The sequence below is a fragment of the Arthrobacter sp. 2MCAF14 genome (assembly GCF_052115645.1).
Taxonomy (GTDB): domain Bacteria; phylum Actinomycetota; class Actinomycetes; order Actinomycetales; family Micrococcaceae; genus Arthrobacter.
This window is the reverse complement of sequence record NZ_JBFRHB010000010.1, coordinates 1-115,343: the sequence shown is the minus strand read 5'-3', so window position 1 is coordinate 115,343 and position 115,343 is coordinate 1. Positions and strand designations below refer to the sequence as shown.

The window sequence follows — 115,343 nt, the reverse complement described above, 5'->3', positions numbered from 1 at the left end:
ACCGATGAACCGGCCGGGGGAATACTTCAGCAGGCCGGCGTCCACTGCTCCGGCGGTGACTTCCATGACCTCGTTGAGCGAAACGTTTTCAGCCTTCAGCCGGTCTGGCTGCACCTGGACCTGCAGCATCTGGAGCCGTTCACCCCAGATGGCGACATTGGCCACCCCGGGTACCCGGAGCAACCGGGCTCGGATCGTCCAGTAGGAGAGCATGGACATCTCGATGAGGGACCGGTTGGAGGAGGTCATGCCGATCTTCATCACGCGGCTCGTCGACGACAAAGGCTGAAGCATGACCGGCGGTGCTGCCCAGGTGGGCAGGGCGGAGGTCACTGCCGCCATCCGTTCAGAGACCACCTGGCGGGCGTTCAGCAGATCGGTACCCTGCTTGAAGACGAGCACAATCGAGGACAGCTGGGGCACGGACTTGGAGCGCAGCTCATCAAGGCCGGGCATGCCGCTCAGGGAAGCCTCGATGGGGACGCTGACCAGCTCTTCCACTTCCTGGGCGGTCAGGCCGAGGCAGGCCGTTTGGATTTCCACGCGCGGGGGCGCGAATTCCGGAAAGACATCGATGGACGCTGAGCTCAACTGTACGGAGCCCAACAGCATCACCGCGCAAGCCAGTGCAACAACCACCGTCCTGAATTTGAGGCTGATGCCTATGATCCAACGCATCTCAGTGGGCCGTATCGAATTCCTCGCCGAACAGCTCCTCGGCCCCCAACGTCACCACAACCGTGCCGACCGGCGGACCGTCCTTCAGCAAGGCGGCTTCGCCGGCGATTCGCTCGACGCTTACGGCCTGGCGGACATACACGCGTACGTCCGGATTTGTGTAGACCCAGGTCCTGCCTTGGCTGTCGTACAGGATCGCCCCGTACGGGACGGTCAGCTTCCCCTGCGGACCCGACGCCGCCATCCCGGTCTTCAGCCCAAGGCGTTCGACGGCGCGTTCCGTCAGGGTGATGCGGTGCAGGTCCGTCCCCGGGACATCTTCCAGGGTGGCAGGGGTGTCTGCGGCAGGCACGGCCTCGGCTTGCGGCTGGGAACAGGCCGGCAGCGACAGCGTCAGGAACGCCGCCACCACCAGGGCGACCAGGACCTTGGTGATGTGGCCCCGTCGGGAAGCTGAATTTTTCATGGTGCGTCCTCGCTCTGTGCCCGGAGCAGCGAATCGTTCCGGCGTGCGGTCCTGGGCGCCCGTTCCGGTCCGAATCGAAGCAACAGTGCGGGCAAGACAAATAGCAGGAAAAGAGTCGTGGTCAGCAGGCCGCCCCAGATGATGACGGCGAGCGGTTGGATGATTTCCGCTCCGACCACGCCACCGATGAGCACGAGCGGCAGCAGGGCAAGAGCCGTCATCAGGGCTGACATCAGCACGGGCATCAACCGGTCCCGCGCGCTTCGGATCACGAGCGCGGGTCCATGGGCCGCGCTGTCCTCGGACGTCAATCTTCGGACGTGCCGCATCAGCAGAATGGAACCACGCACGGCGATGCCCAGGACGGCAGAGAAAGCAGGAAGCGAGATCAAGGAGTTGATTCCGCCCGTCATCCCTGCCGCGAGCACCCCGCCCGAGAGTGCCGCAACCAGGCCCAGGAAGACCGTCGCACCTAGCCGCCAGCTTCCCAGCGCGGTCTGGAGAAGCACGAGGATTCCGGCCGCAGCGACCGCCGCCAGGAGCCACAGCCACCGGGCGCTGCTTTGCTGCTCTGCGTACTGGGTGAGGATTTCCGCATGGTAGGAGAGCGGGAACTGAAGCTGTTGGAGGCCCTTCTCGATGTCCTGCTGCACGTCGTTGAGGGCGCGCCCCTGAATTTCAGCCTTCACGTCGACCCGGCGCGAGGTGTCATCGTGCAGGATGACCGCCTCGTTCCCGACGATGTTGACCTGGGCAACGTCGCCGAGGCGTACGTGGCCGCCGCCGGGGGTGTCGATCAGCAGCTCGCGGACGCTGGTGAGGCTGTTCCTGGTGGACGGGGTTCCTTTGACGATCACCGAGAAGACTTTTTGCTGCTGGTAGATGTTGCCGACTTCGATCCCCTGCAGCAGGGCAGCGGCCGCGCGCCTGACGTCGCCGGGGATGACACCCGCCTTCTGGGCCGCGGCCAGGTCAACCTGGACTTCCACGATTGGCTGTTGCGCGGGCGCGTCGACATGGGGATTGACGACGCCGCCGGTCCGGGCCAGGATCTGCCGCACTTCCTCGGCCTTCTGGCGGAGCGTGGCCGTATCCAGGCCGTAAACCCGGACGGTGAATCCGGGGTCGGAGGCCTGATGGATCTGGTCGATCTTCTGCTGCGGATACGTGGATACTTTGCTGGTCAACCCCGGATACCCACTTACCACGTGCTGGACGGCCGCCGCCGTGTCGCGGTAGGAGGCCTCCGCGGAAACTGTCACCCAGAGCTCCCCGGCGCTGATGTCACCCACCTGGTCCGAGGTGATGGCGCGCCCGACGTGTCCCCCCACATTGGCGACGCCGGGAAGTGCCCGGAGCTCTTGGGCGGCCGCATCAGTGATCCGGCTCATTTCCTGGTCTGATGTGCCGGCAATCGCATTCCACTGCACCACGAGAGTCCTGTCCGGCAGGACGGGCACGGTCGGCTGGCCGGTGGCCAGCTGGGGCGCGAGGGCAAGTCCGGCGACGGCGATGGCCGCGGCGCCCGCGAATACCCACCGGGCCTTTCCCGCCACCCGGGACAAGGCACGGCCGTATCCGCTGTGAACCCGGCCCAAGGTGCGGCGGTATCCGCTGTGTACCTGCCCCAGGGTGCGTCCTTCCCTTGCGGTGGTCCGGCTGACGGGCAGGACGAAGACCAGCGCCGCGGTGACAGTCAGCGCCACGATCATCGCGACAGCCAGGGTGAGCAGGTAAGAAAGGAGTAGCGGGCCGAAGAGCGCTCCGTCCTCGCCCGGTACGAAGAACACGGGCAGCAGCGACAACGCCATGATCAGGAAGGAGTAGAGAATCGGCGTTCGCACTGCCCGCAGGGATCCCGTCACCAAGGTGCCGCTCGACTCCGCGACGCCGGGCCCGACGCCGGATCCGGCGCCGGCCCTGCCAGCGCGGACAGCGCCATTGAGGTCTTCGGCGACGTCTCCGACGATGACGGCCAAGGCCAGGATCATGCCCGCGAGGACCATGGTGTTCATCCCGTTGCCCGTCAGATACAGCACCAAGGCCGCCGCCGTCAGTGAGACCGGAATCGTGACCAGGCTGATGACCGCGGTTCGCCAGGATCGGAAGAACGCTCCAAACATGGTGACTATCAGCAGCAGCGAGGCAATCAGTGCGACACCAAGCGTGCCGACCTCTTCCTGGATGAACGCTGCTTGTCGGTAGACAGTGGTATCGATCGTGACGCCGGACAGCCCGGGCTGGAGGGCATGGAGCGCATCATCGATGCCCCGGGTCACATCCCTCGTGTTCGTCTCCGGGAACTTCTCGATGACCAGGAGCAATTCGGCATCCTTGCCGGAAAGTGCATCCCCGATCAGCGGCTGGTGATCGGTCACGACGTGGGCGACATCGCCCAACACCAGTTTTCCGGCCGGCCCCTCCAAGCTGACTTGGCCCAGATCCTCGGGCGTGGTGATCGGCAGGACGTGCTGAACTCCGAGCCGCTGGTGGCCGGTCTCCAGAAAACCGCCGGTGCCGGGTGTGGACGCCTCAAGGTAACTCAAAGGCGACACCCACACGGCGTTGCCCGTGGTAGTAATGACCTCGTCCAGCGTCACGCCCTTGGCCTCAAGTTCCCCAGGATCGACCAGGACCTGCAGTTGCTGGTCGCGGAGGCCCCAAATAGCTACGTTCGCGACGCCGGGCACCGCCAAGAGGCCGGGCTTCATGGTCCAGCGGGCCAGAACAGACAGGTCAATGGCGGACAACTCTTTGGAGGTCAGCCGAATCATCATGACCCTGCTCGTCGATGAGAGCGGCTGCATCAGGACGGGCGCGGCAGATACGTTCGGCAACGCGCGTGCCTGGGTCAGACGTTCAGACACAAGCTGGCGGGCCCGAAAAAGGTCGGTCCCAGGCTTGAACACCATCTGGATCGATGAAAGGCCCGGGACGGATCTGGAATGAATGGCTTCCACCCAGGCCACACCGTTCAACAGGTCCGCCTCCATGGGGGAAGTGATCAGCTGTTCAACTTCCGCGGCGGAGAGCCCCAGGGCCTCAGTCTGGATTTCAACCTGTGGAGGGGCGAATTCCGGGAAAGCATCCACTGCCATGCCCGGCAGGCTCGCGAAGCCGAAACCCAGGATTCCCACTGCCAAAGCCAAGACCAGAAACCGGAACTGGAGTACCCACCGGAGAATCGTGCTCATCATGGCCGGTCACCCGGTTCTTGGGGTGGGACCGTGGAGAAACCGTAGCGGGGAGGAGACACCCCGGAATCGACGTCCGGTGAGTGCCTGCTGAAAAAGTTCGATCCCCGGTACCTGCCCACCACGCCGCTCCTTGGAACAGTGCCAAAGCGCCCCCAGACGTGTACGTCAATAATGAGCCTCGGGCAAACCCCGGGTCAACGCTCAGTGCAAGGATTCTCAGGATAATGACAGGAAATTTTCCGTCTTTTCATAATTGATAGTGGTATACGCGCACTAGCCAGCAGAGCCCGGCGTCGCAACCTCGGCGTGGGGCGTCGTGGCGTAAACACTTGCACTGACCTGGTAGGCGTGCCCGTCCAATTCCAGTGCCTGCCGATTGATCTCAGTCAACGCGGAGTCTGCGAGCGCCTCCGCTTTGACGAGGTCCAACGACTCCTGGTCCACACCGCCAACCGCTGTCACTTTCACCAGCCCCGTGCCCGCTGCATAGAGCTTTTGCTGGTGGCCCACAGACGGTTCCAGCGGATTGTATTCATCAACAATCAACACATCGTCGTAGCACGCGGTGGGGACACATACCCGCTCGTGCTGCTTGAAGACAGTTCCACAATCCAGGAAGCCCACGTCGGGTGCATGGGCCTGCACGTACCCCGGGGTACCGGTCACCGGCTGGTCCTGCATGGCGATCCCTGCCTGGGCCTTGGAAATGCCGCTAATGAAAGTGCGGGGGGCGCCGGTGAAAGTGCCGTTCTCGTACTCTTCCGGATACTCCCCGAAGAGCCAGACCGCGCCCTTTTCCGTCTGGGCGAAGAAGGCCAGTTCGGATTCCACGAGCTGCCCGTCGAAGTAGTCCCGGTCCCACATCACGAGGGTCTTCACGCCGTCTATTACCTTTGTCAGTCCGGTCACGGAGTGGACCACCGTGCGCTCCGAGGTGCCATCGGCACTCTTCACCGTGCCCTTCGTCGTGTACTGCATGCCGGGCTTCAGCGGAAACCACTTGTTGTCAATCCTGGGCATCAGCTGGAAGGCGGAGCGGTCATAGTGGATGGCGGACCCCGCCCCGCAGAACTCCGCGGCGTCCGACGTCACTGTCGCGGTCGCCGTCGGCGAGGCAGATCCCGACGTCGGCCCTGTCGGCGTCCCGCTCGACGTGGCCGGGGAAGGCGTACCGCTTGGCCCGGAACACGACGCCACCGCGGACATTGCCAGAACCAGCACGAGTGCGGATCCCAACGCGGTTAGTCGTTTGCTTGGCTGGAACATCTCGGCGTCCTTTCACAACAGGCTGATGAAAGGAGGACCGGAACAGCGCGAGAGAGTTTTCATGCCGCACCGCCCACGGTCCAACATTTCTCAATTGTGCTCCGGCAGGCGCAGAAAAAGAACAGACGGCGCACAAACCTGATGAGGCGAGCTTGGGTTCCTGTGGGCAACCCCGGGGGGCCGGCGGCGTCTGGGGTAGAGAGCCCCGAGCCCCGGGCTCCAGAGGCCCTCCCGCCGTCGGCCCCGTCCAACGCCGGTCCCGGAGGACCGGCTGGTCTGTCTCAAGCCGCGGATGTATTCCTGTGTTAATTCAACATCTTTCCAGGCCCTGAAGCACGAGTGCCGCCTACTCGTTTTCCAAGGTACGCGCGGCCACACACGCAGGAAGCCCTACGTGAGCAGGGCTTTCTCCGCGTCCACGGTCATTGCGTCCTAGATCCCTCCCGCTGGGGAACCCACCGGTTCAGGGCCGCATCCAGGGCAGCCAGATCGACCGGTTTGCTGAGGTAATCATCCATGCCGGCTGCGAGGCAGCGCTCGCGGTCTTCGTCCTGGGCTCCGGCGGTCATGGCGATGATGGGCAAGCGCGCGCTGCCGTTTTCCCTCGCTCGAATGCTCCTGGTGGCCTCGAAGCCGTCCATGACGGGCATGTGGCAATCCATGAGCACAGCCGCATAGGAGCGGGCGGCGATGGCGGAGACTGCCTCGGCGCCATCGGCAGCCAGCTCGGCTTCGTAGCCCAGTTTGGCAACCATCTCACGGGCGACGAGCTGGTTCACCTCGTTGTCCTCCACTACAAGGATCCTTCCTTTGGAAGGCCTGGCCGGCCTCGGGGGCCGTTCACGTGCGAACGCCGGCCCGGTCGCTGGCTTGCCAGTTACCAGCCGGATCAGGCGGTCGTAGAGTTCTGAGCCGCGTACAGGTTTCGTGAGCCATTCCCGGATTCCCGCATCAGTCATATCGGTCTTGGATACCTGGGGCGCGGACGTCAGCATCATGAGCCGGAGGCCCCGAAGCCCGGGATCGCTCGAGAGCCCGTAAGCAAGCTCAAGGCCGTCCATGTCCGGCATGCACATGTCGAGCATGGCAACGTCGAAGGGCTTCCCTGCGGCGGCAGCCGCCCGTAACCGGTCGAGTGCCGTGCGCGCGTCGGCAACCGCGTCCGGCCGCAGCCCCCATGTGTTCAATTGCGATTCCAACACGAACCTGTTGGTGGCATTATCGTCGACCACCAACACGCGCAGACCCGCCAGCAGGCTCGGGACCGGACGCTCCGGAATCGGCCCAGGTTCCGTAGTCAGCGGCAATCGGAGAGAGAACCAGAACGTGCTTCCCTCACCAGGGGGACTGGTCAAACCAATGTCCCCGCCCATCACTTCCGTCAGCCGACGGCAGATGGCCAGCCCCAGCCCGGTTCCACCGTACCGACGCGTGGTAGAGGCATCCGCTTGGGAGAACGAATCGAACAAGCGCAAATGATCCGCAGCGTGGATACCAATACCGGTATCGCTGACCTCGAATCGCACAAGCGCGGTTCTTGCGTCCTGGTCCTCGACGTTCACCCGGATGGCGACTTCACCGGACGCAGTGAACTTCACGGCGTTCGAAGCCAGGTTCAACAGGATCTGCCGGATCCGGCCGGCATCACCAGCCAGCTGTGCGGGAACATCGGGGTGGCAGTACGCGATGAGTTCCAGGCCCTTGCCCTGAGCTGCTTCGGCCAGGAGCGAGGCCACTTCCTCCATCAGGTACTGCGGATCGAAGGAGGTGATGTCCAGGTCGATCTTGCCCGCTTCCAACTTCGAGAAATCCAGGATGTCGTTAATCAGGGTCAACAAAGCTCCGGCGGCAGTCTGAACCCCTTCGGCGTATTTGCGTTGTGTTTCATCCAGCGGCGTGTCCAACAAAAGCGTTGTCAGGCCTACGACTCCGTTCATGGGGGTACGGATCTCATGGCTCATCGTCGCGAGGAACTCGGACTTCAACCTGCTCGATTCCAGGGCCTCCTCCCGGGCGGCCAGCAGGTCAGCATCTGCGGCACGCCGGGCGGTTATGTCCTGGCCGATGGTCGCAATCCCGATGACTCCGTGTTCGCCTCGGATCGGGGAGACCGTCAGGGACACGGGCACGATGGACCCATCCTTGCGCATCCGGTCTGTCTCGAAGCTGTGGGCCTGTCCGCCATTCTGGACGGCGGCCAGCACCTCGTCCTCGGCCTGGAGGTAGTCCGGAATGAGGAGCCTGACGTTCTGCCCGGTCGCTTCAGCGGCAGTGTATCCGTACAGCTTCTCCGCCCCGGGGTTCCAGCTGGTGATGAGGCCCGCGGGGGTCATACCGATGATCGCGTCAGCCGAAGACTCAACGATGGCGGCCAGGCCCTCCACTTGGGCGAGCGCCTCCCGCGCCTGGTCCTGTGCGCGCTGACGTGAAGTGACGTCACGGAAACTCCAGACCCGTCCCACGATCTCATCACCGACCTGTTGGGGCCGGGAATACCGTTCAAACGTCCGCCCGTCACGGAATTCCAACATGTCCAGGCTCTCCGCCCCCGGATCGGCGTACAGTTCCTGGACCTTGCCTATGAAGCCATCAGGATCAGTGAGTTGGTCGAGGACGAAAGCCAACAGCCGGCCGTCGTCGTGGGACTCCAGGAGATCCGCGGGGATGCCCCACAACTCGGCAAATCGCTCGTTCGCCCCCGCGATAGTCCCGTCCGCCGCGACGACCAGAATGCCGTCGGCCGTGGACTCAAGGGTGGCACTGAGAAGGGAGAGGGCATCGCGGAGTTCGGCGTCAACGCGGACGTGGTCACTTACTTCCCGGATGGAGGCGACGAGTTGCATGCGCGGGGGGTCGCCTAGTGGAGCGAAGCTGACCTCAATGGGAAACTCTGTGCTGTCACGGTGGCGGCCGAACAGTTTCAGGTCAGTCCCGGCCCTGCGTACTCCAGGATCACGGGCAAAGAGATCCCGGATGGCGCCACTCTGGCCCTTGAACCGCGCCGGAAGCAGCATCTCATAGTGCTTGCCCAGCAGTTCGCTGCGCGAATAACCGAAGAGCTGCTCTGAATAGGCATTGCCGAACGTGATCTGACCATCCGCGTCGATCACGAGCAAAGCATCCGGCACGGCTTCGACCAGGCCCCTGAAAGAGCCGACGTGATCCAGCGGCCGCATTTCGTTTGTCATTTCGGCCCCCAGAGCTGAATAGATGACAAGCCCGCCCAAATCGGCGGACACGTGGGTGTGCCGGTGTGGCCCTCCCCACGGACAGATTATCCGGGAACCTACCTGAAAGCATCACAAAATTGCCAGGTACTTCGAGTCCCCTACAACCACCGCTGCCGCTTCGGGAAGGGAACCCGGTCCAAGTCGTTCGCGGCCATGACGGCAGCCGCGCCTGACCTCGCCCGGGCTTGCTCTGCCAGCAATCCGACGTCGGGATAGCGCGACGAGAAATGGGTAAGGATGAGCATGCCCGCTTCGGCAGTTGCAGCCAACGCCCCCGCCTGCCCGGCGGTGAGGTGGCGGTACTGCGCGGCGAGGGCGTCGTCGTCGTCGCTGAAAGTGGACTCAGCCACGAGAAGGTCAACGCCCTCGGCGAGTTCCTCAGCACCGTCACATGGCGCCGTGTCCATGACGAAGGCGAAGCTCTGTGCGGGCCTCGGCACGCTCACGTCTTCCAATCGCACGCCGCCCAGGCTCCCGTCCCGCTGCAGGAGGCTGATATCCGATCCGCTGATCCCCGCCGCCGCAAGCCGCTCCGGCAGGAGGCTGCGGCCCTCGGGCTCGACAACCCTATAGCCGTAGGTCGAGATTCGATGGAGCAGCGGGCGCACCTCCACTCCTGCGGCGATAGGACCGGCACCACCGTGCGGATGAAGCCGAAGGTCGATGCCGGGGGACGCAACAGCCACGAGGGCGCGGATCATGTCCTCGCCGGACGCGGGATAGTGCAAGTGGATTGGATGCTCCACCCGGTCCAGCGCCATGCGCGAAAGTACGCCCGGCAGCCCGAAACAATGGTCGCCGTGGACATGGGTAATACAGATGCGCGTGATCTGGCTGGCCGAGACGCCGGCTTGGATCATCTGCCGTTGGGTGCCTTCTCCGGGATCGAAGAGCAGGCCCTCGCCATCCCAATGGAGCACGTATCCGTTGTGGTTGCGGGTCCTGGTCGGGACCTGGGAGGCGGTGCCGAGAACCACGAATTCACGCATGGAACCGAGTGTCTCATTACTTGGCGCCTACACCCACCATCCTGGCACCCTTGCCCGGTGACGGTCTTCGGAGGAGGATTTGCGGCACACTCAGGAGGCCTGCCATGATCCAGCTCGGGAAATTTGAAAAGTACCTGGTCGAGGAATTCTTCGACGACTACCGCTCGGGCGACATGTCGCAGCGAGCGTTCATTCGCCGGCTCGCATTTATCACCGGGAGCATGGCCGCCGCCTCCTCGACGATGCTGCAGCTCGGATGTACTCCGGATGAGGTCCCGCGAAGCGCCGATCCCATGCCGAGCCCCGAAGCTTCATCCGCCCGACCCGCGGCGACGGCGACTGCCGGGCCGGTACCGGGGGCGAAGAGTCCACTTTCCGTACCTGAGGGAGCCGCTGGCCTTGTGACCGCCACCGTCCGGTTCCCCGCCGGCGGAACCGGCATCAGCGCCTACCTTGCCAGGCCTGAGGGGGCAGATGCGGGACCGGCCGTGCTCGTCTGCCATGAGAATCGCGGACTTACCCCGCACATCCAGGACGTGGCCCGCCGGTTTGCCAAGGCCGGGTACGTTGCCTTGGCACCGGATCTCCTGAGTCGGGAGGGAGGCACACCGAGCGTGGATGCCGACGCCGTGCCCGGAGCGCTGACTAGGGCGGGGGCCGAGCGCCATGTTTCCGACTTTTCCGCAGCCTTCGATTACCTCCGGTCACTGGATTTCGTGGACGGGGAGCGGATCGCGATGAACGGCTATTGTTTCGGCGGCGGCATCACCTGGCAATCCGCGACCGAGATACCCAGACTGAAAGCCACAGCGGCCTTCTATGGCCCCGCACCCGAGCTGGACAAGGTTCCATACATTAGACCGGCCGTCTTTGGCGTCTATGCCGAACTCGACCAGCGCATCACCGGCGCAATGCCGCCACTTCGGGATGCGCTCGAAGCCAACGACGTCCGCCACAAGCTCACTGTCTATCCCGGCGTCGACCATGCCTTCCACAACGACACCAGCCAGCGGTACAACGAAACCCAGGCGATAGCCGCCTGGCAAGACATGCTGGCCTGGTTTGGCGAGCACGTCTGAGTCCACGCCCTGTTGCTTCCCTATTTCACTGCTTCAATTTGCGATGATAGTTGCGCCACGGGTTGGTGACCACGTGATCAAGCCTCCTTGGTAATTCTGGGTTATGGAACCACCCGCTGAGGCGTACTCCTCGCTTGTCGGGTAGCCCAGGYRGCCGKTTTCCCAGCCTTGGGAGGCCCAGGCGGCGTCGATGGCTGCCCTGGTGATGTGTGCGCCGGTGGCGGGTGACCAGTGGATCTGTCCGCCTTGGAATGCTTGGTAGGCGCCGCCGTTCTTGAGTCCGGTGATTTCATCGGTGACAGGCAAGCCCAAGGGGCCGTTTTGCGATCCCTGTGCTGTCCATGCGGCGCCGATCGCTCCGCCCGTGGTGTGCCCGCCCGCTGGTGGCGGTGGCGGTGGTGGCGGCGTTGTCGACTGCCCCAAGGCCTGGGCGACGGTCCGGACCGATGTGGTTCCGTTGGCTGTCCGCGCAGCCAGCCAGGTGACGAACGTGTCAAAAAGCGTTGGGCTAATGGTCAGCGTGGGATCAGTTCCGACCGCGATGTGGTGGAAAGTCAACTCCAACCATCCGCCGGTGCTTTCGGCGTTGGTGACGAGGTCCTCCAGATTCTGGAGGGTCCATGTGCTGTCGACTTCGTCCGGGGCCTTGGTGACCAGGGGATTTGCCGGGGGAAGGGTCTCAGCGAACGGGCAGCTCGGGCAGCTGGCCGGCGAACGGATGTCGCCCAGCCCTCGTCCGCTGGCAAATCCACAGTTCTTTACCTCAGCTTGGACGGACGCATTTTCGGCGGCAAAAGGATAGGCGAAGTTGTTCACCTGGAATCCCCAGCTTTCCAGCGTCGACTTGCCGTTGCAGATTTCAGCGCTTGCGGCTGCGGCGGTGAGCGTGGTCAGATCCGGGTGAGTAACTGTGTGGCCCCCGATCTCGTTGCCGTCGCCCGCGATGGTGTGCAGATTCGCCTGCGTGAGATAACCCGGGGTGCCGATCCAACTGGTGGTAATGAAGAAGGTTCCCACCAGCCCGTGGGCTTTCAACACCTGTTCGGCGGCAAGCTGGTTGCCGTTGCCGTCGTCGAAGGTCAAACTCACGATGGTGGGGGATGCTGCCCTCGCAGGAACGGCGACTCCGCTGAGGGCTCCTGCGGTGAGCAGCAGGGCACCCAAGACGGCGACGATCCGCTTGTACTTTTTCGGGTTGTTTATCCGACGAAACCCGGCCGCTCGTGGGCCTTGCTTCCTGAAACGCTGATCCAAGCTGCGCATGGCTCCTCCACGAGACGAGGGCCCCCAGGCGGTGTATGAATGTAGGGTACGCCTTCAATCGCGCAGGTTGAACCTAAAAAACGGGCAGCGGCCGAATTCACAGCTTGCGTTCAGGTTCTACGGCAGGGCACGTCCCGTGGCCGCGACGTTTGCCGGTTCGTCAGCCAGTTCGGCCTCAAGGAGTTCGATGCTTGGCAGGCTTGAGGCGAGTTCCTCCGGCAGCGATTCGATGATTTTGCTTTGCCACTCCGACACGCCGATGGGCAGGTTGATTCCCCGCAACGCGTACTCGGCCACCACGTTGTTTTTCTCTTTGCAGAGCAGGAGCCCGATGGTTGGCTTGTCATCGGGATGCGCCAGAAGATCGTCCACGGCTGACATGTACATGCCTAGCTGGCCGACAAATCCAGGCTCGAACTTCACCGCCTTGAGCTCGATCACAACATAGCAGCGGAGCTTCAAGTGATAGAAGAGGAGATCGGCGAAGAACTCATCGCCGTTGATTTCCAACCTGACCTGCTCGCCGACAAAAGCGAACCCTTGGCCCAGTTCCAGGAGGAACTTCTCCACATGCTGTACGAGCTGAAGCTCCAGTTCCCGCTCGTTGCGGCGGTCAGTCATGGCGACGAAGTCGAACACATACGGGTCCCTGGTGGCTTGTTGGGCAAGGTCCGAGTCCGCCGGCATCATAGTGGTTTTGAAATTGGTAATCGCTTGCCCGGAGCGCTCGTGGAGGCGCGTTTCGATCTGATGGGCAAGAACGTTGCGCGACCATCCGTGTTCGACGGCGGCCGCTGCGTACCAGAGGCGGGTCGCGGCGTCGTCGAGCTTCTCAAGCAGCGCGATCTGGTGGTACCAGGGCAATGTTGCAAGCGGCGCTTGCAACATTGGGAACTCCGGCCAAGCCTGGGCGAAAGTCTTCATGTAGCGGAGGTTCCGTGGCGAGAATCCCTTGGAACCAGGGAACCGGGCCTGTACGTCCGCCGATAGGCGGGTGACGACTTTGGAGCCCCAGCCCTGCTCTGATTCCCGCTGAGCCAGTTGCCGGCCGATGGACCAATAGGAGGCAAGCAGAGCCTTGTTTGCTGCGGAAATGGCCCGTGAACGTCCCGCGCCGACCTCCTTTGAGACACTGGCAAGCAGTTCGGGGTACCAGTCCGGCATGGAGGTGCGCGCGGGAGGAGCCGTGAACGACGCCGTTGCTGCCGCCGTCGTGGCCTGTTCCGGTTTCGGTTCTTGACTTTGCACTGGCTGCCCTCTTCTGTAGCGACTATGTACGGCGACGCGGTTTGTCGGCCATGTCGTCAAACGTAGGGGAGGGGACTGACACTTTAGGCGCTGCGACGTGCCACTGCCCGGCCAATTGGATGGGCCACCTGCGGCCTGTTCCCACGACGGCCCAACACTCGTAATCTGAATGCTGGGAGGTGGTTCCTGTGGAAGCAGCCCAGGGAGATCGGATCATCATTCATGGCAGGACGGTCGGGGCGGCCGACCGGCACGGCGAGATCATCGAAGTCCGCGGTGCAAACGGTGCGCCGCCGTATTTCGTGCGTTTTGACGATGGCCACGAGACCATCCTGTATCCGGGTGGTGATTTCACGATCGACCGCGCAGTCGGGAGTTCGTAACTCGCGGACCGGCCGCCGCGTTCAGCTAAGGTAAGACTTAGCTGCGGAGACGACCGGGGGAGGGACGCGTGGACCAGATCCTGGACCTGCCCTTTGAAGTGGCGCTTGTGGCACTCTTCGCCATCGTGATGGTCCGGGTCAACACGACGTACTGGATCGGCCGCGGCGCGGCGGCTGGACTCGAACGCACGCGTTTCGCACGCGCCTTGCATCGCCCCAAAGCCGGCAAAGCACAGGCCTTGATTCAGCGCTTTGGCCCCTACGCCGTCGTGCTGACCTTCCTGACAATCGGACTCCAGACCGCCGTTAACCTGGCTGCCGGGGCTGCGAGAATGCCGCTCAGCCGGTATCTCCCTGCGGCAATCGTTGGCTCGGGCATCTGGGCCTTCGTCTACGCGACCATCGGCCTGGCGGCGATAGATGCCTGGTTCGCTGTCATGGCGGCCTCCCCTTTGGGTGCCGCTCTCCTGGCCCTCTCACTTGCCGGACTGGCAGTCTGCCTGGTCATGCGGCGTCGACGTCGGACGGCTGTGGCGCCAGAAGATACAGTGGTCTGAGTTCCATTACCGGACCGGCGAAAGGGCAGGCGTTGAGTATTGAGCTTCCGGACCTTGCGGAAGGCGACTTCTACTACGAATCGCTCGGGAATGGGCGGTTCCGGTCAACCATCCACGCCCAGGGCGCATGGAATCCGCACGAGCAGCACATGGCGCCTGCATCGGGCATCATGGCTGATGCCCTGCTCCGCCATGAGCCGCGCGACGACGTCCGGATGGCCCGCCTCAGCTACGAAATCCTTGGATTGATCCCGGGGGGCGAATTCGAAATCACCACGGCCACGGTCCGCCCCGGCAGAACCATTGAACTGATCCAGGCGGAACTCTCGGCGGCAGGACGCGTGGCTATCCGGGCCACCGCCTGGCGCATGGCAACCAGCGACACGAGTGCCGTCGCCGCCATTGAAGACGTTGAAATGCCGGCCCCGGACGAATGCAAGCTGTGGGACGGTGCGAGCGTGTGGCCGGGTGGCTACATCCGGTCCTTGGAAATGCGGATAGCAGAAGGACACCGGGCAGGCTCGGGCAAAGTCTGGATCCGTACGGAGCATCCCCTCACCGATGCGGCGGACAGCCGCGATGTCGCGAGGCTCATTGGACTCGTGGACACAGCCAACGGTATTGCCGCGCGCGTTTCGCCGGGCAAGAACAGCTACATCTTTCCCAACCTTGACCTGCAGATCCACATGTACCGTGAACCTGAGGGCGAATGGCTCGGCCTGGACAACATGGTCTCCTTCGGCAATGACGGCATCGGCCTGACGTCCACGGTGCTTCACGACATCAGCGGCCCCTTCGGCCGCGCGGAGCAGATCCTCACGTTGAGGAAAAGCTGATGGTTGAGGACCTCGCCCGGACACGGCGCACGCTCACGGTGGTGCGCCAGGAAGAGTCGCTCGGCGTCGCTGATGACCTGGACTTCGGGATCGAGCTCCTCAACCGTGCCCGCAGGGGGCTTCTGGCGCCGACGCTGCGGTTGTACCGGCCCCGCCCGACCGTGGCGTTCGGGCAACGCGATGCCAAGCTGCCGGGATTCCAGGCCGCGTCCGAGGCTTGCCGGGACCTCGGTTTCGAACCGTTGATCCGCAAGGCCGGAGGCCGGGCAGCGGCCTACCACCGGGGCACCTTGGTGATCGACCACGTGGAGCCGCACGCCGACGCGATTGCCGGGGCGAAGGCCCGTTTCTCCTTCTTTGGCGAGCTCCTCGCGGGTGCGCTCCGCCGCGTCGGCGTTCAGGCCGCCGTCGGGGAGATCCCCGGCGAGTACTGCCCGGGTGAGTTCAGCGTCCACGGCCTGGATCCGGATTTTCCAACACACCAGATCAAGCTGGTCGGCACCGCCCAGAGGGTGGTCTCCGGGGGATGGCTGTTCAGTTCGGTGATCGTCGTCGAGAACTCCGCACCCATCCGTGAAGTCCTCACTGCCAGCTATGGCGCCCTCGGACTGGAGTGGGATCCGGCCACGGCGGGGGCGGCCAACGACCTTCTGCCGCAGCTGGACGTACCCACAGTGGAGGACGCCGTCGTCGCGGCCTACGCAGAATACGCCGAACTCATCGACGGCGATTTCCAGGGCCTGCTCCCTGTGACGAGCACCAGCACGCCGTTGTAGACGGATACCGCCAGGACTACGCTTGAGGCCACCACCAAGTGGACCGAGGTAGAGCAATGGACAAGAAGCCATCCGTTGTCCACGATTCCGACGCGGACCTCACCGTCGGACCGCCGAAGCGATCCGCCGCGGGTTTGCCCAGCCTGGTGGACTCCTTACCCCATGCGTTGAGCCAGATGGGACCGTCCCGCACCTGGAAGTCCCTGCTGGCCATGAACCAGAAGGACGGCTTCGACTGCATGAGCTGCGCCTGGCCGGATCCTCCGGAGCGGAAGCTGGCCGAGTTCTGTGAGAACGGCGCCAAGGCCGTCGGGTGGGAGGCTGATCCGCTCAAGGTTCCGTCCGGTTTCTGGGAGGCGAACGACGTCGATTCCCTCGCCGAGCGCTCGGAATACTGGCTGGGCCAGCAGGGCAGGCTCGTGGAGCCCGTCTACAAACCTGCCGGTTCGAGCCATTACAGTCCTATCAGTTGGGACAATGCGTTCCGGATTGTTGCCCGTGAACTGAATGCCCTGGGATCGCCCGACGAGGCCACTTTCTACACGAGCGGCCGGACGAGCAACGAGGCCGCGTTCGTCTACCAGCTCTTCGTCCGGGCCTTCGGGACCAACAACCTGCCCGATTGCTCGAATATGTGCCATGAGTCCACGGGGCTGGCCCTCGGTGAGACAATCGGCGTGGGCAAGTCCGCTGTCAGCTACACAGACTTCGCCAAGGCTGATTTGATCATCATCATGGGCCAGAATCCGGGGACCTGCCATCCCCGGATGCTCACCGCCTTGGAAGAGGCAAAACTCGCCGGTGCGAGCATTGTCGCGGTGAACCCTCTTCCGGAAGCCGGGCTCATCAACTTCAAGAACCCTCAGCGGCCCCGTGGGCTGGTGGGCAAAGGAACGGACCTGGCGGACCAGTTCCTTCAGATCCGCCTCGCAGGGGACATGGCGTTGCTTCAAGCCGTCTCCAAGCGGGTCCTGAAGGCAGAGAAGGCGGCACCGGGGGCAGTCCTGGACCATGCGTTCATCGAGAAGCACTGCCAAGGACTCGAAGAGTTCCAAGCCCACATCGAAGAGCTTGATGAGCAGGACGTCCTCGCCGCAACGGGCTTGAGGGCGGAGGAAATCGATGAGCTCGCCTCCCGCTACCTGCGCGCGGAGAAGGTCATCATTACCTGGGCCATGGGCCTGACCCAGCACAAGAAGGCCGTGGCGACCATCAAGGAGATCGTCAATCTGCTCTTGCTCCGCGGGAACATCGGCAAACCCGGCGCCGGCCCTTCGCCGATCCGTGGGCACAGCAACGTCCAGGGCGACCGGACCATGGGTATTTGGGAGAAGATGCCCGAACCGTTCCTCAACGCCCTGCAGCAGGAATTCGGCTTCGATCCACCGCGGCACCCGGGCGTCGACTCCGTGGACAGCATCCGCGGCATGCGGGACGGCAGGATCAACGTGCTCGTCGCGCTCGGTGGAAACCTCGTGCATGCGATGTCGGACACCACTGCTGCCGAGGCAGCCGTCCGCAAGACCCGATTGTCAGTCCAGATCTCCACGAAGCTCAACCGTTCCCACGCCGTGGTGGGGGAACAAGCGATGATCCTGCCGACCATGGGCCGAACGGAAATAGACCGCCAGGCGAGCGGCGAGCAGTTCGTCACCGTCGAAGACACCGTCTGCGCGGTACACCGTTCGGCGGGAAGGCTGGAGCCGATCTCCGACAAAGTCTTGTCCGAAGTGGCGATCGTGTGCCGTATGGCCGGGACGGTACTCGGCGACAAGGTCCCAGTTGACTGGGCAGGTTTCGAGGCAAACTACGACTCAGTGCGCGAGCACATTTCCCATGTGGTGCCGGGCTTTGAGAACTTCAACCAAAAAGCCCGGAGCCGTGACGGTTTCGTTCTGCCCCATGGCCCCCGGGACGAGCGGAAGTTTCCCACCATCACGGGAAAGGCAATGTTCACGGTCAACGACCTTGAGACTATCCAGGTCCCGGAAGGGCGCCTGCTGCTCCAGACAGTGCGCTCCCACGATCAATTCAACACGACCACGTACAGCATGAACGACCGCTACCGGGGCGTGAAGAAGGGCCGCATGGTGCTTTTTGCGCACCGGGACGACCTGGCTGACCTGGGCCTTGCCGACGGCGGCTATGTGGACGTCCACAGCGAAGCCGACGACGGCGTGGACCGGGTCCTGCGCCAGTTGCGGTTGATCGCGTACCCCACAGCCCGCGGTTGCGTGACTGCGTATTACCCGGAAGCGAACGTCCTTGTACCGCTGGATTCGATCGCCGAAGGCAGCAACACTCCCGCGTCTAAATCCGTGGTGGTGCGCCTGGAACCAGCCGCACCACCTGGATAACTCAGCTGCGGGGGTTCAGGCGGCGAGGCGCGCTTCGACCTCGGCTGCGGAAGGGTTGGTGGCAGCAGTGCCGTCCGGGAAAAGGACCGTAGGGACGGTTTGGTTGCCGCCGTTCAGCTTCTCCACGAGTTCGGCGGTGCCCTCAACCTCTTCGATGTTGACCTCGTTGTAGCCGATGCCCTTGGCGTCAAGCTGCTTCTTCAGTCGGTTGCAATAACCGCACCAAGTGGTCGAGAACATAGTGATGGTGCCGGATTCGGGGGTGAAGTCCACGGATTCTCCTGCTGTCGTTGTTTTGAACTACTCGCGTCAACGGTAACCCGGCAGGTGCTATTCCTTCGCGCGCATGTGTCACATGACACGCAAGGGCGAATCGGGCATCGATTTGGCCGCCCGGCTAGAGCGACTCCTCGACGGCGACGCCGGACTGGAACTCGCGGCCGTCGGCTTCACTGAAGGCCGTCATCACGTGTCCCTTGCCAAGGCCGTTGATCGCCGAGAGAGGGAAATGGCCGGTAATGACGTTGCCCGAGTGCTCCACACCCTTGAGGTCGTAGTTCTCTTCGGCGCTTTGGTCGTGGTTGAAGGAAAAGAAGGCAATCGCCTCCCCGTTCATGAACTCGATGCCTAGTCTTCGTTGAGAGGAATAGTCCGGAGTCGCCGCGACCAGGCCCACAACAAAGGCGCCGGAACCAGGGATGTTGCCCTCGATCTCGAACTTCGCCACGAGCGTGGCTTCCGTGGCGGTAATGCTGGCCTGTTTCAGAAGTGCCTCATGGATGCTCATGGCTCAATCCTGCTCTGTGCGGCCTCCGCCGTCCACCCCTGATTCGGGTTTTGTCAGAGCTCGCCCGCCGGCCGGATCTGATCGGGCCGACGTCCAAAATCAGCCCTGACCAGCCGGAAGACCTGCTGATACAGGTACCGGCAGGGCCTCCCTAGCGGCCCGGAAGGCTTCTAGGGTTGAGGGCGTGGATAAACGGAATGGAAGCATGAAGCGTTTGCTCGTCCCCTCTGCGGCGCTGTTGTGGGGGCTCCAGTTCGCATTCCTCAACCCTGCCCTGGCACTCCTGCTGGTGGCCCTCTTCAACGCCACCCCGGCCGAGGTGGGATGGGTCCTCGCCGTCTACAATGCCAGCGGCTTCGTCGCTTCCCTTCTCGTGCCGGCGTATGCGGACCGTACAAACGACTACCTGCGGCCCATGCTGGCCTGCGGCGTCCTGACCCTGGGGCTGTCCGCCCTTCTGGCCGTGAGCACTTCGCTGCCGCTCGCCGTCGTGGGCTTGATCGTCCTGGGCGGCCCGGCGGGGGTCGGCAGCTCGCTGCTGTTCGCCCACCTCAGGCACTCAGGTGCTGGAACGAGCGACGTGATGAACACCCGCGCGATTGTCTCTTTCGCCTGGGTGGCCGGGCCGCCCCTCGCGACATTCATCATGGGCGCCCTGGGCAATCGGGCCATCCTGCTCACCCTCGGTGCGGTCGCCGTCCTCAATGTCGCCACCACTGCTGCCATGATTTCCCGGCGGCGCGCTGCCGCCGTCGAGGATCGGCCCAGGGCTCATGGCGAAGAGGATGGGCACCCGTTCTCGAAAACGGGGGTCGCCGCCGTCGTCCTCGGCTTTATCGCCCTGCAGGCAACTAACAGCGCCGCTGTGTCCATCATGGGCCTTTTCGTGACCCAGGGGCTCGGCGTCGACATCATCTGGGCGGGCATCGCGCTCGGCGTGTCTGCCGCGCTTGAGATACCGGCGCTCTTCCTGATCGGGCGGCTCGCGCGCCGCTACTCCAGCCGGGCGCTCATTGCGTCGGGATGCGTGGCCGGGATCGCCTACTACGCGGCCATGGCTTTTGTCTCCAACCCGGCCACCCTGATTGCGCTCCAGGTCCTGAATGCCTGGTTCTTCGGGATCGTGGCGGGTGTGGGGCTGACCTTGTTCCAGCGGCTGATTCCGCGTCCGGGCCTGGCCTCCGGCCTCTACACCAACACGAGGCGCGTCGGCGCGATCGTTTCGGGCCCGATCATCGCTTTGGGATCGACGACGGCGTTCGGCTACCAAGGCGTCTTCGCGGCTTGCGCGGCTCTCACTGTCCTGGCCCTGCTTGTCATTGGGTTGGCCGGGCGGCCGTCGCGGCGGATGGCGCCGAAGGAACGGCCTGCTGCCTCCGCGCCCGCACACGACGCTATCGCTTAAGCCTGACCACGCGCAGGATGATGCCGGCCGCGAACATGAGCACGCCCAGGCCTGCCGATAGCGGCGGAAGCGTGGCCACGAGGACTACGCAAGCCAGTGCGCCGAGCACTTGGAGCGCTTTGGGGTATCGGCGGTCTTCGGCCGGCTGGGTGAACGCCGCAATATTGGCGACCAGGTAGTAGATGAGCACACCGAAAGAAGAGAAGCCGATCGCGCCGCGCAAGTCGGCGACCACGACGATCACGCAGATCACGACGGCGAGGGTGACTTCGGCGCGGTGCGGGACACGGTAGCGGGGATGGACTGCGGCGAGCCAGTGCGGCAGGTCGTGGTGCCTGGCCATTGCCAGGGTGGTCCGGCCCAAGCCGGCGATGAGCGCCAGGAGGGCCCCGAGGGAGGCGACGGCGGCTCCCACGCGGACCACCGGAACGGTCCAGGAAAAAGTCCCGGCTCCGACCGCGGCAGCGAGCGGCGTTGAGGTGCCAGCCACACGGTCCGGGCCGAGAGTGGCGAGAAGGGTCACCGCGATGATCGCGTAGAGGACGACGGCGATGCCCAGCGCGATCCCTATGGCACGTGGAATGGCGTGCCGGGGGTCGCGGACTTCCTCTCCCATGGTCGCGATCCTCGCGTAGCCGGCGAAGGCGAAGAACAGCAACCCGGCGGATTGGAGGATCCCGTACCAGCCGTGTGCAAGCAGTCCATCGCCGGGGATGTTGGCCGGGGACGGAGCTGAACCGCCCCAGCAGGCTGCCACGCCAATGGCGAGGGCCGCCAGTACTGCGAGAACCAGGATGCGTGTGAGGCCGGCTGTGCGGGTCACCCCGTGATAGTTCACGGTGGCGAGGACGACGACGGCGGCGATCGCCACGGGACGTTCCCACCCCGGAGGGGCCGCATAGGCGGCGAAGGTCATGGCCATGGCCGCCGCGCTGGCAGTCTTCCCGATGACGAATCCCCAACCGGCCAGATATCCGGACCACGGTCCCAGCCGTTCACGACCGTAAACGTAGGTCCCGCCCGACGTCGGGTATGCGGCGGCGAGTTGGGCGGAGGACGTCGCGTTGCAGAATGCCACAGCAGCCGCGACGACGAGTCCAACCAGCAATCCTGATCCCGCGGCGGCAGCGGCCGGAGTGAAGGCCGCGAACACGCCGGCGCCGATCATGGAGCCCAATCCGATCACGACGGCGTCAAAGGTGCCCAGCTGACGGGCCAGGGCCTGGGGGTTGCTCATGGACCTAGGACTTCCCTGTGACGGTCAAGACGATGAGGACACAGTTGAGGCCCACAATCAGTGCGGCGCTGGTCCACCCGGCAATCTTCAATGCCGTGGAATCCGTGTGGATGCCCATGACCTCGCGCTTGCCGGTGAGCCGGATGAGCGGAATCAAGGCGAAAGGAATGCCGAAGCTCAGCAGGACTTGGCTCAACACGAGCGCCAGGGTGGGTTCGATGCCCGCGCCGAGAATGACGAGGGCAGGGACCAGCGTGACTACACGGCGGAGCAGCAAGGGCACCCGGATCTTGAGGAGTCCGCCCATGACCGTTGCGCCGGCGTAGCATCCGACGGAAGTCGAAGCGAGGCCCGAGGCAAGCAAGCCGACGCCGAAAGCCACGCCGATGACTGGACCAAGGGCAGATGTCACGGCGGCATGGGCCCCGGCGATGGTGTCGGTTCCTTCGACTCCCCGCAGGCTGGACGCGGCCAAAAGGAGCATGGCGATGTTCACGACTCCGGCAAGCATCAAAGCGGCCGCGACGTCCACGCGGGTGGTCCTGATGAGCCTTGTCCGTTCAGCGGGATCTTCCGAGAAACCATGCCGGTCACGGGCCAGGGCCGAATGCAGGTAGATGGCATGCGGCATGACGGTGGCGCCGAGCATGCTCGCAGCGAGGAGGACAGTGTCCGTGCCTTCGAACCGCGGCACCAAACCAGCCAATACTCCACCGGTCTCGGGGGGATTGACGAAGAGCCCCGAAATGAAACCGACGGCGATGACCGCCAGGAGCATCATGATGGCGTACTCAAAGGACTTCTGGCCCCGTGACGACTGGAGCGCCAGGAGCAACATGGATGCCACGCCGATGATGACTCCGCCTATGAGGAGCGGCAGTCCGAAGAGAAGGTTGAGGGCTACCGCTCCGCCGATGACTTCGGCCATGTCGGTAGCCCCGGCAACTACCTCTGCCTGGACCCAGAACAGTCTGCGGCGGTGGGTTCCCAACCGTTTTCCCAGGAGTTCCGGAAGGCTTTGTCCGGTTGCCAAGCCAAGTTTTGCGGACTGGTACTGCACCAGGACCGCCATGATGTTTGCCGCTACCAGGACCCACACGAGCAGGTAGCCGTAGTTGGCTCCGGCAGTAAGGTTTGCCGCGACGTTTCCCGGATCCACGTATGCGATCGCAGCCACGAAAGCCGGACCCAACAAAAGCAGCCGGGACTTCCACCGGGTCTTGCTCGCCGGTCGCTCCGCGATAGTCGCAGCCATGGCTTCCTCAACATCGGGGATACGGACATGATGAGGATACCGTTAAGTTAGGCATGCCGAAAAGTGGGTTTTAGGTGCAGCTTGATAAGCGCGGCTCGCCCAACTGACTCGCACTAGATGTCGCTTTGAGCCCTCTAAACGACATTAACTGCGTGGGCCCACGCCGCCAGGGTTCCCTGGCCGAGCTTGCGAGGCAAGGGTGGCGGTGGGGATTAGTTGGGGGTCTTCAGGCGTGGGTGGGTTCTTCAACCAGCGCCGTGGCGATGCTGTCCGCGTCGTCGAGCGCTGCGAGGTACCGCTCGGCATCCAACGCCGCTGCGCAACCTGTGCCGGCGGCGGTGATGGCCTGGCGGTAGCGGTGGTCCACCGCGTCACCGCAAGCGAAGACTCCGGAGAGATTGGTCACCGTGGTGGGGGAGTCCACTTTGATGTAGCCCTCAGCGTCGAGCTCCACTTGTCCCGCAACAAGCTCCGTTCGAGGGACATGTCCGATGGCCACGAATATGCCCGTAGCCGCATGTTCACGCGATTCGCCGGAACGTGTGTCGGCCAGGGTCACCCCGGTGACTTTGGTGTCGCCGTGGATGGCGGTGATGGCGGAATTCCACGCGAAGCGGATTTTCGGATTGTCCTTGGCCCGCTGGGCCATGATCCGGGAGGCCCGGAGCTCTTCCCTGCGGACGACGACGGTCACGGTCTTCGCGAACCGGGTCAGGAACATCGCTTCTTCCATGGCCGAATCACCGCCACCCACAACGATGATTTCCTGTTCGCGGAAGAAGAAGCCATCGCACGTGGCGCACCACGAAACGCCGTGCCCGCTTAGCCGCTTCTCTTCGGGCAAGCCGAGTTCCTTGTAGGCGGAACCGGTCGCAAGGATCACGGCCGGTGCTTCGTGGGTGTCACCCGAGCCGGTGACCACGCGCTTGAGGTGGCCACGCAGCTGGACTTCAGTGACGTCGTCGAACGCTATCTTGGCGCCGAAGCGCTCGGCCTGCTCCTGGAGGCCATCCATGAGCTCGGGGCCCTGGATTCCAGCGGGGAAGCCGGGGAAGTTCTCCACCTCCGTGGTGTTCATCAACGCGCCGCCGGCGGTGACCGATCCGGCAAGAACGAGGGGGCTCAGGCCCGCCCGGGCGGCATAGATTGCCGCGGTGTAGCCGGCAGGGCCGGATCCGACGATGATCAGCTGTTCTTTGCTCATGGGACAAGTGCAACAAGGACGAGGGCTTCAATCAAGGGCTCGTCAATCCGAGTGCATAATGGGTGAATGTCCAGCGAAGCCAGAGCCGTCTCGATCCGGCCCATGAGTCCCGAGGATTGGCCGGAGGTCCGTGCGATTTTCACCGAAGGCATCGAGACCGGGCAAGCAACCTTTGAAGCGGCAGCTCCTGACTGGGAACAATTCGACGCGAGCCGCCTTCCTGATCACCGCTTCGTGGCTGTTGCGTCCGGCGCCGTGCTGGGATGGACGGCCGTTTCCATGGTGTCTGCGCGCCCGGCTTATGCCGGCGTCGTCGAACACTCCGTCTATGTCGCCGGTTCTGCCCGCGGACGGGGTGTCGGAAGCCTGCTGCTGAAAGCGCTGGCTGCGTCGACCGAAGAGCATGGCATCTGGACCATCCAGTCCAGCATTTTCCCCGAAAACCAGGCCAGCATCCGGCTTCACCAAGCCAATGGCTTCACCATCGTTGGCCGGCGTGAACGCATCGGCCGTATGAGTGCCGGGCCCCTGGACGGCCAATGGCGGGACACGCTCCTGCTTGAACGGCGCTCACGCCGGGTCTGAAGTGCTTCCGCGAGTCGGGGACCGGCTGACTCTGCTGGTCCCTGGCTTGGGCTACTCCAGTCGGTCCTGGTGTGCGCGGATGACGAAGTGTTCAACGCGGCGGTCCGGGACCAGCCAGATCAAAGCCACGACGGTGTAGGCGGCGACGCCGAGCAAAGGATGCAGAAGGCAGAGGCCAAGCCCGGCCAGATAGATGAGCGGCGACGTCTTCCCCTTCCAGTCCCGGCCAATCGCCTGGGCGAGCGCACCCTGCCGCCCCTGGTGCCGGATCAAGGACTGCTGCAGGACGAAGTAGGCAATGGCGGCGCAGAGCAGGTTGAACCCGTAAGCCAGCACAGGGACCTCAGCGAAGCCCGACTCATCCATCCAGCGTGTGCTGAACGGGAAGAGGGATATCCAGAACAACAGGTGCAGGTTCGCCCAAAGTATTCTGCCGTTGACCCGATCCGCCAGATGGATCATGTGGTGGTGGTTGTTCCAGTAGATCCCCACGTAGACGAAGCTGAGCAAGTAGCTGAGGAACGTGGGAAAGACGCTGAGCAAGGCATGCCAGCTCGGTTCCGGGGGCACTCGCAGCTCAAGCACCATGATGGTGATGACAATGGCGAGGACGCCGTCACTGAATGCCTCGAGTCGGTTCTTGTTCATGTTCCGTAGCCCCTGATTGCGTCGATGAGCGTTTTGACGAGTTTCCTGTTGTCCACTTGAGTCAGAACATTGATTGATCGGGCGCCATTTGCGTCAATTCCAACCGTCGTACGCAGAGAGTCGCGGACCCAACGAATGCTCCGTCCGCGGGTTAGCGCGCCGCTCAGTTCGACGTCGACCATGTACTCCCTGCTGATCGCGATGGAGCGGTCAAGCAAGATTGCGACAGCCAAGGGATCATGGAGCCAGCAACCAAGGATGCCGCGTGTTCTCGAAGAGTATTTCAGCCAGGCTCGCGTCCAAGGAAGGACGCACCGGGCGAGATCGTTGTCGACGTTCTCCAGCTCTGCCAAGTCGTCGAGGGTAAGCATGGTCTGCTCGGAGGCATCGAGGGGGACCAGCGTGATCGGAGCCCCGCTCCTGAGAACGATGCGGGCAGCTTCGGGGTCGACTCCGAAATTGGTGTCCTTCAGGGTTCCGTCGATGTTGAATGAGCCCCCCATGACGATGATCTCCGCCACCGCGCTTGCCAGTTGTGGGTAAAGGAGCATTGCCTGGGCGACGTTCGTAAGCGGTCCGATGGCAACAATGGTGACATTGCCAGGGTCTGCAAGGACGAGCTGGGCAATCTGCAGGGCGGCGGGGACGGTTGGTTCTTGTTCAAAGTCCCGAACTCGAGGGACGCCATCCCACAAACCGGCCAGCGAAGGGTCTCGGATGGGGGCGTCGAGGAATGACCTCCACGGGCCATCGGGTTCTTGAAGTGCACGTTCGGCGCCGCAATAGACGGGTATCTGGAGTCCAAGGTCCTCCATCATGGTGCGTGCCACTGAATATCCCGTGCGGCTCGGCGTGTTGCCTGAAACGGTGGTGATGGCTGCCAGTTCGATCCGGCTTGCGGCGGCGATGGCGAGGGCAATGGCCAGCCCGTCGTCAACATTGGCACCGGGAACACCGTTCCCTGGATCGCAATCCAGGATCACGCGGATTCGTTTGCTACTGGTCTCTGTCAAAAGTATCTCTTTCGTAGTCGCATCCGCAGGACGCTCGTCTCCGCAGCCGGAAGTCGCACTCGATGGATTCCCCCATAAAAGACCCGGATTCCAGAAGCAGTTTTATGGAGGCCTTGGCGATGGTTCCAGTGGGTTGTTCGATGGCCGTCAGTGTGGGTGTACTGAATGCGGAATTGATAGTGCCGTTGAAGCACACAACTGCCAAGTCCTGGGGAATACGTACACCGAATTCGGCCGCCGCCGCAACGAAACCGAGGGCCTGCAGTTCGTTCGAAACGAATACGGCGTCTGGTTGGGCCGCTCCGGAAAACATTTCCCTAGCGGCGGCATATCCGCCGCCCCTAGTGTATTCGGCTTCGAAGCTAAGAGTGTCACTTGCAGCGATGTTGCTTAGTTCCAAGGCTTGCTTCCAGCCAGTAATACGGTCTTGGGAGTTCAGGTTCTTCCGTGGTCCTGAAATGATGGCAACCGACGTCCTACCGTGATCAATCAAATGTTTAGTGGCTTCGAAGGCCGCCCCGGTCTCATTGATGAAGACCGAGGCAGCCTCGGAGCCGCTTGGTGTCTTGTCGAGGACAACGACGGGGACGCCTGCTGCATGAGCGTCCCGCAGTTCTATATCCCTGTCGACGCCATACCAAATAATGCCGTCTACCCGGCGCTCGATAAAGGTCCGGAGGATTTCACTTTCGCGTTCCTTGTTGTCATCGGAATCGCCAAGCAGCAGCACTCTGCCAGTTGAGAACATTTCCTGCTGTAATGCGTGGGCCAGGGCCGCCAGGAACGGGTTGCGGATGTTCGGGACGATCAAGCCATAAGTCTTTGTCGACCCCGCAGCCAGGGACCGCGCGATGGTGTTCGGTCGGTAACCCGTTTCGGCAATAGCGTCCAGTACTTTCTGCCTGGTTGCGTCGGAGACCGGGCGGGGGCCGTTGTTGACCACGTAACTCACAACCGCCTCCGACGTCCCGGCTGCAAGCGCAACTTCCCTTCGGGTTACCTTGCCGATATTTAGTCCCATAGCACCTGACTGTTTCATGTCCCTCCGGCGGTTACTCTAGCAATCGTTTAGATGGCGTCTTCGAACTCGTTGAGGTCACGGCCCTTGGTCTCAGGGGCATAGAAGGTCGTGACCAAGCCGATTCCGGCCATGAGGATGAAATAGGCTGCAATGGGCCACCAGTGACCGAACCCTGCCAGCAACGCGGCCGCCACCAAAGGGGCTGTGCCGCCCGAGACGATGGAGCCGAGTTCCTTGGCCAGGGCCATCTGAGAGTAGCGGTGGTTGGCCCCGAACAGTTCCACGCCGTAGGCGGCCTGGACGCCGAAGATTCCCAGCGACGCCAGGCACATGCCCACGATGATGACGCCCATGACAATCGCTGGCTCGCGAGTATCCAGCAGCGCAAAAGCGGGCACGGCGTAAAGAACCAACAGGAGGCAGAATACGCGGTAGCTGATCCGTCGGCCGAAACGGTCCGAGAGGAATCCCGCCAGGGGGATCACGCCGAACCCGAGGATAGACGCAATGAGAACGGCCGACGTCGGAACGGACTTATCGACAAGCAGGACTTTGGCGACGTATCCGATGACAAAGCTCTGGGCGAGGTAAGAGGGGCCGTTCTCGCCAATACGGAGCCCGATCATGATGAAAAAGGCCTTGTGACGGGACAAGAAGGAGCCCGTCGGCTTGACGGTCGTCTCAGGCTGAGAGGCTTTCAGCAAGTTCTCTTGCTGCTTGACGAACACAGGGCTTTCGGCCATTGAGCGGCGGATAAGGAGCGCTGCCGCTGTGATGATGAAACTGCCGATGAAGGGGATGCGCCAACCCCAGGACATCAAGTCCGCTTGGGGAAGCTGGATAATTACAAGCCAAATGGCTGAAGCGAGCAGCGTTCCGCTATTCGAGCCGAGCGCCACAATCGAGGCCACCAGGCCACGGCGCTTTGCCGGTGCATACTCGGCGAGCATGACGGCACCGCCGGACAGTTCCGCGCCTGCTCCGAAGCCCTGGGCGAGGCGGAACAGGACCAGCAGGGCCGGGGCAGCGACGCCGATCTGGGCATAACCCGGGATGAAACCTATCAGTGTTGTTGACAAGCCCATGAGGGCAATCGTCGTGACAAGGACAAACTTCCGTCCGCGCTTGTCGCCAAGCCGGCCGAAATAGATGGCTCCGAGGGGCCGTGCAAGGAAGCCCACGGCGTACGTGGCGAAGCCGGACAGCAGCCCGATGACCGGGTCGCTTCCAGGGAAGAAGACATTGCCGAAGATCAGGCCCGCGGCCAGGCCATACAAGGCGAAATCCACGTACTCCATGGTTGTTCCGAGCCAGGTGGAGATGGTGGCGGTGCGAAACCGGGCGCGGCCTTCGGGTGTTTGAAAGTGTAGGTCTGGTTCTGAGGTTTTTTCGAGATTGACAGTATTCATGGGCACGTTCTGGTCCTCTGTGGGTAGCGAGTGGGGGTCTACGCGCGTAGAACACTAAGAACGTTAAACGGCTTGTGTGATCGGAAGGGGACCGGATGGTGAACGTCGACTGAAACTAAGGTGCCTGCTCGTCGTCCGGCCAGAACGAAAAGAGTCCCTGCCGGGCACAACCACGAGGCCAGAGCCGCAGTGCAAGTGCCCAGCAGGGACTTTTCGGGAGGGGCCCCCGCCTAGCCCAGTGTGGAGGTGTCAATGACGAAGCGGTACCGCACATCGGAGGCGAGCACGCGCTCGTAGGCGTCGTTGATTTTCTCGGCCGGGATGACCTCGATCTCGGCGCCGAGTCCATGTTCGGCGCAGAAGTCCAGCATTTCCTGGGTCTCCCGGATGCCGCCGATCGCGGATCCGGCGAAGGAGCGCCGTCCCGTGATGAGTGAGAACACATTGACGGGCAGGGGTTCCGCCGGCGCGCCTACGTTCACCAGCGCGCCATCGAGCGCCAGCAACTGAAGGTAGGAGCTGATGTCGATCGGGGCGCTGACGGTGTTGATGATCAGGTCAAAGGTCCCCGCAAGCTCTTCGAAGGTGGCCGGCTCGCTCGTGGCGAAGTACTGGTCGGCGCCCAGCCGCAGGCCGTCTTCCATCTTCTTCAGCGATTGGGACAACACCGTGACTTCGGCCCCCATGGCGTGCGCGAGCTTGACGGCCATGTGGCCCAAGCCGCCGAGTCCGACGACGCCGACCTTCTTGCCCGGGCCGGCACTCCAATGCCGGAGCGGCGAATACGTGGTGATGCCTGCGCACAGCAGGGGAGCGGCGGCGTCGAGCTCTATTCCATCGGGGATCCGCACCACGAAGTCCTCAGTCACGACGACGTGGGTGGAGTAGCCGCCCTGGGTGATGGTCCCGTCGCGGTCAACGGCGCCGTAGGTCCCGGTCATGCCTTTCAGGCAGTACTGCTCCTCGCCCTTGCGGCAGTTCTCGCATTCGCGGCAGGAGTTGACCATGCAGCCGACGCCGACGCGGTCGCCGACCTTGTGGCGGGTCACTTCGGAGCCGATTTCGGTGACAATACCGGCGATTTCGTGTCCGGGCGCGAGTGGATAGGATTGCGGTCCCCAGTCGCCGCGGACGGTGTGGATGTCTGAATGGCAGATGCCTGCGTACTTGATCTCGATCAGCACGTCGTGGGCGCCGACGTCGCGGCGCTCAATGGTGGTCGGAACGAGCGCTTCGCTCGCGGATGGGGCGGCGTAAGCATTGACGGTCAGCATTTTTCTCCTGTTTGTGGACGGAGGATTGGCACTATCTACCCAACACGAGATTTCCGAATTGAGGGAGTCCCTGTTGGTAGGGGTACTGGCAGGGACTCCCTCAACTCAATCGGATCTGTTGCGGACTAGCTGGCGCCCAGGAAGATCGGGTTCGTCAGCGCTGCCATGGGACCGAGCGGGATGACCGTTCCCATTTCCGTGCCGCTGCCGGAGGTTCCGTCGATCTTCGGATGCCGGACCTCCACGCGTACGTACGCTGCGAGCTGCGGGGTGGTAACCCACGTGCTGGTTCCCTGACCCGACGCGGGAAGCGTCACCTGCTGGGTCTGTCCTTCGTCCGTGATGAAGCGTACGACGCCGTTCGGCACGCCGGCGATTTTCGCCGTCACCGTGACCGGGGCGTCTGCCGCGACCTTGAGCCGGTCGCCCACGGTTGCGCTCTTGCCGCCGGAGGTGACCTGGAAGTCCACCGAGACGTCCGCCGACTCGGCGATCCAGTTCCGGCCATTGCGGATGCCGTCAAGCAGGGCATCGCGGGACAACGCTGCTGCGTTGACCACGTTGTGGGGGAATCCGATGACCTGCGGGACACTGTGGGCGTCGCTGTTGCCCATCGCGGGGAGCCACCGGCCCCCCGTGCGCACGGAATGGGCCAGCATTGAGTCCCACGTGTTGACGGAGGACTCATCGTCAATCGTCCATGGGCCCGTCCATACCTCTACGGCGTCGGCGTCGTCGTAACCGAACTTCCAGCGGCAGGCGACATACGGGCAGTACGGGTGGGCCGGAACAACAATGCCCCCCGAGGAGTGGATCCGCTGGGCTTCCTGCTCGAACCCCTTGTCGCGGGCCCGGTAGCGCCAGTCGATCCATTCGCCCGGCTCCAGGCCTAGCGCGAGGTAGTGACCGTTTCGCGTGGTGACTTCTTCGCCCGTGAGGATGAGGAGGTCGTCGCCGGCGAGCGGTCCCCAGACGCCGTGCGATGCCGGAGTGTTGTGATCCGTGGAGATCATGAAGTCGAGACGCGCGGCGCGGGCGCCGGCTGCGACTTCCTTGGGGGTGCGCTTTCCGTCGGAGTAAACGGTGTGCAGGTGCGCGTCGCCGCGGTACCAGGCCGCGCCGCGGCCGGCGATCTGCTGCGGCGGGTACTGGGGCTTGAAAGGAGTGACGTCGGGTCCGTACTCAAGGGTGACGTTCACCGTGTAGTCAAGGCCGCGCTCGGCCACCTGGTAAGGGCCGAGAACGGCGTTCCACGTGCCCTTTCCAATCGATCCCGGCAAGTAACCCGGCGTCGTTTCGCCCGCGCTGATGCTGAATTCGGTCCGGAAACCGCCGGACCAGCCGCGGAAACCCTTTCCGGCGAGGTCGGTGCCCTTCTCATCGAAGATTCCGATGTCGCAGGCGTTCCCGAGGAGGCCTGCGGCCACCTGGGGCTTGCTGTAGGTGTACGAAACGCTGATCTTGTTGACGCCAGCCGGGACCTCGATCGGCAAATAGACGAAGTCTGCGGCGCCCGGATCCAGATGGCCGGTGATCGTCTTGGTCTTGCTGGTTCCGGTAGCGGCTGCCGCGAACGAAACCGGGGCCAGGGTCAAGGCCGCGCCGGTCAGTGCGGCGGCCAGGAAGCCCCGCCGGGTAGAGGAGAAGGAGACATTTTCGCCCGAATGGGCTTTGCATGGTGAAGTCACTCCCTCGATGTTGCCTACCGTTACTGAACAGTAGGCAACGGAACCAAGAACGCAGCATGAAACCAGGGGCGCAGGCAAGCGGCGTCCATTTGGTGGGCTGGTCATGTTTGGACCCTTGCCATGAGCGACGCCCGGCCTTACTGTTCTTGGCATGCACCAAGGGCTGGGGCGACGGCGCAAACCATTCCCATGTACCGAACAGGACGGTGTTTTTAGATGTGCGATATTCCGGGTTTGATCAGTCGCCTTGAGGCCGAAGACCTAGCTCGATTGCGCGAGGCAGGCAAAGAAAAGCCCCTGGAGCCGGGGATGATCGCCGCGATGGATGCCGCGGCCGGCGGCCCAGGCGAAGGCCGCGGTTACTACGTTGTCAGTGGTTCCCTGTATCCGGTCGACGCCAGGGAATACCACCTCAGGGAAGATGTGGCGGAAGCGCTGTTCGCGGCGGAAGAAACCTCCATAGGCGTCACGGCATAGGCCCGGAAGACGCCCTTGTCCAGGCCACCGGCACCGGCCCACACTGGAAAACCAGGTGGGCCGGTGCTTTGGGCTACAGAGCGCCCAATAGTTCCTGCATTTCCTTGATCTCGGCCTCCTGGGCCGTCACGATGTCCTTGCCGAGTTTGAGGGCATCGGGGTTCTTACCGTCCGTGCCTTCCTTTTGCGCCATGGCCACGGCGCCTTTGCCACCGCCGGTTCCGGCCGAGCAACCGGCAAGCGCGATTGCCGTGGCAACGGTAACAGTGGTCATGGTCAAACTTTTTCTCATGGTTTTGGAGTCCTTCAATCATCAGCCTGCAGAGGTACGGCTGCGTGGGACGCGCACGGCAAAGCCCACCGTGTGGGCGGCGCGTCAGGGTGGAGTCATGTACGACGGGCAAAGCAGCCCGACGCGGCAGTGGATTTTACGTGCGGCTGATGCAGAGATCGCCCGGCGAAGGACTTCCCGGGCGGTGCGAATAGCCGGAGACCAGGACGCCTGCCTCGGCTGTGCCCGCAGTGGCATAGGGCGGGACGCCGGGTAGGGGTGCTGTCAGCATGTTATGGCCCGGTGCAGGCACGCAGACGGCGTGCATGGCAGACATCTCCGTGCAGGTGCCCGAGCATGTGCAAGACGGCGCGGGTGGAGGAGCCGAGTGGTGGACCGCATGGTGGCTAACGACGGGGGCTTGGCTCACGACGGCGGCCGGGCTCGCCACGGTGGCGGCGTGCATGCTGTGCCCACCCGCCATGACATGCATCCCGAGGATTCCGGCGATGATCGACAGCAGTCCTGCCAACAGGCCGATGCGGAGGAGGAAGGCCGTGGCGCGGCCCCGTCGGGGGTCGGTCATGGTCTTCCTCCTTCTGTGGCTTGTACGCTCGGTTCTCAGGCTATACGACGGGTTCAACGAGCGTAGACACCGTTCAGTTTCACCCCTGCCGCCTTCACCCTGCCGCCATAGTCCGGCCCGTCATGGTCCTCGGTGGTTGCGCGGCTTTCGCGGCGGCCGCTTCGCGGGCAAGGAACGCTCCGAGCTCGCCGATGGTGCTCATCAAGGGCGCCGGGAAGACGACTGTGGTGTTCTTGTCGACGCCGATCTCCACCATGGACTGCAGGTTGCGCAACTGCAAGGCCAAGGGGTGGGCCATCATGGTGTCGGAAGCCATGCCCAGAGCAGCGGCGGCCAAAGACTCGCCTTCGGCGGCGATGATCTTGGCGCGCTTCTCACGTTCGGCCTCGGCCTGGCGGGCCATGGCGCGCTTCATGCTGTCCGGCAGTTGGATGTCCTTGAGTTCCACGAGGGTCACTTCGACACCCCATTCCAAGGTCAGGCCATCCAGGATCTGACGGATATTGGCATTGATGACATCCGTTTCTGCGAGTGTTTCGTCAAGCGAGTGCTGGCCCACTACTTTGCGCAGCGTGGTTTGCGCGATCTGGTCAATCGCGGAGTAGACGTTTTCGATGGCGAGGACGGACTTGATGGCGTCGACAACCCGGAAATAGGCGACGGCGGAAATGTCCAGGCTGACGTTGTCCCGCGTGATGATGCCCTGGGACTGGATGGGCATGGTGACGATCCGCAGGGACACTTTCCTCAGCCGGTCGACGAACGGGATGATGATCACAAGCCCCGGAGTCCGGAGGCCCTGGACCCTCCCCAGCCTAAGCAGGACACCGCGCTCATACTGCGTGACAATGTGGATGGCCATCGCGAACCAGATGACCAGCAGGACAATCAAGACAATGAGCCAGGTGATGGCGTCCGCTGTCATGGCCGCCCACCGGCTTCGTCGCTTAGTGCTGATGCGTTCATGGCGGAGGTCCTTTGGTGGCAGTGAAGGGAAAAGGGAGCCCAATTTCCGCAGCGAGGCAGGCGAACCCGCTTACGTTGTATCTCCAGTAAATACCTTGGATTCGCCGAGTTGTAGGGCCACAAATGAAAGGAACGCCCCTCCGGGACGTTCCCTTCAATTTCGTGGCTTAGACCCTTTCGCGGGTCCGGTCGATAACCGGCTCCGGATCGTTTGTGAACTCACGGTGGCGGCGTGGGAAGGCCCAGAACATGAAGTCCTTCGCGTCCACCTTGGGCTCAGGGCGTTCCTCGGGTTCCTGTGAGGCATCTTTCCTGGTGTCCCGCCGGAAATCCTTGTTGTAGCCGTAGCACATCACAGACCTCCTTCTAGCAACTGCCCTTTAATCGTCCTCCCGATTCGGCAAGCAGTCCACCTTTCCGGGGCGGATCCGCATATAGGCACAATGGATGAGTGAAATCCCCACTCGTTCCCCGGAACGCCGCGCTCGCATACCGCCCTTTCGACCTGGGCACTATCGGCGCGGGACTCGTCTTCGGAGAATCGCTGGGGGAACTCGCCAAAGCCCTCGGCGCGGGAAGAACGGCAGGAACCGCCGTCGTGCAAGCGCCTCCGGGGACCGGCAAGACGACGCTCGTGCCGCCCCTGCTCGCCAACATCGCGCTCGCCAACATCGCGGGCGGCGACGTCACAGCGAAAGAGCGCCCCCGGGTGGTCGTGACACAGCCACGACGGGTCGCCGCGCGCTCAGCCGCTCGCCGCCTCGCAGCCCTCGACGGCAGCCGGCTCGGCGATCGCGTCGGTTACACGGTCCGCGGTGAAAGCCAGACGGGTCCGGGGACCATCATCGAGTTCGTCACTCCGGGAATCCTCCTGCGCCGCCTGCTCGCGGATCCAGGGCTTGAGACCGTCAACGCCGTGATCCTGGACGAGGTGCACGAACGCGGCCTGGAGACGGACCTGTTGCTCGGAATGCTCATCGAGGTCCGTGAGCTGCGGGATGACCTCACCCTCGTCGCGATGTCGGCGACGCTGGACGCGCCACGGTTTGCCGCGCTGATTGGGGGTGCCGGCGCCGGTGAAGGCACAGACGAAAAGCACGACGGCGGCGGCCCGGCACCCGTGGTCGACTGTCCGTCCGCCCTGCATCCCTTGACGGTGGACTGGGCGCCCGCGGCAGGCGCACGGTTGGACGGACGCGGCGTGACCCGCGCCTTCCTGGACCATGTGGCGGAGACTGCCGCGGCGTCGTACACGGACACGCTCGCAGCCGATCCGGACGTCGACGCCCTGGTCTTCGTCCCGGGTGCGTGGGAAGTCTCATATGTCGCATCCCGGCTGCGCGCCGGCCTCGCTGCGAGGGTACCGGGCGCGGAGGTATTGGAGCTTCACGGCCAGGCAAGCCCGGCGGAACAGGACCGGGCGGTCTCCGGCCGTGAGCCCGGCGGATCTCCCCGGATCATCGTCTCGACTGCCCTGGCCGAATCCTCCCTGACAGTTCCGGGAGTCCGGCTGGTCATCGACTCGGGCCTGTCCCGTGAACTGCGCCGCGACGCCAACCGCGGCATGTCCGGACTGGTCACCGTCTCCTGCTCCCGCGCCTCCGCCGAACAACGCGCCGGACGCGCCGCACGCCAAGGGCCAGGACGAGTGGTCCGCTGCTACGAGCAAAAAGCCTACGGAGCCGCACCGGCCCACCCCACACCGGAAATTGCGGCCGCCGACCTGACGGGCGCCGCGCTCGTCCTGGCCTGTTGGGGATCGCCGGGTGGCCGGGGGCTCGCGCTTCCGGACTCCCCGCCCCAAGGCGCGATGGATGATGCAATTGAAGTGCTGCGGGAACTTGGTGCGATCGACCCGGACGGACTTGCCACGGACGTGGGAAAGACGCTCGCCAGGATCCCCGCCGATCCACGACTGGCCCGCGCACTGCTGGATGGTGCCGCCACAGTAGGGCACCGTGCGGCTGCCGAGGCGGTCGCCCTCGTGGCCGGCGATCAACGAGCTCCGGGGGCCGACCTGACGCGCCTCCTGGCCACGCTCCGGACAGGCAAGGATCCAGGAGCCCGGCGCTGGACGGAGGATGTCCGTCGGATGGAGGCGATCGCACGCCAGGAGAGATCCGGCGTCGGGCGTTCCCTGACCGCACAGGCGAGCCTGTCTTCTCCGGCGAGCGCGGCCGAGGCCTTGGGGTTCGTCGTCGCGCTCGCGTTCCCGGACCGTGTGGCGCGCCGCGTTCCAGGCACCGGTCCTGAACGCTACCTGCTGACGTCCGGGACGCGGGCCGGGCTGCCGGCTAGCAGTCCGCTCACCGGCCATGAATGGCTCGCCGTCGCCGAAGTGTCCCGCGCGGAGGGCCGGGACGCGGCAGGGACCGGTGCCGTCATCCGTTCCGCTGCGCCCTTGGCAGCGGATGCGGCGGAAGCTGCCGCCAGCCACCTCCTGGGCGACACGGTGGAAGCCGAATTCAAACAAGGCCGCGTCATCGCCAGGCAAGAACGGCGGCTGGGAGCGATCCTGCTTTCGTCGACGCCCGTGCGGCCCTCCATCGACGACGGGCGCGTCGCCGTGGCCCACGCGCTGGCGAAGGAAGGCCTGGGGACCATTGGATGGTCGCCGGCTGCCGATGTGTTGCGCCGGCGATTGGCTTTACTGCACAGGGAACTGGGCGATCCATGGCCGGACGTCTCCGAGCCCGCGTTGCTGGCCCGGTTGGAGAGGTGGCTGGCACCGGAGCTCGAAGCGCTCGCGGGAGGCGCTGCGACGAGCGGGATCGACTTGGCCGAGCCGTTGCGGCGGCTTTTGCCGTGGCCGGAAGCGGCCCGTCTCGGTGAACTGGTGCCGGAATGGCTTGAGGTGCCGAGCGGTTCGCGGGTGCGGATCGACTATCCGGACGCGGCGGACGACGGCGGCCGGCCGGTAGTGGCCGTGAAGTTGCAGGAGTGCTTCGGTTGGGCAGAGACGCCCCGCTTGGTCGGCGGACGGGTGCCGGTGCTGTTCCACCTTCTTTCTCCGGCCAGGCGGCCCCTGGCTGTGACCGACGACTTGTCCTCCTTTTGGTCCGGCCCGTATGCGCAGGTCCGTGCGGAAATGCGCGGCCGCTATCCGAAGCATCCCTGGCCCGAAGATCCGTGGACGGCGCCCGCCACGGCCAAGACCAAACGGAAGATGTGACCTCGGCTCGCAGGCGGTTCCAGCGGCCTGGGAGGCATTCACAGGCTCTTTCCTTAGGATGCGACGGTGATGAACATGGAATTGCGGCCTTCTGACGTGGCCAACGACTGGTGGCAGGCCGTGCTGCGGGGATTCACGACGGCGGAGGTGCCGAACCTCGCGACCCCGGTGGTGTTCGGCATCCTGGCTGCGGCCGTCGTACTGAGCATCCCGCGGGCCACATGGCGTTGGTTTGGCCTTTACGTGACCTTCGTGCATGAATTGGGCCACGCGTTCGCCGCCCTCATGACGGGGCGGGTCGTCCACGGGCTCAAGATCGGGCTGGACCACTCGGGACAGCTCCTGAGCAGCGGGCGCGGTAAGTTCGGTGCAGCCTGGTCCGGTTTCTGGGGATATCCGAGTCCCGCGGTGGTGGGTGTGGCGCTTATCTGGTCCGTGTCGGCAGGGCGGTCGGGAGCGGCGATGTCCATCGGCGCGTTGGTATTGCTGCTCGCACTGATCTTTCTGCGGAACTTCACCGGAATCTTCGTCGCGGTCCTGAGCGCGGCGATTGCCCAACTCCTTGTCATGTTCGCCAACGCCTCGACGGTCAGCCATGTGGTGCTGGGACTCGGCATAGCCCTCGAGGTGGGCGCCGTGCGTGATTGGTTCAAGGTGGCTTCGGTCCACACCAGTCGGCGGGACCGGCTCGCGTCGTCGGATGCCTACATCCTGGCCCGTACCACGGGGGTACCGTCCTTGCTGTGGCTGGTGGCTTTCGCTGTTGTCATTGCGGCAAGCGCGGCCTTTTCCGTTCGCCTGGTGTGGGGCATGCTCTCCTAAGCGTGCGGTTTCGGACAGACTGGGTCGATTGCTCTTGCCGTGCGCCGGTCCAGGGTGTGGAATCGGTTAGCAAAGGACGCGGGGGATCCGGCTTCTACTCCAGGAGGTGCTCATGTCGGTGAAAGGACCAGGCAGTGCGACGAAGGGGTCGAACCGGACCAACCCTGATCTTCGACGGGCGGACCCTTCCTCGACGCCGGCCGATCGGCCCGAAAACATCCGCAACGTCGTCCTGATTGGCCGTTCCGGCGCGGGAAAGACGATGCTGCTCGAATCACTCCTTTACGCTGCCGGCGTCGTGACCCGCATGGGTTCGATCGTAGATGGCACCACCGTGAGCGACTCCGAAGCGACGGCCATCCACCAGCAGCGATCCATCGGACTCTCTGCGGCGCCCCTGGTCTTCGACGACGTCAAAGTGAACCTTCTCGACACCCCGGGCTACGCCGATTTCATGGGCGAGCTGCGCGCGGGGCTCCGTGCTGCGGATGCGGCGTTGTTCGTGGTGTCGGCGGTTGACGGGGTCGACGTCGGAACCACCGCCCTTTGGGGTGAATGCGAGCGCGTTGGCATGCCTCGGGCAGTCGTCATCAGCCGGCTTGACCATCCGCGGGCGAACTACGACGGGGTCCTTGCCGAATGCCGGGCCGCCTTCGGCGATTCCGTCCTGCCCCTTCACTTGCCGGTCCGCAACGGTGACGCTGTCTCGGGCGTGCTCGGGCTGCTTTCGGGCTCGGTGTCGGAGTACACCTCCGGGGAGCCACGAGCTGCGGTCCGTCCCGCGACTGCGGCCGAACTGGCCGGCGCGGAGGGTGTCCGCGGGGAACTCATAGAGGGCATCATTTCCGAGAGCGAGGATGAGACCTTGATGGACCGGTACCTCGGCGGCGAGGAGGTTCCCATCGATACCCTCGTGGAGGATTTGGAGACCGCGATCGTTCGGGGGACGTTCTTTCCGGTACTGGCAAGCTCCTCGATGACCGGAGTCGGCACGGCCGAACTGCTGGAGGTGCTGACCCGGGCGTTTCCTTCTCCGACAGAGCGTAGCCTCCCGGCGGTAACTGACTTGGGCGGGACACCTGTCGAACCCCTGACATGCGATCCGGATGGTCCGCTCCTTGGCGAAGTGGTGCGGACTACGGTTGACCCGTTCCTGGGACGCGTGTGCCTCGTCCGGGTCTTCTCAGGGACGCTTCGCGAGGACGCTGCCGTGCATGTCGGCGGCCACGGCCTGGCCGAGCGCGGCCACCCCGACCACGACAGTGACGAGCGGATCACGCACCTCTACTCTCCGTTGGGGTCCAGCCTTCGGCCGGTGCAGTTCGCCGTGGCCGGGGACATTTGCGCGCTCGCTAAGGTGGCGAGTGCCGAGACGGGAGACACGGTTTCCGCACGCGAGGCTCCATTGCTCGTGGAAACCTGGGACATGCCCGAGCCGCTGATGCCTGTCGCAATCGAAGCGGCTTCGCACGGCGATGAGGATGCGCTGTCCAAGAGCCTGGCCAAGGTAGCGGCTGGAGACCCGACCCTGAGGGTGGAGCGCAACTCCGAGACGCACCAGCTGGTCTTGTGGTGCATGGGCGAGGCCCACTCAGAGGCTGTCCTGGACCGGCTGCGCGAGCAGGGGGTGAAGCTTCAGACCGTGGACGTCATCACGCCGCTCCGGGAGACCTTCGCCGCCCAGGCCGCCGGCCACGGGCGCTATGTCAAGCAATCCGGCGGCCACGGACAGTACGCGATTTGCGACATCGAAGTGGAACCCCTCGAACGCGGGGGAGGTTTCGAATTCGTCGACAGGATTGTGGGCGGGGTCATCCCCGGAACGTATGTCGTGTCGGTCGAGAAAGGCGTCCGGTCCCAGATGGGCAAGGGGGTGCGGGCAGGTTTCCCGGTGGTCGACATCAGGGTGATCCTGGTAGGCGGCAAGACGCACAGCGTCGATTCATCGGACGCGGCTTTCCAGGCGGCCGGCGCGTTGGCCTTGCGGGAGGCCGCCGCGGCGAGCAGCATCCAACTCCTCGAACCGATTTCGGCCGTGACGGTACTTGTGGCCGACGAGCATGTGGGTGCGGTCATGAGCGATCTGTCCTCGCGCCGCGGACGCGTCACCGGGACGACATCCGTGGGCGGGGAGCGTACTGAGATCAGCGCCGAAGTCCCGGACCAGGAACTGCTGCGGTACGCGATCGTGCTGCGGGGACTGACGGCCGGCAGCGGACGATTCCGCCGGGAGTACATGCGCCACGAGCCGCTGCCGCCCGGCATAGCCGTCGCCTCGGCGAAAGCCTGAGGCTCAGCGTCTGCTTCCAGCTCAGCGGTTCTTACGAAGGAACGCTGACACCGGAGCCGCCAATGAGGCGCCCACCTCCGCAGGGCTCTTCTTGACTCCCACGCGTTCAAAGGAATGGTTGCCGCCGTCCCACCATTCGATGGTGGCGGTGGATCCAATCCGGGCCACCACATTTTCGAGCAGCTCGGGCGTCGCGAAGGTATCCCGTGTGCCTTGCAGGAAGAGCATGGGCAGCGTGAGCCCGTAGAGGTGCTCATCGCGGAGCTTCTCCGGTTTTCCGGGCGCGTGCAGCGGGTAGCCGAGGTAGATGAGTCCGGCCGCGGACATGCCTTCGGCGACTGCCATCGACGCCATGCGGCCGCCGAAGGACTTGCCGGCTGCCCACAGCGGTTCGCCCTCTGAACGGGACGCCGCTTCCGCCATGACGGCCCGCCACGCCGCGATCGCGGCGGGCGGCCGGTCCGGGAATTTCTTGCCGGCTTCCCGGTAGGGGAAGTTGAAGCGCAAGGTCGCGACGCCGTCGTCGTTCAACGCGTTCGCGAGGCCGCCCAGGAACGGATGCTCCATGCCTGCCCCGGCTCCGTGGGCGAGAACGAGGGTCGCGGCCGGTTTGTCCGGCCGGGCGTAGATGCCGGAGATCGGTACACCGTCGACGTCGATCGTGACGCGGGATTCGGCGATGCTCATGCTCACTCGAACCGGGAGGGATCGCCGGTGCCGCGCCTGACCACTTCCGCCGTGCCGCTCGAGAAGTCCACCACGGTGGTGGGCTCTGCGCCGGTGTCTCCGGAATCGATCACCGCTTCGACCAGATTGTCCAGGCGTTCCTTGATTTCCCAGCCTTGGGTCAAGGGTTCCTCTTCGTCGGGGAGCAGCAAGGTGCTGGAAAGAAGTGGTTCCCCCAGTTCAGCCAGCAGTGCCTGGACAAAATTGTGGTCCGGAATCCGCACGCCTACCGTCTTCTTTTTGGGGTGCAGGAGACGGCGCGGCACTTCCTTCGTGGCCGGCAAGATAAACGTGTAGCTTCCCGGCGTGACGGCCTTGATGCTTCGGAAGACATCGTTGTCGATCATGACGAACTGCCCGAGTTGCGCGAAATCCTTGCAGACCAAGGTGAAATGGTGCTTGCTGTCGAGCTGCCGGATCGAGCGGATCCGATCGAGCGCTTCCCTATTGCCGATTTGCGCGCCGAGAGCGTAGCAGGAATCGGTGGGGTAGGCGATGAGCCCGCCGGACTGGAGGATATTCACCACCTGGGCAATTGCGCGTGGTTGGGGGTCCTGCGGGTGAACATCGAAGAATCTTGCCATGCCACGAGCTTACGGGCAGGCCCTACTTCAGGACAGGACATCCTTGCTCGTGAATTTGCCATAAGCCAGCGCACCGGCCGCCACGATGTAGCCCGCCTGCAGCAGGGCATTGTCGCCGAAGCTCGTCCACGAGATGGGTTGGCGCAAGAGATCGGCAAAGCCCAACCAGTAATGGCTGAACAGCCACGGGTGCAGCCACTCCAGTTGCGGCAGGTTGTCGGCCACTTGCGACACAACGGACAACACTATGGTTGCAGCCATGGCCCCGACCGGCACGTCCGTAAAAGTGGAAATCGCCAGCCCGATGGCGGACAGACCCAACAAGGACACTGCGATGTATGCAGCAATCAGCAGGGAACGCACTACTGATTCGCCGACGCCGATAGTGTCGCCGGAGAGCAGGGTGACGGGACCCACCGGGAAAAGTGCGACGCCGGCCAGCGCGCCGGCGGCGGCCACCGTAAGGGTCGCTGCCAGGCAGAACGCCGCGGCAGACGCGTATTTGATCAACAGGAGGCGGACGCGTCCCGCCGGGGCCACGAGCAAGTACCTGAGCGTGCCAAGATTCGCTTCTCCGGCAATCGTGTCGCCGGCCACCACTCCGATCGTGAGGGGAAGGAACAAAGGCACGGAGACGATCATTGCCGTGACGCCGACGAAAAGCCCGTTCTGGGTGATGCGATCCAGGAACGGCGGACCGCGCCCCGGGGCCACGGGATGCGAGCTCAGCTTGACCGCGGCGGCGATGAGGATGGGAATCGCTGCGAGCGCCAGGAGCATGGCCCAAGTCCGCAGCCGCCGGAACAGTACTGAAAGCTCGGAGGCCATGAGTGACCACGAGCTTGATGGCCGGGCGTTTGATGCCGGGCCGCCCGGCGCGGCAGTGATGACTTCGGTTTCGTGTTCAGCCGGCAATGTCGAAGCCCTCTCCGGTAAGGGAGACGAAGCGCTCCTCCAAGCTGGCGTTCTCCACGCCGAAGCCCCGTACCCGGACGCCGTCGGACACCAGGGCAGCCACGATCGCCTCGGGAGCCACCTCGTGCCCCGGTGGACCGGTACTGACGAGGCTCTGGCCATCGGCACCGGACGAACCGGGCGGCGGAACAGACAGTTCCGACTGCAAGCCCAGCCTGGAGAGGACACGGACGGCGGCCTCAATGTCCGGCGTGTGGAGCCGGATCGTTGCCTTTCCCGCGGCGCGCAGTTCGTGCAGGGTTCCTTGCGCCACGAGCTTGCCCACACTCATGACTCCCACATGGGTGCACATCTGTTCTACTTCCGCGAGGAGATGGCTGGAAACGAACACTGTGGTGCCCCCGGCGGCCAGCGAGCGGACCAGGCTGCGCACCTCCCGGGTCCCTTGCGGATCCAAGCCGTTGGTGGGTTCATCGAGGACAAGCAGTTCCCTCGGACGAAGCAGGGCATGCGCAATCCCCAGCCGCTGCTTCATCCCGAGGGAATAGGCGCGGACCTTCTTAGCTGCGGCATGGGACAACCCCACCCTCTCGAGCGCGTCATCCACCCGCGCGGCCCGGGTCCGCGGCGAGGCATGAAGATCGGCGCTGTCCAATCGCCGAAGGTTCGCCGCCCCCGACAGGAAAGGGTAAAAGGCCGGGCCTTCCACCAGCGAGCCCACATTGGGCAGCACCGTTGCAAGCTGGCGCGGCATCTCGCCGCCAAGTACCCGGATGTGGCCGTTCGTGGCGGCCGCCAAGCCAAGCAGCAACCGGATGGTGGTGGTCTTGCCGGAGCCGTTTGGGCCAAGGAAGCCAAAGACCGAACCGCGGGGAACTGCAAGGTCAACGCCGTCGACGGCGGCCCGGTGCCCGAAGCGCTTGCTCAGGCCTTGGGTCTCGATCGCCAGTTCAGCTGGCGCGGCCGCCTCCGTCATTTCGTGGCGGCTGCGGACTGCAACCGCTCGAGTGGCACCATTCCCGCGAAGACGCGGCCGTCGTCGAGCACCAAGACAGTTGCCAGGCTGGTCGTCAGCGCACGGCCACCCGCGACCGGCTGGGTGAGCTGGGCCAACATCGGAGCCGAGCGGACATCCGTGGGGACCGTGCCCGAGGGCAGGGCGATCACTGTGTCCCAACCGGTGCCTGTGATCGTTGGCCGGCCGGCTGTTGCCTTTGCCTCCGGTGCCTGCCCGGTCTTCCCGGGGAGCGCACGCAGCTGCGGGGTTGCTTTCTCTTCAACCGCGGCACCGCGCGGCGGGGTGAAGCTGAACAGGGCGGCGTCGGGCGCTGACAAGTTCAGCTCGGTGAATGCGAGCGAAAAGGCCGCTGCGGCTTGGCCGCGTGCCCGCACGTCGACGCCGAGCGGCAGGCCCGAGGCGGAGTCAACGGCGATTGTCACGGAATCGACGAGCGTCGCGGTACTGCGCGGCTTGATCACCAATTGGTAGGCCGTGTGGCCGGCCACCGTGGTTCCGTCGCCCACTGTCACGTCCGTGGTGGGCCCGACGGCGGTGAGGAAGTGTTGGGCGACAAGGTCAGGAGTGGTGACCCCTGGGGTCGGTGTCGCGTGCGGGGCTGCTGCGCGCGCCGGTTCAGTGGGCATCGTCATGTGCGCCGCACTGTTGTCGGCCGAGTTGTAGAGCCAGAGATCGTTTCCATTGCGGACGACGTCGCGCTCGGCGAGCATGTCCATCACCTGGAACCTGGCCTTGGCGGGGCCGTCCAGATAGACCCGGGCCGTGTGTGAACCGCTCAAAAGCTCGATGACCGAAGCCGGACCCTGGGTTGCAGTTGGCCCGACGGAGGGGAGCTGGGGGAGTCCCATTTCGGAACTCTGCTGGAGGGTTCCGGACAAGGCATGGACGTCGGCGCGGCCGATCATCGCGATAATTTCCTCTGCCGTTTTGTGCGGCAGGCTCGTCGCGGCCCCTGCCTGGTAGGAACCAGCCAGGGCAGCTGCGGCAAGCGTTACCGGAACCAGCGCAGCGGGCAACCAACGCAACCAAGAGCGGGTCATGGCAACCTCGCGAACCATCCACCATCGGCGAAGTTCATGCTTCCAGAGTACGCCTGGTGTCCGTAGTGATCACGTGCCTCGTTGAGGAAGGAATATTTTCACTTCGGGCCGCGTCCCCGACTTTTACCGAAGAATCCAAAGTTCAACCAAGGATCGCCGCAGTTTCCTCATTGAGGGGTTTGCGCGAACTAAGCTTGGTCCAGCTAGCTCCTGGTTTGAGCGTCCGGCCCGACACCTGAAGGAAGTCCAAAATTCGTTCCGCGTCCGTTTCTCGTCATATCCTGTCGCTGCTGCTGGCCACCTTCGCTGTGGCCTTTTCCGGAGTCTCCGTGGGAGCCGCCTCGCCGATCCCATCAAACCTGGCAAGCAGTGCGAAGGATGCTGGACATTCCCGCTACATCGTGAAGTATGCGGCTGGAACGGATGCCGCGGCGGGGGAGCAATCCTTGCGTTCCAGCAACGTCACCGTCGCAAGGACTTTTACGAATGCGATGCAGGGGGCCGTCGTGACCGCTACGCCGGCCCAAGCGGATGAGCTGAAGCGTTCCGGACAGGTTGCCGCCGTCGAGGTTGACGCACCGCTCAAGGTGTCGGCTACCGAGCAAGGCGCGCCGTGGGGATTGGACAGGATCGACCAGCGCACCCTGCCGCTATCCGGCACCTATACCCCCGTTGCTTCGGGTGCCGGGGTGGTCGCCTACATGATCGATAGTGGTGTGCTTGCAAGCCACACCGAGTTCGGTGGCAGGGTGGCAAACGGCTGGACTGCGATAGCCGACGGCCAGGGAACAAGCGACTGCGATGGCCACGGCACCCACGTCGCCGGAATTGTCGCGGGCCAGACGTACGGAGTTGCCAAAAGTGCCACGATTGTGCCCGTGCGCGTCGTCGACTGTACGGGCAGCGGGTACACCTCCGACTTGATTGCCGGACTCGATTGGGTTGCGGCAAACCACGTTGCCGGTACACCGGCCGTGGCCAATATGAGTATCGGCGGCCCTCCCAGCCCCATGGTCGACGCCGCGGTGCAGGGTCTCATCTCCAAGGGCATCACTGCGGTCGTCGCGGCAGGCAATGCCACGACAGACGCTTGTAATACTTCCCCCGCACGGGTCCTGGACGCCCTTACCGTCGCCGCGAGCGACTCCTCGGACCGGCAGGCGTCCTTTTCCAACTTCGGCAACTGCGTCGACCTTTATGCTCCAGGAGTGGGCATCACGTCAGCTGGGATCGCATCGAACACCGCCACGGCCGTCATGAGCGGAACGTCTATGGCGGCTCCGCACGTCACGGGCGCAGTGGCGGCCCTGTTGTCCTTGTACCCGAGGTTGTCTCCGTCCGCCGTCGGGACGCTCCTGCTTTCTGAAGCCTCGTCCGGCGTCGTTTCCGGCTCCAGCCCGGGAACTCCGAACCGCCTGCTGTTTTCGGCGGCACCCACACCTGCCTCTGTTGACGCTGCGACGGCGATCACGACGGCGGCTGCCGCATCCCCAAGTGTCGGTGCAGCGGCCTCTGTGATGGTCTGCGGATTGCGCAACGATGGTTGCTACGAGATGTATCAGGGTGGTGCGATTGTCTGGTCTCCTGCGACCGGGGCGCACGTGAGTGTCGGGGGAATCCGTGCGGCTTGGGCTTCTACCGGTTATGAGAACGGCCCGCTCGGCTACCCGACGACGAATGAAGCGTGCGGGCTGCGGGACGGCGGTTGTTACCAGATGTATCAGGGTGGTGCGATTGTCTGGTCTCCCGCGACCGGGGCGCACGTTAGTCTCGGGGGAATCCGTGCGGCTTGGGCGGCAACCGGTTACGAGAACGGCCCGCTCGGCTACCCGACGACGAATGAAGCGTGCGGGCTGCGGGACGGCGGTTGTTACCAGATGTATCAGGGTGGTGCGGTTGTCTGGTCTCCTGCGACCGGGGCGCACGTGAGTGTCGGGGGAATCCGTGCGGCTTGGGCTTCTACCGGTTATGAGAACGGCCCGCTCGGCTACCCGACGACGAACGAATACCCAGCCGGAAACGGCGGGGTGGTGCAGAACTACCAAGGCGGGCGCATCGCATGGTCCCCCGCAGCGGGAACGACTGTGACCTACGGCTGAGGAGGAACTGGTCCCGCTACCCTTCCAGCGTCCTCCGCACGAAGTCCGCGCTCGGCCGTGAATAAGCGGACCCGAGGCGCTCGAAGAGCGCGATTCCAGCCATGCCGGGCCAATCCTCGGGAAGGAAATCCGCCGGCAGCCCCGGATCCAGGTACGGAATGATCCGCCAGCGGTCAATGCATCGGACATAACGCGCGAAGGTTTCGGCCGAGGCCGGGCCGTAGCCGGAACCTTTACCCGGGCCGTAGTCGTCGGCCGCGGAACCATGATGCCGGATGAAGTCGCGATGCAGTTCTGCCACCGCATCCAGGTCCCACCATGCGGATGCGGCATTGCGGAGGCTGCCGCCGACCAGGGGAGTGTCCGTGACGAACAGCGTGGCCATGCCGCGCAGCTCCAGGTCCTCCAGGATCTCCTCCACTTCCTCCCGAAGCGAATCCGGGCAGATCCACAGCCCGGCTGCCACCGTGCCGCAGCCGATCCAGTGCAGTCGCCGCCGCAATTGGTGCCGCTTTTCCCTCTCCGTTTCGGGAATGGAAAAGGACACGAGGCACCAGCGGTCCGCGAAGGACATGTGGCGGGGGTTGAAGATCCGCCGGTCTCCGCGGGCAAGCATCGTCGCGGCGCCCTCGGTGACGGCGAAGCCGGGAACACCATGACGCAGCTGAGGAAAGACGATTTCCTTCTTCTTCAACCGTGACAAGGCCGTCCGGGACACGGCAGCGGTCACGGCAAGGGCCTCCATGAGGACGATGATGTGCCTCGTGGACATCCATCCGCCGGCATCGCGCAGGTACAGGCCGATGACCGTGCGAAGCAACGACGTGGTACTCCCGGGCCGGGAGTCCATGTCGTCGAGGACAGCGCTCACAGGAGTTCGGTGAGGGCGTCCCGGATGGCGGTGACTCCCAGCTCAACCTCCGCGTAGCTGGTGCTAAGCGGCGAGAGGCCGATCCGCAGTCCGTGCGGGGGCCGGAAATCCGGAATGACACCGCGTTCCCAGAGTGTCTGGGTCACCTCGGCGAACAAGGGATGGTCCACCGTGATGTGCGAGCCACGCTCTGCGGTGTTGCGCGGGCTGACAATTTCGACGCCGAGGGGAACCAGCATGTCCTCAGCCAAGGCAACTGCGTACTCAGTGAGTTTGATGGACTTCTCCCGCACGGCGTCCATGCCCACTGATGCGATCAGCTCGACCATGTCCTTAAGCGGCTGCATGGCCAACACCGGGGGAGTGCCGGTGATGAAGCTTCGGATCCCCTTTGCCGGCTTGTAGCTTTCCGTCATGCCGAAGGGGTTATCAGCGCCCATCCAGCCCCAAATAGGCTGTTGCAGACGGTCCTGCTGCGAAGCGTTGACGTAAGCGAACGCGGGAGAGCCCGGGCCGCCATTGAGGTACTTGTACGTGCAGCCAACAGCAAGGTCCACGCCCCAGGCGTCCAGTTCGAGGGGCACCGAGCCTACCGAGTGGCACAGGTCCCAAAGCATGAGCGCCCCGGTTTCCTTGACCATTGCGGTGATCGCCGCGGCATCCGCCAGGAAACCGGAACGGTAAGCCACGTGGCTGAGCACGACGACGGCGGTCCGCTCGCTGAGCAGTCCCTCGAGGTCCGTGGTCCGGACGCCGCTGGCGGGGTTTGACTCGACCCACTTGATGGTGGCGCCCTTTTCCGCGGCGATGCCTTCGATGATGAAACGGTCCGTGGGGAAGTTGTCCCGGTCCACAACAATCTCATCGCGGCCCGGCTGGGCGTCGACCGCTGCCCGGATGAGCTTGTAGAGCATCACGGAAGTGGAATCTCCCACGGTGACCTGGCCGGCTGCCGCACCCAGGGTGACTGCGCCGATCCGGTCGCCCACCGTGGTGGGCTCGTCCATCCACTGTTCGTCCCAGCCACGGATGAGGCGGCTGCCCCAGGCATCCTCGACGAATGACGCGAGCTTCGCCGACGTCGCCTTGAGCGGACGGCCGAGCGAGTTCCCGTCGAGGTAAGCGGTGAGCTGGCCGCTTCCCGGTGAGTAAAAGGCCTCACGCTGCTCGGCGAGGGGATCCGCGGCGTCGAGTTCTGCCGACGTCGGCCGTTGCCTTTTCTGCGCGCTGTTCATGTCTCTCCTCAAGGAAGCTGATGGGGTTGCTGGGGCTGGATTGCTGTTCAGTTGCCGATCTCGGTGCGGACGGCGTAAAGCTCGGGGAAGAAGGTCAGGTCAAGGGCCCGCTTAAGGAAGTCGACGCCCGAGGAGCCGCCCGTACCTACTTTGAATCCGATGGTCCGTTGCACCGTACGCAAGTGGCGGAAGCGCCAGGCGTGGAAGTTGTCCTCGATGTCTACGAGGTCTTCGCAGGCCTCGTAGAAACCCCAGGGCGTGGCTTCCTGTTCGTAGATCTCCTGGAAGACCGGTACGAGGTCCTTCCGGAACGTCCACGGTTCACTGGTGTCACGTTCCAGGATTTCGGTGGGAACGGCATAACCGGCCCGCGCCAGCACCGCGAGGAAGGCGTCGTAAAGGGTCGGCTCCTCCAGGAGGGTGCTGAGCTGGCCGTGCGCGGCCGGATCGCTCTCGAAAACCCGGAGCATGTCCCGGTTCTTGTTGCCCAGCAGGAACTCAACGGCGCGGTACTGGTGTGACTGGAAGCCTGACGAGCTGCCCAGGAAGCGCCGGAATTCGGAGTACTCGCGGGGAGTGAGGGTGCCCAGGACAGACCACTGCTCGGTCATGGTCCGCTGGATCGCCTTGACGCGTGCGATGCATTTGAGGGCTTTGGCAAGGTTGTCCGCATCAAGGAGCCGGCGGGCTTCGAGGAGTTCATGCAGGACGAGCTTGAGCCACAATTCGCTGGTCTGGTGCTGGATGATGAACAGCAATTCGTCATGGTGTTCCGGGGTGCTCAACGGGTGCTGGGCGGTGAGGAGGCGGTCAAGGTCCAGATACCCGCCGTAGGACATGGCCTGGCTGAAGTCGGTGCGGACCGAATCCTCGATGGGCCTGATGTTTTGGGCCCTGATGCTCTCTTCGGAGTGGCCGGTGCGGTTTTCCATACATTGAGAGTATCACTCTTGTGACGAACGTCAAGATAGTGAATTTCCGGAAGGCCCAGGCTCCCGGTGACGTTCCAAAGGTGGCTCTTTTGTTGCCTAGGTGAACCGCTGGCGAGGTCTGTACGTTGTAAGATCGGCAAGGGGGTATGCGGGCTCCAGGAGGCTCCATGTACCAGCAGACAGTCAGCATCCGGGATATACCAGCAGACAGTCAGCATCCGGAGGTGGACGGACCAGAACGCTTCCCCGGTCTCGAACAGATGGCGCTACGTAGGCGTACCAAGCTTCGGGCCCGGGACCTCATAGTGCAGAAATACGGAGGCTCCTCCGTAGCCGATGCAGCAGCCATCAAACGAGTGGCCCGGCGGATCGCGGAGACCCGGGAGGCCGGCCATCCGCTGGTCGTCGTGGTTTCGGCCATGGGCGACACCACCGACGAACTGCTTGACCTGGCCGTATCCCTCAGCCCCAGCCCTCCCGCCGGTGAGCTTGACGCGTTGCTGACAACGGGTGAACGGATCTCGGTGACGCTCCTGGCGATTGCATTGGCCGACCTGGGGGTTCCTTCCCGGACCTTCAGCGGAAAGAAGGCCGGACTGAAAACCGATGGCATCCACGGCAACGCGCACATTGTCAACGTTGACCCGCACCATATCCGCGCTTGCCTGAAGCGCGAAGAAGTTGCCATCGTGGCTGGTTTCCAGGGAAAGGGCCTCAAGAAGAAGGAGGTCACCACCCTTGGCCGGGGTGGTTCGGACATTACGGCCGTCGCCTTGGCCGCCGCGCTTGGCGCCGGCATGTGCGAAATCTATACCGACGTCGATGGCGTCTACACCGCCGACCCGCGGGTTGTTCCCCGTGCGCGGAAAATCGACACCATTTCAAACGAGGAAATGCTGGAGCTGGCTGCGTCCGGTTCCAAAGTGGTGCATGCCAGATGCCTTGAGTATGCCCTCCGGTTTGGCGTCCCCATCCACGTGCGCTCCTCCTTCAACAGGAGCATTGGAACCATGATTCTGCCAGGCCGGGACCAGGAAGCGGAATGGGACCACAAGCCGGTCTGGGAGCGGGCTCCAGCCGTTGAGCAGCCCGTGGTCTCTGCAGTTCTCTGCGACAACTCTGTGGCGAAGCTGACGCTGGTGGGCGTTGCGGATGGCGTGGGAAAGTCCGCGGAAATCTTCGGGCTTCTTGCCGATGCGCGCGCTCAAGTCGACATGGTCGTTCAAAACAGCTCGTCCGCGCGCGCCGGCGGCAGCGACATTTCGCTGGCGATTCCCAGCCGGGACGGATTCCGTGTCCGTGAGGCCTTGTCCGCTGCCCAGGGGGCCATCGGTTTCGTGGACCTCCAGTACGACGGCCAGATCGGCAGGCTGTCGCTGATCGGGGTGGGCCTGCGCACTGACGCCCAGGTCTTTTCGCGGCTCTTCAAGGCCCTTTCGGACGCGGGAGCCGAGATCGAGTTGATCTCGGCGTCCGACGTGCGCATCGACGTCGTTGTCCGCGCGGCAGTGCTCGAGGACGCACAGCGCGCCGTGCGGTTCGCCTTCGGGCTGGACCAGGCAGGACAGGACCAGTCAGGAGAGGAGGCCAGCAAAGTGCCGTAGCGGGGCCGCAGCACCGGCACCCCATCTTCCCCGCGTCGCAAAAGGCACGGCAGCGGGATGCGCTCAGTCATTGATCCGCCTCCGCGGATCCACGGGATAAGGACCCGATCGCCATGCACACACACCCGCAGCAGGCTACCTTGACCTCGGCACATGTAACCGGGCCCCTGCCAGGACCCGGATCTGCTGAATTGTTGGCTCGCCAGGAACTCCGCGAATCCAATGCCCGTACTTATCCGCGGCATCTTCCCATCGCGATTGCCGAGGGCTCCGGTGCCTTTGTGCGGGACGTCGATGGCAATGTCTTCATTGATTTCCTGGCCGGTGCCGGGGTTTTGTCCCTCGGGCACAGCCATCCGGAACTGGTCGAGGTCGTGGCGGAACAAGTGCGGATCTTGAGCCATGGGCTTGATTTCCCGACGCCCGTGAAGGACGCCTTCACGAGCGCACAGCTGTCCATGCTTCCTTGGGGACTTGGCGATCGGATGAAGATCCACTTCTGCGGACCGACCGGTGCAAATGCCGTGGATGCCGCCATCAAATTGTGCAAGACGGCCACCGGACGCGGGGACATCGTGTGCTTCCAGGGAGCATTCCATGGCAGCAGTGCCGTGGGGATGGCGTTGACTGGACTAGTTGAACAGAAGCAACCGGTGGCGAACGGGATGCCCGGAGTGCACTTCTTCCCCTATTCCTACTGCGCTCAGTGTCCCGTAGGCCTGAGCCCGGAGACTTGTGCGACCAACTGTGTCCAATTCTTCGAACATTCCCTTAAAGACCCGCTCGGGGGCATTCCACTTCCCGCAGCCGTCATCATGGAAATGGTCCAGGGCGAGGGGGGAGTTGTACCGGCCACCGTCGAATTCGCGCGAACCGTGCGCAGGGTGACCCGTGAGCTGGACATCCCGCTGATTATCGATGAGATCCAGACCGGGTGCGGGCGCACCGGAACATGGTTCGCGTTCGAGCAGTACGGGATCGAGCCCGATGTCATCGTGGCATCCAAGGCCCTTAGCGGAATAGGCCTCCCCGTTGCGCTGATCATCTACAACAAGGTCCTCGACCGCTGGCTCCCGGGTGCCCACACCGGGACATTCCGCGGAAACCAGCTGGCATTCGCCGCCGGGGCTGCAGCCGTGGAGATCATCCGGCGCGACGACGTTCTCGGCAACGTCCGTAACCGCGGCGCGCAGATTGCCCGGCTCCTCGCGCCCCTGACCGCCAACCCCTGGGTGCGCGAGGTACGGGGCCGGGGCCTGATGTGGGGAATCGAGCTCGGCGATCCGGGGACAGGACGTCCTGCCGGACACCTGGCCCGCGCGGTGCAGCGAAATGCCCTGGAGCGGGGCCTGATCCTAGAATGCGGCGGGCGGGACGACTGCGTGGTCCGGCTCTTGCCTCCGCTGAACATCACGGAAGAACTTGTCGACACCGCCTGCGGGCTCCTCCTGGCTGCGATCGCTGACCAAAGTTCCATTGCCGACCAGCGTGCCATTGCCGGACACAGGACCACGACAGGCGCGGCCAGATAAGGCCAGGCACAAGTCCAGGGCAAGGAGGCGAATATGGGGAGGCATGTGGACCCGGGCCGGACCTCCGGCGGAGCGGCCACAAGGCCCCGATCGCTGATCCAGCTCAGGGACGGCGCCCCGGTTCTGGTCGGTGCTGCACCGGCCAATACGGCGCTGGACAACCCGACGCAGGGCACCGCCATTCGGTGGAGCCCCGGCGAGCGGCTTGAGGAGCTCTTCGAGAACCGGTGCGAGCGCCAACGGCTCGAAGGCCACAGCAGTCATCCTGCCGTGGAAACGGCGGACGGTTCGCTCAGCTACGAAGAACTGGACGCCCTGGCCAACCGGCTCGCCCGCTACCTTCTTGCCCGCGGGGTACGCCCGGGCGACAGAATCGCACTGCTGTTCGATGACGCGGTGCGGTCCTATGTCAGCATGCTTGCGGTCCTCAAGGCCCATGGTGTCTACGTGCCCCTCGACCCGGCGTTCCCTTCCGAGAGAATCGCCTACATCGCCAAAGACGCCGACGTCACCATGTTCCTGACGGTCTCCCGCCTCGCGGACAGCCTCCTGCCCGGGACTGCGGACCTTGCGGTTCGCGTGGACTTGGAGGATCGCCGGATTGCCGCATTTGAATCCTCCCGCTTGGCGTGGGCGGGGCAGATGGGCCCGGCCAACGGTCTGGCCTACATCATCTACACTTCGGGATCCACCGGACGGCCCAAGGGAGTGGCCATAGCGCACGCCAGCATCTGCCACTTCGTGCGGATTGCCGCCGAAGCCTATGGCTACGATTCCCGTGACCGGGTCTACCAAGGCATGACCACGGCTTTTGATTTCTCCGTGGAGGAAATCTGGGTGCCTTGGATGGTCGGGGCCACTTTGGTGCCCCGCCCGCCCGGGAACAACCTCCTCGGGTCGGAACTTGCCGAGTTCATCGAGGCCAGGCACATCACCGCCCTTTGCTGCGTGCCGACCCTGCTCGCCACGCTCGACCAAGACCTGCCCGGGCTGCGGTTCCTGCTTGTCTCCGGTGAAGCCTGCCCGGAGGATCTTGTGGAGCGCTGGCACCGGCCCGGCCGGCGCTTCCTGAATGTCTACGGGCCCACCGAAGCGACGGTGACAGCCACGTGGGGCACGGCGGAGCCCGGCAAGCCCGTAACCCTCGGCAAACCGCTGCCCGGCTATTCGGCAGTCATCCTGGATCCCGTCCGGGACCGTGCACTGCCTCACGGCGAGCTGGGCGAAATCGGCCTGGCAGGCGTCGGGCTCGCCCGGGGCTACATCAACCGGCCCGAACTAACAGAAAAGGCATTCATTCCCGATTTCCTGGGCCTGGAGGACAACCCGTCCCATCGTATTTACCGCACAGGTGACCTCGGCCGGTTCAACGACGACGATGAAATCGAGTACCACGGCCGCACCGACACACAGGTGAAGGTCCGGGGCTATCGGATTGAGCTCAGCGAAATCGAAAGCGTCCTTCTGCAGATGCCCGGGATCGCGATGGCTGTTGTGAAGACCTGGGAGCCCGGGCCGGGAATTACGGAACTCGCCGCCTACTTCACGCTGCACCAGAACGCACCCAAGGTGGAAGGAACCGACATCCGCGCCTGGCTGCGCGAACGGCTCCCCGCCTACATGGTGCCGGGCTATTTCCAGCCCCTTCGGACCATGCCAATGATGGTCAGCGGGAAAGTGGACCGCAGCAGGCTGCCACATCCCACCGGGCCACGCGCGGTCAGTACAGACACCGCAGACACCGGGCCGGCGACGCCCACGGAACGGATCCTCGCCCCGGCTTTGGCTGCCGCCCTCCAGCTCACCTCAGTCTCCACCACCGCCAATTTCTTCAACGACCTCGGGGCAAACTCCCTGCTGCTGGCTCATTTCTGCGCCAACGTCCGCAAGGAAGCCAACCCACCCTCAGTCTCGATGCGCGAAATCTATGCACATCCGACCATCGCCGCCTTGGCGGCCGCCCTCGACGCCGAGAACGACGCGGCACTGGCAGGCGCCGGCGCCGGGGGTCGGGAAACTGCGGTAGCGGAATCCTTCCTGCGCGTCGGGACCGGCCAGTACCTGCTGTGCGGGGCCTTGCAGGCGATGGCCGCCCTGGCCTACGCGTACGTGGCGTTGCTCATCCCCGTGGCCGGCGAGCAGTGGATCGGCGGGTCCCGGCAGCCCGGCGACCTCGTGACGCGCTCCGTCGTCGTCGGCACCATTTCGTTCCTGGCCCTGGCGGTCCTACCCGTTGTGCTCAAATGGGCGCTCATCGGCCGGTGGAAGGTCGGGGAGTTCCCTCTCTGGTCCTTGAAGTACGTCCGCTTCTGGTTCGTCAAGACCTTGGTCGCCACAAGCCCTGTCCGAATGTTCGTCGGGACGCCGGTCTTTCCCCTCTACCTCAAAGCGCTGGGGGCCAGGATCGGCCCCCGGGTAACCATCCTCTCCTCAAGGATTCCAGTCTGCCCCGACCTCCTGACGGTAGGGGCGGACACGGTGATCCGAAAGGACTCCACCTTCCACTGCTACCGTGCCCACGCCGGCCGGATCCAAACAGGGCCAGTCACCCTCGGCCGCAACGTCCTGATCGGTGAGCAGACCACACTGGACATAGATACCGCGATGGGCGACGACGCCCAACTGGGGCACAGCTCCTCCTTGCACCGCTTCCAGAGCGTTCCTCCGGGCTCCGCCTGGAATGGCTCACCGGCCCAACCCGCCGGCACCAACTACCGGCTGGACGGACAGGCCATCAGCGGCACGCGCAGCCGGGTCAGCTTTGGTTTCTGGACCGTCGTGAACCATGTGGTGCTCGTGTCATCGCTCGGAATCGGAGCCATTGACATCCTGCTCGCCTCACTTCCCACCGGCGACACAAACCCTCGCCAGTCCCGTTTCTGGCTGGCACTTCTGCTGGTCTCGTTCGTGGTTCTCTTTGGCAGCATCCTGGCCGCCTTCGCCCTCGTCGCCACCCTTCCCAGGGTGCTGGCGCTGTTCCTGGTCCCCGGGAAGGACTATCCGCTCTATGGCCCGCGCTTCGGACTCCTGCGGACCATTCAGCGGCTGACAAACCTCAAGTCACTCCTCCAACTCGCGGGGGACAGTTCCCTGATCGTGCACTACTTGAATGTCTTGGGCTACCACCAGCCGGATATGGTGCAGACGGGATCCAATTTCGGCGTCGGGCTGAAGCACGACAGCCCCACGCTGGCCACGGTCGGCAGCGGGACCATGGTCTCCGACGGTCTATCCATCATCAACGCCGACTATTCAAACACCGCGTTCCGCCTCTCGCCTGCTGTCATTGGGGCCAAGAGCTTCTTCGGCAACAACATCGCCTATCCTGCCGGAGCCAGGGTGGGCGACAACTGCCTCCTGGGCACCAAGACCATGGTGCCTTTGGAAGGTCCGCTCCGTGAGGGGGTGGGCCTCCTGGGCTCTCCACCCTTTGAAATCCCGCGCACAGTGGACCGCGACAGTGCCTTCGACCGGTTCAGGACGGCAGAGGAATTGCGGAGGCGGATCCCGGCAAAGAACCGGCACAACGCTGTGACGCTACTCCTCTACCTGCTGGGCCGCTGGGTCGAGCTCTACGTGATTCTCCTGGCCGCCTGGGCATCGCAGGCTGTCCTCCCCGCGGCAGGAGGCCTCGGAGCCCTGGCCGGGTTGGGAACAATGGTCATCACCACCAACGCCCTGGCAGTCCTCGTGGAGCGGGCATCCCTCGGCTTCGGAAGACTTTCACCGCTCTTCTGCTCCATCTACGAAGTGCCCTTCTGGCGGCATGAGCGCTTCTGGAAGCTCAGCGCCGGGGGCATCGTGCAAATGTTCAACGGCACGCCGTTCAAGCCCGTGATCTGGCGTATGTTGGGGATCCGGATGGGCAAGAAGGTCTTCGACGACGGTTGCGGGATCCCCGAAAGGACCCTCGTCACCATCGGGGACTATTGCACCCTCAATGTCCACTCCGGCGTGCAGTGCCATTCCATGGAGGACGGCGCGTTCAAACTCGACGCCATCACGCTTGGTCCCGGCTGCACCCTTGGAGTGGGCGCATTCGTCCACTATGGAACTACCCTGCACGAAGGTTCCCAGCTCGAAGCCGACTCGTTCCTGATGAAGGGCGAAGACGTCCCCGCCCACAGCATCTTCGGCGGCAATCCCGCACGCGAGCTGACCCGGCAAGCCGTCCCCGGACTGCCCTGACACCAGCGCTTGCCTTACGCTGGCCTTGTTGGCACGTCCGGGAGGGGGCTGCATGACCACCGTGTCGCTGTATCTGGACGTCGACGGCGTGGTGAACCCCTTCGGTCCCATGGGCTTCACCGATTGGGGTACTGAATGGAAAATCGCCGACGCCGGAATCCTTGACGTCGTTTACGCCTCCGAACTGGTTGACGAGCTCAATGAGCTGGCCGCTCATCCCGCAGCGAGGTTTGTTTGGCTGACGACATGGCAGCGGCTCGCGCCCGAGTTCCTGTGCCCGGCCATCGGCCTCCACGGCGAGCATTGGCCCGTCCTGACCAGCGACGGTTGGGACCAGACCGCCGATTGGTGGAAGCTGGACGTTTTGCAAAAGGACGTCCACGAGTCCGGGGCCGAACGCATCGTGTGGATGGACGATCAGCTGAACTATGAAGCCGCGGCCCGGTCCTGGGCCGAGTTCCTCGGCAGCCGTGTGCTTTGGATCTCACCGGACCCGCGGCGGGGCCTGTCACGGAGGGATATCGCGGCTGTTCGGCAATTCCTTGGATGATTCGATGTTTGGCCATGCCGGCAATGGCACGTAAGATTCTTAAGGTTTCACGCCCGCCATAGTTAATTCCGCCACTACGGTCAGATGAACGCCTGCTGAACTGTTTGTTTCAGGCAGGCCCGGGGAAGTGGAACTGCGCATCGTCGACTCTGCAGATTGGGCACAAGGTGGGAATCACCTTCATGGTCGCGCTTGTCATAGCGCTGGCCTTATTTTTTGACTTCACCAACGGGTTCCACGACACAGCGAACGCCATGGCGACCCCGATCGCCACGGGTGCCATCAAGCCCAAGACGGCTGTTGCCTTGGCCGCGGTGCTCAACCTCGTGGGCGCGTTCCTCTCGACCGAAGTCGCAAAGACCATTTCCGGAGGCCTTATCCGTGAGGGCACGGACGGTATCCACATCACGCCGGAGATCATCTTCGCCGGGCTGATGGGGGCCGTCCTGTGGAACATGTTCACGTGGCTCAAGGGGCTGCCCTCCAGTTCTTCGCACGCGCTTTTCGGCGGCCTCATCGGTGCGGCGATTGTCGGCATCGGCTTCCACGCCGTCAACTTCGACACCGTGCTCCAGAAGGTCATTCTTCCGGCCATCTTCTCGCCCCTGCTTGCCGGTGCCGTGGCCTATCTATGCACCAAGCTGGCCTACGCCCTGACGTCCCGGCATGACCCCGAAACCGGCGACAAGCTGACCCAGAAGCGCGGCGGATTCCGTACCGGCCAGATCTTCACCTCGAGCCTTGTCGCGTTGGCACACGGTACCAACGACGCGCAAAAGACCATGGGCATCATCACCCTTGTCCTGATCGCCGCCGGAACCCAGCCTGCCGGCAGCGGCCCGCAGCTCTGGGTCATCGGGGCCTGCGCACTCGCCATCGCCATCGGAACCTACGCCGGCGGCTGGCGCATCATCCGGACCATGGGCTCCGGGCTGACCGACGTCAAGCCGGCGCAGGGCTTCTCGGCGGAAGCCAGCACCGCTTCGGCCATCCTCGCTTCCTCCCACCTCGGCTTCGCGCTGTCCACCACTCAGGTGGCCTCAGGTTCGGTCATCGGCTCGGGACTCGGACGCAAGGGCACCACGGTGCGCTGGGGAACGGTGGGGCGCATCGCCACCGGCTGGCTCTTCACCCTCCCTGCGGCTGCCATCGTGGGCGCCTTGACCGCGTTCCTCATCGGCACCGGCACCGTCGGCGTGGTTATCGCTGCAGTTGTGGGCACCGCCGTCGTCGTCTACATGTTCATTTACTCGAGGAAGTCGCACGTGGGCCACCACAACGCCGTCGAAGTCGAGGAAGCCGGCACCGCGGTCCGCTTCCGCAAAAAGAACGCCAAGAAACAGAGCCTGAGTAAGAGCACGAGTAAGGACACCCTGGCATGAAGTGGTTGGATCTGGTGCAGGTAGCCGGCGCGACCCTTGTGGCGGCGTTGGTCCTGGTAGTGCTGTATTCGCTCGGTGTCCGTCTCACTGCCATCGCGGGCGACGCACGGCAGAAGTCACCGGTCATGGTCCGGTCCCTTGCCTACCTGTGTTTCGCGGCCTGCGGAATCGCCGTGCTTTTCGGGATCTATCTGATTGTTCCTTACTTCTCGAAGTAGCTGTGAACGCCGCTGCCTCATGGGTAGGGTGGGGCCATGGCGGATTTCCAGTACTACGTGGCATCCTCGCTTGACGGGTTCATCGCCACGAAAGAAGACGATCTCGGCTGGCTGCTCCAGTTTGAAGAGGCCGAGGGCGTCACCGAAAGCTACGAAGACTTCATGGCGGGGATCGGCTGCATCGTCATGGGCGGCCAGACCTATCGCTGGCTCATGGAACACGAACCGGGCAAATGGCCCTATCCGGGTGTTCCATGCTGGATCTTCACCCACCGCGAATACGCCGCGCCGCCCGGTGCGGACGTCACGTTCGTGCGTGGCGAGGTTGAGGAATTCGCGCCGGACCTGATTGCGGACGCCGGTGACAAGAACGTGTGGCTGGTGGGCGGTGGAAACCTGGTGGCCCAGTTCGCCAAGGCCGGACTGCTCGACGAGATGATTGTCACCCTGATCCCCGTCGCCTTGGGTTCCGGTAAGCGCTTGCTGCCTGTCGAGAGCCCGACGGCGCCGCTCGAGTTGAGCTCGACCCGCACCCTTGGTGGCGCGGCAGTCGAGCTGCGCTACAGATTCCCCGCGCGTGCCGGGTCAGCGGGCCCTGTTCTCCCGGATCATGTTGGTAATCCGGGCAGTTGACAACCGTCGGCCGTGTTCGTCGGTCATGACGATTTCGTGGGTGGCGAGCGTGCCGCCCAAGTGGATGGCTGTGCATGTGCCGGTGACGAGGCCGCTTGCTATGGAGCGATGGTGGGTCGCGCCCACCTCGATTCCCACCACGTGGCGTCCGGCTCCCGCATGCAGGGCCGCCGCGAAGGAGCCCAAGGTTTCGGCGAGGACAACATGGGCTCCGCCGTGGAGGATGCCGGCAACCTGGGTATTGCCCTCCACCGGCATGGTGGCGACGGTCCGTTCGGGGCCCAGTTCAAGGAACTTGATGCCCATCTTGGCCACGAGCGAGCCCACGCCATAGCGGGAAAGCCAACCGTGCAACTCCTGCGGAACGCCGGCCGCATTGAGTTCGTCAGTGAACGGGCCCGGCGTGAAATTGTCCATCATGGCAACTAGGCTGGCACCTGTGAGCGAAACAACCAAACCGGACTCAGTTCCAACGGCAACGTCAACGCCAACGGCAAGCGCAGTTTCAACTGCCACCGCAACGGCACCAGACCCTTCAACTACCATTGCGGGCACGGCGGCAGGTGGCCGACCGCGGCTCTTGGTCCTTGATGGCCACTCCATGGCGTTCCGGGCATTCTATGCTCTGCCGGCAGAGAACTTCGCCACATCCTCGGGCCAGCACACCAACGCCGTGCATGGCTTCACCTCGATGTTAATCAACCTCATCAAGGACCAAAAGCCCACCCACGTTGCAGTGGCCTTCGATGTCTCGGACGACACGACGTTCCGCAAGGCGGAGTACAGCGAATACAAGGGCGGCCGCAACGAGACTCCACCGGAATTCCGCGGGCAGATCGATCTCATCGATCAAGTCATGGAAGCGTGGGGCATCAAGACCATCAAGATGCCAGGGTACGAGGCTGACGACATCCTCGCCACCCTCGCGGCGCAGGGCGATGCCGCGGGCTTCGAAGTCCTCTTGGTATCGGGGGACCGTGACGCTTTCCAGCTCATCACGGACAACGTTTTCGTGCTTTACCCGAAACAGGGCGTTTCAAACATTCCGCGCATGGATGCGGCGGCCATCGAAGAGAAGTACTTCGTTCCGCCGTCCCGCTACTCCGATCTCGCCGCTTTGGTGGGTGAGTCCGCCGACAACCTCGCCGGCGTTCCCGGCGTCGGCCCCAAGACCGCAGCCAAGTGGATCAACCTTTACGGCGGCCTGGAAGGGATCCTGGAGAACCTGGATTCCATCGGCGGCAAGGTAGGCGGAGCCCTCCGGGAAAACATCGACGCCGTGAAGCGCAACCGCCGCCTCAACCGACTCCTGCACGACCTCCAACTCCCCGTGACACTCGCCGACCTCGAGGAACCGCGCCCGAACCGCCAGGAGGTCGAGACTCTGTTCGACACCCTCGAATTCAGGACGCTCCGCACCCGGCTGTTCGCACTCTACGGCGACGACACCGCCGGCGCGGCTCCCGAAACCATCGACGCGCCCGACTACAAGATCCTGGACAACGCCGCCGCCCTGGAGGAGTTCTTCGCCGCCGGTGCGGGGAGCCGTGCCGCCGTCGCCGTGCAGTTGGTCCCGGGTCGGATCGGCGACGACGCCGATGCCCTCGCGATCGTGCGCGCCAATGGGGCCGCCTACATCGAGCTGTCGTCCTTGGACGCCGCGGCCGATGCCGTCTTGGCCAAGTGGCTTCAAGACCCCGAAGAGGCCAAGGTCATGCACGAGTTCAAGGATGCCTTGAAGGCCTTGAACCACCGTGGGCTTGGCCTGGAAGGCATAGTGGACGACACTGCCATTTCGGGCTACCTGATCCAGCCGGACCGCCGCAGCTACGAGCTCGCCGAGCTTGCCCAGCACCACTTGCGGATCACCGTCGCGGCTGCGGTGGCACCAACCGGCCAGCTGGAACTCGAACTCGGCGATGGGCCGGACGGTGCCGCGGCCAGCGCGCTCGTCCAGCAGGCCGCCGTAGTGCACGCACTGAGTAAGCACTTCGAAAGCGAGCTCGCCGAGCGCAAGGCCGAGGCGCTCCTGACCACCTTGGAGCTGCCGGTCGCACGGGTCCTGGCCCAGATGGAACTTTCGGGCATTGCCATCTCCATGGAGCGCCTGAACGAACAGCTCGCGGACCTCGCCAAGGTGATCGACAACGCCCAGGAGCAGGCATTTGCCGCCATTGGCCACGAGGTCAATCTCGGATCGCCCAAGCAGCTGCAAACGGTCCTCTTCGAAGAGCTTGGCCTGCCCAAAACCAAGAAGATCAAGTCCGGCTACACAACGGACGCCGCCTCGCTGAAGGCCCTCCTGGAGAAGACCGGCCACGAGTTCCTGGTGCAGCTCATGGCCCACCGCGAATCCTCCAAGCTGGCCCAAATGCTGGAGACCCTCAAGAAATCTGTGGCCGAGGATGGCCGCATCCACACCACGTACGCGCAGAACGTCGCGGCGACTGGGCGTATTTCCTCGAACAATCCCAATCTGCAGAACATCCCGGTGCGCAGTGAGGAAGGCCGGCGCGTCCGCGGGATCTTCGTCGTCAGTGAGGGCTACGAATGCCTGCTGTCTGCCGACTACTCGCAGATCGAAATGCGTATCATGGCGCATCTGTCCGGCGATGCGGGACTCATCCAGGCGTACAAGGAGGGCGAGGACCTGCACCGCTATGTCGGCTCGCACATCTTCAACGTGGCGCCGGAAGAGGTCACCAGTGCCATGCGCTCAAAGGTCAAGGCCATGTCGTATGGATTGGCCTACGGACTGACCTCGTTCGGCCTGTCCAAGCAACTGGAAATCTCGGTCGACGAAGCCAGGACCCTCATGAAGGACTACTTCGACCGCTTCGGCGCCGTGCGCGACTATCTGCGCGGCGTGGTGGAGCAGGCCCGGATCGACGGCTACACCTCCACGATCGAAGGCCGCCGCCGCTATCTTCCGGACCTGACCAGCACGGACCGCCAGCATCGGGAGATCGCCGAACGCATTGCGCTGAACTCGCCGATCCAGGGTTCGGCGGCGGACCTTATGAAGCGGGCCATGCTCGGCGTTTCGGCCGAGCTGACCAGCCAGGGGCTGAAGTCCCGCATGCTGCTGCAGGTCCATGACGAACTCGTGCTCGAGGTTGCCCACGGCGAACGCGAAGCTGTCGAAAAGCTCGTCACCGAACAAATGGGGACGGCGGCCCAACTCACGGTGCCGCTGGACGTGCAGCTCGGAGTCGGCTCCAGCTGGTATGACGCCGGGCACTAGGAAACGCGCTGTGTAGACGCAGGCAAGGGGCACGCCGCCTATATGGTGGCGTGCCCCATGCTGTCTGGCTAGGCTCGGGACGTGGCTGATCCCAAGGAAACAAACGAAAAATACAACGTCAAGCGCTTTCGTTCCGTCGACAAGGAGAACCCGGACTACGGACAAGCACGTGATTGGCTCCGGGCCGTTGGCTTCGGATTCCATGACGAGCAACGAAGCGATGAGCTCATCGACCAGATTCTGGCGATGTACCAAGCGGACAACCGGGAGCTGACGGGCGTTTACGTCAACGACGAACCACCGTTGCACGCGCTCAACCCGGGATTTCCGGTGGCTACCTTTGGAACGCTGGAAAACAAGCTGAATGTTGGCTTCGGCCAGGAACTGCGCACGCGCCAGATCACGGCTGTCACTGTCCGCGGAACGCACCGGCGCCATGGCATCCTGCGGGGGATGATGACCGCCGATCTCGCCGATGCCAAGGACGATGGCTTCGCCATGGCCGCCCTGACCGCGTCCGAGGCATCCATCTACGGCCGCTTTGGATTTGGCGTCGCAACCTTCGAGCGAAGCATCAAGGTGGACACCGGTGCGAAGTTCCGGATCCGTCACGAGCCCGTTGGCCGGGTGGAGATCGCAGATCCAAGAGTCCTTCTCGAACTCGCGCCGGAGGTATTCGAACGGCTTCACCACCGTACGCCTGGGTCCATTGTGAGGCAGGACTCCTACCGCCATCACGTGTCCGGGGCCATGAAGCGTGACGGCACTGAAGACAAAGCCATCAAATGCGCGCTCCACTACGGACCGGACACAGCCATTGACGGCTACGTGTCCTACAAGTTCGCCGGCTGGGACACGAAGCCATACACGGTGGAAATCGTGGACCTCGTCGCCGCGACGGACTCCGCGTACCTGGAACTGTGGCAATTCCTGGGCAGCATCGATCTCGTCGATCAGGTCTCCTGGCCTGAGGCTCCCGTTGAAGACCCCCTCGCGTGGGCACTCGTGGACGGGCGCTGCGTCACGTCTTCGGACTATCGCGACATGTTGTGGTTGCGTGTCCTGGACGTCCCTGCAGCCTTGTCAGCCCGCCGTTACGGCGCCGACGGACGGTTGGTGCTCGGAGTCCGGGACGCGCTCGGTTTTGCCGACGGTACGTGGGAATTGACGTCCGACGGCGGCGCCGTCACGGTCAAGGAGGCTGATGGCGGGAGCCCGGACCTGAGCATGGATGTCACCGATTTGGGGTCTGTCTATTTGGGTGCCGTCAATCCTGTAATCTTGGCTTCGGCTGGCCGGATCCGCGAGCACACGCCAGGGGCGGCATTGGCCGCCCAGCACATGTTCGCCGTCGAACGTCCAGCCCATTGCCTGACGCACTTCTAGGCGCATCTCCACACGCACGCACGATCTACAACAGAAGAGGATTCCATGGGGGAATTCCAGCCGGGGGGCCACTCCTCTGGCCCATCAGGGCTGCCGGGCCGGCGGTCCTTGCTGGCGGCCGCCGCCGGACTTGCGATGACCGGCCTGGCCGCCTGTGCCCAACAACCGGCAACCGCCCCCGCGCCACGTCCCGCAACGGTTTCAACGCCGCTCGCGGAAGAGGTGGGCCAGCGTCCGGTCGTGCCCGAGACCCGGCCGGCACCGCCGTCGAGGTCCCAGGCTGTGGCGGAATTCTCCGGGCGCAAGCCCGTCGAATGGGGGCTTGCAGTCGCTGGCGTGGTATCGAAAACCGCGTCCACTCATGCGGTCTTGACGTTTGATGCTTGCGGTGGCCCCCAAGGCTCGGACTGCGATCAACGCTTGCTCAAGACCTTGCGCAAGCTGAGCGTTCCCGCCACTCTGTTCGTCAATGGCCGTTGGATCAAGGCCAACCCCGGGCTGGCGGCCGAGCTCGCGGCCGATCCCTTGTTCGAGCTCGGCAACCACGGTTACCGGCACCAGCCCCTATCGGTCAACGGGCGCTCGGCGTACGGCATCCCGGGCACCGCCAATGCCGGCGAAGTGTATGACGAAATCATGGGCAACCAGGAGGTCATGGAGCGGCTCTGCGGCAAAGCCGCCCGCTTTTTCAGGGCGGGGACCGCCTACTATGACGACGTCGCGGCGGCGATCACCAATGCCCTCGGACTGGTCCCCGTGAGCTTCACCGTGAACGGCGACGGCGGCGCGACCTTCCCGGCCCCGACGGTCGCGGGCGAAGTGGGGAAAATTGCTGGAGGACACGGCGCCGGCCAGATTGTGATCTCGCATTTCAACCAGCCCGCCGGTGGCACCGCAGAGGGATATGCCCGCGCCCTTCCAGGCTTGCTGGACCGTGGCGTGACGTTCGCGCGGCTTGGTGACACGCTGCCGCTTTGACCCTTCTTGAGGCAAACGACTAGAATGAACGGGCGCATACTACGTGCGCGCAAATTTACAATCCACAATTCAGGATGACCCGGCGTTTTGCCGTGTCCTGCGGACCGGCGACGGAAAGCGGGCGGTTTGCCTGACCGATACTCTATCCACAACGGAGCCCCTACTACATGACCATCACCTCCACCGAGAAGCCCGGTACCCCCGTAGTCGCGATCAACGACATCGGTACCGCTGAGGACTTCCTCGCAGCTGTCGACGCGACCATCAAGTACTTCAACGACGGAGACCTCGTCGAAGGTATCGTCGTCAAGGTTGACCGCGACGAAGTTCTGCTCGACATCGGTTACAAGACCGAAGGTGTCATCCCTTCCCGCGAGCTCTCCATCAAGCACGACGTTGACCCCGGGGACGTCGTCTCCGTTGGCGATCAGGTCGAAGCCCTGGTGCTCACCAAGGAAGACAAAGAAGGCCGACTGATCCTCTCCAAGAAGCGTGCTCAGTACGAGCGTGCCTGGGGCGACATCGAGAAGGTCAAAGAAGAAGACGGTGTCGTCACCGGTACCGTCATCGAGGTTGTCAAGGGTGGTCTTATCCTCGACATCGGTCTGCGCGGCTTCCTGCCCGCATCCCTCGTCGAGATGCGCCGTGTCCGCGACCTCGCTCCGTACATCGGTCAGCAGATCGAAGCCAAGATCATCGAGCTGGACAAGAACCGCAACAACGTTGTTCTTTCCCGCCGTGCATGGCTCGAGCAGACCCAGTCCGAGGTTCGCTCCACGTTCCTCAACAAGCTGGAAAAGGGCCAGGTTCGTCCCGGCGTCGTTTCCTCCATCGTCAACTTCGGTGCATTCGTGGACCTTGGCGGCGTAGACGGTCTGGTTCACGTTTCCGAGCTGTCCTGGAAGCACATCGATCACCCGTCCGAGGTCGTCGAGGTTGGCCAGGAAGTCACCGTCGAGGTTCTCGAAGTGGATCTGGACCGCGAGCGCGTGTCCCTGTCCCTCAAGGCCACTCAGGAAGACCCGTGGCAGACCTTCGCCCGCACCCACGCCCTCGGCCAGGTTGTTCCGGGTAAGGTCACCAAGCTGGTTCCGTTCGGTGCGTTCGTTCGCGTCGAAGACGGCATCGAAGGCCTCGTTCACATCTCCGAGCTGGCTGTTCGCCACGTTGAGCTTGCTGAGCAGGTCGTCTCCGTTGGCGACGAGCTCTTCGTCAAGGTCATCGACATCGACCTCGAGCGCCGCCGCATCTCCCTCTCCCTCAAGCAGGCTAACGAGGGCGTTGACGCCGAAAGCACCGAGTTCGACCCGGCTCTGTACGGTATGGCCGCTGAGTACGACGAAGAGGGCAACTACAAGTACCCCGAGGGCTTCGACCCCGAGTCGAACGAATGGCTCGAGGGCTACGAGACGCAGCGCGCCGCTTGGGAGCAGCAGTACGCTGACGCCCAGGCACGTTGGGAAGCTCACAAGAAGCAGGTTTCCCAGCACGCTGCTGACGACGCCGCTGCTGCCGCTTCCGGCGAGAGCGACTCCGGCACCACCAGCTACTCCTCCGAGCCGGCTGTCACCGAGTCCAACGCGGGCACCCTGGCATCCGACGAGGCCCTCGCAGCTCTGCGCGAGAAGCTGACCGGCAACTAATTGCCACTGGCCTGGATTTCCAGGCCGGGATAAAAGCGGCTCCTGCGGTTCATTTACGAATCGCAGGAGCCGCTTTTTTTAACCGTGTTTCGCTACTGCCGAGGTTCTTCTTGGCCCGGGTCCCCACTGGACATGCCCCGCGTTCGCAGCAAGGACTGGACATATACCCACTATGTCCAGTGGTGCCAGTGACGGGAGAGCATGTCCCTAGCGCGGAAGCTCAGCCGGTCCCTAATTGATAACGATCTATCAAATATTTCCCGCACACGAATGGGCATTTGGTTGACTCTTTGGACGGATTAGTCTCGCGCGGATCGGTGTGATCAGACTTATGAACCCTTTGGTTCCTACTTTTCCCGACGCGGTACTTTCCTTTGCTCCGCTGGCTTTCCTCTTGCTGGCAGCTCTGGCCATCATCACTTTCTGCGCAATCAAGTTGTTCCGAAAGGCAAGATCCAAGGCGCTCCCGCATGGTTCACACGGAAAGACTGCATCGCAGACTGACCACAATCTGAAATAGACCCCTTGCTTGTTCAAGAAGTCAACGCAGCAGGGATCCAAGTTCCACCCGCAGGACATGCCCCTCCTTCGCAGCAAGGACTGGACATATGCCCACTATGTCCAGCGGTGCCAGTTTCGGGAGGGCATGTCCCTAGCGCGGAAGCTCAGGCCTGGACGTCGACCCATTCCGTTCCCCGCAATTGGAGTCCCGAGGCGCCGCCGGTCATCGACGCCAGCCGCTCACCGGCGTCGGCGATTGCGTTTGCATCATCGGGCAGGGCCACGCGCAGGATCGTCTCCGTGGGCTCGTAGCTTGTTTCGGCCATGACGTAGCCGGCGGAGCGCAGATCGTTTTCAAGCCTTCCGGCCGAGTGGTGGGGCACAGGGACATCGCAAATCCGCAAGCGGCGTCGCTGAACCAGGGGAGCGGAGTCCAGTGCGGCCGAAATTGATTCGGAGTATGCACGGACCAGTCCGCCGGCGCCCAGGAGGATCCCGCCGAAATAGCGCACGACGACGGCACTCACGTCGCTGAGGTCAGTCACCCCGGGCAGTGTCTCGCGTTTGATGAGCGCCTCAAGCATGGGGATGCCGGCTGTTCCGGAGGGCTCGCCGTCGTCGTTGGAACGCTGGATGGCGCGATCGGGACCGAGGACGAATGCCGAGCAGTGGTGCCGCGCGTCATGGAATTCCTTGCGCAATTCCGCTACCAAGGCGCGCGCAGCGTCTTCGTCGGGGGCGCGGCGCAGCACGGTGATGAAGCGCGAACGCCTGATCTCGAGTTCGTGGCGGAAATCGTCTCCAAGCGCCAACGTTGTGTACGCGGTCGCCCGGCTTTCTTCCTGTTCTGCCACCGACCCAGTCTAGTGTGGAGGGGTGCTGAAGATTGGACTTACCGGCGGGATCGCCTCCGGCAAATCGCTCGTGTCCGCCCGGCTTAGGGAGTTGGGCGCTCTCTTGATCGACGCCGATGCGCTGGCCCGCGAGGTCGTGGAACCGGGCACTCCGGGCTTGGCGGGCGTCGTGGCCGAGTTCGGTGAAGACATCGTCGACGCCGAAGGGCGGCTTGACCGGGCACGCCTCGGCGCGATTGTGTTCGCTGAGCCGGATCGCCGGGAGGCGCTCAACGCGATCATCCATCCACGCGTCCGGGAGAGGGCTGCCGCGATGCTCGCGACCGCGAAACCCGGAGACATCGTCGTCCAGGATATTCCGCTGTTGATCGAAACCGGGCAGGGCAGCAGCTTCCACTTGGTGGTGGTGGTCGATGCAACGGACGAGGAACGGATCCGGCGCATGACGGAGATCCGTGGCATGACAGTCGAGGACGCGGTGTCCCGCATGGCAGCACAAGCCGGACGGGATGAACGGTTGGCGGCAACCGACATCGTGTTGGACAACTCCGGAACCGTTGAGGATGTCACTGAGCTCGTGGAGACCCTCTGGGAAGAACGATTGGCACCGTTTGCCCGCAATCTTGCAGCCGGCCGCCCGGCACCGCGGGCCGGCGGACCCGTCTTGTCCCCGCCAAACCCCGACTGGCCGGTCCAGGCTGAAAGACTGCTTGCCAGGATCCTGCGGGCGTCTCCGGAGGTCTTGGGCGCAGACCACATCGGTTCGACGGCGGTACCCGGTCTTCCTGCCAAAGACGTCATCGACCTGCAGGTAAATGTGTCTTCCCTGGAAGCCGCAGACCGGATAGCCCGGGCCTTGGGTGAGGCCGGTTTCCCGTTACAGGAGGCCTCCGCCCGTGACACACCCAAGCCGCCGGACCTGGATCCATCGGTATGGCAAAAGCGCTTCCATTGCAACGCGGACCCCGGGCGGCCCGCGAATGTCCATGTCCGGGTGCTTGGAAGTCCGGGCTGGCGTTATGCGTTATTGTTCCGGGATTGGCTCCGCGCCAACCCCGACGCCGTCCGCATGTATGCGGACATGAAACAAGAGCTCGCCGCGCTCCACGGCGGCGACCACCGGACCTTGGAGTATGCGGAGGCCAAGGAGCCCTGGTTCACCGAGGTGGCCTGCCCGCTCATGGATGCCTGGGCCAGGAGCAGCGGATGGCAGCCGCCGTCGTACCCCATGGCGCAAGGCTAGGCCGGCAAGCATGGCCGGGAAACGGAGAATCACGCCCCATCTTGAGGGACAGCGGCTCGGTGCCGTTCGCGCCCTGGTGTGGGCCGGCGTCGTGCTCATGGGCGGAGCCGCGCTGCTGTGGTTCCTGGCCGGCGGCCGCGAGGAGTTCGTCGCCGGAACGCAACCGCCGACGTGGCGCGTTCTCGTACCGGGCGCAGCCTTCTGGCTCGCGTGGACCGTCTGGCTTGTGTCCGGAGTGTGGTTCGCCGTCAAGATGTTCCGTTCCATCATGGGGCGGCTGGACGACAGTTGGACCCGGCCCGGCGGAAGTGACGGTTCCACCGGAAAACGCGGACAGTAACTGTCCGCAGGCGGGGGTACATTGGATTCATGAGTCTTGCCCAGGAGATCAATCGAGTCGTCGCGCCGTTTGAGGTCATTAGCGAATTCAAGCCGGCAGGCGACCAGCCGGCCGCTATCGCGGAGCTGACCGAACGGATCAACAACGGCGAGAAAGACGTCGTGCTGCTCGGTGCCACTGGTACAGGCAAGAGTGCCACCACCGCTTGGTTGATCGAACAGGTCCAGAGGCCCACTTTGGTGATGGTCCAGAACAAAACCCTGGCCGCGCAGCTCGCCAACGAGTTCCGGGAACTGCTGCCCAACAACGCGGTCGAGTACTTCGTTTCGTACTACGACTACTACCAGCCCGAAGCCTACGTTCCCCAGACGGATACCTTCATCGAGAAGGACTCCTCCGTGAATGAGGAAGTCGAGCGGCTGCGGCACTCGGCCACCAACGCGCTCCTCACGCGCCGGGATGTCATCGTTGTGGCTACCGTGTCCTGCATCTACGGCCTCGGCACCCCGGAGGAGTACATCGCCGGAATGGTCACGCTCACCAAGGGCGCCGAAATGAACCGGGACGATCTCCTGCGGAAGTTTGTCGGCATGCAGTACACCCGCAACGACATGGACTTCCACCGCGGCACGTTCCGCGTCCGCGGAGACACCGTGGAAATCATCCCCATGTACGAAGAGCTGGCCTTGCGAATCGAGTTCTTCGGCGACGAGATCGAGAACATCTACACTCTGCATCCGGTCACGGGCGATGTCATCCGTGAGGAAACCGAGATGTACATCTTCCCGGCCTCGCACTATGTCGCCGGTCCGGAACGCATGTCGCGCGCCATCACAGCCATCGAGGAAGAGCTCGCGCAGAGACTCAAGGTCCTTGAAGGCCAGAACAAGCTCGTGGAGGCCCAGAGGCTGCGTATGCGCACCACCTACGACCTCGAGATGATGCAGCAAATGGGTTTCTGCAACGGCATCGAGAACTATTCACGCCACATCGATGGCCGTGGCTCCGGCACGGCCCCGCACTGCCTCATCGACTACTTCCCGGACGACTTCCTGCTCGTCATCGACGAATCCCACGTCACGGTTCCACAGATCGGCGCCATGTACGAGGGTGACATGTCGCGCAAGCGCACCCTTGTGGACCACGGCTTCCGGCTTCCTTCCGCCATGGATAACAGGCCGCTCAAATGGGATGAATTCCTGGAACGGGTGGGGCAGACCGTCTATCTTTCCGCGACCCCCGGCAAGTACGAGCTGGGCAAGGCCGACGGGTCCGTCCAGCAGATCATCCGCCCCACCGGACTGATCGATCCGGAAGTCATCGTGAAGCCGACCAAGGGCCAGATCGACGACCTCCTTGGCGAAATCCGGACGCGCGTGGAGCGCGACGAACGCGTGCTGGTCACCACCTTGACCAAACGCATGGCCGAGGACCTCACCGACTACCTGCTGGGCCACGGGGTCAAGGTCCAATACCTGCACTCCGACGTCGACACCCTCCGGCGCGTCGAGCTGCTCCGCGAACTCCGCATGGGCAGCTTCGACGTCCTGGTGGGCATCAACCTGCTCCGCGAGGGCCTCGACCTGCCCGAAGTGTCCCTTGTCAGCATCCTCGACGCCGACAAGGAAGGTTTCCTCCGCTCGGCCACCTCCCTCATCCAGACCATCGGGCGCGCCGCCCGTAACGTCTCGGGCCAGGTCCACATGTACGCCGACCGGATCACGGACTCGATGGCCAAGGCCATCGAGGAAACCAACCGCCGCCGGGAAATCCAGGTCAAGTACAACAGCGACAACGGTGTCGATCCACAGCCGTTGCGCAAGAAGATCGCAGATATCACCGATCAGCTTGCCCGCGAGGACGCCGACACCCGTGAGTTGCTCGCCGCAGCCGGTAAAGGCGGCCGGACCGGCAAGGGCAAGGGCGCTACGAAGGTCCGGCAGGACGGCCTGGCCGCGGCGCCGGCCGAAGACCTGGTGGGCCTGATCGAACAGCTGACCGAGCAGATGCACGCCGCCGCCGCCGAACTCCAGTTCGAGATCGCTGCGAGGATCCGTGACGAGGTAGGCGACCTCAAGCGCGAACTCCGCCAAATGCAGTCCGCCGGGCACGCCTAGGGTAAAGTTGGGCCTACGTAGGGGAGTATCCCAAGCGCTACGTCCGTCAACACGCAAGGCACAGACGCCTCGCCGGGCCTAGTGGATCGCCGTTTGAGCGTTGTTGCCTTTAGGCATGGAGACGCAGGCAGGTCGGAGAGACTTACGCCGTTTTGGCGTACCTGCGAAAGGCATTTTAGATGCAACTCCCCGCCTGGTTTGAGATCGGCTCTTTCGTCGTTCTCGGAATCATCCTCCTTGTCGACCTTCTCCTGGTGGTCAAGCGTCCACATGAACCCTCCATGAAGGAAGCCGGTCTCTGGGTCGCCTTCTACGTCACCCTTGCCTTGGTGTTCGCCGGAGCTATGTTCGCGTTTGCCGGCCCGGAGTATGGCAGCCAGTTCATCGCCGGTTGGGTGACTGAATACAGCCTGAGTATAGACAACCTCTTTGTCTTCATCATCATCATGGCGCGGTTCTCGGTGCCCCGTAAGTACCAGCAAGAGGTGCTCATGGTGGGCATCATTATCGCCCTCGTCCTGCGCGGCATCTTCATTGCCCTCGGCGCGGTGGTGATTGAGCAGTTCAGCTGGGTCTTCTACATCTTCGGCGCGTTCCTCCTATGGACCGCGTGGAAGCAGGCCACCGACAACGGCGAAGACGAAGAAGAGACTTCCGAGAATCCGCTCATTGCCCGCATCCGCAAAGTTGTCCCGATGTCGGAGAAGTTCGACGGCGGCAAGCTGCGGACCACGGTTGACGGCAAGAAGCTGTTCACGCCCATGCTGATCGTCTTCGTGACTATCGGCATGACGGACCTCTTGTTCGCCGTGGATTCCATTCCGGCGATCTTCGGACTGACGCAGAGCGCCTTCATTGTCTTCACTGCCAACATCTTCGCCCTCATGGGCCTACGCCAGCTGTACTTCCTGCTTGGCGGCCTCATGACCCGGCTGATCTACCTCAAGCACGCGTTGTCGGTCATCCTCGCGTTCATCGGCGTCAAGCTGGTCCTGCACGCCATGCACGTCAACGAACTGCCCTTCATCAACGGCGGCCACCATATTGAATGGGCTCCGGAGATTCCGACCTATGTGTCCCTCGCGGTCATCATCGGCACCATCGTTGTGGCGGTTTTCGCGAGCCTCCTGACACCGGCCGCCAGCAAGTCCAAACTGGACGCACGGCTCGAGGAAGATTCCCGCAAGAGCATGAACAAGGTCAGCGGCCACTAAGGACTGCGGAGCAACTAACAACAGCGGAGCGTTTTTGGAGCCCCGGTCATTGCCATGGCCGGGGCTCAGTTCTTGCCGCGGGCCATCCCCAGGAGCCGGTTGAAGATTCCTTCCCCGTCTTCGCCGATGCCATCGTGATGAAAGTCGCCTGTGGTCCAGGGCTGCAGTCCGCGGACGGCGGCTGCGGTTTCCATGGAGAGCTGGAAGTCCACATAGATATCGTCGCGGTACACGGCAGCCGCGACGGGCACAGTGTTCGCGTTCAGCCGGGTCACATCGTAGAGGGGTTTCCAGTCTTGCTTGGCGGCCAACAGCTCGGCTACTTCCTGCAGGGGTACGAGCGCCGGATCCTGTTCGAAGTACCAGGGGTAGACCATTTCGCCGGTCAGGAGCGGCTCCGCGACGTCGGGCTGGAACTCGGGGAATTCCGCGCGCACCCGCCACGCCGCCCAATCGGTGGCCTGCCCTTGGCCGTAGATGGACTCGTGTAAGACCGCGTACAGAGGATTCGATGCGCGGGAAACGAGCCCGTGGACCTGTTCCAGAAACGCATCGGCGAGGCGTTCTCCCTCCTGGGAAGGCATGAAGGCATCCTCCAGGAGGGTGTGCAGGGCATCCACGCGGGCGTTCCCGCCCAGGAACGATCCCACCATTTGGAAGCGTTCCGTGGTGAGGCGTTCTCCGCTGGGCAGCCGCTCCTCCGTGGATTCCAGATGCCGCGCAATCCGGGTAACCAGCTTGCGGTCCTCCGGATACCACGCGAAGTATTCCGCGTTCCGTTCCGCAACCCGTTGGAAGGTGGCCCGGTAGACGCGCTCGGCCGGGCCTTCCAACGGGGCCAGCCCTCCCGTGATGAGTACTTCGCTCAACCCTTCCGGCGCGAAGGACAGGTATGTTAGCGCGCAGAAACCGCCGAAGCTCTGGCCCAGGACGGTCCACGGCTCCGAGCCCAAGGTCTTCCGGATGAGTTCGGCGTCGGCCACGATCGAATCTGCCCGGAAATGCGTGAGGTAGTCCGCCTGCGCCGCGGCATCGCCCCGGAGCGGCAAGGTATTGCGGTCCGCCGGAGTGGACAGGCCCGTGCCCCGTTGATCCAGCATCAGGATACGGAAACTCCTCGCGGCAGCCTTCATCCAACCGGACAAGGACGTTGTCCGGGTTCCGCGTCCGCCGGGCCCGCCCTGAAGGTAGAGCAACCACGGCAGCCGCGCCGCGTCCTTCTCCGAGTGCTCCGCGGAGACGAACTCCCGGGCGAAGACGGTGATCGTTTCCGCCGTGCCTGGAGCTTCCTCACCTTCGGACGCCCAATGGTCGAGGGGAACTGTGAAGAAGTGCTCCGCGGTGCGGACACCCCGGAATTCGTGGCGTGCCCGGACGGTGTGGGCCCCTTGCTGGACCGCTCGTTCAGCCACGCGCTCAGCCACGAGCCATCACCTTGTCATCGCTGCCGAACGCACCCAGCGCTTCGCCGGTCAGCCGGAAGGTCGACCAGCCGTCCATGGGAACGGCACCGAGGCCGCGGTAGAAGTTGATGGACGGTTCGTTCCAATCCAGGACGCTCCATTCCACCCGCGCGTAGCCGCGTTCGACGGCGGTGGCGGCCAGATGCTGCAGGAGCGCCTTCCCGTGGCCCTCGCCCCGCGCATCGGGCGTGACGTAGAGGTCCTCTAGGTAGATGCCGTGGACGCCTTCCCACGTGGAGTAGTTCAGGAACCACAAAGCGAATCCCTGCACGTCCCCTGCCGCGTTTTCCGCCATGTGCGCATACACCCGCGGATTTGTGCCGAACAAAGCCTCGGTGAGCATTTCCGGCGTGTTCTTCACGGCGTCGGGCTCTTTTTCATAGACCGCAAGCTCATGGATCATCTGCAGGATCGCAGGGACATCGGACACTGTGGCAGGGCGGATAACACTCATGATTCGAGCTTACTAGGCGCCTAGAGGCGGTTGACCGCGGTCACCTTGACCACGGCGGTGCCGCTCTCGTCCGAGGCGGCCAGATCCACTTCGGCGGAAACGCCCCAGTCATGGTTGCGGGCCGGGTCATCGAAAATCTGCCGCACCCGCCAGATGCCGGGTTCCTCCGTGATCATGAGGAGTCCCGGGCCCCGGGCGTCGGGGCCGGTTCCGATGTCGTCGTGTTCGTCGAAGTAGTCGTCCAAAGCGTCTTCCCAGCGCTCCGCATCCCAGCCGCTGCCGGCGTCGAGCTCGCCCAACGCGGCCGCGTCCTCGTCCGCGAACAACTCGACCCGCCGGAACATTTCGTTGCGGACCATGACCCTGAAGGCGCGGATGTTGGACGTGAGCGACGGCGGGGGAGGCGGCGGAGCGTCGTGCGGGGTCGGAGCCACCCCTGAGGTGAGCTCTTCCCACTCGTCGAGCAGGCTGGAGTCGACTTGCCGGACCAGTTCACCCAGCCAGGCGATAAGGTCCTCGAGGTCTTCGCGGAGCGAGTCCTGCGGTACCGTCTGGCGCAGGGCCTTGAAGCCATCGGCCAGATACCGCAGCACGATCCCCTCGGAGCGGGCCAGCCCGTAGAACTGGACGAACTCGCCGAAATTCATGGCCCGCTCGTACATGTCCCGGACCACCGACTTGGGAGCCAGTTCGAAGTCGCCCACCCACGGCGCGGCCTTGCGGTACACCTCGAATGCTTCGCCCAGGATCTCCGCCAACGGCTGCGGGTAGCTGACTTCTTCAAGCATCGCCATGCGCTGGTCGTAATCAATACCGTCGGCCTTCATCGCGGCGACCGCTTCGCCGCGTGCCTTCTTCTGCTGCGCAGAGAGAATCTGCCGGGGCTTCTCGAGGGTTGCTTCGATCACGGACACGACGTCCAAGGCGTACGACGGCGACTCCGGATCCAGCAGCTCGAGCGCGGCAAGGGCAAACGGTGAAAGCGGCTGGTTCAGGGCGAAGTTGGCTTGCAGGTGAACGGTCAGCCGGACGGAACGGCCTTCTTTCTCCTGCTCGGCCTCGGGAATGCGCTCAACCACTCCGGCTGCCAACAGCTCGCGGTAGATACTGAGGGCCTTCTTCATGAGCTGCAGTTGCGCGGGCCGCGTCTCGTGGTTTTCGGTGAGCAGACGGCGGGCAGCGGCGAAGGGGTCGCCGGGGCGCTCCATCAAGTTGAGCAGCATTGCATGCGTCACGGTGAAACTCGAGGTCAACGGGTCCGGCACGGACTCCACCAAACGGGTGAAGGTGGGCTGCCCCCAAGAGACGAAGCCTTCCGGCGGCTTTTTCCGCACGACTTGCCGCAGTTTCTTCTGGTCGTCGCCGAACTTCGCGGTGGCCTTCGCTATCGCCTTCGCGTTCTCCACGACGTGTTCGGGAGCCTGCACAACGACTGTTCCGGCAGTGTCATAGCCCGCGCGGCCGGCGCGGCCGGCGATTTGGTGGAATTCCCGGGAGTTCAGCAGGCGGGTGCGGACGCCGTCGTATTTGCTGAGAGCTGTCAGGAGGACCGTGCGGATGGGAACGTTGATCCCGACCCCGAGCGTGTCGGTGCCGCAAATGACCTTCAAGAGTCCTGCTTGTGCCAGTTGCTCCACGAGGCGGCGGTACTTGGGCAGCATGCCGGCGTGGTGGACGCCGATGCCGTGGCGGACCAGCCGGTTCAGGGTCTTGCCGAAGCCGGCGGCGAACCTGAAACCGGCGATCAGCTCGGCAATCTTGTCCTTCTCCTCGCGGGTGCACATGTTGACGCTCATGAGGTTCTGGGCCCGCTCGATGGCTTCGACCTGGCTGAAATGCACTACGTACACGGGAACCTGCTTGGTGCTCAGCAGTTCCTCAAGGGTTTCGTGGACCGGCGTTTCCTGGAAGTAGTAGTGGAGCGGGATGGGGCGTTCGGCCGAACTGACGGTGGTGGTGGGCCGTCCGGTGAGTTCGCTCAGGCCGGTTTCGAAGCGGCTGACGTCTCCCAGGGTGGCCGACATCAGCAGGAATTGCGCCTGGGGGAGTTCCAGTAGCGGCACTTGCCACGCCCAACCGCGCTGGGGATCGGAGTAGAAGTGGAATTCGTCTATGACGACCGTGCCAAGCTCGGCTTCCTTGCCTTCGCGCAAAGCGATATTGGCGAGGATTTCGGCGGTGCAGCAGATGATCGGGGCATCCTGGTTGACTCCCGAATCGCCGGTGATCATGCCAACGTTCTCGGCTCCGAAAATGTCGCAGAGGGCGAAGAACTTCTCGGAGACCAAGGCCTTGATGGGGGCGGTGTAGTAGCTGCGCATCCCGCGGGACATCGCTTCGAAGTGCGCGGCGATCGCCACAAGGGACTTCCCGGAACCGGTGGGGGTTGCCAGGATGACATTGGAGCCCGACGCGAGTTCCATGATGGCCTCGTCCTGGGCGGGGTACAGCTGAAGCCCGCGGCTCTCCGCCCATTCGACGAAGCGTGTGTAGATTTCGTCCGGGTCAACGCGTCCGCTGTCGGGGAGCTGCTCAAGAAGTTTCATTGCCTTCCAGCTTAGTGTGGGTGGAGCGGACCACGGAGACCGACAATGGAGGATGCAGTGAACTGGGATCCAGCCAAGTACGTCGAGTTCGGCAATCACCGCGACCGGCCGTTTTTTGACCTGACCTCGAGGATCCTGGCGGAGGACCCCCGGCACGTCGTGGATCTGGGCTGCGGACCGGGGAACTTGACGGCGACCCTCGCGTCGAGGTGGCCGGATGCCGCCGTCGTCGGGCTGGACTCCTCCGAGGAAATGCTGGCCAAAGCCCAGGTCCTCGCTGCCGCGCAACCGAGGCTTTCGTTCGCGCCGGCCGACATTGCCGAGTGGACACCGGAAGCGGACACCGACGTCGTGGTCAGCAATGCAGCGCTGCAGTGGGTGCCGGGGCACCTGACGATGCTCGCCACCTGGCTCGAAGCGCTGAAACCGCGCGCATGGTTTGCGCTCCAAGTCCCCGGAAACTTCGGTGCGCCTTCCCACGTGCTCATGCGCGAACTGGCCGCCTCACCGGAGTGGTCCGGAAGGCTGTCCGGTGTGCTGCGCCATGACGACGCGGTGGGGGAACCGGCCGACTACCTGCGGATCATGCTCGACGCCGGATGCGACGCCGACGCCTGGGAAACCATTTACCAGCAACTTCTGCCGGGAGCCGATCCTGTCCTGGAGTGGGTGCGCGGGACCGGCCTGCGTCCAGTGCTAGCGGCCCTTCCCGAAGACGAAGCACGCGACTTCGAAAACGAATACGCGGCCGCGCTCCGCGAGGCATATCCACGGGGCCGGCACGGGACCGTGTTTGCCTTCCGCAGGGTTTTTGCGGTGGCACAAAAGCAAGGCTGAGCGGTCCCACGTCCAAAGGACGCCGGAAGTGCCGCAATTGCAAGGTTTCGCACTGTGTTCTGAACTACAATGGCAACGCGATCTCGGGGTGGCATCGTGGGGAATCCGCTGCTCCGGAGGCCAACGATTGGAGGCAGTGTGCTGGCATCTTTGCTGTTGCAGCGCCTCGCTCCCTATAAGGCCCACGTGCTGGCCATTGTTCTCCTGCAGCTTGTCCAGACCGGCGCCACACTCCTCCTGCCCACCTTCAATGCCAAGATCGTCGACGACGGCCTGGTCGCCGGTAACAGCGAGGTGATTCTGCGCCTGGGCGCCTGGATGCTGGTTCTCACGGTGATCCAGGTGCTTGCCGCCGTGCTCGCAGGCTACCTTGGAGCGATTGTCGCCATGAAGGTTGGCCGCGGGCTGCGGCGGGAACTCTTCGACAAAATTCATTCCCTGCCCGATCAAGAGGTCGCAGCCTTCGGACCGGCCAGCCTCGTGGTCAGGACCACCAATGACGTCCTGCAGCTGCAGAACATCACGGTGCTCGTTTTCGGCATGCTGGTGGCAGCGCCCGTCATGGGCATCGGAGGCGTGATCCTGGCAGTCGAACAGGACGTTGCCCTGTCCTGGATTGTTTTCGCCATCGTTCCAGTGCTGCTGATCATCATGCTGTTGATTGTCCGCAAGCTCGTCCCGCTGTATCGCGAGGGCCAAGGACTGGTGGATCGGATCAATGGCGTGCTCCGCGAACAGATCCTGGGGACCGCGGTCATCCGTGCCTTTGTCCGCCAGCCGTTTGAGATGAAACGGTTCGAAGCCGCCAACGACGCCCTGACAAAGAACAATCTCCGTTCTGCCCGGATTGTCGCGGCAATGCTTCCGCTCGTCATGACCGTGGTCAACCTTTCTTCCGCGGGCGTGGTCTGGCTAGGCGGGCACCGCATCATCGCCGGCGACATGCAGCTGGGTGCGCTCACTGCATTCATCGCTTACATCATGCAGATCCTCCTCGCGATCATGATGGCAATGTATGTATTAAGCACGGCGCCCCGCGCGGCTGTCAGCGCTGAACGCGTCACTGAAGTGCTCAATACGGAATCCGAAATGGTCCTGCCGGGAAACACCGCCGGTGGGATGGTGGCCCGCCCCTCGCGGTCGGAAGGCTTGCGCTTCGACAAGGTCGTTTTCGCCTACCCGGGAGCCGAAACGCCCGTATTGGACAGCATTACCTTCCACGCGGCTCCGGGGACTACGACGGCGGTCATCGGCTCCACGGGAAGCGGCAAGTCGACCATCGTCAGCCTTGTGCCGAGACTCCTCGAAGTGAGCAGTGGAAGCATCTCGCTCGATGGCCGGGACATCGCGACCTTTCCGCTCGGGGCTTTGCGTGACCAGCTCGGCGTCGTGCCCCAGGAGAGCTGGCTGTTCCGCGGCACCATCGCCGAGAACCTTCGGATTTCACTACCGTCGGCGACGGATTCGCAATTATGGCATGCCCTTGAGACGGCCCAGGCCGCGGATTTCGTGAACGAGTTGCCTCAAGGACTGGAAACCACGTTGTCCCAGGGCGGCGCCGGTCTGTCCGGCGGTCAGCGACAGCGCTTATGCATAGCCCGTGCAATTCTGCGCCGCGCATCCGTCTACCTGTTTGACGATAGCTTCTCGGCGCTGGACACGGTGACGGAAGCAAAGCTCCGTGCCGCGCTTGAACCGGAACTGCGCGGGGCGACCATCATCCTTGTCGCCCAGCGCGTCAATACCGTGGTGTCGGCGGACCAGATACTGCTCATCGACGAGGGCCGCCTGGTGGCACAAGGAACTCACGACGAACTTCTTGAGTCCTCGGAGACCTACCGGGAAATCGTAGCGTCCCAGCTGGAAACGGAAGAAGCCGCGTGAGCAGCGAAGGCGAGCACCTCGCCGTCACAGCGAAACCGTCGCGTTCGCTCCTCCGCCTGGTGGGCTTGATGAAGCCCTCCCGGGGAATCATGACCACGGCGATCCTGTGCATCTGCGGCTTTGTCACGCTCAATGTCGCCGCCCCCAAGATACTCGGTGACGCCACCGACGTCATCGCGGCCGCGGTTTTCGGCGCGCAATTCGACGCCGGGCGCTTCGTCTTCCTGTTGCTCCTGGCCGCAGGCATGTATTGCGTCGCCTCGTTGCTCAGCTGGGCGCAGGGCCGCCTCAACGCCCTCGCCGTGCAGCGGCTTGCATACGACCTCCGCGAAGCCGTGGAAGCGAAACTGCACCGGCTTCCCGTGGCCCATTACGACGGCCGCTCCCGGGGCGACGTCTTGAGCCGCGCCACGAACGACCTCGACAACGTGTCGCAGACGCTCAACCAGCTCCTTTCCCAGCTCCTGACCTCAACGCTGATGGTCATCGGTTCCCTCGGGATGATGCTGCTGCTTTCGCCGCTTCTCGCCGTCGTGTCCCTGCTGGCCGTTCCGGTTTCGGCGCTGGCGTCGATTGTCGTGACCCGACGCTCGCAGAAATACTTCGTCCGGCAGTGGGAAGCCACGGGGGACGTGAACTCCCTCGTGGAGGAGACGGCCACAGGTCATGAGACCATCAAGCTTTTCAACGCCCAGTCGTCGATGGCCGTCCGCTTCGCTGACCACAACGACGGCCTGTACGCCGCCAGTTCCAAGGCGCAGTTCGCTTCGGGGTTGCTGGTACCCCTCATGGCCTTCGTGTCGAACGCGAGCTACGTGGGGGTTGCCATTGTTGGTGCACTCCAGTTCCTCGCCGGGGCGATGAGCATCGGCGGCATTCAAGCGTTCATCCAATTCAACCGGCTCTTCAGCCAGCCGCTGGGCCAGATCGGCGGAATGGCCCAGGTCCTGCAATCGTGCGCAGTGTCCGCCAGCAGGGTCTTCGAGCTGTTGGACGCCGCTGAACTAACACGGGACCCGGAGGAACCGGACGGCGGTGCGCGCGCCGACGCCGGTTCGGGCTTCGATTCCCCTTCGGGGAGTGTGGCCTTTGAACGTATCTCCTTCAGCTACAGGCCGGAGGCGCCCCTGATCGAAGACCTGTCCTTCCACGTGGAACCGGGACAGACGGTGGCCATCGTCGGGCACACTGGGGCGGGGAAGACCACGCTGATCAGCCTCCTCATGCGTTTCCACGAACTCGGCTCCGGAAGGATCACGATCGACGGCGTGGACATCGCCGGCATGGGACGTGATGCTCTCCGCCGGAATTTCGGCGTCGTTCTCCAGGATCCGTGGATTTTCACCGGCACCATCCGGGAGAACATTGAGTATGGACTTCCGGGCGCCAGCGAGGCAGAGATCGTGGCCGCAGCCGAGGCGAGCCATGTTGACCACTTTGTCCGCTCGCTGCCCAACGGTTACTCAACCATGCTCAGCAACGGAGGCGATCCCCTCAGCCAGGGCCAGAGGCAATTGCTCAGCATCGCCCGCGCACGGCTCTCGGGCCGCCCCATTCTGATCCTGGACGAGGCGACAAGTTCGGTGGATACCCGCACGGAAGTCCTTATCCGCCAAGCGATGCACAGACTGCGGAGCAACAAGACGTCATTCGTCATTGCGCACCGCTTGTCCACCATCCGCGACGCTGATCTAATTCTCGTCATGGACCACGGACGGATCGTTGAACACGGCACCCATCATTCGCTATTGGGGCTTGGCGGGCACTACGCCCGCTTGCACGAAGCTCAGTATGCCGCCGGTGGCGACGAACTCGCCGCGATGCCGGTGAAGTCCGCGAAGCATCGCGCCGGCCAGGGGGAGAGGGAAGCCTCATGAGTCCGCTTGAGTTTCCCGGTTCGTGGCGTCCCAGTCAGTCCAGCACGGTCGCCCTGTATGAACAGCTTCGGCTCCGCATCATCGAGTTGGCCGACGGCGGTACCTTGGCTGTCGGTACCAAACTTCCCGCGGTGCGCAGCCTGGCCGAACAGTTGGATGTCGCCCCCCACACGGTGGCCCGGGCCTACAAGGAACTTGAAGCTGCCGGGGTAGTCGCCACGCGTGGCCGCAATGGAACCGTGGTGTGCGCCCGGGATGACCGCTGGAGCGCATTGGCAGCCGTGGCTGCGAGCTACTCGGCGGCGGCCAAAGCGCAGGGCGCCAGTTTCGCAGAGGCCGTGCAGCTTCTGGCGGCCGCCTACGACGCCGATTGATACCTGTCGGTAGGCTGCGGGAAGCCACATGGAAATTCGAAGAAGTTTTCGATTAGCATTAGTGGGTGCCTAAAGCCGTAGCTGAAGTCCCCGCCGTCGAATCCTTCGCAAGCGTTACCGCGCATCAACCTGCCACGCCGGTAAGACATGACCTGTCCCGGCTCGTGGTCAAGGGAGCGCGTGAACACAACCTGCGCAACGTCGATCTTGACCTTCCCCGTGACGCCATGATCGTTTTCACGGGCTTGTCAGGATCAGGCAAGTCGTCCTTGGCTTTCGACACCATCTTCGCCGAGGGCCAGCGCCGGTACGTGGAGTCATTGTCGGCCTATGCCCGCCAGTTCCTGGGCCAAGTGGACAAACCGGACGTGGATTTCATCGAGGGCCTTTCCCCGGCGGTCTCGATCGACCAGAAGTCGACGAGCAAGAACCCGCGTTCCACCGTGGGCACCATCACCGAGATCTACGACTACATGCGCCTTCTCTGGGCACGAGTCGGCCGGCCGCATTGCCCGGTGTGCCACGAACCGATCACGCGCCAGACGCCGCAGCAGATCGTCGACCAGCTGCTCGAACTCGAATCCGGCACCCGCTTCCAGATCCTTGCTCCCGTTGTCCGCGGACGCAAGGGTGAATTCGTCGAACTCTTCAAAGAGCTCACCGCCAAGGGATACTCACGTGCCCGGGTGGACGGAGATCTCGTCCAGCTGAGCGATCCGCCCAAGCTCGGCAAGCAATTCAAGCACTCCATTGAAGTGGTGGTGGACCGGCTGGTGGTCAAGGAAGGGATCAGCCAACGGCTGACCGACTCGATCGAAACCGCGCTCGGACTTGCGGAAGGCCGGGTGCTGGTCGAGTTCGTGGATCTCGACGCCGAGGACCCCGCACGGATCCGGGCCTTCTCCGAAAACCTTGCGTGCCCCAATGAGCACCCGCTGGCCATCGACGAAATCGAGCCCCGCTCCTTCTCGTTCAACAACCCCTTCGGCGCATGTGCCGCCTGCAGCGGCATCGGCACCAAGCTTGAAGTCGATGAAGAATTGGTGGTCCCCAACCCGGAACTTTCCTTGAACCAGGGGGCCATCGCGCCTTGGTCGCTGGGTACTGCCACCACGGAGTACTGGAACCGGCTCCTGGAGGGCCTGGCCTTGGAGCTCGACTTCTCCATGGACACCCCGTGGGAGAAGCTGTCGCAGGAAGTCCGGCAGACGGTGCTGCATGGCAAGGACCACAAAGTAGTTGTCCAGTACCGCAACAGGTTCGGCCGGGAGCGCAAGTACAGCACGGGCTTCGAAGGCGCGATCCAGTACGTCCACCGCAAGCACGGCGAAACGGACTCCGACTGGGCGCGCGACCGCTACGAAGAGTACATGCGGCAAGTTCCCTGCCCTGCCTGCAACGGTGCCCGGCTTAATCCGGCGTCGCTGTCCGTTCTGATCAACGGCAAGTCCATCGCCGAAGTGGCAGCCCTTCCGATGCGTGATTGCGCCGATTTCCTCGGCAGCCTCACTCTCACCGACCGCGAGGCCCAGATTGCCCACCAGGTTCTCAAGGAAATCCAGGCACGCCTGACGTTCCTGCTCGATGTGGGTCTCGAATACCTGAATCTCGAACGGCCTTCCGGGACCTTGTCCGGCGGTGAGGCCCAGCGCATCCGGCTTGCCACGCAGATCGGCTCCGGCTTGGTCGGCGTCCTGTATGTCCTGGACGAGCCGTCCATCGGGCTGCACCAGAAGGACAACCGCCGCCTCATCGAAACGCTCACCCGGTTGCGCGATCTCGGCAACACGCTGATAGTCGTCGAACACGACGAAGACACCATCCAGGAGGCCGACTGGGTAGTGGACATCGGACCTGGCGCCGGCGAGCACGGTGGCCAAGTGGTGCACTCCGGTTCTTACAAGGAACTCCTGGAAAACACGAACTCGCTGACCGGCGACTATTTGTCCGGACGGCGCAAGATCGACATTCCGGCAAAGCGGCGCAAGTATGACAAGAAGCGCGAGCTCAAAGTCATCGGCGCACGCGAAAACAACCTGAACAACGTTGACGCCACCTTCCCGCTGGGTCTCTTCACGGCCGTCACGGGCGTCAGTGGTTCAGGGAAGTCCACCCTGGTGAACGAGATCCTCTACAAGGTTCTCGCCAACAAGCTCAACGGTGCAAAGCAAGTCGCCGGCCGGCATCGTTCCGTGGCAGGCCTTGAGCACCTCGACAAGGTGGTCCACGTGGACCAGAGCCCTATCGGGCGGACCCCACGTTCCAACCCCGCCACCTACACCGGCGTCTTCGACAATATCCGGAAGCTTTTCGCGGAAACCACCGAAGCCAAGGTCCGCGGATACCAGCCTGGCCGCTTCTCCTTCAACGTCAAGGGCGGCCGCTGTGAAGCATGCTCCGGCGACGGCACCCTGAAGATCGAGATGAACTTCCTGCCGGACGTGTATGTTCCGTGCGAGGTGTGCCATGGCGCCCGGTACAACCGGGAAACCCTCGAAGTCCATTACAAGGGCAAGACCATCGCGGACGTCCTCAACATGCCCATCGAGGAGGGTGCTGGGTTCTTTGCCGCTTTCACCCCCATCGCCCGGCATTTGAACACCCTCGTCGACGTCGGTCTCGGCTATGTGCGGCTCGGTCAGCCCGCCACTACGCTTTCCGGTGGCGAGGCGCAACGCGTGAAGCTGGCCTCGGAACTGCAGAAGCGTTCGAACGGCCGGAGCGTCTATGTTTTGGACGAGCCCACTACAGGCCTCCACTTCGAGGACATCCGCAAGCTGCTCATGGTGCTGCAGGGGCTGGTGGACAAGGGCAATACGGTCATCACCATCGAACACAACCTTGACGTCATCAAGTCCGCCGACTGGATCGTGGACCTTGGCCCCAATGGCGGTTCAGGCGGCGGGCGCGTCGTGGCAACGGGCACGCCGGAACAGGTTGCCAAGTCCACGGAAAGCCATACCGCTACCTTCCTCGCGGAGATTCTCGGCTAGTCCTGTGTGAACGGCCGGGGAATATTTCGGGGACGATCGAAGTATTCCTTGGCCGGCATGTGAGTTTCAGGCATGCCTCAACTCGTGAGAAACTAACCCGGTGACTCAAACAATGGTGCCCGTAATCTTTGATCTGGACGGCACCCTTGTCGATCCTGCAGGTGGCATAACAGGCGGCATCGCCGCGGCCCTGGGCGAAATGGGCCTCCGTGTGCCGGATCAAGCCGTGCTGGACTCCATGGTTGGACCCAAGCTCAGCGATTCCCTGGAACACATTGCCGGGGTTCCCACAGGAAAAGTCGACGAAGTCATTGGGCTGTACCGCAGCTATTACCGTTCCGTCGGAATCGCGCAAAGCCGGCTCTATCCTGGTATCCGTGAGCTCCTGCAGTTCTTCGCAGAGTCGCGGCGGCCGGTTGCCGTGGCCACCCAGAAACCCCAAGGCTTGGCGCACATCGTGTTGGAGCACCACGGCATTGCCGGCTTCTTTGCCTCCATCTGCGGTGCGCCGGACGACGAGTCAATGGCCGCCAATACAGCTCCGGGTAAGGTGGCAATTGTTGGTGCCGCGCTGGCCACGCTGCGTTCCCAGCCTGCGGTGATGGTCGGAGACCGCCACCAGGATGTTGCCGGTGCCATGGCCAATGGCCTTGACTGCATCGGGGTCAGTTGGGGATTTGCGCCCGACGGCGAGCTTCAGGAGGCAGGCGCCGTCGCCGTTGTGGACACGGCGGCACAGCTGCTGAAGAAGATCGAAGAACTTGACGCCGTCCGCGCGGCGGCCCTGAGCGAGGTGCAGAACGATGGAAGCCTTTGATGTCATCCGCTGGACCACGCGCGGACTGATTTCCAGCACTTGCCGGCCCACGGTCATCGGGCTGGAAAACGTGCCCAAGGAAGGGCCCTTCATTGTGGCCCCGAACCATTTGTCTTTTCTGGACAGTGTGATCGTCCAGGCCTTGATGCCGCGCCCGGTGGGCTTCTTTGCCAAGGCCGAGTACTTCACCACCAAAGGCTTCAAAGGCCGCGCGATGAAGGCGTTCTTCCAGGCAGTTGGATCCATTCCGGTGGAACGCGGAGAGCAAGCAGCCAGTGTACAGGCCCTCAAGACCCTCCTGGACATCCTGGAGAACGGCCGGGGCATCGGCATCTATCCCGAGGGGACCCGCTCCCGGGACGGCTTGCTCTACCGCGGGCGTACCGGGGTCGGCTGGCTTGCCCTGACCACGGGGGCGCCTGTGGTGCCGGTCGGCCTCATCGGAACGGACAAGCTGCAGCCCGTGGACCGCAACACCGTCCGTCCGCAGCATTTCACCATGAAGGTCGGCGAGCCGCTGTACTTCGAGAAGACCGGTCCGGACCATTCCCTGCCGGCCAGGCGCGAGGTCACTGACAAGATCATGGATGCCATTGCGGTATTGAGCGGCCAGGAACGTTCCACCAGCTACAACCAGAGCAAGTCCGCGGAGTAGCTTCGGTGGGCTGGCCGGCCCGTACGGGGGAGTGCGATTCCCTTACTAGACTGGATCTGTGGCAGATCCAGCGAGTTATCGACCCCAGACGGGAGAAATCCCCACCACCCCCGGCGTCTATCGGTTCCGGGATCCGCACGGCCGTGTCATCTACGTGGGCAAGGCGAAGAACCTCCGCTCCCGGCTGAACTCGTACTTCGCAAACCCTGCAGGTTTGCTTCCGAAGACGCATGCGATGGTGCACGCGGCCAGCAGCGTCGAATGGACGATGGTGGGCAGCGAGCTTGAGTCGCTTCAGCTCGAATACACCTGGATCAAGGAATTCAAGCCCCGCTTCAACGTCGTCTTCCGCGATGACAAGACCTATCCGTACCTTGCAGTGAGCATGGGGGAGAAGCTCCCGCGGGTCCAGGTCATGCGCGGGGAGCGCCGCAAGGGCACCCGCTACTTCGGGCCGTACACCGCCGGGGCCATCCGCGAAACGATGGACACCTTGCTGCGGGTCTTTCCGGTCCGCAGCTGCAGTCCGGGCGTGCTGAAGCGTGCCCAGGCCAGTGGCCGGCCGTGCTTGCTTGGCTACATCGACAAATGCTCGGCCCCGTGTGTCGGCCGTGTCACCGCCGAGGAGCACCGGGCCATTGCTGAAGACTTCTGCTCGTTCATGGGTGGCGAAGCGAAACGCTTCATCACCCGCCTCGAAAAGGAGATGGGCGCCGCCGTCGCCGAGCTGGACTACGAACGGGCAGCGCGGCTCCGGGACGACATCATCGCCCTCCGGAAAGTGTTCGAGCGCAACGCCGTCGTGCTCTCCGAAGACACCGACGCGGATGTCTTCGCACTGCACGATGACGACCTTGAGGCTTCCGTGCAGGTATTCCACGTCAGGGGTGGCCGGGTACGCGGCCAGCGGGGCTGGGTCGTGGAAAAAGTCGAAGACGCCACCACTCCGGAACTCATCGAGCACCTGCTGCAGCAGGTCTACGGAGAAGACAGCGACAACCAGGGCCGTATTCCGCGCGAAGTCCTTGTGCCGGAGATTCCGAGCAACCACCACGAACTGCTTGAATGGCTCGGCGGCCTCCGGGGCGCGAAGGTGGATATCCGGGTGCCGCAGCGTGGTGACAAGGCCGCCCTTATGTCCACCGTCCGCGAAAACGCGGAGCAGGCGCTGAAGCTCCACAAAGTCCGGCGGGCGGGCGATATCACCGTGCGCTCCCTGGCGCTCCAGGAGCTTCAGGAAGCGCTCGATCTTCCCGTGCCGCTGCTCCGGATCGAGTGCTACGACATTTCCCATGTACAGGGCACCAACGTGGTTGCGTCCATGGTGGTGGTGGAGGACGGCCTCCCCAAGAAGGCCGACTACAGGAAGTTCTCCATCACGGGTGCGGCGGCAAGCGACGACACCGCTGCGATGCACGACGTCCTTACCAGGCGCTTCAGGCACTACCTGCAGGATAAATCCGCCCAGCTTCCCAAGAGCGGAGAAGTTCCGAACCCCGGCGCCGGGGAACCGTCGTCGTCGGATGATGCTGCCCTCACGGGAGCCAAGGCGAGATTCGCCTATCCACCCAACCTCGTCGTCGTCGACGGCGGGCAGCCCCAGGTGAATGCAGCCGCGCGGGCACTCGCGGAACTGGGGATCGATGACGTCTACGTCGTGGGGCTGGCCAAGCGCCTCGAAGAAGTCTGGTTGCCGGACAGCGACTTCCCGGTGATTCTGCCCCGCACCTCCCAGGGGCTCTACCTGCTCCAGCGCATCCGCGACGAAGCCCACCGTTTCGCCATCACCTTCCACCGGCAGAAGCGTGGAAAGGCCATGACGGTGTCAGTACTCGACGGCGTTCCGGGCCTCGGCGAGGCCAAACGGAAGGCGCTCGTGGCGCATTTCGGTTCGCTCAAGAAGATCAAGGCGGCAACGGCCCTTGAGCTCACTGCCGCGAAGGGGATCGGCCCGGCATTGGCGGAAGCGGTCGTCAGCCATCTGGCGGCAGCCGGCGCATCCGGAGAAGCCGCTCCCGCAGTAAACATGACCACCGGCGAAATCCTTGAAATTTAGCTAGGGTAATAAGCGGACCCTCCTCAAGGGGTCCGCTTATGGACCATCCCACAAACTTTGGACCATCTCAGAAACGGGGAAACTTGATGTCAGAGTCAACAGCAGGATCCGGCGCGGAGCAGGACGGTCTCATCCCCGTCAAGCCTGTCGAAGCGGAACTGCTGGTGGTGACTGGCATGTCCGGAGCAGGCCGCAGCACTGCCTCGGACGCCCTGGAAGACCACGGCTGGTACGTCGTCGAAAACCTCCCGCCGCAGATGCTGGGGACGCTTGCCGAAATCGTCTCGCACGCGCCCCAGTCCATCCCCAAGCTCGCCGTCGTCGTGGACGTGCGCAGCAAAGGACTCTTCACTGATATCAGGACGGCGCTCGGCGCCCTCAGCGCCAGCGGAATCACCTTCCGCGTCCTCTTCCTTGATGCCAGCGACAACGTCCTTGTGCGGCGCTTCGAGCAGGGCCGCCGCCCGCATCCGCTCCAGGGTGGTGGCCGGATCCTGGACGGCATCGCGGCGGAACGCGACGTCCTGAAGGAACTCCGCGAATCGGCCGATGTGGTCCTGGACACGAGTACGTACAACGTCCACGGCCTGGCAACCGCCATCACGGAACTCTTCACCGACACAGGCCCTGTGGCGTTGCGCTTGAACGTCATGAGCTTCGGCTTCAAATACGGGCTGCCGGTGGACGCCAACTTCGTGGCGGATGCACGCTTCATCCCCAACCCGCACTGGGTTCCGAAATTGCGTCCGCACACGGGACTCGACGCCGATGTCAGCGACTACGTCTTGGGGGCCGCGGGCGTGAAGGACTTCGTTGACCGCTATGTCCTTGCCTTGGAGCCCGTCCTGGACGGCTATCGGACAGAAAACAAGCACTACGCCACCATCGCTGTTGGTTGCACGGGCGGCAAGCACCGTTCGGTCGCGGTCGCCGTCGAACTTTCCAAGCGGCTCGCGCAATATCCCCGGGTCACCGTTACCACAAGCCACCGCGATCTGGGTCGCGAATAATGGGGGTCCTGACCGGACCCCTGCCGCTGGTTCCACCGAAGGGCACCCCGGGCAGCCAGCCCGCCAAGGGCCCATCGGTTGTGGCACTCGGCGGCGGACACGGGCTTTCCGCGTCGTTGTCGGCGTTGCGGCTCCTGACCTCCGAGCTCACCGGGATCGTCACCGTTGCCGACGACGGCGGATCCTCCGGGCGGCTGCGCCAAGAGTACGGCGTCCTTCCGCCCGGCGACCTTCGAATGGCGCTGAGCGCCCTTTGTGACGACACCGATTGGGGACGCACCTGGCGGGACGTCATGCAGCATCGCTTCAAGACTCCGAGCGGACGCCAGGGCTCCTTGGACGATCACGCCATGGGGAACCTGCTCATCGTCACCCTTTGGGAGCTTCTGGGCGACGCAGTGGCGGGATTGAAATGGGCAGGCGCCCTTCTGGGTGCCCGTGGCCAGGTCCTCCCGATGTCCACCCAGCCGTTGAACATCGAGGGCGACGTCCGTGTGCCCTTGCCAGGGGGCGGGTACGAGTTCCAGGTCGTCAAAGGCCAGGCCAGGTGCGCCGTTGCCGGATCGCTTGAAAACGTGAGGCTCCTCCCGGAGGACGCGCGCGCGTGCATCGAAGCGCTGACTGCAATCGAGCTTGCGGACTGGATCATTCTGGGTCCCGGCTCCTGGTACACGTCCGTGTTGCCGCATTTGCTGTTGCCCGAAATGCGCCAGGCTTTGTGCGACACTCCCGCCAAACGCTGCCTCACCATGAACCTCGCCATGGACACCAAGGAAACCTCCGGGATGTCCGCCGCGGATCATCTGGATGCCCTGCGCCATTACGCGCCTGAGTTCAGCGTGGACGTCGTCCTGGCCGATCCGACGTCGATATCGGACGTCAAGGAGTTCGAACGCGCTGCCGGGATGATTGGTGCAGAGGTGGTCTTGGGTAAAGTGGGGGCGTCGAGCCGCCGTCCAGTCCACGACCCGCTGCGTCTGGCATCGGCGTACCACGATATCTTCGGGAATAGTTAGGAACATGCGATGGCACTGACCGCATCGGTCAAGGAAGAACTTTCCCGGCTGGACATCAAGAAGTCGTCCGTCCGCAAGGCCGAAGTCTCGGCCATGCTGCGTTTTGCCGGCGGACTGCACATCATTTCGGGGCGCATCGTGATCGAGGCTGAGGTTGACCTCGCCTCCACGGCGCGGCGGCTGCGCGCCGCGATCGCGGAAGTCTACGGGCACCAGAGCGAGATCATCGTCGTCTCCGGCGGGGGACTCCGCCGCGGTAGCCGCTACGTAGTCCGTGTAGTGCGCGACGGCGAAGCCCTGGCCCGCCAGACCGGCCTCCTGGACGGCCGTGGACGGCCTGTGCGTGGCTTGCCGTCCGCAGTCGTCAACGGTTCGGCGTCGGACGCGGAGGCTGTGTGGCGCGGCGCGTTCCTGGCCCACGGATCCCTTACCGAACCCGGCCGGTCCTCCTCGCTCGAGGTCACGTGTCCCGGGCCGGAATCGGCGCTTGCCCTGGTGGGGGCCGCCCGTCGCCTCGGTATCCAGGCCAAGGCGCGGGAAGTGCGCGGCGTGGATCGCGTCGTCATCCGTGACGGCGACACCATCGCCGCGCTGCTCACCCGGATGGGCGCCCATGACGCCCTCATGGTGTGGGAGGAACGCCGCATGCGGAAGGAAGTCCGGGCCACGGCCAACCGGCTCGCTAACTTCGACGACGCCAACCTGCGGCGCTCGGCCCAGGCCGCCGTCGCCGCCGGCGCCCGCGTGGACAGGGCCCTGGAAATCCTGGGCGACGACGTTCCGGACCACCTCAAATACGCCGGTGAGCTCCGGGTGGCCCACAAGCAGGCCAGCCTGGATGAATTGGGCCGGCTTGCCGATCCGCCCATGACCAAGGACGCCATCGCGGGGAGGATCCGCCGGCTCCTGGCCATGGCGGACAAGCGGGCCGGGGACCTGGGAATCCCGGGTACCGAGGCAAATGTGACCCCCGAAATGATGGACGAATAAAGCACCCGCCCTAGAATCGTCAGGGTGTAGATTTCCGGCCGGTTCGCCGGTCGGATGAACAAAACGAGAGTTACCAACCGGACCCCGGTCCACTACATTGGAGGATTTCGTGACAGAGTACGTACTGCCCGAGCTCGGCTACGACTACGCAGCACTTGAGCCGCACATTTCGGCGAAGATCATGGAGCTGCACCACAGCAAGCACCACGCGGCCTATGTAGCAGGCGCCAACAACGCTTTGGCGCAGTTGGCCGAGGCCCGCGACAAGGGCGACTTCGCCAACATCAACCGCCTCTCCAAGGACCTCGCGTTCCACACCGGTGGCCACATCAACCACTCCGTGTTCTGGAACAACATCTCCCCGGACGGCGGCGACAAGCCCGAGGGCGAGCTGGCTGCGGCCATTGACGACGCCTTCGGTTCCTTCGACGCATTCCGGGCCCAGTTCTCGGCAGCCGCCCTCGGCCTGCAGGGATCCGGCTGGGGTTTCCTCGCCTACGAGCCCATCGGTGGGAACCTGCTCATCGAGCAGCTCTACGACCAGCAGGGCAACGTCGCAGTCGGCACCACGCCCCTGCTCATGCTGGACATGTGGGAGCACGCTTTCTACCTGGATTACGTCAACGTCAAGGCTGACTATGTCAAGGCCTTCTGGAATATCGTCAACTGGGCCGACGTCGCGAAGCGCTTCGAAGCGGCCCGCACGAACGCCACCGGGCTGATCGTTCTCTAGGGAACTCCGTCCCGAACCGGTGAGTGACGCGGAATACACAGGGATGTAACAAACTTCACATTCAGGTGAATTTCGCCCAAATACCGGATTGTCTGCCCCCGCAGTTGCGGGGGCAGACGTAGTTAAACGTAAGATGGGTCACGGAAGGCGGTTAGCCTTCAGCAATGTGGCTGGTCGCCCTCCGATCTGATAATCACTTCTGCCCAAAGATGTGCGGGAATTGTTAGTTGGAATCAAGATCCGACTCACTAGGTGTGCTTGCAAGAGCACCAAGGAGACTGAAATAGTGACCACCCGTATTGGTATCAACGGCTTTGGCCGCATCGGCCGCAACTACTTCCGCGCAGCACTCGCCCAGGGTGCAGACCTCGAAATTGTTGCGGTCAACGACCTCACGAGTCCCGAGGCACTTGCCCACCTTTTGAAGTACGACTCTGTCGGCGGTCGCCTGACCCAGACTGTTGAAGTCAAAGAGGGCAACCTCATTGTGGACGGCAGCATCATCAAGGTCCTTGCAGAGCGCGATCCTGCGAACCTCCCCTGGGCCGAGCTGGGCGTCGACATCGTCATCGAGTCCACCGGCTTCTTCACCAAGGCTGCCGCAGCACAGAAGCACATCGATGCGGGTGCCAAGAAGGTCCTGATCTCGGCTCCTGCTTCGGACGAAGACATCACCATCGTCATGGGCGTCAACCACAAGCTCTACGACCCCGCAGCACACCACATCATTTCCAACGCTTCCTGCACCACCAACTGCCTCGGCCCGCTGGCCAAGGTCGTCAACGATGCCTTCGGCATCGAGCGCGGCCTCATGACCACGATCCACGCCTACACGGCAGACCAGAACCTGCAGGACGGCCCCCACAGCGACCTCCGCCGTGCCCGCGCCGCAGCGATCAACATGGTTCCCACCTCCACCGGTGCTGCCAAGGCGATCGGCCTGGTCCTTCCGGAGCTCAAGGGCAAGCTTGACGGCTACGCCATCCGCGTCCCGGTCCCGACCGGTTCCGCCACGGACCTGACCGTCACGGTTTCCCGCGAAGTGACCGTTGAGGAAGTCAACGCGGCTCTCAAGGCTGCTTCGGAGACCGAGCAGTTCAAGGGCATCCTCAGCTACACGGCAGATCCGATCGTCTCTTCGGACATCGTCGGCGACCCCTCGTCTTCGATCTTCGACTCCGGCCTCACCAAGGTCATCGGCAACCAGGTCAAGGTTGTTTCCTGGTATGACAACGAATGGGGCTACTCCAACCGCCTCGTTGACCTCACGGAGCTCGTCGCATCCAAGCTGGGCTAGGGTAGACACATGACATCTCACACCCTCAACGAACTGATCGCTGAAGGTGTCCGCGGGCGGTACATTCTTGTCAGAAGTGACCTGAATGTGCCGCTCGACGGCTCTACGGTGACCGACGACGGCCGCATCAAGGCCTCCCTCCCGGTCATCGAAAAGCTCTCGGACGCCGGTGCCCGCGTGCTCGTCACGGCCCACCTGGGACGCCCCAAGGGCTCTCCCGAGGCCAAGTATTCGCTCAAGCCGGCTGTTGCACGGCTTGCGGAGCTCGCGCCATTCAAGGTCCAGCTCGCGGAAGACACTGTTGGTGAGTCCGCCAAGGAGTTGGCCGGGTCCCTGGACGACGGGGACGTCCTCGTCCTGGAGAACGTCCGCTTCGACGCCCGCGAAACCAGCAAGGACGACGCCGAGCGCGGCGCCTTCGCCGATGAACTCGTGGCGCTGACCGGTGAGAACGGTGCCTTCGTGGATGACGCCTTCGGTGCCGTCCACCGCAAGCACGCCAGCGTGTACGACGTCGCCACGAAACTTCCCTCCTACCAGGGTGATCTCGTGCACACCGAAGTGGAGGTTCTTCGCAAACTCACCACGGATACCCAGCGCCCGTACGTCGTCGTCCTCGGCGGCTCAAAGGTTTCGGACAAGCTCGCGGTGATCGACAACCTCCTGGGCAAGGCTGACACCATCCTCGTCGGTGGCGGAATGCTCTTCACCTTCCTCGCAGCGGTTGGTCACAAGGTCGCGGGCAGCTTGCTTGAAGCTGACCAGATCCCCGTGGTCCAGGACTACCTCAAGCGGGCTTCCGACGCCGGTACCGCCTTTGTCATCCCCACCGACGTGGTGGTCGCAAGCCGCTTCGCCGCTGACGCCGAGCACGAAGTGGTCGCCGCGGACGCGATCGAGGACAGCTCGTTCGGCGCCTCAGGCATTGGCCTGGACATCGGACCGGTATCAGCAGCGGCTTTCGCCGAGCAGATCAAGGCCGCCAAGACCGTGTTCTGGAACGGCCCCATGGGCGTCTTTGAATTCAAAGCCTTCTCGGGCGGCACCCGTGCCATTGCCCAGGCTTTGACCGAGACGCCGGCATTCACCGTGGTGGGCGGCGGCGACTCCGCCGCAGCGGTCCGGACCCTCGGCTTTGAGGACTCCCAGTTCGGACACATTTCCACCGGCGGCGGCGCCAGCCTGGAATACCTTGAAGGCAAGGATCTTCCCGGCCTGAGCGTTCTGGACCGCTAAGGCTACAAAGCCGGCGGGGCGCCCTTCCTGGAAGGGAAGCGTCCCGCCGGCTTCCCTATCTCAACGCATCTTTGGAGCACACGTGACAACTTCTGCCAACGGAAACTTCATCCGCAAGCCCTTCATTGCCGGCAACTGGAAGATGAACATGGACCACGTCCAGGGCATCACCTTGCTGCAGAAGCTGGCATGGACCCTCTCCGACGCCAAGCACGACTACAGCCGGGTAGAGGTTTCGGTCTTCCCGCCCTTCACCGACCTCCGCGGTGTGCAGACCCTCGTCCAGGGCGACGAACTGGACGTCGTCTACGGCGGACAAGACCTTTCGCAGTTCGACTCCGGAGCCTACACCGGCGATATCTCCGGCCAGTTCCTCAACAAGCTCGGTTGCGTCTACGTCCTGGTGGGCCACAGCGAACGCCGCACCATCCACAACGAGGACGACCAGGTCCTCAACGCGAAGGTCAAAGCAGCCTTCCGCCACGACGTCACGCCGGTCCTGTGTGTCGGCGAGGGCCTTGAGATCCGCCAGGCCGGTACCCACGTGGAGCACACGCTGGCCCAGTTGCGCGCCGGCGTCGACGGCCTCTCCGCAGAGCAGGCAGGCGATCTGGTTGTCGCGTACGAGCCTGTCTGGGCCATCGGGACGGGCGAAGTCGCCGGTCCCGAAGACGCACAGGAGATGTGCGCCGCGATCCGTTCGGAGCTCGCATCCTTGTTCGACGATGCCGTGGCCGCCAAGACCCGCCTCCTCTACGGCGGTTCGGTCAAGGCCAGCAACGCGGCAGCGATCATGGCCGAAAGCGACGTCGACGGTCTGCTGGTGGGTGGCGCGAGCCTGGACCCCGCCGAGTTTGCTAACATTGTCAGGTTCGAGAGCCACCTCAGCGCGGCTTAGTCCGTTTTAGGTTCCGCTCCCGTTTTCCGTTCTTCTGAAAGGCCGTCGTGGACGTTCTTCAAGTCATTCTGCAGATCCTGCTGGGCATTACCAGTCTTCTGCTGACGCTGCTCATCCTCCTCCACAAGGGGCGTGGCGGCGGGTTGTCCGATATGTTTGGCGGTGGCATGAGCTCAGGATTGAGTTCTTCAGGTGTTGCAGAGCGAAACCTCAACCGCTTCACCATCGTCTTGGGCTGCACTTGGGGCGTCGTGATCATCGGGCTTGGCCTCATCATGCGTTTCACCACGGGCGGAGACTCCTAGCACTGCCGCCGTCGGATCCTCGCACTCGAGGTGTCCTCTCATTAGACTGGGCTGCATGGCCTTCACCGCCATGCAGCCGAACTCTCAAGGGGATCGACGATGGTTCATGGTACTTCTGGATTCCGGGGCACACGGGCCGGCGTAACAGCCGGATCGGCCCCAAGGAACCAACCCGACTCGGTAGTCGGCGAAAGCTTGCCGCGTATTCGTGTTCCCTATTGGTGCGCCAACGGACATGAAACGCGGCTTGTTTTCGTTAAGCTCCCCGAAGATCAAATCCCGAGCCGATGGGACTGCCCGAAATGTGGCCTGGTTGCCGTCCGCGAACAGGGCGAAGCCACCATGGAACGTGCGGACGACGAAGTCTTCAAGAGCCACCTGGATTACGTTAAAGAAAGACGCTCCAGCCAGGACGCGGAGATTGTCCTGGCCGGAGCGCTCAAGCGGCTACGCGCCCGCGGGGTCCTTGCGGACGAGCTGTTGGGGGACACGTGAGGCTGCATTCTCATCGATGAGCCACAGGGTCCTCGAGCGGCCACTGGGACCTGAGGCGGGAACCTGGACCGGGTTGGCCCCGGCAAGGGCCAGTCCCACGGCTCCGGCCTTGTCCTCGCCTGCCACAACCATCCAGATTTCCTGGGCGGAGTTGATGGCGGGCAAGGTCAGCGAAATCCTCGACGGCGGCGGCTTGGGGGAGTTCTCGACCCCTACGACCATACGGTCGTTCACCCGGATACCCGCCTGCTCAGGGAAGAGCGAGGCAATGTGTGCATCCGGACCGACACCTAGCAGCAGGATGTCGAAACGGGGCAACTCGCCGGCCTCCTCGGGACGGTTGTCCGAAGTGTCCGCGGCGTGCTCGGCTTCGGCGGCAGCCTTGAGCCGGGCCGCGTAGTCCGCAGCGGCCTCGTCCGCAGTGGCGAACTCATCCGATGAACCCGGTTCGTGCACGCGGGCCGGGTCCACCGGCAGGCTGGAGAGCAACGCCTCATGCGCTTGGACGGTGTTGCGGTCCCTGCTGTCCTTGCCGACGAAGCGCTCGTCACCCCACCAGAAGTTCACCCGGGACCAGTCAACTGCGGGCGCAGCGGGCGAGTCGGCCACCGCTTTCAGGGTGCCGATTCCCACGGTTCCGCCGGTGAGGACCACAGTGGCTTCGCCGTGCTTGTCCTGGACGTCCACCAGCTTGGTGATGAGCCGTGCTGCGATCGCGGCCATAAGGACGGCGGAGTCGGGATGGATGCTTACTCTTGGGTCAGCGCTCACTGGGACGGTCACTCCTTGCTATTGGTTCGGGGCAGTCCCATAGTAATCACTTCTCCGAAGACATCGTCCGGATCAAGGCGGCGCAGTTCTTCGGCGAGGCAGTCCCGCAGGCTGCGGCGCGGCAGCGAAATCCGCTGGGCGGGCTGTCCCGGCTGGGTCAGTTCCGCAATGGTGAGGCCGGGACGGACCAGCTGGACGTCGCCGGTTGCGCGGCTCAGCCGCACCCGGCGGATGCCTGTTCCCGCCGGGTCGGCGACGATCTGGACCGGAGCCTCAAGGAACAGCGTGAGCCAGGCGGCCAGCAGCAGGGTACTGGGTGAGTCAGAAGCACCCTCGACAGCGATGGCCGTGACGGGGGAATCGTCTACCTGGTCCAGCGCCGCTGCGAGCTGGAGGCGCCAGTTGGTCAGCCGGGTCCAGGCGAGGTCGGTGTCGCCTGCCCGGTACGTCTTCCGGATCCGGGCGAGTGCCGCTGTGGGGTCGGCCTCGTTGGCGGAGTCCGTGATGCGGCGGTGCGCGATGCGCCCGATGGAGGTCTCGCACGCGTTCTCGGGTGCGCCGTGCGGCCACCAGGCCACGATCGGCGCGTCGGGCAGGAGCAATGCCGCGACGAGGGATTCGCTTTCCTTGGCGAGCTCGCCGTAGCCGCGCAGGACAATGACCTCTGAAGCTCCGGCGTCCCCGCCCACCCGGATCTGGGCGTCGAGGCGGTTGGGCGCTTCGCTACCGGCGTCCGCGAGCACGATGATGCGGCAGGGGTGTTCGCGGCTGGCCTCGTTGGCTGCCTCGATGGCTTCTTCCTCGAGACCCGACTTCGTGACGACCACGAGGGTCAGGACGCGTCCAAGGGCGATCACACCTCCCTGCTCGCGCAGGGAGGTGATCTTCTTGGAGATCTTGGAGGTGGTTGTGTCGGGAAGATCTACGATCATGGCCTTCTCCAGGTTCGTCCGTCGCGGGCAAGCAGCTCATCGGCCGAGGCCGGCCCCCAGCTGCCGGGAGCGTAAGGTTCGGGCTGTTCGTCCAGTCCGGCCCAGTATTGCTCGAAGGGGTCCAGGATCTTCCAGGACTCCTCGACTTCCTGGTGCCGCGGGAAGAGCGGCGGCTCGCCCAGCAGCACGTCCAGGATGAGGCGTTCGTACGCCTCGGGGCTGGACTCGGTGAACGAGTGTCCGTAGCCGAAGTCCATGGTGACGTCCCGGACTTCCATCTGCGTCCCCGGAACCTTGGAGCCGAAGCGGATGGTGGCGCCCTCGTCGGGTTGGACGCGGATGACGACGGCGTTCTGGCCGAAGTCGTCCTCGCCGTGGCCGCGGAAGAGCAGGTTGGGTGCCCGCTTGAACACCACCGCGATCTCCGTGACGCGCCGGCCCAGCCGTTTGCCTGCCCGGAGGTAGAACGGCGCGCCGGCCCAGCGCCGCGTGTTGATGTCCAGGCGGATGGCCGCAAAGGTTTCCGTCTTGGAATCGGCGGGAATGCCGTCTTCCTCAAGGTAGCCCTGGACCAGTTCGCCGCCTTGCCAGCCGCCGGTGAACTGACCACGGGCAGAGTGGGTGGACAGGTCCTCGGGGAGCCTGACCGCGGCCAGGACCTTTTCCTTTTCGGCACGCAGGTCATCGGCGTTGAAGGAGATGGGCTCCTCCATTGCCGTCAATGCCAGCAGCTGCAGAAGGTGGTTCTGAATAACATCGCGTGCCGCCCCGACGCCGTCGTAATATCCCGCCCGGCCACCGGTGCCGATGTCCTCGGCCATGGTGATCTGGACGTGGTCGACGTAGTTGGCATTCCACAGGGGCTCGAACAACTGGTTGGCGAAACGCAGGGCCAGGATGTTCTGGACCGTCTCCTTGCCCAGGTAGTGGTCGATTCGGAAGACCGCGTCCGGCGGGAAGACGGACTCCACGATGTCGTTGAGCTTGCGCGCGGACTCCAGGTCGTGGCCGAATGGCTTCTCGATGACCACCCGACGCCACTGGCCGTCCCCGGCCTGCGCCAGCCCGTGCTTGGAGAGCTGTTGGCAGACCTGCTCGAAGGCCTTGGGTGGAATTGACAGGTAGAAACCGTGATTGCCGCGCGTGCCGCGGGTCTCGTCCAATTCATCAAGGGTGGCGCCGAGGCGCTTGAACGCCTGGTCGTCGTCGAACTCGCCCTGGACGAAGCGGATGCCCTCGGAGAGCTGGTTCCAGACGGCGTCGTCGAACGGAGTGCGGGAGTGCGCCTTGACGTTCTCCTTGACCTCGTCCGCGAAGTCCTCGTTGCTCCAGTCCCGCCGACCGAAGCCGACGAGCGCGAAGCTCGGCGGCAACAGCCCGCGGTTGGCGAGGTCGTAGACCGCCGGCATGAGTTTCTTGCGGGCAAGGTCACCGGTGACTCCGAAGAACACCAATGACGAAGGCCCTGCGATGCGGTTCAGGCGCCGGTCCCGGGGATCCCGGAGGGGATTGCGGTGGCTTGCCTTTCCCGTGGACCTGTAACCGATTTGTGTTTCTGGCATGTTTGGGTTTGTGCCTTAGCTTTCGAGCGCGCTGGCCTGGCCGGCCAATGCGGCGACGATTTCCTGGAGCTGAGCAACGCCGGCTCCACGATCCGTGAGGTGCAGCCGCAGGACCGGACGGCCGTGGTTCTCGAGAACCTGCGCGTCGCCGGCCGCCTGGGCTGCAATCAGTTGACCGAAAGTGAACGGGCGTTCCGGGATGGCGATGTCGCCGGTCGCGGAAGCCGTCACCTGCAGGAACGAGCCGATGGCCGGTCCGCCCTTGTGGAATTGTCCGGTGGAGTGCAGGAAGCGCGGGCCCCACCCGAAAGTGACCGGCCGGCCGCTGACTCCGGCGAGTTCGTCGCGGATGCCTTCCAGTTGAGCGAACGCGATCCGGTCGAAATATGCCTGGACGCTCAGGTAGCCGTCCGTGCCGAGTTCACCGAGGAGCCCCTTGACGGCATCGACGGCCGTTGCCGCGTCGCCGAGCCACGCACCCCCGCGGACCTCGATCGCGCCGTCGACGAAGTTCGCCGGCGTCGGCTCGGGACGGGCGTCCAGCAGGCCGCGCGCGGCAATCTTGGCTGCCTCGACGTCGGGCTGGTCAAAGGGGTTGATGCCAAGCAGGCGACCTGCCACCGAGGTGGCGAATTCCCAGACGAACATCTGGGTGGCCAGGCCACCGGCGATGGCGGCTTCGTTTTCGCCGAGTTCGACGTCGGACTCCGCACCGACGAGGCGGATCACCAGGACGTCGTCCGCGCCGCCGCTGACCTCCGGAGCGGAAGGACCTGCCACAACCGGCAGAACACCCGTGCCGAGCTTGCCGGTGGACTCGGCGATGAGCTGTTCGGCCCAATCGGCAAAGCCGACAATGCCGGAACCGTCTTCGACGATGACGATCTTGTTGCGCAGAGGGGTGGTTCCGCCCAGCGCGGCACCGAGCCGGAGCCCGATGTTTTCGGGGGAGTCCTCGTTGAGGATTTCCGCTGCTTCCTCGGCCTCATCCAGGAACGCCTGGATGTCGACTCCGGCGAGGCCACTGGGGACCAAACCGAATGCCGTCAGGGCCGAAAAGCGACCGCCGACGTTCGGATCCGCGTTGAAGACGGCACGGTAGCCGGCTTCACGGGAGGCCTTGTCCAGCGGGGACCCGGGATCGGTCACGATGACGATGCGGCTCTTGGCATCGATGCCGGCCTCGGTGAAGGCCTGCTCGAATACCCGTCGCTGGGAGTCGGTTTCCACGGTGGAGCCTGACTTGGAAGAGACCACGATGGCGGTCTCGGCCAGGCGGTCCGCGAGGGCAGCACCGACCTGTTCGGGGTCTGTGCTGTCCAACACGGTCAGCTCGACGCCAGCGGTGCCGGCAATGACCTCGGGGGCAAGCGAAGAGCCGCCCATGCCACACAGGACAATGCGGGAGACGCCTTCGGCCCGGAGGGCATCCCGGAGTTCCAGGATCCCTTCGACCAAGGGTTGGGAAACGGTTGCCGCTTCCACCCATCCGAGCCGGATGGCGGATTCGGATTCGGCATCCGGACCCCACAAAGTGTGGTCCTTGGCGAAAATCCTCGTGGCAATCCGGTCTTCGACAAGTGCCGGGATGTGCTGCTCGATGGCCTGCTGCGCAGCACCGCTGGCGTCGTAGCTGAGAGTGCTCATGTGGGTTAGGAAGCCTTCCGTGCAGAGGCGAGGGCACCTTCGACGTCGGCCAGAAGTTCCTTCCAGCTGGCGACGAACTTGTCCAGGCCCTCGGATTCGAGGATTGCGACGACGTCGTTGTAGGAGATGCCCAGGCCCTCCAGTGCGTTGAGGACGTTGTTCGCTTCCTCGTACGTGCCGGAGACGGTGTCACCCGTGACCACGCCGTGGTCGAACGTGGCGTCGAGGGTCTTTTCCGGCATGGTGTTGACGACGCCCGCGGCGACCAGTTCGGTCACGTACAGGGTGTCCGGGTAGGCCGGGTCCTTGACGCCGGTGGAAGCCCAGAGCGGGCGCTGGGGGAGCGCGCCGGCCCCGGCCAGGACTGCCCAGCGCTCGGTGGAAAACAGCTCTTCGTAGACCTGGTACGCAAGGCGGGCGTTGGCAACGCCTGCCTTGCCCTTGAGGGCTTTCGCTTCATCGGTGCCGAGGGCATTGAGGCGCTTGTCGATCTCGGAGTCCACGCGGGACACGAAGAAGGACGCCACCGAGTGGATCTTGGAGAGGTCGTGGCCGTTTTCCTTGGCCAGCTCAAGGCCGGACTGGAAAGCGTTGATGACCGCGCGGTAGCGCTCCAGGGAGAAGATCAGGGTCACGTTGACGCTGATGCCCTCGGCCAGGGTTGCCGTGATGGCGGCGAGGCCTTCAAGGGTTGCGGGGATCTTGATGTGGACGTTGTCCTTGTTGACCTTCTTGTACAGGTGCTTGGCCTCGGCGATGGTGCCTTCGGTGTCCCACGCCAGGCGGGGATCCACCTCGATGGAGACACGGCCGTCGACGCCCTTGCTCGCTGCCGCGACCGGAGCGAAGAGGTCGCAGGCGTCGGCGACGTCGGTGGTGGTGATCTCGAAGACTGTCTCTTCGACCGACGAGCCCTTGGCGGCCTCTTCGGCAATCACGGCGTCGTAGTCGCTGCCGGCGGTGATGGCGGCGTGGAAGATCGACGGGTTGGTGGTGACACCAACCACGTTCTTCTCGTCGATGAGCTTCTGGAGGGTGCCGCTGGCGAGGCGTTCCCGGGAAAGATCGTCAAGCCAGATGGACACGCCGGCGTCGGAAAGCTGCTGGGTGGGAGTCGTAGTCATTTCTTTAATCTCCTTGGAAATCTGTTCGTTGCTGTCGGATTCGTCTCGGTCGCGTTTTCAGCTACCGAGACCCGCGAGGGAGTCCTTGGCGGCGGCGGCGACTGCTTCTGCCGTGATGCCGAACTCCTTGAAGAGGCGCTTGTAGTCTGCCGAGGCACCGAAGTGCTCGAGGCTGATGGAGCGTCCGGCGTCGCCGACGAATTCCTTCCAGCCCAGTGCCAGGCCGGCTTCGACCGAGACGCGGGCCTTGACGGCGGCGGGGAGCACGGACTCGCGGTAGGCGGAGTCCTGCTTGTTGAACCACTCGACGCACGGCATGGAGACGACGCGGGTGGCGATGCCTTCGGCCTGGAGCGCTTCGCGGGCGTTCACTGCGAGCTGGACCTCGGAACCGGTGCCGATCAGGATGACGTCGGCCGGAACCGTCGCGCCGTCCTTCGAAGCCTCTGCCAGGACGTAGCCGCCCTTTGCGACGCCGGCGGTGGAGCCGAAGGTGTCACCCTCGGCAAGGCCTTCGCCGCGTGCGTAGGTCGGGATGTTCTGGCGGGTCAGCACGATGCCTGCCGGGTTCTCGTGGTTCTCCAGCATGGTCTTCCAAGCTGCGGCAACCTCGTTGGCGTCGCCGGGACGGACAACGTCCAGGCCCGGGATGGCGCGGAGGGTCGACAGCTGTTCCACCGGCTGGTGGGTGGGGCCGTCTTCGCCCAGGCCGATGGAGTCGTGGGTCCAGACGTACAGCGACGGAACACCCATGAGCGCGCCGAGGCGGATCGCGGGACGCTGGTAGTCGCTGAAGATCAGGAACGTGCCGGAGAACGCCCGGGTCCGGCCGTGCAGCGAGATGCCGTTCACGATCGACGCGGCCGCGTGCTCGCGGATACCGAAGTGCAGCACCCTGCCGTACGGGTTGCCCTTCCATGCGCCGGTGGAGCGCGAGGTCGGGATGAACGACGGCGAACCCTCGATGGTGGTGTTGTTGGACTCGGCGAGGTCGGCGGAACCGCCCCACAGTTCCGGAAGGACCGGGCCGATCGCGTTCAGGACCTTGCCGGAAGCGGCGCGGGTGGAAACTTCCTTGCCTGCTTCGAACACCGGCAGCGCGGCGTCGAGCTCGACGGGAAGCTTCTTGGCCTCGATGCGCTCAAGCAGTGCCGCGCCCTCGGGGTTGGCGGTCTGCCACGCCTCGAAGGATGCCTGCCATTCGCTCCGCTCGGCTGCGCCGCGTTCGACGACGGCACGGGCATGTGCCAGGACGTCCTCGTCAACCTGGAAGGAACGCTCGGGGTCGAAGCCCAGGACTTCCTTCAGTGCTGCGACTTCTTCGGCACCGAGGGCGGAACCGTGGATCTTGCCGGTGTTCTGCTTCTTGGGTGCCGGGTAGCCGATGATCGTGCGCAGCGAGATGATGGACGGCTTGGAGGTCTCGGCCTTCGCGGCGAGCAGGGCGCCGTAGAGCTCCTGGACGTCTTCGACGTATTCGCCGGTCGGGTTGCTTTCGCTGGGGCGGGTCCAGTCCACGCGCTGGGTGTGCCAGCCGTAGGCCTCGTAGCGCTTGAGGACGTCTTCGGTGAAGGCCACGTCGGTGTCGTCTTCGATGGAGATGTGGTTCTCGTCGTAGATCACCACAAGGTTGCCCAGTTCCTGGTGCCCGGCCAGGGAAGAAGCTTCCGAGGTGACGCCTTCCTGGAGGTCGCCGTCGGAGGCAATGACCCAGATGGTGTGGTCGAACGGGCTCTCGCCGGCGGGAGCATCGGCGTCGAACAGGCCGCGTTGGCGGCGCTGCGAGTAGGCGAAGCCCACCGAGGAGGCCAGGCCCTGGCCCAGAGGGCCGGTGGTGATCTCGACGCCGGCGGTGTGCTTGTATTCCGGGTGGCCTGGGGTCAGCGATCCCCAGGTGCGCAGGGCCTCGAGGTCCTTCAGCTCCAGGCCGTAGCCGGAAAGGAACAGCTGGATGTACAGGGTCAGCGATGTGTGTCCGGGGGACAGGATGAACCGGTCACGGCCGATCCAGTCCGGGTGCTTCGGGTCGTGGCGCATCAGCTTCTGGAACAGCAGGTAGGCGGCCGGTGCAAGGCTCATGGCCGTACCGGGGTGACCGTTGCCGACCTTCTCGACGGCGTCAGCGGCCAAAACGCGGACGGTGTCCACTGCGCGCTGGTCCAGGCTTGTCCAAGTCAGTTCTTGCTCTTCCAAATGTGGCACGTAAACCGAGCCCCTCTCTGTGCTGACGGCTGGTGACGGCACATGGCAAGCCTCGGGCACAGGATGGCGCCCGCTGCGAAGTTCCTACCAGCCGTTCACCATTGAAACGTTGATCTATCATCCAGACATGCAAATCTGAGAATACGCTTTCTCGGAAACCTGCGTGAGCTGATCTGCAGACAGCTTAGCCCGGTTCGCCGCCCCGAATGGTGGGAATCTCAAAAAATGGACGCATATTCCGTTTTATGAATCACGGCGGCGGCAAAGTGCCGGTGAACTTTCGGAAACAAAGGAAAGTTCGCCGGTGCCGTGGCGTCGGACAGGCCACGGTATGATATCTGGAGGCCGAACCGGGGTGCCGCCATCGCGGGAAACCTGCCTTGACAACACCAGCAAAGAACAGAGTGACTGCCAACGTGAGCACAACAGATACGCCCCTCAACGCTTCCCCGGCTGTGGGGAAGCGCGGAATGTCCCGTAAGTTCAAGGCGTATCTGGCACTGACCAAACCCCGCGTGATCGAATTGCTGCTCGTCAGCACCCTGCCCACCATGATCTTCGCGCAACGGGGCTTCCCCTCCATCGGCTTGATTCTGGCCACGTTGGTGGGCGGCGCGTTCGCCGCCGGCAGCGCAGGGGTCTTCAACTGCTACATCGACCGCGACATCGACAAGTTGATGCACCGCACCGAAAAGCGGCCCCTCGTGACGGGCGAAGTCACCCCCCGCGAAGCACTCGTCTTCGCGTGGATCCTGGGAGCTGCCTCCATCGCCATCCTGTGGTTCGGGGCCAACCCGCTGTCGGCGTGGCTCGGCCTTGGTGCGATTGTTTTCTACGTTGTCATCTACACGATGATCCTCAAGCGCCGTACGGCACAGAACATCGTATGGGGCGGTGCGGCCGGCTGCTTCCCGGTGCTGATCGCCTGGGCGGCCGTGACGAACACTGTCGAGTGGCCCGCCGTCGTGCTTTTCATGGTGATCTTCCTGTGGACTCCTCCGCACTACTGGCCGTTGTCCATGCGGTACGGCGAGGACTACCGCAACGCCAACGTCCCCATGCTGGGCGCCATCGCCGGTGCCAAGGTGGTTTCCGTCCAGGTGGTTTTGTACGCCTGGGCCATGGTGGTTTGCTCACTGCTTTTGGTGCCGGTGGGCCGCGCGGGCTGGGTGTACGCCATCGCCGCAGTCCTCGCGGGCGCTTGGTTCCTCTATGAATCCCACGCCCTCTACAACCGGGCGCAAGGCGGCGACGTCTCGAACAAGGGAGCCATGAAGGTCTTCCATGGTTCCATCAGCTACCTGACGCTTCTCTTCATTGCCCTCGCGGTGGACCCGTTCATCGGATCCCCGATCATCGGCGGCTGACGCCCGCGTCACCGCAGGACGCTCGCTCACCTATACCGCCTTTTTCCCAAACGCGCGCTCACCTATACCGCCTTTTTCCAAAACGCCCGCTCATTTATAGCGGTAAAACAGAAGACCCTCCCTCACGTCGCATGACGTGAGGGAGGGTCTTTCCTTTGGCTTGCGCAGAGGCCATCAGCCGCCAGGGGCTAGAGCTTCGGGCTGAACCGTGCCACATCCGCCGCGTTCGTGGCAGCACTCATGAGCAGGGCGGCACCCAACATGTGGGCGCCTACAAGGAGGGCGGGGATCCCGTTGTAGTACTGGGCAAAGCCAATGACGGCCTGCAGGACCGTCACGCCGAGCAGCAGCAGCGCCGCGGTGCGGAACGCGCCGCTGATTCCCTTGCGCAGGACGAAGTAGACGGCGAAGACGGCTCCCGCCGTGATGAGGTACGCCGGTACCGCGTGGATGTGCGAGAAGAGATCCCAGTCGAGATCGTTCCGCGGCGCGTTGGCGTCCCCGGCGTGGGGTCCGGCGCCAGTCACCACGACGCCGAGGCACACCGCAATCGCCGAGAAAAGCGCGACGGCGGTCATGACAGGGCTCATGGCGCCCGGAATCGTTGCCAACGACCGTTTCATGAAGCGGCCGGTCCGGCCATAGGCGCGGTTGACCAGGAGCGTGGAGAAGACGACCAGGGCCATGGAAACCAGGAAGTGCAGTCCGACAACCCAGGGGTTCAGATTGGACAGCACGGTGATGCCGCCGATGATGGCTTGTGCCGGAATGCTGGCGAGCAGGCCCACAGCCAGGAGGAATAGGTCGCGGCGTTCCTTGCGGAGGTTCCACAAATACACCAGCATCAGGACGGCGACAGCCGCCAAGGCGAACGTCAGCATCCGGTTGCCGAATTCGATGAAGCCGTGGATGCCCATCTCCGGCGTGTTCACCAGGGAACCGCTGGTGCAGCGTGGCCATGTCGGGCAGCCGAGCCCTGAGGATGTCAGCCGGACCGCGCCGCCGGTGACCACCAGGACCACCTGGCCGATCAGGGACAACATCGCCAGCCTGCGGATGGTGCTGTTGACTTCCGTGGGGAGCTTGGCGGTCAACTGCTGGATGGACTTCGGGAGGCGGGAAGCCGTGCTCACAGTTTTCTCAATTCTCGGTACTCAATTCACGCTGACGGTTCGGTTCCACAACGGGACGCTCAGTTCCATTTGAACCAGCGGACGGCGGCCGCGCCAGGGACGATCGTCCACAGGAGCAGCACAAGGACGTAGGGCAGCGACACGCTGCCGTGGAGGAAGGCGTCCCTGAGCGACTGCCCCAGGGCTCCGGAGGGAAGGAAGTGCACGATGTTCTGTGCCAGGTCCGGCAAGCGCTCGGCAGGAACCACGATTCCGCCGAGGGCGCCCAGCAGGATCCAGAGCAGGTTGGTGATGGCGAGGGTTGCCTCCGGCCGCACGGTGCCGGCAACCAGGAGCCCGAGCGCGGTGAAAGCGGCAGCACCGAGAACCAAAAGCCCCAGGCCGGGAAGCCAGCCTTCGGGGCGCGGATGCCAGCCCAGCAACGCGGCGACGGCACCGATCACCAGGACCTGGAGAACCAGGACGGCCAAGACGGCGATGATCTTGCCTGCAATGAGGCCGGTCCGGCCCAGGGGAGTGGTCGAGAGGAAGCGGAGCACGCCGTAGCGGCGATCGAAGCCCGTGGCGATACCCTGGCCGGTGAATGCCGTGGACATGGCACACAGGGCGAGAACGCCCGGCGTCGCGATGTCCACGCGACTGGCGCCCAAGCCATCGAGCAGCGGTGTGACGGTGAGTCCCACCAAAGCCAGCAAGGGCATGATCACCGCGAGGATCAGCTGCTCACCGTTCCGGATCATGGTCAAGGTTTCGTAGCGGCCCTGTAGCAGGATCCTGCGCATCAACGGCGCGGGCCCGGCGTGGGGTGTGCTGACGGCGGGGGTTGCGCTGGTCATCGGATGTCCCTTCCGGAAATGTCCAGGAAAACGTCTTCCAAGCTGCGCGCCTCCAAGCGGAGGGACGCCGGCATGATGCCCTTCTCGGCCCACCAGGCCGTGAGCTTCGCCAGATGCTGCGGCGTCAGTGTGCCTGCGATTGCGTAGCTGCCTGCCCGGCTTTCGGTGATGGTGAGTTCGTCGCCGATGGCCGCGGCAATGTCGAGGCCGGCCGGGGCATCAAAGAACAAGGTGCGTTCGGTCACCCCGTCCATGGCCTCGTGGCCGTGGCTCAACAAGTCGGCGACGGTGCCCTCTGCGACGTTGTGACCGGCGTCGATGATGTAAACGTAGTCCGCGAGCCTCTGGGCATCATCCATGAGGTGCGTGGTGAGGATGATACCCATGCCGGCGTCCCGCAGTTCGGCGATGAGCTCAAAGACGATTTGGCGGGACTGGGGATCGAGTCCCGCGCTCGGCTCGTCCAGGAAAAGGACCTCGGGGTTGCCGATCAGGGCAGCCGCAAGCGAGAGCCGTTGCTTTTGGCCGCCGGACAAGCGCCGGACGCCGGTGCGGCTGAACGTGTCGATGCCCAGCCGCTCTACGAGTCCGTCCAAGGGAAGCGGGTTTTGGTACATGCCGGCAATGTGCCGAAGCAAGGGGATGGGACGGGCCGACGGCGGGAGGCCGCCGTCCTGCAGCATCACGCCGACGCGTGAACGAAGGTTCGCACCCGCCGTGTCAGGGTCTTCGCCGAGGAGTTCGATGCGGCCGCCCGTACGCTTTTGAAGTCCTTGCGCGCACTCGAGGGTTGTTGTCTTTCCCGCACCGTTGGCACCCAGCAAGGCGGTGATCTGGCCGCGTTCTGCGAACATCGACAATCCGCTGACTACCCGGAGCATCTTGCCGTCAAGGGAAGCCAGCGGGCCAACGTCCTTGATGAGTCCATCGATGGTGAGGACAGGGGATTCGGGGGATCGCACCAGAGTATTCTACGTGAAGTAGTAGGGGTGCGGCGGGCAAGGTCCCGCAGGCCAGCCTTGCCTTACTGGATGCGCGGACTAAATTACGACATGATTGTGTTGTGTATTCCATGAGGAGTTCTGTTTCCGTGCCCGCAAGGCCGCTCGCAAGGCACAGCGCGGTCATGCCTGTGCCCGGTGGCACGGCCGTTGGCGTGGCTGACGCGGAAGACCGTACCCGGGACCGTGTTCTCAACGCCGTGTTGGAGCACGGCCCTGTTAGCGCCGCTGAACTTGGCGACATGCTCGGCTTCACCCCTGCAGCTGTCCGCCGCCACCTGGATCACCTTCAGCGTGCGGGGGTCATCGAGGTAAAACGCGTCGCGAAGGCGGGTGCCGGTGCAGGCCGGCCGGCCCGTCGCTATGTGCTGAGCTCCCAAGGGCAGTCGAAGCTCGGGGACGACTACCTGAACATTGCCAGTTCCGCGTTGCGGAGGCTCCGGGACCTCGCAGGCGAAGAAGCTGTGAGGGACTATGCGGTGGAGCGCTTCGCCGAGATGGAACAGCGCTACGCACCCGAAGTCGACCTGGCTGGCTCCGATATCGCAGCCCGCGCTGTGGCGCTGTCCAAGGCCCTGAGCAGGGACGGATACGTCGCATCGGCTGCGTCGATCGAGACCAAGGCGCCTTTGCCCGCTTCCCTCTCAAGCGTCCAGCTGTGCCAGGGCCATTGCCCCATCCAACAGCTCGCCGCGGAATTTCCCGTTTTTTGCGACACTGAGACCGAACTTTTTTCCCGTTTGGTCGGCGTCGATGTCCGCAGGCTCTCCACCCTCGCGCAGGGCGGGCATGTCTGCACCACCCACATTCCTACAGGCAGGCCAGCCGCCAAGGAGGCCCTCGGGTTTCCGAAGCTGCAGGCCGCGCCCCATGTCGAATCAAACAAGTCGAATCAAACAATCAGTAAGAAAGGCCGTGATGACGGGTCAATTAGCTGAAGGAACAGCAGAGAAAGCGCTAGCTGACGGTGCTGTGATCTCGGAGATTCTGGAGAAGAATCCCGAGCTGCACGGTATTGGCACCTACGAGTACGGATGGGCTGACAAGAACGACGTCGGCGCGAACGCACGCCGTGGTCTCAACGAAGAGGTAGTCCGCGACATTTCGGCCAAGAAGAGCGAGCCGCAATGGATGCTGGACCTCCGCCTGAAGGGCTTGAAGTACTTCGACCGCAAGCCCATGCCTACCTGGGGTGCAGACCTCTCCGGCATTGACTTCGACAACATCAAGTACTTCGTTCGGTCCACGGAGAAGCAGGCTGCCACGTGGGAAGACCTCCCCGAGGACATCCGCAACACCTACGAGAAGCTGGGTATCCCGGAAGCCGAGCGCAGCCGCCTCGTGTCCGGTGTGGCCGCGCAGTACGAGTCCGAGGTTGTGTACCACCAGATCCGCGAGGACCTGGAAGCCCAGGGCGTTATCTTCCTGGACACCGACACCGCGCTCCGCGAGCACCCGGAGATCTTCCAGGAGTACTTCGGCACCATCATTCCGGTGGGCGACAACAAGTTCGCGTCGCTGAACACGGCCGTGTGGTCCGGCGGTTCCTTCGTGTACGTCCCCAAGGGCGTCCACGTTGACATCCCGCTGCAGGCCTACTTCCGCATCAACACCGAGAACATGGGCCAGTTCGAGCGCACCCTGATCATCGCGGACGAGGACTCCTACGTCCACTACATCGAAGGCTGCACCGCTCCGATCTACACTTCGGACTCCCTGCACTCCGCAGTGGTGGAAATCATCGTGAAGAAGGGCGCCCGCGTCCGTTACACGACCATCCAGAACTGGTCCACCAACGTGTACAACCTGGTTACCAAGCGCGCCATCTGCGAAGAAGGCGCCACCATGGAATGGATCGATGGCAACATCGGCTCCAAGGTGACCATGAAGTACCCGGCTGTCTACCTCGTCGGCGAGCACGCCAAGGGTGAGACCTTGTCCATCGCCTTCGCCGGCGAAGGCCAGCACCAGGACACCGGCTCGAAGATGGTCCACATCGCGCCAAACACCAAGAGCTCGATCATTTCCAAGTCCGTGGCCCGCGGCGGCGGTCGTGCAGCCTACCGCGGCCTGGTCCAGATCCGCGAAGGCGCCAAGCACTCCGCCAACACCGTGCGTTGCGATGCTTTGTTGGTAGACACCATTTCCCGTTCCGACACCTATCCCTACATCGACATCCGCGAGGATGACGTGGTGATGGGTCACGAGGCCACCGTTTCCCGAGTCAGTGAGGAGCAGCTCTTCTATCTGATGTCTCGCGGTATGCCCGAGGACGAGGCCATGGCCATGATCGTGCGCGGCTTTATCGAGCCGATTGCCCGTGAGTTGCCTATGGAATACGCCCTTGAACTCAACCGCCTGATTGAACTGCAGATGGAAGGATCCGTCGGTTAGCAATGACTGAAATCACTACTGAAAAGGCGCGCATCGGCGCGCCATCGGCCAAACCGTTTATCGACGGATTCACCGAAGAGGGCGAGAACCTCTCACCGGTCAACACCGGCACCAACACGTCTTCCACCTCGGAAAAGACGTCGGGACAGGCGCCTTCGGCCGGACCGCTTGCGGGCGCATCGGCCAAGAGCCACTCCCACGGCGGCGGCGTTGGAATTCCGGACAGTTCGCGCGCAGGTCGACTCACCTCGTACAAGCTGGCTGACTTCAAGCCCCTCACCGGGTTGGAAGAAGACTGGCGGTTCACCCCGCTCAAGCGGCTTCGCGGCCTTCACAACGAGGTCCTCTCCGGTTCGGCACCGTCCGTCGCCGTTACCGCCCCGGAGGGCGTCGTCGTCGAGACCGTGGGGCGGGACGACGTCCGCATCGGCTCCGCGGCCATCCCGGAGGACCGCGTGTCCGCCAATGCCTGGGAGAACTTCACCGAGGCCACCGTCATCACGGTGCCCGCCGAGCTCCAGCTCGACGGCGAAGTGTCCGTCCTGCTGACCGGCACCTCCACTGAAGCTTCCGCCCAGCACATCGTTATCGTGGCAGGCCGCTTCTCCAAGTCCCGGATTGTCCTGGACCACCAGGGCAGTGCGATCGTTTCGGAGAACGTCGAAATCCTCGTCGAAGACGGTGCCGACCTGACGGTCATCTCGCTCCAGGAGTGGAACGACGACGCCGTTCACGCCTCTTCGCAGCAAGCCAAGCTGGGCCGTGACGCCAAGTTCAAGCACATCGTGGTCAGCCTCGGCGGCGACGTCGTGCGCATGACTCCGTCCACGCGCTTCACCGGACCGGGCGCGGAAGCCGAGATGTTCGGCTTGTACTTCGCCGACGCCGGCCAGCACCTCGAGCAGCGCCTGTTTGTTGACCACGCCGTGGCCAACTGCAAGTCCCGCGTGCTGTACAAGGGTGCCCTGCAGGGCCGCAACGCACACACCGTGTGGGTGGGCGACGTCCTGATCCGCAAGGAAGCAGAAGGCACCGACTCTTACGAGGCCAACCGCAACCTGGTCCTCACGGACGGTGCACGCGCGGACTCCGTGCCGAACCTGGAAATCGAAACCGGCCTGATCGAGGGTGCCGGCCACGCCAGCGCCACCGGCCGCTTCGATGACGAACACTTGTTCTACCTCATGGCACGCGGCATCCCTGAAGACGTGGCCCGCCGTTTGGTGGTCCGTGGTTTCCTCAACGAGATCATCCAGCAGATCAAGGTACCGGAACTCGAAGAGCGCCTGACCGAAGCTGTTGAGCGCGAGCTCGCCGCGAGCGACAACTAATTCAAGCCAAGCAGGGAAAACAGACTATGAGCGAACAGCCACAAGGCGAACTGGTATGCAACGCCAACGAGATCCAGGTCAAGCAGGCGCTGCGCATCCTGATCGATGACTACCCGGTAGCCATCGTCAAGGACTCGATGGGACAGATCCACGCCATCGGCGACACCTGCTCGCATGCGGACATTTCGCTCGCCGAGGGTGAAATCGAAGGCTGCGCGATCGAATGCTGGGGCCACGGCTCCCAGTTCGATCTCCGCACCGGACAGCCCTTGCAGCTCCCTGCCTATGACCCCGTCCCCGTCTTCGCCGTCACCCTCGACGGCGACGACGTCTACGTGGACGTGACCAACGTTGTGAATGGCGCCTCAGTACAGAACTACTGAGCGCCAAGTGCCTAAAGACTTACGAAAGAAAGAAGAGCATGTCTACTCTTGAGATCAAGGACCTGCACGTCAGCATCGAGACGGAGCAGGGCACCAAGGAGATCCTGAAGGGCGTCAGCCTGACCATCAAGACCGGCGAGACCCACGCAATCATGGGCCCCAACGGTTCGGGCAAGTCCACCCTGGCGTCCACCATTGCCGGCCACCCGCGCTACAACGTCACGAGGGGCACCATCACGCTCGACGGTGAAGACGTCTTGGCCATGAGCGTTGACCAGCGCGCCCGTGCGGGCGTCTTCCTGGCCATGCAGTACCCCGTAGAGGTTCCGGGCGTCACCATGACCAACTTCCTGCGCACCGCCAAGACCGCAATCGACGGCGAAGCTCCGGCCCTCCGCACCTGGACCAAGGACGTCAAGGCGGCCATGCAGCAGCTGCGTATCGACGCCGACTTCGTACAGCGCAACGTCAACGAGGGCTTCTCCGGCGGCGAGAAGAAGCGCGTGGAGATCCTCCAGCTCGAACTCTTCAAGCCGAAGTTCGCCGTGCTTGACGAGACCGACTCCGGCCTGGACGTCGACGCGCTCAAGGTCGTCTCCGAGGGCGTCAACCGCGCCCACGCCACGGGCAACATGGGTACCTTGCTCATCACCCACTACACCCGCATCCTGCGCTACATCAAGCCGGACTTCGTCCACGTGTTTGTTGATGGCCAGGTTGTCGAAGAGGGCGGCCCGGAATTGGCCGACCGTCTCGAAGAAGAAGGCTACGACCGTTACGCCACGGGCGCCGGCGCAGCCACCATCGCTGCTGCCGCAGCAGCACAGGCCTAGTTAGGACTCCCGCCATGACCGAAATCAACGCGGCTCGCACCAGCCTCGAGGACGTCGAGGAGGCGCTCAAGGATGTCATTGACCCGGAACTCGGTGTCAACGTGGTGGACCTTGGGCTGCTCTACGGTCTGAAGTACTCGGAAGACGACGGAGCGCTGCTCATCGACATGACGTTGACGACGGCGGCCTGCCCGCTGACGGATGTCCTCGAAGAGCAGGTCGGCCAGTCCCTCGACGGCATCGTGGACGACTGGCGCCTCAACTGGGTATGGATGCCGCCATGGGGTCCCGAGCGGATCACGGACGACGGCAAGGACCAGATGCGGGCCCTCGGCTTCAACATCTAGGAGTCCCCACCGCCTGCTTAGAGTACGTCGACGGCCGGTCACCTTCCAGCGAAGGTGGCCGG

General features: G+C 63.8%; 97 protein-coding genes (1 of these 97 running past the window's edge). 52 read left to right on the top strand and 45 right to left on the bottom strand.

Annotated elements, in window-relative coordinates:
• From AB4074_RS09580 to AB4074_RS09555, 6 genes are all read right to left on the bottom strand, one after another.
• Window positions 1–678, bottom strand: partial view of an efflux RND transporter permease subunit gene (locus AB4074_RS09580; protein ID WP_441413178.1) — the start only. It extends 2,508 nt beyond the left edge of the window; the window shows 678 of its 3,186 coding nt (coding positions 1–678); the start codon lies at window positions 676–678; its stop codon lies beyond the left edge, outside the window.
• 1 nt (window position 679) lies between these two features.
• The gene (locus AB4074_RS09575) at window positions 680–1,144 is read right to left on the bottom strand and encodes a hypothetical protein (protein WP_441413177.1); all 465 of its coding nucleotides are present in this window, start codon (window positions 1,142–1,144) and stop codon (window positions 680–682) included.
• A complete protein-coding gene (locus AB4074_RS09570; RefSeq protein WP_441413176.1) occupies window positions 1,141–4,341 on the bottom strand; it encodes an efflux RND transporter permease subunit in 3,201 nt (1,066 codons plus the stop codon). Before AB4074_RS09570 ends, AB4074_RS09575 begins: the two co-directional genes overlap by 4 nt.
• Window positions 4,342–4,614: 273 nt before the next feature.
• Complete coding sequence (locus AB4074_RS09565; RefSeq protein WP_441413175.1) at window positions 4,615–5,607, bottom strand: hypothetical protein; 993 nt, start codon at window positions 5,605–5,607, stop codon at window positions 4,615–4,617.
• Between the two features lie 422 nt (window positions 5,608–6,029).
• Window positions 6,030–8,795 (bottom strand): PAS domain S-box protein, encoded by a 2,766-nt coding sequence (locus tag AB4074_RS09560; protein ID WP_441413174.1) that lies wholly within the window; start codon window positions 8,793–8,795, stop codon window positions 6,030–6,032.
• 140 nt (window positions 8,796–8,935) lie between these two features.
• Window positions 8,936–9,826, bottom strand: coding sequence for a ribonuclease Z (locus AB4074_RS09555; protein WP_441413173.1), 891 nt, complete (start codon window positions 9,824–9,826; stop codon window positions 8,936–8,938).
• 104 nt (window positions 9,827–9,930) lie between these two features.
• On the opposite strand from AB4074_RS09555, the gene AB4074_RS09550 reads away from it, so the two are divergent.
• A complete protein-coding gene (locus AB4074_RS09550) occupies window positions 9,931–10,905 on the top strand; it encodes a dienelactone hydrolase family protein (RefSeq protein WP_441413172.1) in 975 nt (324 codons plus the stop codon).
• A gap of 33 nt (window positions 10,906–10,938) precedes the next feature.
• Here the strand turns inward: AB4074_RS09550 and AB4074_RS09545 are convergent, their stop codons facing one another.
• The gene (locus AB4074_RS09545) at window positions 10,939–12,168 is read right to left on the bottom strand and encodes a polysaccharide deacetylase family protein (protein WP_441413171.1); all 1,230 of its coding nucleotides are present in this window, start codon (window positions 12,166–12,168) and stop codon (window positions 10,939–10,941) included.
• Window positions 12,169–12,285: 117 nt separating this feature from the next.
• Window positions 12,286–13,416 carry a PDDEXK nuclease domain-containing protein gene (locus tag AB4074_RS09540; protein WP_441413170.1) on the bottom strand — a complete coding sequence of 377 codons (1,131 nt, stop codon included), beginning with the start codon at window positions 13,414–13,416 and terminating at the stop codon, window positions 12,286–12,288.
• 188 nt (window positions 13,417–13,604) lie between these two features.
• Between AB4074_RS09540 and AB4074_RS09535 the strand changes: the two genes are divergently transcribed.
• From AB4074_RS09535 to AB4074_RS09515, 5 genes are all read left to right on the top strand, one after another.
• Window positions 13,605–13,799, top strand: a complete 195-nt coding sequence (locus AB4074_RS09535) for a DUF1918 domain-containing protein (RefSeq protein WP_236811241.1) — start codon at window positions 13,605–13,607, stop codon at window positions 13,797–13,799.
• 68 nt (window positions 13,800–13,867) lie between these two features.
• Window positions 13,868–14,356, top strand: coding sequence for a DedA family protein (locus AB4074_RS09530; protein ID WP_441413169.1), 489 nt, complete (start codon window positions 13,868–13,870; stop codon window positions 14,354–14,356).
• Between the two features lie 32 nt (window positions 14,357–14,388).
• The gene (locus AB4074_RS09525; RefSeq protein WP_441413168.1) at window positions 14,389–15,192 is read left to right on the top strand and encodes a thioesterase family protein; all 804 of its coding nucleotides are present in this window, start codon (window positions 14,389–14,391) and stop codon (window positions 15,190–15,192) included.
• A complete protein-coding gene (locus AB4074_RS09520; RefSeq protein ID WP_441413167.1) occupies window positions 15,192–15,968 on the top strand; it encodes a lipoate--protein ligase family protein in 777 nt (258 codons plus the stop codon). The genes AB4074_RS09525 and AB4074_RS09520 overlap by 1 nt, the downstream gene beginning before the upstream one ends.
• A 56-nt stretch (window positions 15,969–16,024) precedes the next feature.
• Entirely contained in the window at window positions 16,025–18,325 is a 2,301-nt protein-coding gene (locus tag AB4074_RS09515; RefSeq protein WP_441413166.1) for an FdhF/YdeP family oxidoreductase, read from the top strand.
• Between the two features lie 15 nt (window positions 18,326–18,340).
• On the opposite strand, the gene AB4074_RS09510 is transcribed toward AB4074_RS09515, so the two are convergent.
• Together AB4074_RS09510 and AB4074_RS09505 are read right to left on the bottom strand one after the other, a co-directional pair.
• Window positions 18,341–18,598: a mycoredoxin gene (locus AB4074_RS09510; protein ID WP_236811230.1), complete on the bottom strand. Its 258-nt coding sequence runs from the start codon at window positions 18,596–18,598 to the stop codon at window positions 18,341–18,343.
• 124 nt (window positions 18,599–18,722) lie between these two features.
• A complete protein-coding gene (locus tag AB4074_RS09505) occupies window positions 18,723–19,112 on the bottom strand; it encodes a hypothetical protein (RefSeq protein ID WP_437770321.1) in 390 nt (129 codons plus the stop codon).
• A 205-nt stretch (window positions 19,113–19,317) separates the two neighbouring features.
• Here AB4074_RS09505 and AB4074_RS09500 point away from each other — a divergent pair, with 205 nt between their 5' ends.
• Window positions 19,318–20,517, top strand: a complete 1,200-nt coding sequence (locus AB4074_RS09500) for an MFS transporter (RefSeq protein ID WP_441413165.1) — start codon at window positions 19,318–19,320, stop codon at window positions 20,515–20,517.
• On the opposite strand, the gene AB4074_RS09495 is transcribed toward AB4074_RS09500, so the two are convergent.
• The 3 genes from AB4074_RS09495 to trxB all read right to left on the bottom strand — a co-directional run bounded on the left by AB4074_RS09495 (window position 20,507) and on the right by trxB (window position 24,213).
• Window positions 20,507–21,754, bottom strand: coding sequence for an APC family permease (locus AB4074_RS09495; protein WP_441413164.1), 1,248 nt, complete (start codon window positions 21,752–21,754; stop codon window positions 20,507–20,509). The two genes, AB4074_RS09500 and AB4074_RS09495, sit on opposite strands and share 11 nt — an antisense overlap.
• 4 nt (window positions 21,755–21,758) lie before the next feature.
• The gene (locus AB4074_RS09490; protein ID WP_441413163.1) at window positions 21,759–23,009 is read right to left on the bottom strand and encodes an Nramp family divalent metal transporter; all 1,251 of its coding nucleotides are present in this window, start codon (window positions 23,007–23,009) and stop codon (window positions 21,759–21,761) included.
• A gap of 226 nt (window positions 23,010–23,235) precedes the next feature.
• Complete coding sequence (gene trxB / locus AB4074_RS09485) at window positions 23,236–24,213, bottom strand: thioredoxin-disulfide reductase (RefSeq protein WP_441413162.1); 978 nt, start codon at window positions 24,211–24,213, stop codon at window positions 23,236–23,238.
• A gap of 66 nt (window positions 24,214–24,279) precedes the next feature.
• Between trxB and AB4074_RS09480 the strand changes: the two genes are divergently transcribed.
• Window positions 24,280–24,798, top strand: coding sequence for a GNAT family N-acetyltransferase (locus AB4074_RS09480; RefSeq protein ID WP_441413161.1), 519 nt, complete (start codon window positions 24,280–24,282; stop codon window positions 24,796–24,798).
• 51 nt (window positions 24,799–24,849) lie between these two features.
• Here the strand turns inward: AB4074_RS09480 and AB4074_RS09475 are convergent, their stop codons facing one another.
• The 6 genes from AB4074_RS09475 to AB4074_RS09450 all read right to left on the bottom strand — a co-directional run bounded on the left by AB4074_RS09475 (window position 24,850) and on the right by AB4074_RS09450 (window position 31,851).
• Entirely contained in the window at window positions 24,850–25,446 is a 597-nt protein-coding gene (locus tag AB4074_RS09475) for a TMEM175 family protein (protein WP_441413160.1), read from the bottom strand.
• Entirely contained in the window at window positions 25,443–26,459 is a 1,017-nt protein-coding gene (locus AB4074_RS09470) for a nucleoside hydrolase (protein WP_441413159.1), read from the bottom strand. The genes AB4074_RS09475 and AB4074_RS09470 overlap by 4 nt, the downstream gene beginning before the upstream one ends.
• Window positions 26,443–27,480 (bottom strand): LacI family DNA-binding transcriptional regulator, encoded by a 1,038-nt coding sequence (locus AB4074_RS09465; RefSeq protein WP_441413158.1) that lies wholly within the window; start codon window positions 27,478–27,480, stop codon window positions 26,443–26,445. The genes AB4074_RS09470 and AB4074_RS09465 overlap by 17 nt, the downstream gene beginning before the upstream one ends.
• A 47-nt stretch (window positions 27,481–27,527) precedes the next feature.
• Window positions 27,528–28,889, bottom strand: coding sequence for an MFS transporter (locus AB4074_RS09460; RefSeq protein WP_441413157.1), 1,362 nt, complete (start codon window positions 28,887–28,889; stop codon window positions 27,528–27,530).
• A 230-nt stretch (window positions 28,890–29,119) separates the two neighbouring features.
• Window positions 29,120–30,163 (bottom strand): NAD(P)-dependent alcohol dehydrogenase, encoded by a 1,044-nt coding sequence (locus AB4074_RS09455; protein ID WP_441413156.1) that lies wholly within the window; start codon window positions 30,161–30,163, stop codon window positions 29,120–29,122.
• Window positions 30,164–30,288: 125 nt separating this feature from the next.
• Window positions 30,289–31,851 carry a CehA/McbA family metallohydrolase gene (locus AB4074_RS09450; protein ID WP_441413155.1) on the bottom strand — a complete coding sequence of 521 codons (1,563 nt, stop codon included), beginning with the start codon at window positions 31,849–31,851 and terminating at the stop codon, window positions 30,289–30,291.
• 234 nt (window positions 31,852–32,085) lie between these two features.
• Between AB4074_RS09450 and AB4074_RS09445 the strand changes: the two genes are divergently transcribed.
• Window positions 32,086–32,328 (top strand): hypothetical protein, encoded by a 243-nt coding sequence (locus tag AB4074_RS09445; RefSeq protein ID WP_441413154.1) that lies wholly within the window; start codon window positions 32,086–32,088, stop codon window positions 32,326–32,328.
• A 73-nt stretch (window positions 32,329–32,401) separates the two neighbouring features.
• Here the strand turns inward: AB4074_RS09445 and AB4074_RS09440 are convergent, their stop codons facing one another.
• The 4 genes from AB4074_RS09440 to AB4074_RS09425 all read right to left on the bottom strand — a co-directional run bounded on the left by AB4074_RS09440 (window position 32,402) and on the right by AB4074_RS09425 (window position 34,504).
• The gene (locus AB4074_RS09440) at window positions 32,402–32,602 is read right to left on the bottom strand and encodes a DUF305 domain-containing protein (protein ID WP_441413153.1); all 201 of its coding nucleotides are present in this window, start codon (window positions 32,600–32,602) and stop codon (window positions 32,402–32,404) included.
• A 154-nt stretch (window positions 32,603–32,756) separates the two neighbouring features.
• Window positions 32,757–33,185, bottom strand: a complete 429-nt coding sequence (locus AB4074_RS09435; RefSeq protein WP_441413152.1) for a hypothetical protein — start codon at window positions 33,183–33,185, stop codon at window positions 32,757–32,759.
• Window positions 33,186–33,279: 94 nt separating this feature from the next.
• Entirely contained in the window at window positions 33,280–34,110 is an 831-nt protein-coding gene (locus tag AB4074_RS09430; protein WP_441413151.1) for a slipin family protein, read from the bottom strand.
• Window positions 34,111–34,318: 208 nt separating this feature from the next.
• Complete coding sequence (locus tag AB4074_RS09425; protein WP_078108763.1) at window positions 34,319–34,504, bottom strand: hypothetical protein; 186 nt, start codon at window positions 34,502–34,504, stop codon at window positions 34,319–34,321.
• Between the two features lie 98 nt (window positions 34,505–34,602).
• On the opposite strand from AB4074_RS09425, the gene hrpB reads away from it, so the two are divergent.
• From hrpB to AB4074_RS09410, 3 genes are all read left to right on the top strand, one after another.
• Window positions 34,603–37,323, top strand: a complete 2,721-nt coding sequence (gene hrpB / locus AB4074_RS09420; RefSeq protein ID WP_441413150.1) for an ATP-dependent helicase HrpB — start codon at window positions 34,603–34,605, stop codon at window positions 37,321–37,323.
• Between the two features lie 69 nt (window positions 37,324–37,392).
• Window positions 37,393–38,145 (top strand): M50 family metallopeptidase, encoded by a 753-nt coding sequence (locus tag AB4074_RS09415; RefSeq protein WP_441413149.1) that lies wholly within the window; start codon window positions 37,393–37,395, stop codon window positions 38,143–38,145.
• Between the two features lie 112 nt (window positions 38,146–38,257).
• Complete coding sequence (locus AB4074_RS09410; protein WP_441413148.1) at window positions 38,258–40,435, top strand: elongation factor G-like protein EF-G2; 2,178 nt, start codon at window positions 38,258–38,260, stop codon at window positions 40,433–40,435.
• 21 nt (window positions 40,436–40,456) lie between these two features.
• Here the strand turns inward: AB4074_RS09410 and AB4074_RS09405 are convergent, their stop codons facing one another.
• The 5 genes from AB4074_RS09405 to AB4074_RS09385 all read right to left on the bottom strand — a co-directional run bounded on the left by AB4074_RS09405 (window position 40,457) and on the right by AB4074_RS09385 (window position 44,718).
• A complete protein-coding gene (locus AB4074_RS09405; RefSeq protein WP_441413147.1) occupies window positions 40,457–41,122 on the bottom strand; it encodes an alpha/beta hydrolase family protein in 666 nt (221 codons plus the stop codon).
• Window positions 41,123–41,124: 2 nt separating this feature from the next.
• On the bottom strand, window positions 41,125–41,745 hold the full coding sequence (locus AB4074_RS09400) for an L-threonylcarbamoyladenylate synthase (protein WP_059389303.1): 621 nt from the start codon (window positions 41,743–41,745) through the stop codon (window positions 41,125–41,127).
• 27 nt (window positions 41,746–41,772) lie between these two features.
• On the bottom strand, window positions 41,773–42,573 hold the full coding sequence (locus AB4074_RS09395; RefSeq protein ID WP_441413181.1) for an ABC transporter permease: 801 nt from the start codon (window positions 42,571–42,573) through the stop codon (window positions 41,773–41,775).
• Window positions 42,574–42,649: 76 nt separating this feature from the next.
• Window positions 42,650–43,636, bottom strand: a complete 987-nt coding sequence (locus AB4074_RS09390; RefSeq protein WP_441413146.1) for an ABC transporter ATP-binding protein — start codon at window positions 43,634–43,636, stop codon at window positions 42,650–42,652.
• Window positions 43,633–44,718, bottom strand: a complete 1,086-nt coding sequence (locus AB4074_RS09385) for a LolA family protein (RefSeq protein ID WP_441413145.1) — start codon at window positions 44,716–44,718, stop codon at window positions 43,633–43,635. Before AB4074_RS09385 ends, AB4074_RS09390 begins: the two co-directional genes overlap by 4 nt.
• A gap of 308 nt (window positions 44,719–45,026) precedes the next feature.
• Between AB4074_RS09385 and AB4074_RS09380 the strand changes: the two genes are divergently transcribed.
• The gene (locus AB4074_RS09380) at window positions 45,027–46,817 is read left to right on the top strand and encodes a S8 family serine peptidase (protein WP_441413144.1); all 1,791 of its coding nucleotides are present in this window, start codon (window positions 45,027–45,029) and stop codon (window positions 46,815–46,817) included.
• Window positions 46,818–46,833: 16 nt separating this feature from the next.
• Here the strand turns inward: AB4074_RS09380 and AB4074_RS09375 are convergent, their stop codons facing one another.
• The 3 genes from AB4074_RS09375 to kynA are packed head-to-tail and all read right to left on the bottom strand — an operon-like array spanning window position 46,834 to window position 49,855.
• A complete protein-coding gene (locus tag AB4074_RS09375) occupies window positions 46,834–47,688 on the bottom strand; it encodes a PaaX family transcriptional regulator (RefSeq protein WP_441413143.1) in 855 nt (284 codons plus the stop codon).
• Window positions 47,685–48,923, bottom strand: coding sequence for a kynureninase (gene kynU, locus AB4074_RS09370; protein ID WP_441413142.1), 1,239 nt, complete (start codon window positions 48,921–48,923; stop codon window positions 47,685–47,687). The genes AB4074_RS09375 and kynU overlap by 4 nt, the downstream gene beginning before the upstream one ends.
• 47 nt (window positions 48,924–48,970) lie before the next feature.
• The gene (kynA, locus tag AB4074_RS09365) at window positions 48,971–49,855 is read right to left on the bottom strand and encodes a tryptophan 2,3-dioxygenase (RefSeq protein WP_441413141.1); all 885 of its coding nucleotides are present in this window, start codon (window positions 49,853–49,855) and stop codon (window positions 48,971–48,973) included.
• 167 nt (window positions 49,856–50,022) lie between these two features.
• Between kynA and AB4074_RS09360 the strand changes: the two genes are divergently transcribed.
• The 7 genes from AB4074_RS09360 (at window position 50,023) to AB4074_RS09330 (ending at window position 59,962) form a co-directional block, all read left to right on the top strand.
• On the top strand, window positions 50,023–51,459 hold the full coding sequence (locus AB4074_RS09360) for an aspartate kinase (RefSeq protein WP_441413140.1): 1,437 nt from the start codon (window positions 50,023–50,025) through the stop codon (window positions 51,457–51,459).
• Window positions 51,460–51,572: 113 nt separating this feature from the next.
• Window positions 51,573–52,991, top strand: coding sequence for a diaminobutyrate--2-oxoglutarate transaminase family protein (locus AB4074_RS09355; RefSeq protein WP_441413139.1), 1,419 nt, complete (start codon window positions 51,573–51,575; stop codon window positions 52,989–52,991).
• Between the two features lie 33 nt (window positions 52,992–53,024).
• On the top strand, window positions 53,025–57,179 hold the full coding sequence (locus AB4074_RS09350) for a Pls/PosA family non-ribosomal peptide synthetase (protein WP_441413138.1): 4,155 nt from the start codon (window positions 53,025–53,027) through the stop codon (window positions 57,177–57,179).
• Between the two features lie 52 nt (window positions 57,180–57,231).
• Complete coding sequence (locus tag AB4074_RS09345) at window positions 57,232–57,729, top strand: HAD domain-containing protein (protein ID WP_441413137.1); 498 nt, start codon at window positions 57,232–57,234, stop codon at window positions 57,727–57,729.
• Between the two features lie 182 nt (window positions 57,730–57,911).
• Window positions 57,912–59,111 carry an anion permease gene (locus AB4074_RS09340; RefSeq protein WP_441413136.1) on the top strand — a complete coding sequence of 400 codons (1,200 nt, stop codon included), beginning with the start codon at window positions 57,912–57,914 and terminating at the stop codon, window positions 59,109–59,111.
• A complete protein-coding gene (locus AB4074_RS09335; protein WP_234749544.1) occupies window positions 59,108–59,329 on the top strand; it encodes a hypothetical protein in 222 nt (73 codons plus the stop codon). Before AB4074_RS09340 ends, AB4074_RS09335 begins: the two co-directional genes overlap by 4 nt.
• Window positions 59,330–59,365: 36 nt before the next feature.
• Complete coding sequence (locus AB4074_RS09330; RefSeq protein ID WP_441413135.1) at window positions 59,366–59,962, top strand: dihydrofolate reductase family protein; 597 nt, start codon at window positions 59,366–59,368, stop codon at window positions 59,960–59,962.
• Here the strand turns inward: AB4074_RS09330 and AB4074_RS09325 are convergent.
• Window positions 59,915–60,382 (bottom strand): hotdog fold thioesterase, encoded by a 468-nt coding sequence (locus AB4074_RS09325; protein ID WP_284752751.1) that lies wholly within the window; start codon window positions 60,380–60,382, stop codon window positions 59,915–59,917. The genes AB4074_RS09330 and AB4074_RS09325 overlap by 48 nt on opposite strands.
• Before the next feature lie 181 nt (window positions 60,383–60,563).
• Between AB4074_RS09325 and polA the strand changes: the two genes are divergently transcribed.
• From polA to rpsA, 4 genes are all read left to right on the top strand, one after another.
• A complete protein-coding gene (polA, locus tag AB4074_RS09320; protein ID WP_441413134.1) occupies window positions 60,564–63,206 on the top strand; it encodes a DNA polymerase I in 2,643 nt (880 codons plus the stop codon).
• Between the two features lie 81 nt (window positions 63,207–63,287).
• The gene (locus AB4074_RS09315; protein WP_441413133.1) at window positions 63,288–64,592 is read left to right on the top strand and encodes a GNAT family N-acetyltransferase; all 1,305 of its coding nucleotides are present in this window, start codon (window positions 63,288–63,290) and stop codon (window positions 64,590–64,592) included.
• A 45-nt stretch (window positions 64,593–64,637) separates the two neighbouring features.
• Window positions 64,638–65,570: a polysaccharide deacetylase family protein gene (locus AB4074_RS09310; RefSeq protein ID WP_441413132.1), complete on the top strand. Its 933-nt coding sequence runs from the start codon at window positions 64,638–64,640 to the stop codon at window positions 65,568–65,570.
• Between the two features lie 167 nt (window positions 65,571–65,737).
• A complete protein-coding gene (gene rpsA, locus AB4074_RS09305; RefSeq protein ID WP_441413131.1) occupies window positions 65,738–67,213 on the top strand; it encodes a 30S ribosomal protein S1 in 1,476 nt (491 codons plus the stop codon).
• Between the two features lie 665 nt (window positions 67,214–67,878).
• Here rpsA and AB4074_RS09300 read toward each other — a convergent pair.
• Window positions 67,879–68,568 (bottom strand): IMPACT family protein, encoded by a 690-nt coding sequence (locus tag AB4074_RS09300; RefSeq protein WP_441413130.1) that lies wholly within the window; start codon window positions 68,566–68,568, stop codon window positions 67,879–67,881.
• A gap of 22 nt (window positions 68,569–68,590) precedes the next feature.
• Here AB4074_RS09300 and coaE point away from each other — a divergent pair, with 22 nt between their 5' ends.
• The 4 genes from coaE to AB4074_RS09280 all read left to right on the top strand — a co-directional run bounded on the left by coaE (window position 68,591) and on the right by AB4074_RS09280 (window position 73,482).
• Entirely contained in the window at window positions 68,591–69,811 is a 1,221-nt protein-coding gene (gene coaE / locus AB4074_RS09295) for a dephospho-CoA kinase (RefSeq protein WP_441413129.1), read from the top strand.
• A 10-nt stretch (window positions 69,812–69,821) separates the two neighbouring features.
• Window positions 69,822–70,151, top strand: a complete 330-nt coding sequence (locus AB4074_RS09290; RefSeq protein WP_441413128.1) for a hypothetical protein — start codon at window positions 69,822–69,824, stop codon at window positions 70,149–70,151.
• Between the two features lie 29 nt (window positions 70,152–70,180).
• Window positions 70,181–72,268 carry an excinuclease ABC subunit UvrB gene (gene uvrB / locus AB4074_RS09285; RefSeq protein WP_441413127.1) on the top strand — a complete coding sequence of 696 codons (2,088 nt, stop codon included), beginning with the start codon at window positions 70,181–70,183 and terminating at the stop codon, window positions 72,266–72,268.
• A 179-nt stretch (window positions 72,269–72,447) separates the two neighbouring features.
• Entirely contained in the window at window positions 72,448–73,482 is a 1,035-nt protein-coding gene (locus AB4074_RS09280) for a TerC family protein (RefSeq protein WP_441413126.1), read from the top strand.
• A gap of 65 nt (window positions 73,483–73,547) precedes the next feature.
• On the opposite strand, the gene AB4074_RS09275 is transcribed toward AB4074_RS09280, so the two are convergent.
• The 3 genes from AB4074_RS09275 to AB4074_RS09265 are packed head-to-tail and all read right to left on the bottom strand — an operon-like array spanning window position 73,548 to window position 77,945.
• Entirely contained in the window at window positions 73,548–74,906 is a 1,359-nt protein-coding gene (locus tag AB4074_RS09275) for an alpha/beta fold hydrolase (RefSeq protein ID WP_441413125.1), read from the bottom strand.
• Window positions 74,899–75,399 (bottom strand): GNAT family N-acetyltransferase, encoded by a 501-nt coding sequence (locus tag AB4074_RS09270; RefSeq protein WP_441413124.1) that lies wholly within the window; start codon window positions 75,397–75,399, stop codon window positions 74,899–74,901. Before AB4074_RS09270 ends, AB4074_RS09275 begins: the two co-directional genes overlap by 8 nt.
• A gap of 20 nt (window positions 75,400–75,419) precedes the next feature.
• A complete protein-coding gene (locus tag AB4074_RS09265; RefSeq protein WP_441413123.1) occupies window positions 75,420–77,945 on the bottom strand; it encodes a DEAD/DEAH box helicase in 2,526 nt (841 codons plus the stop codon).
• 57 nt (window positions 77,946–78,002) lie between these two features.
• On the opposite strand from AB4074_RS09265, the gene AB4074_RS09260 reads away from it, so the two are divergent.
• The 17 genes from AB4074_RS09260 to AB4074_RS09180 all read left to right on the top strand — a co-directional run bounded on the left by AB4074_RS09260 (window position 78,003) and on the right by AB4074_RS09180 (window position 97,418).
• Window positions 78,003–78,782 (top strand): trans-aconitate 2-methyltransferase, encoded by a 780-nt coding sequence (locus AB4074_RS09260; protein ID WP_441413122.1) that lies wholly within the window; start codon window positions 78,003–78,005, stop codon window positions 78,780–78,782.
• A gap of 138 nt (window positions 78,783–78,920) precedes the next feature.
• The gene (locus tag AB4074_RS09255) at window positions 78,921–80,666 is read left to right on the top strand and encodes an ABC transporter ATP-binding protein (protein ID WP_441413121.1); all 1,746 of its coding nucleotides are present in this window, start codon (window positions 78,921–78,923) and stop codon (window positions 80,664–80,666) included.
• Window positions 80,663–82,543 (top strand): ABC transporter ATP-binding protein, encoded by a 1,881-nt coding sequence (locus AB4074_RS09250; RefSeq protein ID WP_441413120.1) that lies wholly within the window; start codon window positions 80,663–80,665, stop codon window positions 82,541–82,543. The genes AB4074_RS09255 and AB4074_RS09250 overlap by 4 nt, the downstream gene beginning before the upstream one ends.
• Window positions 82,540–82,917, top strand: coding sequence for a GntR family transcriptional regulator (locus AB4074_RS09245; protein WP_345451957.1), 378 nt, complete (start codon window positions 82,540–82,542; stop codon window positions 82,915–82,917). Before AB4074_RS09250 ends, AB4074_RS09245 begins: the two co-directional genes overlap by 4 nt.
• 65 nt (window positions 82,918–82,982) lie before the next feature.
• The gene (gene uvrA / locus AB4074_RS09240) at window positions 82,983–85,910 is read left to right on the top strand and encodes an excinuclease ABC subunit UvrA (RefSeq protein WP_441413119.1); all 2,928 of its coding nucleotides are present in this window, start codon (window positions 82,983–82,985) and stop codon (window positions 85,908–85,910) included.
• 100 nt (window positions 85,911–86,010) lie between these two features.
• The gene (locus AB4074_RS09235) at window positions 86,011–86,727 is read left to right on the top strand and encodes an HAD hydrolase-like protein (RefSeq protein WP_437770271.1); all 717 of its coding nucleotides are present in this window, start codon (window positions 86,011–86,013) and stop codon (window positions 86,725–86,727) included.
• Window positions 86,714–87,382, top strand: a complete 669-nt coding sequence (locus AB4074_RS09230) for a lysophospholipid acyltransferase family protein (RefSeq protein WP_059389285.1) — start codon at window positions 86,714–86,716, stop codon at window positions 87,380–87,382. The genes AB4074_RS09235 and AB4074_RS09230 overlap by 14 nt, the downstream gene beginning before the upstream one ends.
• Before the next feature lie 58 nt (window positions 87,383–87,440).
• On the top strand, window positions 87,441–89,438 hold the full coding sequence (uvrC, locus tag AB4074_RS09225; RefSeq protein ID WP_441413118.1) for an excinuclease ABC subunit UvrC: 1,998 nt from the start codon (window positions 87,441–87,443) through the stop codon (window positions 89,436–89,438).
• A gap of 86 nt (window positions 89,439–89,524) precedes the next feature.
• Window positions 89,525–90,448: an RNase adapter RapZ gene (gene rapZ / locus AB4074_RS09220; RefSeq protein WP_234749478.1), complete on the top strand. Its 924-nt coding sequence runs from the start codon at window positions 89,525–89,527 to the stop codon at window positions 90,446–90,448.
• On the top strand, window positions 90,448–91,464 hold the full coding sequence (locus AB4074_RS09215) for a gluconeogenesis factor YvcK family protein (RefSeq protein ID WP_441413117.1): 1,017 nt from the start codon (window positions 90,448–90,450) through the stop codon (window positions 91,462–91,464). The genes rapZ and AB4074_RS09215 overlap by 1 nt, the downstream gene beginning before the upstream one ends.
• Window positions 91,465–91,473: 9 nt before the next feature.
• Window positions 91,474–92,454, top strand: a complete 981-nt coding sequence (gene whiA, locus AB4074_RS09210) for a DNA-binding protein WhiA (RefSeq protein ID WP_133202987.1) — start codon at window positions 91,474–91,476, stop codon at window positions 92,452–92,454.
• A gap of 109 nt (window positions 92,455–92,563) precedes the next feature.
• A complete protein-coding gene (locus AB4074_RS09205) occupies window positions 92,564–93,187 on the top strand; it encodes a superoxide dismutase (RefSeq protein WP_441413116.1) in 624 nt (207 codons plus the stop codon).
• A gap of 286 nt (window positions 93,188–93,473) precedes the next feature.
• Complete coding sequence (gene gap / locus AB4074_RS09200) at window positions 93,474–94,484, top strand: type I glyceraldehyde-3-phosphate dehydrogenase (protein ID WP_441413115.1); 1,011 nt, start codon at window positions 93,474–93,476, stop codon at window positions 94,482–94,484.
• Window positions 94,485–94,493: 9 nt separating this feature from the next.
• A complete protein-coding gene (locus tag AB4074_RS09195; protein ID WP_441413114.1) occupies window positions 94,494–95,720 on the top strand; it encodes a phosphoglycerate kinase in 1,227 nt (408 codons plus the stop codon).
• An 82-nt stretch (window positions 95,721–95,802) separates the two neighbouring features.
• Window positions 95,803–96,618: a triose-phosphate isomerase gene (tpiA, locus tag AB4074_RS09190; protein WP_441413113.1), complete on the top strand. Its 816-nt coding sequence runs from the start codon at window positions 95,803–95,805 to the stop codon at window positions 96,616–96,618.
• A gap of 47 nt (window positions 96,619–96,665) precedes the next feature.
• Entirely contained in the window at window positions 96,666–96,923 is a 258-nt protein-coding gene (gene secG, locus AB4074_RS09185) for a preprotein translocase subunit SecG (RefSeq protein WP_234749463.1), read from the top strand.
• A 99-nt stretch (window positions 96,924–97,022) separates the two neighbouring features.
• A complete protein-coding gene (locus AB4074_RS09180) occupies window positions 97,023–97,418 on the top strand; it encodes an RNA polymerase-binding protein RbpA (RefSeq protein ID WP_441413112.1) in 396 nt (131 codons plus the stop codon).
• On the opposite strand, the gene pgl is transcribed toward AB4074_RS09180, so the two are convergent.
• From pgl to tkt, 6 genes are read right to left on the bottom strand one after another with little or no spacing between them, the layout of a single operon-like run.
• Window positions 97,371–98,189, bottom strand: a complete 819-nt coding sequence (gene pgl, locus AB4074_RS09175; RefSeq protein ID WP_441413111.1) for a 6-phosphogluconolactonase — start codon at window positions 98,187–98,189, stop codon at window positions 97,371–97,373. The genes AB4074_RS09180 and pgl overlap by 48 nt on opposite strands.
• Before the next feature lie 8 nt (window positions 98,190–98,197).
• On the bottom strand, window positions 98,198–99,121 hold the full coding sequence (locus AB4074_RS09170; RefSeq protein WP_441413110.1) for a glucose-6-phosphate dehydrogenase assembly protein OpcA: 924 nt from the start codon (window positions 99,119–99,121) through the stop codon (window positions 98,198–98,200).
• On the bottom strand, window positions 99,118–100,683 hold the full coding sequence (zwf, locus tag AB4074_RS09165; protein ID WP_441413109.1) for a glucose-6-phosphate dehydrogenase: 1,566 nt from the start codon (window positions 100,681–100,683) through the stop codon (window positions 99,118–99,120). The genes AB4074_RS09170 and zwf overlap by 4 nt, the downstream gene beginning before the upstream one ends.
• A gap of 15 nt (window positions 100,684–100,698) precedes the next feature.
• Window positions 100,699–102,330 (bottom strand): glucose-6-phosphate isomerase, encoded by a 1,632-nt coding sequence (locus AB4074_RS09160; protein WP_441413108.1) that lies wholly within the window; start codon window positions 102,328–102,330, stop codon window positions 100,699–100,701.
• A gap of 5 nt (window positions 102,331–102,335) precedes the next feature.
• Window positions 102,336–103,454 (bottom strand): transaldolase, encoded by a 1,119-nt coding sequence (tal, locus tag AB4074_RS09155; RefSeq protein WP_441413107.1) that lies wholly within the window; start codon window positions 103,452–103,454, stop codon window positions 102,336–102,338.
• A 57-nt stretch (window positions 103,455–103,511) separates the two neighbouring features.
• The gene (gene tkt / locus AB4074_RS09150; RefSeq protein WP_441413180.1) at window positions 103,512–105,647 is read right to left on the bottom strand and encodes a transketolase; all 2,136 of its coding nucleotides are present in this window, start codon (window positions 105,645–105,647) and stop codon (window positions 103,512–103,514) included.
• A 413-nt stretch (window positions 105,648–106,060) separates the two neighbouring features.
• Between tkt and AB4074_RS09145 the strand changes: the two genes are divergently transcribed.
• The gene (locus tag AB4074_RS09145) at window positions 106,061–107,023 is read left to right on the top strand and encodes a heme o synthase (protein ID WP_441413106.1); all 963 of its coding nucleotides are present in this window, start codon (window positions 106,061–106,063) and stop codon (window positions 107,021–107,023) included.
• A 188-nt stretch (window positions 107,024–107,211) separates the two neighbouring features.
• On the opposite strand, the gene AB4074_RS09140 is transcribed toward AB4074_RS09145, so the two are convergent.
• The 3 genes from AB4074_RS09140 to AB4074_RS09130 are packed head-to-tail and all read right to left on the bottom strand — an operon-like array spanning window position 107,212 to window position 109,954.
• Window positions 107,212–108,156 (bottom strand): COX15/CtaA family protein, encoded by a 945-nt coding sequence (locus AB4074_RS09140; protein WP_441413105.1) that lies wholly within the window; start codon window positions 108,154–108,156, stop codon window positions 107,212–107,214.
• 59 nt (window positions 108,157–108,215) lie between these two features.
• On the bottom strand, window positions 108,216–108,992 hold the full coding sequence (locus AB4074_RS09135) for an ABC transporter permease (RefSeq protein ID WP_441413104.1): 777 nt from the start codon (window positions 108,990–108,992) through the stop codon (window positions 108,216–108,218).
• Window positions 108,989–109,954 (bottom strand): ABC transporter ATP-binding protein, encoded by a 966-nt coding sequence (locus AB4074_RS09130; protein ID WP_441413103.1) that lies wholly within the window; start codon window positions 109,952–109,954, stop codon window positions 108,989–108,991. Before AB4074_RS09130 ends, AB4074_RS09135 begins: the two co-directional genes overlap by 4 nt.
• A 101-nt stretch (window positions 109,955–110,055) precedes the next feature.
• Between AB4074_RS09130 and AB4074_RS09125 the strand changes: the two genes are divergently transcribed.
• Genes AB4074_RS09125 through AB4074_RS09100 form a run of 6 tightly spaced genes read left to right on the top strand, consistent with a single transcriptional unit; the run spans window position 110,056 to window position 115,281 of the window.
• Entirely contained in the window at window positions 110,056–110,931 is an 876-nt protein-coding gene (locus AB4074_RS09125) for a helix-turn-helix transcriptional regulator (protein ID WP_441413102.1), read from the top strand.
• Window positions 110,912–112,387, top strand: coding sequence for a Fe-S cluster assembly protein SufB (gene sufB, locus AB4074_RS09120; protein WP_441413101.1), 1,476 nt, complete (start codon window positions 110,912–110,914; stop codon window positions 112,385–112,387). The genes AB4074_RS09125 and sufB overlap by 20 nt, the downstream gene beginning before the upstream one ends.
• Before the next feature lie 2 nt (window positions 112,388–112,389).
• Window positions 112,390–113,718 (top strand): Fe-S cluster assembly protein SufD, encoded by a 1,329-nt coding sequence (gene sufD, locus AB4074_RS09115; protein ID WP_441413100.1) that lies wholly within the window; start codon window positions 112,390–112,392, stop codon window positions 113,716–113,718.
• Window positions 113,719–113,744: 26 nt separating this feature from the next.
• Entirely contained in the window at window positions 113,745–114,101 is a 357-nt protein-coding gene (locus AB4074_RS09110) for a non-heme iron oxygenase ferredoxin subunit (protein ID WP_184735328.1), read from the top strand.
• 38 nt (window positions 114,102–114,139) lie between these two features.
• Window positions 114,140–114,934, top strand: a complete 795-nt coding sequence (gene sufC, locus AB4074_RS09105; RefSeq protein WP_441413099.1) for a Fe-S cluster assembly ATPase SufC — start codon at window positions 114,140–114,142, stop codon at window positions 114,932–114,934.
• Between the two features lie 14 nt (window positions 114,935–114,948).
• Window positions 114,949–115,281 carry a metal-sulfur cluster assembly factor gene (locus tag AB4074_RS09100; RefSeq protein ID WP_234749426.1) on the top strand — a complete coding sequence of 111 codons (333 nt, stop codon included), beginning with the start codon at window positions 114,949–114,951 and terminating at the stop codon, window positions 115,279–115,281.
• Window positions 115,282–115,343 lie beyond the last annotated feature (62 nt).

Excerpts from the sequence above, each read along its gene's own strand:
- AB4074_RS09340 (WP_441413136.1), top strand. The coding sequence starts at position 57,912 with ATGGTCGCGCTTGTCATAGCGCTGGCCTTATTTTTTGACTTCACCAAC.
- AB4074_RS09455 (WP_441413156.1), bottom strand. The coding sequence starts at position 30,163 with ATGCTGACCGTCAATGCTTACGCCGCCCCATCCGCGAGCGAAGCGCTC.
- AB4074_RS09385 (WP_441413145.1), bottom strand. The coding sequence starts at position 44,718 with ATGACCCGCTCTTGGTTGCGTTGGTTGCCCGCTGCGCTGGTTCCGGTA.
- AB4074_RS09390 (WP_441413146.1), bottom strand. The coding sequence starts at position 43,636 with ATGACGGAGGCGGCCGCGCCAGCTGAACTGGCGATCGAGACCCAAGGC.
- rapZ (WP_234749478.1), top strand. The coding sequence starts at position 89,525 with ATGTCAGAGTCAACAGCAGGATCCGGCGCGGAGCAGGACGGTCTCATC.
- AB4074_RS09245 (WP_345451957.1), top strand. The coding sequence starts at position 82,540 with ATGAGTCCGCTTGAGTTTCCCGGTTCGTGGCGTCCCAGTCAGTCCAGC.
- AB4074_RS09500 (WP_441413165.1), top strand. The coding sequence starts at position 19,318 with ATGAAGCGTTTGCTCGTCCCCTCTGCGGCGCTGTTGTGGGGGCTCCAG.
- AB4074_RS09490 (WP_441413163.1), bottom strand. The coding sequence starts at position 23,009 with ATGGCTGCGACTATCGCGGAGCGACCGGCGAGCAAGACCCGGTGGAAG.
- AB4074_RS09415 (WP_441413149.1), top strand. The coding sequence starts at position 37,393 with ATGAACATGGAATTGCGGCCTTCTGACGTGGCCAACGACTGGTGGCAG.
- AB4074_RS09325 (WP_284752751.1), bottom strand. The coding sequence starts at position 60,382 with ATGATGGACAATTTCACGCCGGGCCCGTTCACTGACGAACTCAATGCG.
- AB4074_RS09405 (WP_441413147.1), bottom strand. The coding sequence starts at position 41,122 with ATGAGCATCGCCGAATCCCGCGTCACGATCGACGTCGACGGTGTACCG.
- AB4074_RS09400 (WP_059389303.1), bottom strand. The coding sequence starts at position 41,745 with ATGGCAAGATTCTTCGATGTTCACCCGCAGGACCCCCAACCACGCGCA.
- sufB (WP_441413101.1), top strand. The coding sequence starts at position 110,912 with ATGACGGGTCAATTAGCTGAAGGAACAGCAGAGAAAGCGCTAGCTGAC.
- AB4074_RS09395 (WP_441413181.1), bottom strand. The coding sequence starts at position 42,573 with ATGGCCTCCGAGCTTTCAGTACTGTTCCGGCGGCTGCGGACTTGGGCC.
- AB4074_RS09335 (WP_234749544.1), top strand. The coding sequence starts at position 59,108 with ATGAAGTGGTTGGATCTGGTGCAGGTAGCCGGCGCGACCCTTGTGGCG.
- AB4074_RS09100 (WP_234749426.1), top strand. The coding sequence starts at position 114,949 with ATGACCGAAATCAACGCGGCTCGCACCAGCCTCGAGGACGTCGAGGAG.
- AB4074_RS09355 (WP_441413139.1), top strand. The coding sequence starts at position 51,573 with ATGCACACACACCCGCAGCAGGCTACCTTGACCTCGGCACATGTAACC.
- AB4074_RS09180 (WP_441413112.1), top strand. The coding sequence starts at position 97,023 with ATGGTTCATGGTACTTCTGGATTCCGGGGCACACGGGCCGGCGTAACA.
- kynU (WP_441413142.1), bottom strand. The coding sequence starts at position 48,923 with ATGAACAGCGCGCAGAAAAGGCAACGGCCGACGTCGGCAGAACTCGAC.
- AB4074_RS09135 (WP_441413104.1), bottom strand. The coding sequence starts at position 108,992 with ATGACCAGCGCAACCCCCGCCGTCAGCACACCCCACGCCGGGCCCGCG.
- AB4074_RS09495 (WP_441413164.1), bottom strand. The coding sequence starts at position 21,754 with ATGAGCAACCCCCAGGCCCTGGCCCGTCAGCTGGGCACCTTTGACGCC.
- AB4074_RS09110 (WP_184735328.1), top strand. The coding sequence starts at position 113,745 with ATGAGCGAACAGCCACAAGGCGAACTGGTATGCAACGCCAACGAGATC.
- AB4074_RS09290 (WP_441413128.1), top strand. The coding sequence starts at position 69,822 with ATGGCCGGGAAACGGAGAATCACGCCCCATCTTGAGGGACAGCGGCTC.
- AB4074_RS09410 (WP_441413148.1), top strand. The coding sequence starts at position 38,258 with ATGTCGGTGAAAGGACCAGGCAGTGCGACGAAGGGGTCGAACCGGACC.
- AB4074_RS09430 (WP_441413151.1), bottom strand. The coding sequence starts at position 34,110 with ATGACAGCGGACGCCATCACCTGGCTCATTGTCTTGATTGTCCTGCTG.
- AB4074_RS09570 (WP_441413176.1), bottom strand. The coding sequence starts at position 4,341 with ATGATGAGCACGATTCTCCGGTGGGTACTCCAGTTCCGGTTTCTGGTC.
- AB4074_RS09230 (WP_059389285.1), top strand. The coding sequence starts at position 86,714 with ATGGAAGCCTTTGATGTCATCCGCTGGACCACGCGCGGACTGATTTCC.
- AB4074_RS09505 (WP_437770321.1), bottom strand. The coding sequence starts at position 19,112 with ATGAGCATCCATGAGGCACTTCTGAAACAGGCCAGCATTACCGCCACG.
- AB4074_RS09465 (WP_441413158.1), bottom strand. The coding sequence starts at position 27,480 with ATGGGACTAAATATCGGCAAGGTAACCCGAAGGGAAGTTGCGCTTGCA.
- AB4074_RS09575 (WP_441413177.1), bottom strand. The coding sequence starts at position 1,144 with ATGAAAAATTCAGCTTCCCGACGGGGCCACATCACCAAGGTCCTGGTC.
- AB4074_RS09435 (WP_441413152.1), bottom strand. The coding sequence starts at position 33,185 with ATGACCGACCCCCGACGGGGCCGCGCCACGGCCTTCCTCCTCCGCATC.
- AB4074_RS09560 (WP_441413174.1), bottom strand. The coding sequence starts at position 8,795 with ATGACAAACGAAATGCGGCCGCTGGATCACGTCGGCTCTTTCAGGGGC.
- rpsA (WP_441413131.1), top strand. The coding sequence starts at position 65,738 with ATGACCATCACCTCCACCGAGAAGCCCGGTACCCCCGTAGTCGCGATC.
- whiA (WP_133202987.1), top strand. The coding sequence starts at position 91,474 with ATGGCACTGACCGCATCGGTCAAGGAAGAACTTTCCCGGCTGGACATC.
- AB4074_RS09550 (WP_441413172.1), top strand. The coding sequence starts at position 9,931 with ATGATCCAGCTCGGGAAATTTGAAAAGTACCTGGTCGAGGAATTCTTC.
- AB4074_RS09265 (WP_441413123.1), bottom strand. The coding sequence starts at position 77,945 with ATGAAACTTCTTGAGCAGCTCCCCGACAGCGGACGCGTTGACCCGGAC.
- AB4074_RS09350 (WP_441413138.1), top strand. The coding sequence starts at position 53,025 with ATGGGGAGGCATGTGGACCCGGGCCGGACCTCCGGCGGAGCGGCCACA.
- AB4074_RS09360 (WP_441413140.1), top strand. The coding sequence starts at position 50,023 with ATGTACCAGCAGACAGTCAGCATCCGGGATATACCAGCAGACAGTCAG.
- AB4074_RS09160 (WP_441413108.1), bottom strand. The coding sequence starts at position 102,330 with ATGAGCACTCTCAGCTACGACGCCAGCGGTGCTGCGCAGCAGGCCATC.
- uvrB (WP_441413127.1), top strand. The coding sequence starts at position 70,181 with ATGAGTCTTGCCCAGGAGATCAATCGAGTCGTCGCGCCGTTTGAGGTC.
- AB4074_RS09195 (WP_441413114.1), top strand. The coding sequence starts at position 94,494 with ATGACATCTCACACCCTCAACGAACTGATCGCTGAAGGTGTCCGCGGG.
- AB4074_RS09170 (WP_441413110.1), bottom strand. The coding sequence starts at position 99,121 with ATGATCGTAGATCTTCCCGACACAACCACCTCCAAGATCTCCAAGAAG.
- sufC (WP_441413099.1), top strand. The coding sequence starts at position 114,140 with ATGTCTACTCTTGAGATCAAGGACCTGCACGTCAGCATCGAGACGGAG.
- sufD (WP_441413100.1), top strand. The coding sequence starts at position 112,390 with ATGACTGAAATCACTACTGAAAAGGCGCGCATCGGCGCGCCATCGGCC.
- AB4074_RS09215 (WP_441413117.1), top strand. The coding sequence starts at position 90,448 with ATGGGGGTCCTGACCGGACCCCTGCCGCTGGTTCCACCGAAGGGCACC.
- AB4074_RS09330 (WP_441413135.1), top strand. The coding sequence starts at position 59,366 with ATGGCGGATTTCCAGTACTACGTGGCATCCTCGCTTGACGGGTTCATC.
- AB4074_RS09555 (WP_441413173.1), bottom strand. The coding sequence starts at position 9,826 with ATGCGTGAATTCGTGGTTCTCGGCACCGCCTCCCAGGTCCCGACCAGG.
- AB4074_RS09310 (WP_441413132.1), top strand. The coding sequence starts at position 64,638 with ATGGGGGAATTCCAGCCGGGGGGCCACTCCTCTGGCCCATCAGGGCTG.
- AB4074_RS09520 (WP_441413167.1), top strand. The coding sequence starts at position 15,192 with ATGGTTGAGGACCTCGCCCGGACACGGCGCACGCTCACGGTGGTGCGC.
- tal (WP_441413107.1), bottom strand. The coding sequence starts at position 103,454 with ATGACTACGACTCCCACCCAGCAGCTTTCCGACGCCGGCGTGTCCATC.
- AB4074_RS09425 (WP_078108763.1), bottom strand. The coding sequence starts at position 34,504 with ATGTGCTACGGCTACAACAAGGATTTCCGGCGGGACACCAGGAAAGAT.
- AB4074_RS09460 (WP_441413157.1), bottom strand. The coding sequence starts at position 28,889 with ATGAATACTGTCAATCTCGAAAAAACCTCAGAACCAGACCTACACTTT.
- polA (WP_441413134.1), top strand. The coding sequence starts at position 60,564 with ATGGCGTTCCGGGCATTCTATGCTCTGCCGGCAGAGAACTTCGCCACA.
- AB4074_RS09270 (WP_441413124.1), bottom strand. The coding sequence starts at position 75,399 with ATGAGTGTTATCCGCCCTGCCACAGTGTCCGATGTCCCTGCGATCCTG.
- AB4074_RS09475 (WP_441413160.1), bottom strand. The coding sequence starts at position 25,446 with ATGAACAAGAACCGACTCGAGGCATTCAGTGACGGCGTCCTCGCCATT.
- trxB (WP_441413162.1), bottom strand. The coding sequence starts at position 24,213 with ATGAGCAAAGAACAGCTGATCATCGTCGGATCCGGCCCTGCCGGCTAC.
- AB4074_RS09565 (WP_441413175.1), bottom strand. The coding sequence starts at position 5,607 with ATGTTCCAGCCAAGCAAACGACTAACCGCGTTGGGATCCGCACTCGTG.
- AB4074_RS09345 (WP_441413137.1), top strand. The coding sequence starts at position 57,232 with ATGACCACCGTGTCGCTGTATCTGGACGTCGACGGCGTGGTGAACCCC.
- AB4074_RS09440 (WP_441413153.1), bottom strand. The coding sequence starts at position 32,602 with ATGACCACTGTTACCGTTGCCACGGCAATCGCGCTTGCCGGTTGCTCG.
- AB4074_RS09480 (WP_441413161.1), top strand. The coding sequence starts at position 24,280 with ATGTCCAGCGAAGCCAGAGCCGTCTCGATCCGGCCCATGAGTCCCGAG.
- AB4074_RS09280 (WP_441413126.1), top strand. The coding sequence starts at position 72,448 with ATGCAACTCCCCGCCTGGTTTGAGATCGGCTCTTTCGTCGTTCTCGGA.
- AB4074_RS09515 (WP_441413166.1), top strand. The coding sequence starts at position 16,025 with ATGGACAAGAAGCCATCCGTTGTCCACGATTCCGACGCGGACCTCACC.
- kynA (WP_441413141.1), bottom strand. The coding sequence starts at position 49,855 with ATGGAAAACCGCACCGGCCACTCCGAAGAGAGCATCAGGGCCCAAAAC.
- zwf (WP_441413109.1), bottom strand. The coding sequence starts at position 100,683 with ATGCCAGAAACACAAATCGGTTACAGGTCCACGGGAAAGGCAAGCCAC.